The organism is Stenotrophomonas sp. MYb57 (assembly GCF_002966815.1).
Lineage (GTDB): Bacteria > Pseudomonadota > Gammaproteobacteria > Xanthomonadales > Xanthomonadaceae > Stenotrophomonas > Stenotrophomonas indicatrix.
On the sequence record NZ_CP023271.1, the window covers coordinates 3,781,136 to 3,896,478 of the forward strand.

The 115,343-nt window shown below is 66.9% G+C and carries 99 protein-coding genes, 1 other RNA gene and 1 riboswitch (1 of these 101 cut by a window edge); of the genes, 47 read left to right on the forward strand and 53 right to left on the reverse strand.

Annotated features, from left to right (window positions below; all coding sequences use genetic code 11):
• Positions 1-190 precede the first annotated feature (190 nt).
• The 8 genes from CLM74_RS17270 to CLM74_RS17305 form a co-directional block, all read right to left on the reverse strand.
• Complete coding sequence (locus CLM74_RS17270; protein ID WP_006389217.1) at positions 191-433, reverse strand: type B 50S ribosomal protein L31; 243 nt, start codon at positions 431-433, stop codon at positions 191-193.
• An 87-nt stretch (positions 434-520) separates the two neighbouring features.
• Positions 521-1,459, reverse strand: a complete 939-nt coding sequence (locus tag CLM74_RS17275; protein WP_059064983.1) for a nucleoside hydrolase — start codon at positions 1,457-1,459, stop codon at positions 521-523.
• Between the two features lie 897 nt (positions 1,460-2,356).
• Positions 2,357-4,468 (reverse strand): ATP-dependent DNA helicase RecG, encoded by a 2,112-nt coding sequence (recG, locus tag CLM74_RS17280; RefSeq protein ID WP_105164591.1) that lies wholly within the window; start codon positions 4,466-4,468, stop codon positions 2,357-2,359.
• Positions 4,469-4,475: 7 nt separating this feature from the next.
• Entirely contained in the window at positions 4,476-4,862 is a 387-nt protein-coding gene (locus CLM74_RS17285) for a RidA family protein (protein ID WP_025874214.1), read from the reverse strand.
• A gap of 197 nt (positions 4,863-5,059) precedes the next feature.
• The gene (locus CLM74_RS17290; protein WP_025874213.1) at positions 5,060-7,222 is read right to left on the reverse strand and encodes a bifunctional (p)ppGpp synthetase/guanosine-3',5'-bis(diphosphate) 3'-pyrophosphohydrolase; all 2,163 of its coding nucleotides are present in this window, start codon (positions 7,220-7,222) and stop codon (positions 5,060-5,062) included.
• Positions 7,223-7,328: 106 nt separating this feature from the next.
• On the reverse strand, positions 7,329-7,628 hold the full coding sequence (gene rpoZ, locus CLM74_RS17295) for a DNA-directed RNA polymerase subunit omega (protein ID WP_005410877.1): 300 nt from the start codon (positions 7,626-7,628) through the stop codon (positions 7,329-7,331).
• A gap of 110 nt (positions 7,629-7,738) precedes the next feature.
• Complete coding sequence (gmk, locus tag CLM74_RS17300; protein ID WP_032976987.1) at positions 7,739-8,401, reverse strand: guanylate kinase; 663 nt, start codon at positions 8,399-8,401, stop codon at positions 7,739-7,741.
• Entirely contained in the window at positions 8,398-9,258 is an 861-nt protein-coding gene (locus CLM74_RS17305; protein WP_105164592.1) for a YicC/YloC family endoribonuclease, read from the reverse strand. The genes gmk and CLM74_RS17305 overlap by 4 nt, the downstream gene beginning before the upstream one ends.
• Before the next feature lie 122 nt (positions 9,259-9,380).
• Between CLM74_RS17305 and rph the strand changes: the two genes are divergently transcribed.
• The 7 genes from rph to pepQ all read left to right on the forward strand — a co-directional run bounded on the left by rph (position 9,381) and on the right by pepQ (position 16,565).
• Complete coding sequence (rph, locus tag CLM74_RS17310) at positions 9,381-10,106, forward strand: ribonuclease PH (protein ID WP_025874210.1); 726 nt, start codon at positions 9,381-9,383, stop codon at positions 10,104-10,106.
• On the forward strand, positions 10,103-10,489 hold the full coding sequence (locus CLM74_RS17315; protein ID WP_025874209.1) for a VOC family protein: 387 nt from the start codon (positions 10,103-10,105) through the stop codon (positions 10,487-10,489). Before rph ends, CLM74_RS17315 begins: the two co-directional genes overlap by 4 nt.
• A complete protein-coding gene (rdgB, locus tag CLM74_RS17320) occupies positions 10,489-11,085 on the forward strand; it encodes an RdgB/HAM1 family non-canonical purine NTP pyrophosphatase (protein WP_105164593.1) in 597 nt (198 codons plus the stop codon). Before CLM74_RS17315 ends, rdgB begins: the two co-directional genes overlap by 1 nt.
• A 58-nt stretch (positions 11,086-11,143) precedes the next feature.
• On the forward strand, positions 11,144-12,370 hold the full coding sequence (gene hemW, locus CLM74_RS17325; RefSeq protein WP_234003485.1) for a radical SAM family heme chaperone HemW: 1,227 nt from the start codon (positions 11,144-11,146) through the stop codon (positions 12,368-12,370).
• A 119-nt stretch (positions 12,371-12,489) separates the two neighbouring features.
• Entirely contained in the window at positions 12,490-14,766 is a 2,277-nt protein-coding gene (locus tag CLM74_RS17330; RefSeq protein WP_105164594.1) for a DUF1631 family protein, read from the forward strand.
• The gene (locus tag CLM74_RS17335; protein ID WP_025874204.1) at positions 14,763-15,137 is read left to right on the forward strand and encodes a PilZ domain-containing protein; all 375 of its coding nucleotides are present in this window, start codon (positions 14,763-14,765) and stop codon (positions 15,135-15,137) included. Before CLM74_RS17330 ends, CLM74_RS17335 begins: the two co-directional genes overlap by 4 nt.
• 75 nt (positions 15,138-15,212) lie before the next feature.
• Positions 15,213-16,565: a Xaa-Pro dipeptidase gene (gene pepQ / locus CLM74_RS17340; protein WP_105164595.1), complete on the forward strand. Its 1,353-nt coding sequence runs from the start codon at positions 15,213-15,215 to the stop codon at positions 16,563-16,565.
• A gap of 797 nt (positions 16,566-17,362) precedes the next feature.
• Here pepQ and CLM74_RS17345 read toward each other — a convergent pair.
• Together CLM74_RS17345 and CLM74_RS17350 are read right to left on the reverse strand one after the other, a co-directional pair.
• A complete protein-coding gene (locus tag CLM74_RS17345; protein WP_088101068.1) occupies positions 17,363-18,685 on the reverse strand; it encodes an aminopeptidase P N-terminal domain-containing protein in 1,323 nt (440 codons plus the stop codon).
• A 5-nt stretch (positions 18,686-18,690) separates the two neighbouring features.
• The gene (locus tag CLM74_RS17350) at positions 18,691-19,239 is read right to left on the reverse strand and encodes a YecA family protein (RefSeq protein WP_059064996.1); all 549 of its coding nucleotides are present in this window, start codon (positions 19,237-19,239) and stop codon (positions 18,691-18,693) included.
• Positions 19,240-19,392: 153 nt separating this feature from the next.
• Between CLM74_RS17350 and CLM74_RS17355 the strand changes: the two genes are divergently transcribed.
• The 8 genes from CLM74_RS17355 to CLM74_RS17390 all read left to right on the forward strand — a co-directional run bounded on the left by CLM74_RS17355 (position 19,393) and on the right by CLM74_RS17390 (position 23,645).
• A complete protein-coding gene (locus tag CLM74_RS17355; protein ID WP_025874200.1) occupies positions 19,393-19,614 on the forward strand; it encodes a TIGR02449 family protein in 222 nt (73 codons plus the stop codon).
• On the forward strand, positions 19,611-19,907 hold the full coding sequence (locus tag CLM74_RS17360) for a cell division protein ZapA (RefSeq protein WP_025874199.1): 297 nt from the start codon (positions 19,611-19,613) through the stop codon (positions 19,905-19,907). Before CLM74_RS17355 ends, CLM74_RS17360 begins: the two co-directional genes overlap by 4 nt.
• 97 nt (positions 19,908-20,004) lie before the next feature.
• Positions 20,005-20,190, forward strand: a non-coding RNA gene (ssrS, locus tag CLM74_RS17365) — 6S RNA.
• Positions 20,191-20,273: 83 nt separating this feature from the next.
• Complete coding sequence (locus CLM74_RS17370) at positions 20,274-20,867, forward strand: 5-formyltetrahydrofolate cyclo-ligase (protein WP_025874198.1); 594 nt, start codon at positions 20,274-20,276, stop codon at positions 20,865-20,867.
• Positions 20,864-21,343, forward strand: coding sequence for an EVE domain-containing protein (locus tag CLM74_RS17375; RefSeq protein ID WP_025874197.1), 480 nt, complete (start codon positions 20,864-20,866; stop codon positions 21,341-21,343). The genes CLM74_RS17370 and CLM74_RS17375 overlap by 4 nt, the downstream gene beginning before the upstream one ends.
• Positions 21,344-21,367: 24 nt before the next feature.
• Positions 21,368-22,015 (forward strand): ribose-5-phosphate isomerase RpiA, encoded by a 648-nt coding sequence (gene rpiA, locus CLM74_RS17380; protein ID WP_032976728.1) that lies wholly within the window; start codon positions 21,368-21,370, stop codon positions 22,013-22,015.
• A gap of 21 nt (positions 22,016-22,036) precedes the next feature.
• Positions 22,037-22,483, forward strand: coding sequence for a DUF192 domain-containing protein (locus CLM74_RS17385; protein ID WP_025874195.1), 447 nt, complete (start codon positions 22,037-22,039; stop codon positions 22,481-22,483).
• A 316-nt stretch (positions 22,484-22,799) separates the two neighbouring features.
• On the forward strand, positions 22,800-23,645 hold the full coding sequence (locus tag CLM74_RS17390) for a SirB1 family protein (protein ID WP_025874194.1): 846 nt from the start codon (positions 22,800-22,802) through the stop codon (positions 23,643-23,645).
• 90 nt (positions 23,646-23,735) lie between these two features.
• On the opposite strand, the gene CLM74_RS17395 is transcribed toward CLM74_RS17390, so the two are convergent.
• Positions 23,736-23,960 carry a rubredoxin gene (locus tag CLM74_RS17395; protein ID WP_025874193.1) on the reverse strand — a complete coding sequence of 75 codons (225 nt, stop codon included), beginning with the start codon at positions 23,958-23,960 and terminating at the stop codon, positions 23,736-23,738.
• Between the two features lie 34 nt (positions 23,961-23,994).
• Here CLM74_RS17395 and thiE point away from each other — a divergent pair, with 34 nt between their 5' ends.
• Together thiE and hemL are read left to right on the forward strand one after the other, a co-directional pair.
• Entirely contained in the window at positions 23,995-24,630 is a 636-nt protein-coding gene (thiE, locus tag CLM74_RS17400) for a thiamine phosphate synthase (RefSeq protein WP_105164596.1), read from the forward strand.
• Positions 24,631-24,645: 15 nt separating this feature from the next.
• Positions 24,646-25,935 (forward strand): glutamate-1-semialdehyde 2,1-aminomutase, encoded by a 1,290-nt coding sequence (gene hemL / locus CLM74_RS17405; protein ID WP_025874191.1) that lies wholly within the window; start codon positions 24,646-24,648, stop codon positions 25,933-25,935.
• Between the two features lie 157 nt (positions 25,936-26,092).
• Here hemL and azu read toward each other — a convergent pair whose 3' ends face one another.
• Positions 26,093-26,542: an azurin gene (gene azu, locus CLM74_RS17410; RefSeq protein WP_033831930.1), complete on the reverse strand. Its 450-nt coding sequence runs from the start codon at positions 26,540-26,542 to the stop codon at positions 26,093-26,095.
• 122 nt (positions 26,543-26,664) lie between these two features.
• Between azu and CLM74_RS17415 the strand changes: the two genes are divergently transcribed.
• Complete coding sequence (locus CLM74_RS17415) at positions 26,665-27,267, forward strand: HAD-IA family hydrolase (protein ID WP_105164597.1); 603 nt, start codon at positions 26,665-26,667, stop codon at positions 27,265-27,267.
• Between the two features lie 72 nt (positions 27,268-27,339).
• Here the strand turns inward: CLM74_RS17415 and CLM74_RS17420 are convergent, their stop codons facing one another.
• Positions 27,340-28,566, reverse strand: coding sequence for an acetylornithine transaminase (locus tag CLM74_RS17420; protein WP_088101212.1), 1,227 nt, complete (start codon positions 28,564-28,566; stop codon positions 27,340-27,342).
• Between the two features lie 63 nt (positions 28,567-28,629).
• Between CLM74_RS17420 and CLM74_RS17425 the strand changes: the two genes are divergently transcribed.
• Positions 28,630-29,502, forward strand: coding sequence for an ion transporter (locus CLM74_RS17425; RefSeq protein WP_025874187.1), 873 nt, complete (start codon positions 28,630-28,632; stop codon positions 29,500-29,502).
• A 120-nt stretch (positions 29,503-29,622) separates the two neighbouring features.
• Here CLM74_RS17425 and CLM74_RS17430 read toward each other — a convergent pair whose 3' ends face one another.
• A complete protein-coding gene (locus CLM74_RS17430) occupies positions 29,623-30,441 on the reverse strand; it encodes an NAD(P)-dependent oxidoreductase (protein ID WP_059065008.1) in 819 nt (272 codons plus the stop codon).
• 107 nt (positions 30,442-30,548) lie between these two features.
• On the opposite strand from CLM74_RS17430, the gene CLM74_RS17435 reads away from it, so the two are divergent.
• Positions 30,549-31,232, forward strand: coding sequence for a hypothetical protein (locus CLM74_RS17435; RefSeq protein WP_025874183.1), 684 nt, complete (start codon positions 30,549-30,551; stop codon positions 31,230-31,232).
• 47 nt (positions 31,233-31,279) lie between these two features.
• On the opposite strand, the gene CLM74_RS17440 is transcribed toward CLM74_RS17435, so the two are convergent.
• Together CLM74_RS17440 and CLM74_RS17445 are read right to left on the reverse strand one after the other, a co-directional pair.
• Complete coding sequence (locus tag CLM74_RS17440) at positions 31,280-31,768, reverse strand: DUF2867 domain-containing protein (protein ID WP_025874182.1); 489 nt, start codon at positions 31,766-31,768, stop codon at positions 31,280-31,282.
• Positions 31,765-32,427, reverse strand: coding sequence for a serine/threonine-protein kinase (locus CLM74_RS17445; protein WP_105164598.1), 663 nt, complete (start codon positions 32,425-32,427; stop codon positions 31,765-31,767). The genes CLM74_RS17440 and CLM74_RS17445 overlap by 4 nt, the downstream gene beginning before the upstream one ends.
• A gap of 85 nt (positions 32,428-32,512) precedes the next feature.
• On the opposite strand from CLM74_RS17445, the gene CLM74_RS17450 reads away from it, so the two are divergent.
• Positions 32,513-34,510: a bifunctional DedA family/phosphatase PAP2 family protein gene (locus CLM74_RS17450; RefSeq protein ID WP_105164599.1), complete on the forward strand. Its 1,998-nt coding sequence runs from the start codon at positions 32,513-32,515 to the stop codon at positions 34,508-34,510.
• A gap of 144 nt (positions 34,511-34,654) precedes the next feature.
• Here the strand turns inward: CLM74_RS17450 and CLM74_RS17455 are convergent, their stop codons facing one another.
• From CLM74_RS17455 to CLM74_RS17465, 3 genes are all read right to left on the reverse strand, one after another.
• The gene (locus CLM74_RS17455) at positions 34,655-35,233 is read right to left on the reverse strand and encodes an LON peptidase substrate-binding domain-containing protein (RefSeq protein WP_032976742.1); all 579 of its coding nucleotides are present in this window, start codon (positions 35,231-35,233) and stop codon (positions 34,655-34,657) included.
• On the reverse strand, positions 35,230-36,594 hold the full coding sequence (mpl, locus tag CLM74_RS17460; protein WP_105164600.1) for a UDP-N-acetylmuramate:L-alanyl-gamma-D-glutamyl-meso-diaminopimelate ligase: 1,365 nt from the start codon (positions 36,592-36,594) through the stop codon (positions 35,230-35,232). The genes CLM74_RS17455 and mpl overlap by 4 nt, the downstream gene beginning before the upstream one ends.
• 327 nt (positions 36,595-36,921) lie before the next feature.
• Complete coding sequence (locus CLM74_RS17465; RefSeq protein WP_025874177.1) at positions 36,922-37,485, reverse strand: adenylate kinase; 564 nt, start codon at positions 37,483-37,485, stop codon at positions 36,922-36,924.
• 135 nt (positions 37,486-37,620) lie between these two features.
• Between CLM74_RS17465 and CLM74_RS17470 the strand changes: the two genes are divergently transcribed.
• Entirely contained in the window at positions 37,621-38,877 is a 1,257-nt protein-coding gene (locus tag CLM74_RS17470; protein WP_025874176.1) for a 6-phosphofructokinase, read from the forward strand.
• A 31-nt stretch (positions 38,878-38,908) separates the two neighbouring features.
• On the forward strand, positions 38,909-39,298 hold the full coding sequence (locus CLM74_RS17475; RefSeq protein ID WP_105164601.1) for a DUF488 family protein: 390 nt from the start codon (positions 38,909-38,911) through the stop codon (positions 39,296-39,298).
• A 143-nt stretch (positions 39,299-39,441) separates the two neighbouring features.
• On the opposite strand, the gene CLM74_RS17480 is transcribed toward CLM74_RS17475, so the two are convergent.
• Positions 39,442-39,945, reverse strand: coding sequence for a hypothetical protein (locus tag CLM74_RS17480; RefSeq protein ID WP_105164602.1), 504 nt, complete (start codon positions 39,943-39,945; stop codon positions 39,442-39,444).
• 306 nt (positions 39,946-40,251) lie between these two features.
• Between CLM74_RS17480 and CLM74_RS17485 the strand changes: the two genes are divergently transcribed.
• Positions 40,252-42,279, forward strand: a complete 2,028-nt coding sequence (locus CLM74_RS17485) for a sodium-translocating pyrophosphatase (RefSeq protein WP_105164603.1) — start codon at positions 40,252-40,254, stop codon at positions 42,277-42,279.
• Positions 42,280-42,372: 93 nt separating this feature from the next.
• On the opposite strand, the gene CLM74_RS17490 is transcribed toward CLM74_RS17485, so the two are convergent.
• The 5 genes from CLM74_RS17490 to CLM74_RS17510 are packed head-to-tail and all read right to left on the reverse strand — an operon-like array spanning position 42,373 to position 45,324.
• Positions 42,373-43,092 (reverse strand): energy transducer TonB, encoded by a 720-nt coding sequence (locus tag CLM74_RS17490; protein ID WP_059065018.1) that lies wholly within the window; start codon positions 43,090-43,092, stop codon positions 42,373-42,375.
• Complete coding sequence (exbD, locus tag CLM74_RS17495; protein ID WP_105164604.1) at positions 43,089-43,514, reverse strand: TonB system transport protein ExbD; 426 nt, start codon at positions 43,512-43,514, stop codon at positions 43,089-43,091. Before exbD ends, CLM74_RS17490 begins: the two co-directional genes overlap by 4 nt.
• 8 nt (positions 43,515-43,522) lie before the next feature.
• On the reverse strand, positions 43,523-44,251 hold the full coding sequence (exbB, locus tag CLM74_RS17500; RefSeq protein WP_032976748.1) for a tonB-system energizer ExbB: 729 nt from the start codon (positions 44,249-44,251) through the stop codon (positions 43,523-43,525).
• Positions 44,238-44,705, reverse strand: coding sequence for a YbaN family protein (locus CLM74_RS17505; protein WP_033831943.1), 468 nt, complete (start codon positions 44,703-44,705; stop codon positions 44,238-44,240). Before CLM74_RS17505 ends, exbB begins: the two co-directional genes overlap by 14 nt.
• A 31-nt stretch (positions 44,706-44,736) precedes the next feature.
• A complete protein-coding gene (locus tag CLM74_RS17510; protein WP_025874168.1) occupies positions 44,737-45,324 on the reverse strand; it encodes a biliverdin-producing heme oxygenase in 588 nt (195 codons plus the stop codon).
• A 107-nt stretch (positions 45,325-45,431) separates the two neighbouring features.
• On the opposite strand from CLM74_RS17510, the gene CLM74_RS17515 reads away from it, so the two are divergent.
• Positions 45,432-45,689, forward strand: coding sequence for a DUF2789 domain-containing protein (locus CLM74_RS17515; protein ID WP_032976752.1), 258 nt, complete (start codon positions 45,432-45,434; stop codon positions 45,687-45,689).
• Positions 45,690-45,830: 141 nt separating this feature from the next.
• Here CLM74_RS17515 and CLM74_RS17520 read toward each other — a convergent pair whose 3' ends face one another.
• The 5 genes from CLM74_RS17520 to CLM74_RS17540 all read right to left on the reverse strand — a co-directional run bounded on the left by CLM74_RS17520 (position 45,831) and on the right by CLM74_RS17540 (position 51,512).
• A complete protein-coding gene (locus CLM74_RS17520) occupies positions 45,831-48,746 on the reverse strand; it encodes a TonB-dependent receptor (RefSeq protein WP_105164605.1) in 2,916 nt (971 codons plus the stop codon).
• Positions 48,747-48,914: 168 nt separating this feature from the next.
• On the reverse strand, positions 48,915-49,856 hold the full coding sequence (locus tag CLM74_RS17525; RefSeq protein ID WP_105164606.1) for a FecR domain-containing protein: 942 nt from the start codon (positions 49,854-49,856) through the stop codon (positions 48,915-48,917).
• Between the two features lie 102 nt (positions 49,857-49,958).
• A complete protein-coding gene (locus CLM74_RS17530; protein WP_025874164.1) occupies positions 49,959-50,459 on the reverse strand; it encodes an RNA polymerase sigma factor in 501 nt (166 codons plus the stop codon).
• 85 nt (positions 50,460-50,544) lie between these two features.
• Entirely contained in the window at positions 50,545-51,021 is a 477-nt protein-coding gene (locus CLM74_RS17535; protein WP_032976755.1) for a hypothetical protein, read from the reverse strand.
• A complete protein-coding gene (locus tag CLM74_RS17540) occupies positions 51,021-51,512 on the reverse strand; it encodes a hypothetical protein (RefSeq protein WP_025874162.1) in 492 nt (163 codons plus the stop codon). Before CLM74_RS17540 ends, CLM74_RS17535 begins: the two co-directional genes overlap by 1 nt.
• Positions 51,513-51,694: 182 nt before the next feature.
• On the opposite strand from CLM74_RS17540, the gene ppa reads away from it, so the two are divergent.
• Positions 51,695-52,231: an inorganic diphosphatase gene (gene ppa, locus CLM74_RS17545; protein ID WP_025874161.1), complete on the forward strand. Its 537-nt coding sequence runs from the start codon at positions 51,695-51,697 to the stop codon at positions 52,229-52,231.
• Between the two features lie 151 nt (positions 52,232-52,382).
• On the forward strand, positions 52,383-53,504 hold the full coding sequence (locus CLM74_RS17550) for an HDOD domain-containing protein (protein ID WP_025874160.1): 1,122 nt from the start codon (positions 52,383-52,385) through the stop codon (positions 53,502-53,504).
• 234 nt (positions 53,505-53,738) lie between these two features.
• Here CLM74_RS17550 and CLM74_RS17555 read toward each other — a convergent pair whose 3' ends face one another.
• From CLM74_RS17555 to thiC, 5 genes are all read right to left on the reverse strand, one after another.
• Positions 53,739-56,627: a TonB-dependent receptor gene (locus tag CLM74_RS17555; protein WP_199776054.1), complete on the reverse strand. Its 2,889-nt coding sequence runs from the start codon at positions 56,625-56,627 to the stop codon at positions 53,739-53,741.
• Between the two features lie 49 nt (positions 56,628-56,676).
• On the reverse strand, positions 56,677-57,576 hold the full coding sequence (locus CLM74_RS17560) for a helix-turn-helix transcriptional regulator (RefSeq protein WP_025874158.1): 900 nt from the start codon (positions 57,574-57,576) through the stop codon (positions 56,677-56,679).
• A 115-nt stretch (positions 57,577-57,691) separates the two neighbouring features.
• Positions 57,692-60,016, reverse strand: a complete 2,325-nt coding sequence (locus tag CLM74_RS17565; RefSeq protein ID WP_105164608.1) for a winged helix-turn-helix domain-containing protein — start codon at positions 60,014-60,016, stop codon at positions 57,692-57,694.
• 258 nt (positions 60,017-60,274) lie between these two features.
• On the reverse strand, positions 60,275-60,946 hold the full coding sequence (locus CLM74_RS17570) for an ion channel (protein WP_032976761.1): 672 nt from the start codon (positions 60,944-60,946) through the stop codon (positions 60,275-60,277).
• Positions 60,947-61,047: 101 nt separating this feature from the next.
• Positions 61,048-62,892, reverse strand: a complete 1,845-nt coding sequence (gene thiC / locus CLM74_RS17575) for a phosphomethylpyrimidine synthase ThiC (RefSeq protein WP_105164609.1) — start codon at positions 62,890-62,892, stop codon at positions 61,048-61,050.
• A 93-nt stretch (positions 62,893-62,985) separates the two neighbouring features.
• Positions 62,986-63,087: riboswitch (TPP riboswitch) on the reverse strand.
• A gap of 247 nt (positions 63,088-63,334) precedes the next feature.
• Between thiC and CLM74_RS17580 the strand changes: the two genes are divergently transcribed.
• Positions 63,335-64,912 (forward strand): BCCT family transporter, encoded by a 1,578-nt coding sequence (locus CLM74_RS17580; RefSeq protein WP_025874154.1) that lies wholly within the window; start codon positions 63,335-63,337, stop codon positions 64,910-64,912.
• Positions 64,913-65,474: 562 nt separating this feature from the next.
• Here the strand turns inward: CLM74_RS17580 and ggt are convergent.
• Positions 65,475-67,136: a gamma-glutamyltransferase gene (ggt, locus tag CLM74_RS17585; RefSeq protein WP_105165047.1), complete on the reverse strand. Its 1,662-nt coding sequence runs from the start codon at positions 67,134-67,136 to the stop codon at positions 65,475-65,477.
• 801 nt (positions 67,137-67,937) lie between these two features.
• Here ggt and ilvC point away from each other — a divergent pair.
• The 9 genes from ilvC to leuB all read left to right on the forward strand — a co-directional run bounded on the left by ilvC (position 67,938) and on the right by leuB (position 77,589).
• Positions 67,938-68,912 (forward strand): ketol-acid reductoisomerase, encoded by a 975-nt coding sequence (ilvC, locus tag CLM74_RS17590; protein WP_025874152.1) that lies wholly within the window; start codon positions 67,938-67,940, stop codon positions 68,910-68,912.
• Positions 68,913-68,949: 37 nt separating this feature from the next.
• A complete protein-coding gene (gene ilvG, locus CLM74_RS17595) occupies positions 68,950-70,686 on the forward strand; it encodes an acetolactate synthase 2 catalytic subunit (protein WP_059065039.1) in 1,737 nt (578 codons plus the stop codon).
• A complete protein-coding gene (locus tag CLM74_RS17600) occupies positions 70,670-70,921 on the forward strand; it encodes an ACT domain-containing protein (RefSeq protein WP_025874150.1) in 252 nt (83 codons plus the stop codon). Before ilvG ends, CLM74_RS17600 begins: the two co-directional genes overlap by 17 nt.
• Positions 70,922-71,017: 96 nt before the next feature.
• The gene (locus CLM74_RS17605) at positions 71,018-72,109 is read left to right on the forward strand and encodes a threonine dehydratase (protein WP_025874149.1); all 1,092 of its coding nucleotides are present in this window, start codon (positions 71,018-71,020) and stop codon (positions 72,107-72,109) included.
• A complete protein-coding gene (locus CLM74_RS17610) occupies positions 72,106-73,692 on the forward strand; it encodes a 2-isopropylmalate synthase (protein WP_025874148.1) in 1,587 nt (528 codons plus the stop codon). Before CLM74_RS17605 ends, CLM74_RS17610 begins: the two co-directional genes overlap by 4 nt.
• Before the next feature lie 10 nt (positions 73,693-73,702).
• Positions 73,703-74,482, forward strand: a complete 780-nt coding sequence (locus tag CLM74_RS17615) for a class I SAM-dependent methyltransferase (RefSeq protein ID WP_105164610.1) — start codon at positions 73,703-73,705, stop codon at positions 74,480-74,482.
• Between the two features lie 59 nt (positions 74,483-74,541).
• Positions 74,542-75,960, forward strand: a complete 1,419-nt coding sequence (gene leuC / locus CLM74_RS17620) for a 3-isopropylmalate dehydratase large subunit (protein ID WP_025874146.1) — start codon at positions 74,542-74,544, stop codon at positions 75,958-75,960.
• Positions 75,960-76,538, forward strand: coding sequence for a 3-isopropylmalate dehydratase small subunit (gene leuD / locus CLM74_RS17625; protein WP_105164611.1), 579 nt, complete (start codon positions 75,960-75,962; stop codon positions 76,536-76,538). The genes leuC and leuD overlap by 1 nt, the downstream gene beginning before the upstream one ends.
• Entirely contained in the window at positions 76,528-77,589 is a 1,062-nt protein-coding gene (leuB, locus tag CLM74_RS17630) for a 3-isopropylmalate dehydrogenase (protein ID WP_049465740.1), read from the forward strand. Before leuD ends, leuB begins: the two co-directional genes overlap by 11 nt.
• Before the next feature lie 62 nt (positions 77,590-77,651).
• Here the strand turns inward: leuB and CLM74_RS17635 are convergent, their stop codons facing one another.
• Positions 77,652-78,725: a hypothetical protein gene (locus tag CLM74_RS17635; RefSeq protein ID WP_105164612.1), complete on the reverse strand. Its 1,074-nt coding sequence runs from the start codon at positions 78,723-78,725 to the stop codon at positions 77,652-77,654.
• Between the two features lie 159 nt (positions 78,726-78,884).
• Positions 78,885-79,658 (reverse strand): SDR family oxidoreductase, encoded by a 774-nt coding sequence (locus CLM74_RS17640; RefSeq protein ID WP_105164613.1) that lies wholly within the window; start codon positions 79,656-79,658, stop codon positions 78,885-78,887.
• A gap of 116 nt (positions 79,659-79,774) precedes the next feature.
• Between CLM74_RS17640 and CLM74_RS17645 the strand changes: the two genes are divergently transcribed.
• The gene (locus CLM74_RS17645) at positions 79,775-80,683 is read left to right on the forward strand and encodes a LysR family transcriptional regulator (RefSeq protein ID WP_025874141.1); all 909 of its coding nucleotides are present in this window, start codon (positions 79,775-79,777) and stop codon (positions 80,681-80,683) included.
• A gap of 558 nt (positions 80,684-81,241) precedes the next feature.
• Here the strand turns inward: CLM74_RS17645 and CLM74_RS17650 are convergent.
• Together CLM74_RS17650 and CLM74_RS17655 are read right to left on the reverse strand one after the other, a co-directional pair.
• Positions 81,242-84,403, reverse strand: a complete 3,162-nt coding sequence (locus CLM74_RS17650) for an efflux RND transporter permease subunit (protein WP_105164614.1) — start codon at positions 84,401-84,403, stop codon at positions 81,242-81,244.
• A gap of 3 nt (positions 84,404-84,406) precedes the next feature.
• Positions 84,407-85,543 carry an efflux RND transporter periplasmic adaptor subunit gene (locus CLM74_RS17655; protein ID WP_105164615.1) on the reverse strand — a complete coding sequence of 379 codons (1,137 nt, stop codon included), beginning with the start codon at positions 85,541-85,543 and terminating at the stop codon, positions 84,407-84,409.
• Positions 85,544-85,666: 123 nt separating this feature from the next.
• On the opposite strand from CLM74_RS17655, the gene CLM74_RS17660 reads away from it, so the two are divergent.
• From CLM74_RS17660 to CLM74_RS17670, 3 genes are all read left to right on the forward strand, one after another.
• Positions 85,667-86,347, forward strand: a complete 681-nt coding sequence (locus CLM74_RS17660) for a TetR/AcrR family transcriptional regulator (RefSeq protein ID WP_025874138.1) — start codon at positions 85,667-85,669, stop codon at positions 86,345-86,347.
• A 136-nt stretch (positions 86,348-86,483) separates the two neighbouring features.
• The gene (locus tag CLM74_RS17665; RefSeq protein ID WP_032975442.1) at positions 86,484-87,131 is read left to right on the forward strand and encodes a protein-L-isoaspartate O-methyltransferase; all 648 of its coding nucleotides are present in this window, start codon (positions 86,484-86,486) and stop codon (positions 87,129-87,131) included.
• Between the two features lie 16 nt (positions 87,132-87,147).
• Positions 87,148-88,506, forward strand: coding sequence for a TolC family outer membrane protein (locus tag CLM74_RS17670; RefSeq protein WP_025874136.1), 1,359 nt, complete (start codon positions 87,148-87,150; stop codon positions 88,504-88,506).
• An 84-nt stretch (positions 88,507-88,590) separates the two neighbouring features.
• On the opposite strand, the gene CLM74_RS17675 is transcribed toward CLM74_RS17670, so the two are convergent.
• Together CLM74_RS17675 and waaA are read right to left on the reverse strand one after the other, a co-directional pair.
• Entirely contained in the window at positions 88,591-89,913 is a 1,323-nt protein-coding gene (locus CLM74_RS17675; protein ID WP_234003383.1) for an amino acid transporter, read from the reverse strand.
• 235 nt (positions 89,914-90,148) lie between these two features.
• On the reverse strand, positions 90,149-91,447 hold the full coding sequence (gene waaA, locus CLM74_RS17680; protein ID WP_025874134.1) for a lipid IV(A) 3-deoxy-D-manno-octulosonic acid transferase: 1,299 nt from the start codon (positions 91,445-91,447) through the stop codon (positions 90,149-90,151).
• 60 nt (positions 91,448-91,507) lie between these two features.
• Here waaA and CLM74_RS17685 point away from each other — a divergent pair, with 60 nt between their 5' ends.
• Positions 91,508-92,425 carry an LpxL/LpxP family Kdo(2)-lipid IV(A) lauroyl/palmitoleoyl acyltransferase gene (locus CLM74_RS17685; protein WP_025874133.1) on the forward strand — a complete coding sequence of 306 codons (918 nt, stop codon included), beginning with the start codon at positions 91,508-91,510 and terminating at the stop codon, positions 92,423-92,425.
• Between the two features lie 103 nt (positions 92,426-92,528).
• Here CLM74_RS17685 and CLM74_RS17690 read toward each other — a convergent pair whose 3' ends face one another.
• From CLM74_RS17690 to CLM74_RS17705, 4 genes are all read right to left on the reverse strand, one after another.
• Positions 92,529-92,978 (reverse strand): transposase, encoded by a 450-nt coding sequence (locus CLM74_RS17690; protein WP_105164616.1) that lies wholly within the window; start codon positions 92,976-92,978, stop codon positions 92,529-92,531.
• 416 nt (positions 92,979-93,394) lie between these two features.
• Positions 93,395-94,726: an O-antigen ligase gene (locus CLM74_RS17695; RefSeq protein ID WP_105164617.1), complete on the reverse strand. Its 1,332-nt coding sequence runs from the start codon at positions 94,724-94,726 to the stop codon at positions 93,395-93,397.
• Positions 94,707-95,822: a glycosyltransferase gene (locus tag CLM74_RS17700; RefSeq protein WP_105164618.1), complete on the reverse strand. Its 1,116-nt coding sequence runs from the start codon at positions 95,820-95,822 to the stop codon at positions 94,707-94,709. The genes CLM74_RS17695 and CLM74_RS17700 overlap by 20 nt, the downstream gene beginning before the upstream one ends.
• Before the next feature lie 15 nt (positions 95,823-95,837).
• Positions 95,838-96,035: a zinc-finger domain-containing protein gene (locus tag CLM74_RS17705; protein ID WP_025874129.1), complete on the reverse strand. Its 198-nt coding sequence runs from the start codon at positions 96,033-96,035 to the stop codon at positions 95,838-95,840.
• Positions 96,036-96,471: 436 nt separating this feature from the next.
• On the opposite strand from CLM74_RS17705, the gene CLM74_RS17710 reads away from it, so the two are divergent.
• Positions 96,472-99,816 carry a GH92 family glycosyl hydrolase gene (locus CLM74_RS17710; protein WP_105164619.1) on the forward strand — a complete coding sequence of 1,115 codons (3,345 nt, stop codon included), beginning with the start codon at positions 96,472-96,474 and terminating at the stop codon, positions 99,814-99,816.
• Complete coding sequence (locus CLM74_RS17715; protein ID WP_105164620.1) at positions 99,813-100,568, forward strand: basic secretory protein-like protein; 756 nt, start codon at positions 99,813-99,815, stop codon at positions 100,566-100,568. The genes CLM74_RS17710 and CLM74_RS17715 overlap by 4 nt, the downstream gene beginning before the upstream one ends.
• A 600-nt stretch (positions 100,569-101,168) precedes the next feature.
• Here the strand turns inward: CLM74_RS17715 and CLM74_RS17725 are convergent.
• Together CLM74_RS17725 and CLM74_RS17730 are read right to left on the reverse strand one after the other, a co-directional pair.
• Entirely contained in the window at positions 101,169-103,460 is a 2,292-nt protein-coding gene (locus CLM74_RS17725; protein WP_025874126.1) for an NADP-dependent malic enzyme, read from the reverse strand.
• A 229-nt stretch (positions 103,461-103,689) separates the two neighbouring features.
• On the reverse strand, positions 103,690-105,045 hold the full coding sequence (locus CLM74_RS17730; protein WP_105164622.1) for a dicarboxylate/amino acid:cation symporter: 1,356 nt from the start codon (positions 105,043-105,045) through the stop codon (positions 103,690-103,692).
• 331 nt (positions 105,046-105,376) lie between these two features.
• On the opposite strand from CLM74_RS17730, the gene CLM74_RS17735 reads away from it, so the two are divergent.
• Together CLM74_RS17735 and CLM74_RS17740 are read left to right on the forward strand one after the other, a co-directional pair.
• Positions 105,377-106,546: a porin gene (locus CLM74_RS17735; RefSeq protein ID WP_025874124.1), complete on the forward strand. Its 1,170-nt coding sequence runs from the start codon at positions 105,377-105,379 to the stop codon at positions 106,544-106,546.
• 68 nt (positions 106,547-106,614) lie between these two features.
• Positions 106,615-109,266 (forward strand): PAS-domain containing protein, encoded by a 2,652-nt coding sequence (locus tag CLM74_RS17740; RefSeq protein WP_105164623.1) that lies wholly within the window; start codon positions 106,615-106,617, stop codon positions 109,264-109,266.
• 214 nt (positions 109,267-109,480) lie between these two features.
• On the opposite strand, the gene CLM74_RS17745 is transcribed toward CLM74_RS17740, so the two are convergent.
• The 5 genes from CLM74_RS17745 to CLM74_RS17765 all read right to left on the reverse strand — a co-directional run bounded on the left by CLM74_RS17745 (position 109,481) and on the right by CLM74_RS17765 (position 113,991).
• Entirely contained in the window at positions 109,481-110,137 is a 657-nt protein-coding gene (locus tag CLM74_RS17745; RefSeq protein ID WP_033831979.1) for a response regulator transcription factor, read from the reverse strand.
• Positions 110,106-110,786, reverse strand: a complete 681-nt coding sequence (locus CLM74_RS17750) for a hypothetical protein (RefSeq protein ID WP_140393526.1) — start codon at positions 110,784-110,786, stop codon at positions 110,106-110,108. Before CLM74_RS17750 ends, CLM74_RS17745 begins: the two co-directional genes overlap by 32 nt.
• Positions 110,787-110,865: 79 nt before the next feature.
• On the reverse strand, positions 110,866-111,921 hold the full coding sequence (locus CLM74_RS17755; protein ID WP_105164624.1) for an ABC transporter substrate-binding protein: 1,056 nt from the start codon (positions 111,919-111,921) through the stop codon (positions 110,866-110,868).
• A complete protein-coding gene (locus CLM74_RS17760; RefSeq protein ID WP_032975453.1) occupies positions 111,918-113,309 on the reverse strand; it encodes a sensor histidine kinase in 1,392 nt (463 codons plus the stop codon). Before CLM74_RS17760 ends, CLM74_RS17755 begins: the two co-directional genes overlap by 4 nt.
• The gene (locus tag CLM74_RS17765; RefSeq protein WP_025874118.1) at positions 113,302-113,991 is read right to left on the reverse strand and encodes a response regulator transcription factor; all 690 of its coding nucleotides are present in this window, start codon (positions 113,989-113,991) and stop codon (positions 113,302-113,304) included. Before CLM74_RS17765 ends, CLM74_RS17760 begins: the two co-directional genes overlap by 8 nt.
• 327 nt (positions 113,992-114,318) lie before the next feature.
• Between CLM74_RS17765 and CLM74_RS17770 the strand changes: the two genes are divergently transcribed.
• Positions 114,319-115,343, forward strand: partial view of a porin gene (locus CLM74_RS17770; RefSeq protein ID WP_105164625.1) — the 5' portion only. It continues 112 nt past the right edge of the window; the window shows 1,025 of its 1,137 coding nt (coding positions 1-1,025); the start codon lies at positions 114,319-114,321; its stop codon lies beyond the right edge, outside the window.

Consider the following 115,343-nt stretch of genomic DNA (forward strand, 5'->3'; position numbering starts at 1 on the left):
TTTGCCGGGCGCTAGACAGAAGTCGTAGACGACAGGCAGCCGGCACCCTGCCAGCGAGCGGCCGGGATCGGCAAAAGCGTTGTCACAAGGACGCAGTGTTCCGTCCATCCAAACGCCCGTTGGGTAGGCGCTGGACAAAAACAAACGGCCGCGCAGAGCGCGGCCGTCGGTTCGAACCGGGTACGACGTATCAGCGCGCGTAGCGCTTCTGGAACTTGTCGATACGGCCCGAGGTGTCGATGACCTTGTGCTTGCCCGTGTAGAACGGATGCGAAGCCGAGGAAATTTCAACCTTCACCAGCGGGTAGTCGTTGCCGTCTTCCCACTTGATGGTTTCCTTCGTGCTCATGGTCGAGCGGGTCAGGATCTTGAAATCGGAGGTGACGTCATGGAAGACGACGTCGCGGTAGTTCGGATGGATATCGGCCTTCATGGGCTCACACCGTAAATGGGCTGGTGGTCAAGAGCGGCATTATAAGCACTGGTTGCCGCCCGGGGCAACCAGTGCAGGGGGCTGACCTCAGTCCGCACCCAGGGCCTGGCGTACCAGGGCCTCGAAACGCCCTTGGTCGTAGGCCATCAGCAAGTCGCAGTTGTCCGGCTGGCCGGTCTGGCGGTTCCAGTCGACGATGGTCGCGCCGCGGCTGAACGTGCCGTTCAGTTCCACATTCAGCGGCCGCGATTCAACCTGCAGCTGCCCTTCCGGGTTCAGCGCCCAGGCCATGGCCAGCGCGTCGGCGGTATACCAGCGGCCGCCCTTGCTGTCTTCGGACAGGCCGCGGGTCTTGCGCGAGATCAGCTCGTAGAAGCGCGCGCGATCGGAATCGGCACCCAGCCACTGCTCGGCTTCGGCCAACGGCAGGCCGTGGGCAACGGTGGCTTCCCAGTCCGACACCAGCAAGTGCGGGAACGCGGTGAACACCACATGCGCGGCTTCCGGATCGAAGGCGATGTTGAATTCGGCGGCAGGGGTGATGTTGCCGTGGCAGGTGACTGCGCCGCCCATCACCACGATGCGCTTGATGCGCTGGGGCAGGGTCGGATCGAGTTTCAGCGCCAGCGCCAGGTTGGTCAGCGGGCCGAGCATCACCAGCATCAGTTCGCCGGCATGCTGGTGCGACAGGCGCAGGATGGCCAGCGCGGCGTGCTCGGCGTCGGCCTGGCGGCTCGGCGGCGGCAGGTCCACATCGCCATAGCCATCGCGGCCATGCACGTGGGCGGCGTCGACGGATGGATGCAGCAGCGGATCGGGGCTGCCGGCGAACACCGGCACGTCGGTGCGGCCGACGATGTCGCAGAGCTTGAGGGCGTTGCGGACGGTGTACTGCAGGCCTACGTTGCCGGCGGCGATGGTCAGGGCGACCACGTCATGCCGTTCATCGGCGAAGGCCATCAGCAGGGCCAGTGCGTCGTCGACACCGGGGTCGGTATCGATCAACAGCGGGATCTTCTTGGTCATCGTTGCCGTCTTCAGATCGGCAACGAAGTGTGGACCGGGATGATGACCGTTGCAAGTATGGGGGGTCGGGTTCGGCCGGGCTGCGCCCGGCACCCGCCGAATCAACGGCAACGGCAACGGCAGAAGCTGGCATTCCGTGGGATGGCGGGGTGGGTCCGGTGGCGGGGGACGCTGCAAGTACGTCCATGTAAGCTCGGTCGCCGCATCCATGCGGCTCACGCCCCCGCAACCGGACCCACCCCGCCTTCGACAGTTGTCCACTGCTCTTGGTGGGTGTCGACCTTGGTCGACACGGCATTGCCTGCTCTTGGTGGGTGTCGACCTTGGTCGACACGGTAGATCCACGCCATGCGTGGATGGACGTCGGCGGGATCGGGAAAGATGACGTAATCGGCGTGCCGGGCGGGGCCGCGCTGCAACTGCAGCGTTTTCGATCTCTCCAACTTTTCTCATTGAGGCGCACGGTCCTTCATGGAAAACATGGGAGGCCATCGACAACGGATGGCGCGGGCTTCCAATCCCGTTTGACTGCCTTGTTGTTTACGCTTGCCTGCCGGCGTTGCGCGCGTGTTATTGCGTGGCGTCCGGCAGGCAATCCGTCCGCGCGTTCTATGGCGGGCGGTGCGTGGGGGCTTCGCGCCCGCCGGCGTTCTTGAGGCCGTCACCGGTATTGGAACCACTCACCGTCCGCCACCCTCGCCTTCGCGTGGGTGGCCTCCTGCCTTGCGCACAAGGACCGCCGACATGACCGCGTCCCGTTATCCCTTCGGGTTGCTGCTGGCATGCCGGGGTTTGGCCGAATACATGGGCACGCAGTTGCCGGCAGCGTAGGAAATGCAGGGGTCGGATCCGTTGGTCGCAGGACAAGGGCTCTGACCCCGGCCGGCTGCCCGATCCTTACGCTGAGGCGTAGCGCACGGCCGTACCGATCCAGCGCTGCACCACGCGATCTGCAAGCGCCGGTTGCTGCGCCAGCAGGCGTTCGGCCAGCGCATGCACGCCCGGCAGCAGGCCGGCATCGCGGGCCAGATCGGCAATGCGGAAACCGGCCAGGCCCGTTTGCCGGGTGCCCAGCAGTTCGCCGGGCCCGCGCAGCTCCAGATCCTTCTCGGCAATGACGAAACCGTCGTTGGTTTCGCGCATGGTCTGCAGGCGTTCGCGTGCCATCTGCGAAAGCGGTGCCTGGTACAGCAGCACGCAGCGCGACACCGCCGAACCACGGCCGACGCGGCCACGCAGCTGGTGCAGCTGGGCCAGGCCCAGGCGCTCGGCGTTCTCGATCACCATCAGCGAGGCGTTGGGCACGTCCACGCCGACTTCGATCACGGTGGTGGCCACCAGCAGGTCGATGTCGCCGGCCTTGAACGCGACCATCGTCGCCAGCTTCTCGGCCGCCTTCAGCCGGCCATGCACCAGCCCCACGCGTACGCCCGGCAGCAGTGCTTGCAGCGATTCGTAGGTGGCCTGTGCCGGGGTGGCATCCAGTTCTTCGCTTTCTTCGATGAGCGTGCACACCCAGTACACCTGCCGCCCTTCGCGGCAGGCCAGGGCGATGCGCTCGATCAGCTCGGGACGGCGATCGTTGTTCAGTGCCACGGTCTGCACCGGCGTGCGGCCCGGCGGCAGTTCGTCGATGGCCGATACATCCAGGTCGGCGTATTCGGACATCGCCAGCGTGCGCGGAATCGGCGTGGCGGTCATCACCAGCTGGTGCGGCACGTTGTTGCCGCCCTTGCCTTTGTCGCGCAGCGCCAGGCGCTGGTGCACGCCGAAGCGGTGCTGCTCATCGACGATGGCCAGCGCCAGATCGTGGAATACCACCGCCTCCTGCATCAGTGCGTGGGTACCCACCACCACCTGCGCTTCGCCGTTGGCAACCTGTTCCATCACCTTCGCGCGCGCCTTGCCGGTGACCTTGCCGGCCAGCCAGGCGATCCGCACGCCCAACGGCTCCAGCCAGCCGCGCAGGTTGTTGAGATGCTGTTCGGCCAGCAATTCGGTGGGGGCGGCCAGTGCGACCTGCTTGCCCTGCTCCACCGCCAGCATCGCTGCCAATGCCGCCACCACGGTCTTGCCCGAGCCGACATCGCCCTGCACCAGCCGCAGCATCGGGCTGGGGCGCGCAAGGTCTTCGCGGATCTGCTTGAATACGCGTGCCTGCGCGCCGGTCAAGGCGAACGGCAACTTCTTCAACAACGCCTTGGCCAGCTTGCCGGGACCGGCCAGCGGCGGCGCGTGATGCGCCTGCAACGCAATGCGCTGGCGACGCAGGCTGAGGTGGTGCGCCAGCAGTTCTTCCATTGCCAGCCGGCGCTGCGCTGGATGGGTACCGGCGGCAAGTGCGGCCAGGTCTGCATCCGGCGGTGGTTGATGCACGGTCAGCAGCGCACTGCGCAGCGATGGCAGGCCGAGGCCCTCGAGCCAGCCGGTCGGCAGCAGTTCCAGCGTGCTTTCTTCCGGCAGGCGATCAAGCGCCTGGCCGATCAGCTTGCGCATCGTCATCGGGCCGACGCCTTCGACGGTGGGATACACCGGGTCGAGGCGGTCGCCGAGATCGGGATCGTCGTTGCGGCCCAGTACCTGGTAGCTGGGATGGACAATCTCCAAACCGAGGTGCCCCGGTTTGGGCGTACCAAAGCAGCGCAGACGGTTGCCGACCGCGAACTGGCCGACCTGCTGCTGGCGGAAATGGAAGAAGCGCAGCACCAAGGTGCCCTGCCCTTCATCCTCCACTGCCACTTTCAGCATCGGCCGGTAGCGCATGCCGCGCTCGACGGCCACCACCCGCACTTCCACCTGCGCCGGAATGCCGTTGCGCAGGTCTTCGATGCGGGTCAGCCGGGTACGGTCTTCATAGCGCAGCGGCAGGTGCAGCCAGAGATCCTGCAGGGTGGCCAGGCCACGCGCCTGCAGCTTGGCGGCCACGGCCGGGCCGACGCCGGCGAGCATCGCAAGCGATGCTTCACCGGACGGTGCCAGTGCCGGGGTGACCGCCGCCTTGCGTGCCACGTGGCGGTCAGTCGATGACCATCACCGCGTCGACCTCGAAGTTGGCGCCCTTCGGCAGGCCGGAGACTTCGATGGTGGAACGGGCCGGGAACGGGGCCTGGAAGTAGTCCTGCATCACCGCGTTGACCTTGGCGAATTCGGCCAGGTCGGTCAGGTACAGGCCCAGGCGCACGACCTTGTCCAGCGAACCGCCGGCGGCTTCGGCCACGGCCTTGAGGTTGTCGAAGGCACGACGGGCCTGCGCTTCGACGTCACCGACGCCGACGATGTCGCCGGTGGCCGGGTCGAGCGGAATCTGGCCGGAGAAATACACGGTGTTGCCGGCGCGCACGGCCTGCGAGTACGGGCCGATGGCGGCCGGGGCCTTTTCGGTGTTGATGATCTGGCGGGACATGGGTCGCTCCGGTGCGTTGGGGGAAAACAGAGCGGTGATTGTACCGGGTGGGGGCAATGTCGGCTGGGGCCGGATCCTCTTCCCGTTGGGAAACAGCGCGGATCCGGTAGCGCCGGGCCATGCCCGGCGGCATTTGATTCATGCCGCGCTGCGCGCTCGCCGGGCATGGCCCGGCGCTACCAGGGTCCGCGCAGGATCTACTGCCGGCGAACGGCCTGCACGACCGACAGGCGGCGCAGGCGACGCATCACTTCGGCCAGATGGTTGCGGTCGCGCACCTGGATGTTGAACGCCAGCACTGCGGCGTTGAAATCGCGGTCCAGGTAATCCACGCGCTCGATGTTGGAATGGCTCTGCGCGATCGCCGCGGCCAGCTGTGCAAGCACGCCGGTACCGTTCTCCACTTCCACCACCAGCGAGGTGTCGTAGTCGCCGGATACGGTGGTATCCCAGCCGATCAGCACCCACCGCTCGGGCGACTTGCGCAGTTCGGCCAGGTTCGGGCAATCCATGCGGTGCACCACGATGCCCTTGCCGGCGGTGTGGTAGCCCATGATGTCGTCGCCCGGAATGGGCTGGCAGCAGCCGGCGAAGGTGACCACGCCACGTTCGCTGCCGTTGATCAGGATCTTTTCCTGCGAACTGTGGCGCGAATGCGCGCCGCCGCGCAGTTCGGCGTAGGCCATCAGTGCCTGCGCGGCCTGGGTCGGCATCCAGTTGCCCAGCGCGACTTCCGCCAGCAGGGCCTCCAGGCGCGGGAACCGGTGTTCGGCCAGGAAGGCATCCAGGCGGCCCTTGGGCAGGCGTTCCAGCGAGCTGTCCATCGCTTCCAGCGCGCGGTCGAGCATACGGTGGCCCAGCTGCACGGCGTCTTCGTGCTCCAGCTGCTTGAGCTGGTGGCGGATGGCGGTGCGCGCCTTGCTGGTCACCACGAATTCGAGCCACTGCGGCTTGGGCGTGGCCGAGCGCGCGGTGATGATCTCCACCGACTGCCCCGACACCAGCTTGGTGCGCAGTGGCACCAGTTTCTTGTCCACGCGCGAGGCCACGGCCATGTTGCCGACGTCGGTATGCACGGCGTAGGCGAAGTCGAGCGCGGTGGAATTGCGCGGCAGGGCCAGGATCTTGCCCTTGGGGGTGAACAGGTAGACCTCGTCCGGGAACAGGTCGACCTTGACGTTGTCGAGGAACTCCAGCGACGAACCGGCGGCCCGCTGCGAATCGATCAGTTCGACGATCCAGGCGTGGGCGCGGCTCTGCGCGCTGTTGGGCGAATCACCGCCGAACTTGTAGGTCCAGTGCGCAGCCACGCCGCGCTCGGCGATAAGGTCCATTTCCTCGGTGCGGATCTGCACCTCGATCGGCGAACCATACGGGCCGAACAGCACCGTGTGCAGCGACTGGTAACCGTTGGCCTTGGGAATGGCGATGAAATCGCGGAAGCGCCCATCCAGCGGCTTGAACGCGGCATGCACCGCGCCCAGCGAGTGGTAGCACTGCGGTACGCCGCGCACGACCAGGCGGAAGCCGAACACATCCATCACCTGGTCGAAGGATTTGTTCTCGTCGCGCATCTTGTTGTAGATGCTCCACGGGGTCTTGATGCGGCTGACCAGGCGGTGCTCGATGCCCTCCTTGGCCAAGCGCTGCGACAGCTGCACTTCCACCTGCGCCAGCGCCTCGCGGCGCACGACCGGCTGGCTGCGGATGTGCTTTTCCAGGATCGCGTGGCGCCACGGGTACAGCGCCTTGAAGCCAAGGTTCTGCAGTTCGCTCTTGACCAGGCTCATGCCCAGCCGCTGCGCGATCGGGGCGTAGATCTCCAACGTCTCGCGGGCGATGCGGCCACGCGCTTCGCGGCTCTGCGCGCCCAGCGTGCGCATGTTGTGCAGGCGGTCGGCCAGCTTGATCATGATCACGCGCAGGTCGCGCGACATCGCCAGCAGCATCTTGCGGAAGCTCTCGGCGGCCGCTTCCTGGCGGTCGCGGAACTTCAGCTTGTCCAGCTTGGTGACGCCGTCCACCAGTTCGGCCACGGCTTCGCCGAACTCGGCCGACAGGGCCTCGCGGGTCAGCGGGGTGTCTTCGATGGTGTCGTGCAGGATCGCGGCGATCAGCGCTTCCACGTCCAGGCCGAGCTCGGCCAGCACCTGGGCCACGGCCACCGGATGGGTGATGTAGGGCTCGCCCGACTTGCGCGTCTGCCCAGCGTGCGCGGAGGCGCCGACTTCCCACGCACGGCGCAGCAGCGGCAGCTGCTCGGGCGGCAGGTAGTGGGCGGCGCGTTCGAGCTGGAGGACGTAATCGGGTACGGCGGCAGCGGGGACTGCGGCGACCTTGGCAGTGGGGCCTGGGTTCATGGCCAAAGCCTATGCCAGCGCGACGTTTACGGCAAACCCTGAATGCGAAACAGCCCGCACGGGGCGGGCTGTTCGGCGTATCCAGCAATGACGTTGATCGATGCGATCAATCGTCGTTCTTGGACATGTCTTCGTCGGCGACCACTTCGGCGGCGGCCCACTCCAGCGCTTCGCGCTCGGCGCGCTCACGCTCGGCCTTCTCGACTTCGTCGATCAGCGCGTTGTCGATCTTGCGGGCAGCGATTTCGCGCAGCGCCAGCACGGTCGGCTTGTCCTCGGTCTCGCTGTTGTCCAGCGTGGCCTGCACGCCATTGGCGAGCTGACGGGCGCGCTTGGAGGCCATCATCACCAGCTCGAAACGGTTGTTAACGACTTCCAGGCAATCTTCTACGGTAATGCGGGCCATACGGGCTCCCGGCGACCGGTCGGCCGCTCAGTCGAATGAGGGAAAGGGGACGGAGTGTACTGGCAGGGGCTGGACAAAATCAAGCCAACCCCCACCGGACCCTTTAGGAATCAATCAGTTGAACCCGCATCCGGGGTCAGCAGGGCCTGGATCAGGCCGGCATGGCGGACCTTCTGGGCATCCCGGCGCAGGCGGCTGGCGGTGAAGATCGCGCACAGTTCGTCCACGGCGGTGTCGAACACTTCATTGACGATGACGTAGTCGAACTCGTTGAAGTGCAGCATTTCATCGCGGGCGGCGCCCAGGCGCTGGGCGATGACCGCCTCGCTGTCCTGGCCGCGCTTGCGCATGCGGTCCTGCAGGGCCTGCTTGGACGGCGGCAGGATGAACACCGTCACCGTGCCCGGCACCAGCTGGCGCACCTGCTGCGCACCCTGCCAGTCGATTTCCAGCAGCACGTCCTGGCCAGCCGCAAGCTGCGGCTCCACCGACTGGCGGGCGGTGCCCTTCCAGTCACCATGCACCCAGGCGTGTTCGAAGAAATCGCCGGCGGCGATCATTTCCTCGAACTTCTCGGCGCTGACGAAGTGGTAGTGCTGGCCGTTCACTTCACCCGGGCGCATGGCGCGCGAGGTGAACGAGATCGACAGGGCAATCTGCGGGTCGCGGGCCAGGGTGGCGTTGACGATGCTGCTCTTGCCGGCGCCGGAGGGCGCGGCAACGATGTACAGCGTGCCGCGTGCGATCGCGGCCGGGGGCGTGGAAATGCTCATTCGATGTTCTGCACCTGCTCGCGGATCTGGTCGATCAGCACCTTCAGCTCGACGGCGGCGTTGGACGTGCGGCTGTCCACCGACTTGGAGCCAAGCGTGTTGGCCTCGCGGTTGAACTCCTGCAGCAGGAAGTCCAGGCGGCGGCCGACCGGTTCACGCTGCTTGAGCACGCGGCGGATCTCGACGATATGGCTGGACAGGCGATCCAGCTCCTCGTCCACGTCCAGCTTCTGCAGCCACATCACCAGTTCCTGCTCGGCGCGGCCCGGATCAACCGGATGCGGCAGGTCGGCCAGGCGAGCGGCGAGCTTGGTGCGCTGGCCGTCGCGAATGGCGGGAATCAGCGTACGGACCTCCGCGGCGATGCGCTCGATGGCATCCACGCGCTCGGCGATGGCGGTGGCCAGCGTATTGCCTTCACGCTCGCGGGCGGCGATGAAGCCCTCCAGCACCTGGTCCAGCAGCGCCAGCGCTTCAATCTGCAGGACTGCCGCATCGGTGGCCTCACCCTGGGTGACGCCCGGCAGCTGCAGCAGGTCGGTGAAGCTGACCTGCAGGTTGGGGAAATCGGAGGTCAGCCGGTGCGCCAGCTGGCCCAGCTGGCCCAGCAGCACCTCGTTGACCTGCAGGCTGGCGGCCGAGTCCGGCGCGCGCAGGCGCATCACCAGATCCAGCTTGCCACGGCTCAGGCGCGCGGAAATGCGTTCGCGCAGCTGCGGTTCCAATGCGCGCAGTTCCTCGGGCAGGCGCGTGCCCACTTCCAGGAAGCGGTGGTTGACCGAGCGCAGCTCGCAGCCCAGCGTTCCCCACGGGGTGGAGCGCTCGCCGCCGGCATAAGCCGTCATGCTTCGAATCATGGATGTATCCGGTGCTTGCAAAGGGGGAATGGTACCCTAGCGGTCTCTTTTGAGCCCCTTTCCCCGCCCCGTGAAGGCCGCGGGGATGGTGGCGTACTCCCTTTCCCTACGGAACCTGCCCCATGTCCGATTTCCGCCCCAGTGGCCGTCAGCCCGATCAGCTGCGCCCGGTCGTCATCCAGCGCGGTTTCACCCGCCACGCCGAAGGTTCGGTGCTGGTCTGCTTCGGTGAAACCCGCGTGCTGTGCACGGCCAGCATCGAGAACCGGGTGCCGGGCTTCCTGCGTGGCAAGGGCGAAGGCTGGGTGACCGCCGAGTACGGCATGCTGCCGCGCGCCACCCACACCCGCAGCGACCGCGAAGCCGCACGCGGCAAGCAGGGCGGCCGCACGCTGGAGATCCAGCGCCTGATCGGTCGCAGCCTGCGCGCCTGCGTGGACCGCAACGCACTGGGCGAACGCACCATCACCCTGGACTGCGACGTGCTGCAGGCCGACGGCGGCACGCGCACTGCGGCCATCACCGGCGCCTACGTGGCCCTGGTCGATGCGGTGAACGTGCTGATGAAGCGCGGCGACATCAAGCGCAACCCGATCCTCGGCGCGGTGGCGGCGGTGTCGGTCGGCGTCTACCGCGGCACCCCGGTGCTGGACCTGGACTACGCCGAAGACAGCGACTGCGACACCGACATGAACGTGGTGATGAACGACGGTGGCGGCTTCATCGAACTGCAGGGCACCGCCGAAGGCCATGCCTTCCGCCGTGACGAGCTCGATGCCCTGCTGGGCCTGGCCGAGAAGGGCGTGACCGAGCTGCTGGCCGCGCAGCAGGCAGCGCTGTCGGCATGAACCGGCGCATTGCCCTGACCACCCTGGTGGTGGCCGACTATGACGAGGCCATCGCCTGGTACACCGGCAAGCTCGGCTTCCAGCTGCTGGACGACATCGACCAGGGCAGCAAGCGCTGGGTGGTGGTCGGCCCGACCGATGGCAGCGCCGCCGCCCTGCTGCTGGCCCGCGCCAGCGACGACGAGCAGCGCAGTCGTATCGGCAACCAGACCGGTGGCCGTGTCGGCTTCTTCCTCAATACCGATGACTTCCGCCGCGACCACGCGGCGATGCTGGCTGCCGGTGTCCAGTTCCTGGAAGAACCGCGCGAAGAACCCTACGCCACGGTCGCGGTGTTCCGCGACCTGTACGGCAACACTTGGGACCTGTTGGAGCCCCGCTGATGAAGAAGCTTGTCCTGGCCAGCCACAACGCTGGCAAGCTGGTGGAAATGCAGGAAATCCTCGCCGACCTGCCGCTGCAGATCACTTCGGCCGCCGAACTGGGGCTGGGCGATGTGGAAGAGACCGGCCTGACCTTCGTCGAGAACGCGCTGCTGAAGGCGCGCGCGGCCTGCGAAGCGACCGGCCTGCCGGCGCTGGCCGATGATTCGGGTCTGATTGTCGATGCCCTCGGCGGTGCACCGGGCCTGTACAGCGCGCGCTATGCCGGTCACCCGACCAATGCGGCAGCCAACAATGCCAAGCTGCTGGAAGCGATGGCCGACATCGTCGATGGCCAGCGCAGCGCCCGCTTCTACGCCGTGATCGTGCTGCTGCGCCATGCCACCGACCCGCAGCCACTGATCTGCGAAGGCCGCTGGGAAGGTCAGATCATCCGCGAACTGCGTGGTACGAATGGGTTCGGCTACAACCCGGTGTTCCTGGACACCACCCACGGCCTGACCGCGGCGGAAATGGAACCGGCGTTGAAGAACGCCATCAGCCATCGCGCCATCGCCCTGCAGCAGCTCAAGCAGCAGCTCGCGGCCTGGCTCTGATACCCCACCCGATCGACACAGGGAAGCCGGCCAGCGGCCGGCACTACCGATGACCACCATGCCGCACGCCCACGACCACGACCACTGCAACCACCTGCCCGGCGAGTCCTGCGACCACGACGCCCCACCGCGTCTGGTGCCACCGCCGCTGGCGCTGTACGTGCATCTGCCATGGTGCGTGCGCAAGTGCCCGTACTGCGACTTCAACTCGCACCAGGCCAAGGGCGAACTGCCCTTCGATGCCTACATCGATGCGCTGGTGCGCGACCTCGACCAGGACCTGCCGCTGGTCTGGGGCCGGGTGGTCAGCAGCGTGTTCTTCGGGGGGGGCACGCCCAGCCTGTTCCCGCCCGAGGCGATCGACCGCTTCCTGCAGCAGGCCAGTGCCCGCCTGCGCTTTGCACCGAATGCCGAGATCACTCTGGAAACCAACCCGGGCACCGCCGAGCACGGTCGCTTCGATCGTTACCGCGCGGCCGGGGTGAACCGCCTCAGCTTCGGCATCCAGAGTTTTGACGATGCCGCGCTGAAACGCCTGGGCCGCATCCACGACAGTGGCGAGGCCGAGCGCGCGGTGAAGATGGCGCAGGACGCGGGCTACGACAACTTCAACATCGACCTGATGTACGCCCTGCCGGAGCAGACCCTGGCCGGTGCCGAGGCCGATCTGGAACGCGCGTTCGCGTTGCAGCCGGCCCACATCTCGCACTACCAGCTGACCCTGGAACCGAACACCGTGTTCTTCGCGCGGCCGCCGCAGGGCATCCCCGATGAAGACCATGCCTGGGACATGCAGGAACACTGCCAGGCGCTGCTGGCGCAGGCCGGCTTCGGCCAGTACGAGGTGAGTGCCTATGCCCGCCCCGGCCGGCAGAGCGCGCACAACCTGAATTACTGGCGTTTTGGTGACTACCTCGGCATTGGTGCCGGCGCACACGGCAAGATCAGTTCCGGTGCCGAGGAACACGTGCTGCGACGCTGGAAACACAAGCACCCGCAGACGTTCATGGATACCGCAGGCACGGCCGCATCGTTCGGAGGTGACGAAGTGATCGCCGCCGAGCGCCTGCCGTTCGAGTACATGCTCAACCTGCTGCGCCTGCACGAAGGGTTCAGCCTGCGCGACTTCGAATCGCGCACCGGCCTGGCCCGCAGCGTGCTGGACGCACCACTGCGCGAAGCAGTGCAGCGTGGCTGGCTGGTGGTGGCAGACGGGCACGTGCAGCCGACCGAACTGGGCCGGCGCTTCACCAACGATGTGGTCAGCCTGTTCCTGGAAGCATGATCTGCTGCGGCGCCGCCATCGCAGGCGGCCCTGAATGGATCCATCGCTAAAGTAGCGCCTTCACCGGCCGACACGGTAGATTCCAAGATCGATCCGCGGGAATCCGGACCCCCTCGCCGATGTCTGCTGTCTTTTCCCTTTCCAGTGCCGACACTGCCCGCCTGGCCGCAGCCGACCTGCCTCCGCGCGTGCGCGAGCTGCTGGGCGCGTTGATCGGCCTGTGCCACCAGGCCCTGACGGCACCGCTGATCCTGACCGTGGAAGCGCTGGAGCAGACCCTGCTGCATGACGCCGACCATGCCCGCAACCCGCAACAGCAGGCCGACCTGCTGGCACAGCGCGGCCAGCTGCATGCGTTCGCCGGCCACTTCAGCGACCGCATGCTCGATGCACTGGCCGATGCGCTTGCGCGGCTGCGTGAACCGATTGCCCCGGTGGTGGCCGCCGCCACCCCACCGCCCTTGCCCGGCATGCTGGGGTTGACCCTGGTCGCCGAGCATGAAGTCGACCGCGACCTGCTGCTGACCGAAATGGTGCGCCGGGAAACCCTGCGTTCGGCCAACGCCTTGAATCTGCTGGGCCAGCGCCTGGGTGTTGTTGCCGGCGCACCAGCCTTTGAAGCTGACACCCTGCCCCTCGCACCGCAGGCCCTGTGCGCGATGGTGCGGAAGCTGGCCGAGCAGGATGCCCTCAGCGCCGAGGTACAGATGGCGCTGTACCGCAGCTTCGAGCGGCAGGTACTGGAGCGGCTGGGCAATGTGCTCGACCGCGCCAATGCGCTGCTGGCACAGCACGGCATCCTGCCGGGCCTGGTCTACACCCCGTACCTGGCACGTTCTTCGAGCACCCGCCGGATCATCACCCAGTCGGTCGGCAGCGGCCGCAGCGGACGCCCGTCTCCGCGCGTGCCCACGCCGATGACCGGCTGGGGCGGCTCGGCACCGCCCGGCTCGTGGTCGACGTTGATGCAGGACGCCTTCGCCGATGCGGACGCGCCCGGCGCGTCGGCCGGCATGACGGTACCGGCCAGCAGCGTGCTGCACGAGATGCTGCAACAGGCGCGGCAGACCCCGCAGCCAGCGGCCGATCCAGCGGCCCTGCCCAGTGCAGCGGTTGATGCCGTGCTGGCGCGCCTGCAGGGGCAGGCCAGCGCCGCCAGCGCCATGACCGATCTGCAGGCCGCCGTGGTCGCCCAGCTGCGCAGCGAACATGGCGCGCAGGCCAGTCTTGGCAGCCACGACCGCGACAACCTCGATCTGCTGCGTCTGCTGCTGCAGCAGGTGCAGCAGCAGCAACGGCCGGACCCGGTGCCAGCCGCCCTGCTCGCGCGCCTGCAGGTACCGCTGGCGCGCGCAGCGATGGCCGACCCGGGCTTCTTCGTGCGCGACGAACATCCGGCACGCGAACTGCTCAACCATGTCGCTGAAGCCGGCGCCAGCTGGCTCGGCGATGACGATGTCGATCCGCAGCTGCTGCAGCGACTGGCGCAGAGCGTGCAGGGCCTGCTCGGCCAGGATGCACGCACGCCCGAGGCCTTTGCCGCCGCCAACGACGAGATACAGCAGCACCAGCGCGCCGCCGCGCACCGCGCCGAGCTGGCCGAGCGCCGTCACGTGGAAGCCGCACGCGGCAAGGAGCGGCTGGAACTTGCGCGACGCCAGGCCAATGCGCAGATCGACCAGTGCTGCGATACGCAGGAGCCGCCGCGCTTCGTACAGACACTGCTGCGCCAGGCGTGGGCAGATGCATTGACGCTGACCCGCCTGCGCCACGGCGATGATTCTCCGCAATGGCAGGAGCGCCTGCAGCAGACCGAACGCATCGCGGCGATCACTGCCGAGGCCGCCAGCGAAAGCAGCGCGACCGACGCTGCGCTGGCTGCCGAGGTTGAATCGGCCCTGCTGCAGGTGGGCTACCACGCAGAGGAGGCGGCTGCCGTCGCGCGCCGCCTGTCCACGCCGGGTGGCGAAGACGAAAGCACCTCGCGCACCGAGCTCAGTGCACGCCTGAAGGCCCGTGCACGGCTGGGCGAACACACCGGCGCACAGGCCCCGGCAAGCGATGCGGCACCACGCAGCGAGGCCGAGGAGGCCAGTTACCAGCAGCTGTGCGCGCTGCCCTTCGGCAGCTGGTTCGATATCGACGATGGCGAAGGCGCGCTGCGCCGCCAGCGCCTGTCCTGGTACAGCCTGCTGACCGGTCATGTGCTGCTGGTCAACGCGCGTGGGCAGAAGATCGGCGAAACCACCCTGGATGCCCTCGCCCGGCAGATGGCCGCCGGACGCGCGCAGCTGGTCACCGAAGACAAGGGCCGTCTGGTCGACCGCGCCTGGAAGGCCAGCCTGAGCGCACTGCGCACGCTGGCCGGACGTCGCCCGCAGGAGCCCAACGCATGAGTACGCAACCGCCCGTTGATACCCGCCGCGCGCCGCGCCGGCAGGTGTCCGATCTGGTACCGGTGACCGACCAGATGCGCGACAGCGTGGTCGGCCGGCTTGGCAACGTGTCCGAGACCGGCATGCTGATGCTGGCCAGCGCCGCGCTGCGCGACGACGCGCTGTATCAGTTGCGCTTCCCGTTGCCATTGGCCGATGGCCGCAGCGAGTGGATCGACGTCGGCGTACACCTGCTGTGGAGCGAACCGGCGCATGCCCCCGGCCAGAGCTGGGCAGGCTTCCGCTTCCTGACCCTGTCACGCGAGCATCGGCAGCTGCTGCGCCGGTGGATCGGCGAAGACAGCGACGAGGCACCGGTTTCGACGGGCTGAGTGCCGGTTCCGGCACAGCGGATTGCGTCGGTATCCGGCAGAATCTAGGGCCGTTTTCCGTGTCGAGCCACCGCAATGATCCAGCAAGACCCCGGCGCCCTGTATCCCGACCACCTGGCCGTGCTGTGCCGACGCGCCGAGCAGGCGCTGGCACGCGGCGGCTTCGACCACCTGGTGGTGCCCAGCGGCACCCTGCACTACCAGGTCTTCGACGATCGTGACTATCCGTACGCGGTCAACCCGCAGTTCAAGGCTTGGCTGCCGCTGACCCGTGTACCCAACAGCTGGATCGTGTTCACCCCGGGCAAGCGTCCGGCGGTGATCTTCCACCAGCCGTTCGACTACTGGCATGTGGTGCCGGATGCACCGAGCGGCTGGTGGGTCGAGCACTTCGACATCCATATCATCCGCACGCCGGACGAAGCGCTGGCACTGCTGCCGCCCGACCCGGCGCGCTGCGCGATCCTGGGTGAGCCGCAGAGCGCGCTGGGCGCGTATGTGCCCAACAATCCGGCGCCGGTGGTGAACTACCTGGAATGGCACCGCGGCAGCAAGACGCCGTACGAAATCGCCCTGATGCGCCAGGCGCAGGTGCTCGGCGTGCGCGGCCATCGCGCCGCCGAAGCGGCGTTCCGCAACGGCGCCGACGAGTTCAGCATCCACATGGCGTACTGCCAGGCCGTGGGCCAGGACGCCACCGAGCTGCCGTACGGCAACATCGTGGCCTTGAACGAGCATGCGGCGGTGCTGCATTACACCGAACTGGGCCGCAAGGCACCGCAGCCGCTGCGCAGCTTCCTGATCGATGCCGGCGCCAGCGCGCACGGCTATGCCAGCGACATCACCCGCACCTACGCCGCCGCCGGCCATGACGAGTTCGCGGCGATGATCGAAGCGGTCGATGCCGCGCAGCAGACGATGTGCGCGGCCGTGCGCCCGGGCTTCGACTACAAGCAGCTGCACGTGGATGCGCACCTGTCGCTGATGGGCGTGCTGAAAGACTTCGGCGTGATCAAGGTGTCGCCGCAGACTGCGCTGGAAACCGGCGTCAGCGCCGCGTTCTTCCCGCATGGCATCGGCCACCTGATCGGCCTGCAGGTGCATGACGTGGCCGGTTTCGCGGCCAGCGATGAAGGCGGCCGCATCGAGCGCCCTGCCGGCCATCCGTACCTGCGCCTGACCCGCGTGCTGGAGCCGGGCATGGTGGTGACGATCGAGCCGGGCCTGTACTTCATCGACATGCTGTTGAACGAAGTGAAGGCCGCCGGTCATGGCGATGCGATCAACTGGGAGCGTGTGGACTTCTTCCGTCCGTACGGCGGCATCCGCATTGAAGACGAAGTGCTTTGCACTGATGGCGAGGCGGACAACCTGACGCGCCCGGTGTTTGCGGCGGCCACGGCTGAGCCCCTCGTGGTTGGATGCTGAAATCAAAAGCCGCGGTTGGCGGGGCGGGTGGGCCATGCAGGGGCGTTGGCGCCATCCATGGCGCCAACGCCCCTGCATGGCCCACCCGCCCCACCTTCGACAGTTCCTTGCGCGCGTCCAACCACGGAAAAGAAAAAAGAAAAGCAGAAGCGGGTCGCTTGCTGCGCTCGCTCCGTGTCGACCAAGGTCGACACCTACCAATAGTCCCGCGTGCCGACAACCGCCGTTACCAACAGCCGCGGGAAACTGTCGAAGGCGGGGTACTGTGGGTTTGCGGGGTGTGAGCCGCATGGATGCGGCGACCAAGCCTACAAGGACGTACTTGCGGCGGCCCCGCAAACCCACAGTACCCCGCCATCCCACCGAATGCCGCTGTTGCCGTTGCTGTGGCTCTGGCTTGTAGCGGATGCAGGGCTGCAAGCCCTGCCGAAACCCCTCTTACCCCACCTTCGACAGTTCCTTGCGCGCGTCCAACCACGGAAAAGAAAAAAGAAAAGCAGGAGCGGGTCGCTTGCTGCGCTCGCTCCGTGTCGACCAAGGTCGACACCTACCAATAGTCCCGCCTGCCGACAACCGCCGTTACCAACAGCCGCGGGAAACTGTCGAAGGCGGGGTACTGTGGGTTTGCGGGGTGTGAGCCGCATGGATGCGGCGACCAAGCCTACAAGGACGTACTTGCGGCGGCCCCGCAAACGCACAGTACCCCGCCATCCCACGGAATGCCGCTGTTGCTGTTGCTGTTGCTGTTGCTCTGGCTTGTAGCGGGTGCAGGGCTGCAAGCCCTGCAGAAACCCCTCTTACCCCGCCATCAACGCTTCGATCTCGTCGGCGCTGCGCTCCAGCCCTTCGGTCAACACCCGATGCCCGTCGTCGGTGATCAGCACGTCATCTTCGGTACGGATGCCGATGCCGCGCCAACGCGGTTCCACCGTCGTGTCGTCCACGCCGATGTACAGCCCCGGCTCGATGGTGAAGGCCATGCCCGGCTCCAGCAGGCGCGAATCGCCGGCCAGGCGGTAGTCGCCTACGTCGTGCACATCCAGCCCGATCCAGTGCCCGGTCTTGTGCCGGTAGAAGCGCTGGTACAAGCCTTCGGTGAGATTCTTTTCCAGCGTGCCCTTCAACAGGCCCAGCTGCAGCAACCCCTCGGTGAGGGTCTGCACCGCCGCCAGATGGCCCATTTCGTACGCCACGCCCGGTTTGGCCTGGGCAAGTGCCGCCGCCTGCGCCGCACCCACCAGATCATGCAGCGCACGCTGCTCGGCGCTGAATCGACCATTGACCGGGAACGTACGGGTGATGTCACTGGCGTAGCCGCGGTACTCGGCGCCGGCATCGATCAACACCAGTTCACCGTCGCGCGAGCGTGCGTTGTTGTCGCGGTAATGCAGGATGCAGGCGTTGCGGCCGGCACCGACGATGCTGCAGTACGCAGGCACCGCGTCGTTGGCACGGAACACCCGCTCCAGTTCGGCCTGCAGTTCGTACTCGTGGATGCCCGCCTTCGCACCCTGCATGGCCGCGCGATGCGCCAGCACACTGATGTCGGCCGCGCGCTGCATCAACGCCACCTCGGCACCGGACTTGAACAACCGCTGCTCGTGCAGCAGATGGCCCAGTTCCAGGAACTCATGCGGCGGCTGCGCACCATGACGCACCTGCGAACGTACGCGGTTCACCCAGCCGATCAGCTTCAGGTCGAAATCCGCATCGCGGCCGAAGTGGTAGTACACCCGCGAACGCCCTTCCAGCAGGCCCGGCAGGATGTCGTCCAGGTCGGTGATCGGGTAGGCATCGTCCATCGCGAACTGCGCCACGGCGCCTTCCTGGCCGGCGCGACCGCCATCCCAGGCTTCGCGCTCGGGATCGCGCTCGCGGCAGAACAGGATCGCTTCGCCGTGGCGCCGGCCGGGAATCAGCACCAGTACCGCTTCCGGCTCCGGGAAGCCGCTCAGGTACTGGAAATCCGAATCCTGCCGGTACGGATAATGGGTATCAAGGCTGCGCACCTTCTCAGATGCCGCCGGCAGCACCAAGATCGCGTCTTCGCCCGCCATGTCCATCAACTGCCGGCGACGACGCTTGTACTCGCCGGCAGCGATGCCGGTGCGCTGCTTGATATCCATCAGTTCAGGCGCTGCCGATGGCGCGCGGCCAGCACCACGTCACCGTGCAGCAGCAGTACCGCCACGCGGATGAACTCCTCGATCTCCGACAGGGCTTCGTCGTCATCATCACCGCCCGCTTCAAAATCCTCGCTCGAGGCACGGGCCAAGCTGGCCAGGTCGTTCAGCGCCTCCTCGCCTTCTTCGGACAGGGCCGGCCGGTGGCCGCCACTGCCCAGGCCGAAGCCGCCCAGGAAGGAACGGGTCCAGCTGAACATGGCGTCCGCCTGCGCGGCCACGTCGCTGCTGTCGGTCAACAGCAGCTCGAAGGCGAAGTCCCGGTCTTCCAGCTGCTTGATGGTGGCCTCCAGCAACTGCGCCAGCGCACTGTCGGCAGCTACCTGCGGCAGATTGTCGTCGGCCAGCACGCGCGCCGGCCAGTCATTGCCGGGGGCACCGCCAGCGGCCAGCCAGCCGCACAGCCCGCCATGCAGCTCGGCAGCAGTGGCGCCCAGGCCCAGTTCCTGGCTGGCGCGGGTAACGTCGTCGACGGAGGGAAGTTCGGTCATCGTGCGGCTCGTTCGGAAGGGAAACTGCGGAGCGCGCACGCGCGCGCCCGTGAGCCCGGTAGTGTAGCAATGTGTCCGCCTGCTCTCCGTAGCCGCCGGGCCCTGCTGCGACAGTGCTTGACCGCCCTGACCCGGCTTGCCTATCGTGCGGGCATGGAACCCGCCGATCCCCTTGCCCAGCTGCAGGCCTTCGCCGCCCGTGTGGAGGCGTTGCTCGACCGCAACCAGCGGCTGGCCGAGGAGAACCGCAGCCTGCGCCACCAGCAGGAACAGCTGGTGGCCGAGCGCTCGACGCTGCTGGCCAAGAACGAGCAGGCGCGTTCGCGGGTGGAAGCGATGATCACCCGGCTCAAATCCCTGGAGCAGCACACATGAGTGCCGAACCGGTCAGCGTCCGTATCCTTGACCGCGAATACACGGTCGGCGTTGGTGGCGATGAACGCGACAGCCTGATGGCGGCCGCCCGCCTGCTGGATGCGCGCATGCGCGAGATCCGCGGCAGCAACCGGATGGCCGCGGTGGACCGCATCGCGGTGCTGGCGGCACTCAACCTGGCACACGAACTGCAGCTGCTGCGTGATGAGAACGCCCGCCAGGCGGTCGCCCTGCAACAGACCCTGGCCGACCTGAACCGGCGCCTGGACCGGGCGATCGACAGCAGCACCTGAGATAGGCGCGGAATGCGCCTTCTCTTTTCTGAATTGGCACGCACTGTTGCCGACGAACGGCCTATCCAGATCACGCGCGGTAGTTATAATGGCCACGCGTTCTCTGCGGTACTCGACGGCATGTGCAAACATTCGCCTTGTCCCTTAAGAACGACACCGGGAGCGCGACAGCGCCGGGAGTGCAGGTCCGCCTTGCAGCGGGAAGCCCGATGGTTCTCCAGCGTTCCCACTTGAGCCCCCGGGTTCAAGGTCGTTTCGCATGCATCGACATTGCGGAGAATGCAATATTCCAGCAAGGGCGGCGTCTTCGGGCGTCGCCCTTGTTCTTTCCGGCACAATGACGGCTGATCCTTGCCGCACGCTGCCATGACCGACCCGCGACAGGCCCTGCGCCACGACCTGCGGCAACGCCGCCGCGACCTTTCCGCCCCCGCCCGTATCGCCGCTGCCGAATCGCTGGCCGATGCGCTGCTGGCGCTGCCGTTCGCCCCGCGCGAAGGCGCCGTGGCCGGCTACTGGGCGCTGGATGGCGAAATCGCCCTGCACCGCTGGCAACTGCAGCTGCCCGATCGCTTGACCTACTGCCTGCCGGTGCTGCACGGCGACGTGCTGCGCTTCGCGCCCTGGCGCCCCGGCCAACCGTTGACCAGCAACCGCTACGGCATTCCCGAACCGGACATCGCCATCGAAGACACGCTGGAACCGGCGCAGATGGCCCTGGTGGTGACGCCGCTGGTGGGCTTCGACGCACGGTGCCGGCGGCTGGGCATGGGAGGTGGCTGGTATGATCGCAGCTTCGCCTTCCGCCATGATCGGCCGGCGCCACCCTGGCTGGTCGGCGCGGCATTCTCGGTGCAGCAGGTCGAGTCCTTGCCGGTGGCGTCCTGGGACGTGCCGGTGGATGCGATCTGCACTGAAGCCGGCACCCTGCTCCCTTCCGCTGCCCCCGTGAACGCATGACCGCCCGCAAGCGCTACTGGCTGATGAAGTCCGAACCGGACGCCTTTTCCATCGACGACCTGGCCAAGGTCAAGGTTGAACCCTGGAACGGCGTGCGCAACTACCAGGCGCGCAATTTCATGCGCGATGGCATGCAGGTCGGTGACGGCATCCTGTTCTACCACTCCAATACCAAGGTGCCCGGCATCGTCGGCCTGGCCACGGTGGCCAGCGCGGCCTACCCGGACGACACCCAGTTCGACCCGAAATCCGACTACCACGATCCCAAGAGCACGCGCGAGAACCCGCGCTGGATGCTGGTGGACGTGGCCTTCGACCGCAAGCTCAAGCAGGTGATCGCGCTGGACGAGATCAAGCTGCATGCCGAGGAACTCGGCGAAGGCTTCCCGCTGGTTGCCAAGGGCAACCGCCTGTCGGTGTTCCCGGTGACCGCTGCGCAGTGGAAGCTGCTGCTGTCGCTGGAAAAGAAATCCTGATTCCCTGCCTGAGAGCTCTCCGCAATGTCTGAAGCCAAGCGCCTGGCCGCCGAAAAGGCCATCGAGTACGTCGAAGACGGCATGATCGTCGGTGTCGGCACCGGTTCCACCGTCGCCTATTTCATCGATGCGCTGGCCCGCATCCAGCATCGCATCAAGGGTGCGGTGTCCAGTTCCGAACAGAGCACCGCGCGCCTGAAGCAGCATGGCATCGAGGTGATCGAGCTGAACCACACCGGCACCCTGTCGCTGTACGTGGATGGCGCCGACGAGTGCGATCCCGGCAAGTGCCTGATCAAGGGCGGCGGCGCTGCGCTGACCCGCGAGAAGATCATCGCCGAGGCCAGCGAGCGCTTCGTCTGCATCGTGGACCCGAGCAAGCAGGTACCGGTGCTGGGCAGGTTCCCGCTGCCGGTGGAAGTGATCCCGATGGCCCGCAGCCTGGTTGCCCGCCAGATCCGCGACATGACCGGCGGCCAGCCGACCTGGCGCGAGGGCGTGGTGACCGACAACGGCAACCAGATCCTGGACATCCACAACCTGCAGATCACCGATCCGGAAAAGCTCGAGCGTGAGCTCAACCAGCTGCCGGGCGTGGTCTGCGTCGGCCTGTTCGCACGGCGCCGTGCCGATGTGGTGATCGTCGGCGGCGAGCCGCCGATCGTGCTCTGACCCTTTCGAAGGACCCTGACGATGTCGTTGCTGCGCTCACTGCTGATGCTCCCGCTGCTGGCCCTGACCGGCTGCGCCACCGATGCTGCCCGCCACTGGGTGGAACTTGATGGTGCGCGCTATGACGTTGAACTGGCCACCAACGATGAAACCCGTGCGCGCGGGTTGATGTTCCGCGACCAGATGGCCGAGGACCACGGCATGCTGTTCGTGCATGACCGCGAGGAAATGCAGGCGTACTGGATGAAGAACACCAAGATCGCGCTGGACATCCTGTACTTCGACAGCGAGCGGCGGCTGGTGAGCCAGCAGCGCGACGTGCCGCCGTGCTCGGCTGGTGACATGTGCCCGCCCTACCCCAGCGGTGGCCCGGCACGCTTCGTGCTGGAACTCAATGCCGGCCAGGCGGAGAAGCTCAAGCTGAAGGATGGCACCGAGCTGATCTTCGGCCCGGGCATCGAGAAGTAGGGGCGGCCGGGCTGCGCCCGGCACCCGCCGAATCAACATCAAAAGCAAGAGCTGGGTTATCGAGGCATGGTGGGGCGGTGTGGGCTTGCAGGACACGCCGTAAACCCATCCCTGGGGGCTCGTAGGCGCCATCCATGGCGCCTGCGGTCCTGCAAGCCCACACCACCCCACCTCTGACAGCTTCCTGCCGCTGTTGGTGGGTGTCGACCTTGGTCGACACGGTAGATCCACGCCATGCGTGGATGGAAGGACGGCGACGTGACGAATTCACGCCACGCTGCTTGAAACCGCCTGCGATTGCCGCCAGTCTGTGGACATGCAGGACCGGATCACACTCCCCGACTGGGATGCACTGGCCGACTTCGACGACGAGGCGCTGCCACTGCTGCCGACCGCGCTGCTGATCGCGCGCGATGAATATCCCGATCTGCAGCCGTCGACCTACGATGCGCTGGTGCAGAGCCACGTCGAGCACCTGCGCGCCGAGGTGGACAGCATCGAGCACAGCCCGCTGAAGATGGCGGCCATCAACCGGCATCTGTTCGATGAGCTGGGCTACAGCGGCGACCACCAGGAGTACTACGACCCGCGCAACAGCTACCTCAACCAGGTCTTCGAGCGCCGCCTGGGCAATCCGATCTCGCTGGCACTGGTGCAGATGGAGGTGGCGCGACGGCTGGGCATTCCGTTGGACGGCGTGTCATTCCCCGGTCATTTCCTGGTGCGCCTGCCGGTTGACGATGGCGTGCTGGTGATGGACCCGTTCAATGGGGGCCGGCCGCTGGACGTGGACGAACTGCGCGAACGCGCCAAATCACACCTGGGCGGGCAGATGCCCGACGACCAGGTGCTGGCGCAGATCCTCGATCCTGCACCGAGCCGCGCGATCCTGATCCGCATGCTGCGCAACCTGCATGGGGTCTATGCCGAGGCCAGCGAGTGGGATCGTGCCGCGCGCAGTGCCGACCGCCTGCTCAAGCTTGCCCCCGAACAGGACGATGCCCTGCGTGATCGCGGCCTGGCCTACCTGCAGCTGGACTACCTGGCCGGCGCGCGCAACGACCTGGGCCTGTACCTCAAGCGCAACCCCGAGGCCAGCGACGCGCAATGGCTGCGCGAGAAGCTGATCGACCTGGGCGGACCGGTACCGCGGCTGCATTGAGGTTGTCCGGTGTGCGGACCAACGGTCCGCACCCACCGCCAACGATCCGCCCCACCGGTAGCGCCGGGCCATGCCCGGCGGCGATTGCGATCAATCGATCTCGACCATCTCGAAATCGTCCTTGGTCACGCCACAATCCGGGCAGGTCCAGGTCTCGGGAATGTCTTCCCAGCGCGTGCCCGGGGCGATGCCCTCTTCTGGCAGCCCATCCGCTTCGCGGTACAGGAATCCGCAGACCACGCACATCCAGGTACGCAGGGTGGTGGGGGTGGCTTCGCTCATCGGATAATCAGGGCTGGATTCACGGGCCGCCATTGTCCCATCGCGGTCCACTCACCGGTAGCCATCGATGACTTCTGCTTCCCCGGCGCCCCGCGGCGTCTACCTGATCACCCCGGATGAACCCGATACCGCCTGCCTGCTGGCGCGCACCGCGCCGCTGCTCGCCGCCGGCGCCACCTGGCTGCAGTACCGCAACAAGAGCGCCAGCGATGCCCTGCGACGGGAACAGGCCACGGCGCTGCAGGCCTTGTGCGCTGCCCACGGCGTGCCGCTGATCGTCAACGACGACCCCAAGCTTGCCCAGGCCATCGGCGCGGCGGGCGTGCACCTGGGCGGCACCGACGGTGACATCGGCGCCGCACGCAGCCTGCTCGGCCCGGACGCCATCATCGGCGCCTCCTGCTACGACCAGCTGGCCAACGCCGAGCGTGCCGTGGCGGCCGGCGCCAGCTACGTGGCCTTCGGCGCGTTCTTCCCCACCACCACCAAGGTCACCAGCAGCCGCGCCCACCCCGACCTGCTGCGGCAAAGCGCCGCACTGGGCGTGCCGCGGGTGGCGATTGGTGGCCTGAGCCCGGACAATGTCGGTCCCATCATCGATGCCGGCGCCGACCTGCTGGCCGTGGTCAGCGGCATCTACGCCGCGCAGGACCCGGTCGCGACCCAGCGCGCTTACCTCGCCCGATTCGATACGCAGCAGTAACCCCGAGGAAACCCCATGAACCACGACCAGTCCCACGCCCTGTTCTCCCGCGCCCAGGAATTGCTGCCTGGCGGCGTCAACTCACCGGTGCGCGCGTTCAAGTCGGTCGGCGGCGAACCCTTCTTCGTCGAGCGCGCTGACGGCGCCTACCTGTACGACGTCGACGGCAACCGCTACATCGACTACGTGGGATCGTGGGGCCCGATGATCGTCGGCCACAACCACACCGCCGTACGCCAGGCGGTGAAGAAGGCGATCGACAACGGCCTGTCCTTCGGTGCGCCGTGCGCAGCGGAAGTGACCATGGCCGAGACCATCACCCGGCTGGTGCCGTCGTGCGAGATGGTGCGCATGGTCAACTCCGGTACCGAAGCCACCCTGTCGGCGATCCGCCTGGCGCGCGGTGCCACCGGCCGCAGCTGCATCGTCAAGTTCGAAGGCTGCTACCACGGCCACGGCGACTCGTTCCTGGTCAAGGCCGGCAGCGGCATGCTGACCCTGGGCGTGCCGACCTCGCCCGGCGTGCCGGCCGGCCTGAGCGAACTGACCCTGACCCTGCCCTACAACGACTTCGAGGCGGCCACCGCCCTGTTCGACGCACGCGGCAGCGAGATCGCCGGCCTGATCATCGAGCCGGTGGTGGGCAACGCCAACTGCATTCCGCCCCGCGAAGGCTACCTGCAGCACCTGCGCGCGCTGTGCACGCAGCATGGCGCGCTGCTGATCTTCGACGAAGTGATGACCGGTTTCCGCGTTGCCCTTGGCGGTGCGCAGGCGCACTACGGTATCAGCCCGGACCTGACCACCTTCGGCAAGATCATCGGCGGCGGCATGCCGGTAGGCGCCTACGGCGGCCGCCGCGAGCTGATGCAGCAGATCGCGCCCGCTGGCCCGATCTACCAGGCCGGCACGCTCAGCGGCAACCCGGTGGCGATGGCCGCCGGCCTGGCCATGCTGGAGCTGATCCAGCAGCCGGGTTTCCACGACGATCTGAGCGCGCGCGCCGCACGCCTGTGCGCGGGGCTGGAAGCTGCCGCCGCCGATGCAGGCGTAGCGGTGACCACCACCCAGGTGGGCGCGATGTTCGGGCTGTTCTTCACCGCTGAGAAGGTGGAGACCTACGCCCAGGCCACGGCCTGCGACATCCCGGCGTTCAACCGCTTCTTCCACGCGATGCTGGACCAGGGTGTGTTCCTGGCACCGTCGGCGTACGAGGCCGGCTTCCTGTCCAGCGCACACGACGATGACGTGATCGAGGCCACGCTGGCAGCGGCACGCGTGGCGTTCAAGGCGGCCAAGGGCTGAACCCCGGCCTGGTAGGTGCCGACCGTGGTCGGCACTGCCTGCCCTCATCCACGCATGGCGTGGATCTACTGGATCGATGTGCTTCATCCACGCATGGCGTGGATCTACTGAGCTGCGTCTCTGGAGTAGAGCCACGCCATGCGTGGCTGCTGCGCACTCAACCGAAGACGAACTTGCCCTTCATCATCGCGAAGTGGCCGGGGAACGAGCAGAAGAAGGTGTAATCGCCGCCCTTCTGCATGCCCTTCGTGGAAAAACGCACGCGGGCGGTCTCGCCACCACCGATCACCTTGGTGTGGGCCAGCACGCGCTTGTCGGCCTTCGGCAGGTAGCTGTCGGCCAGGGTCATGCGCATGCCCGCCATCGCCACCGGCTGGTAGTCGGCGGTGCGGGTCAGCACCCAGTTGTGGCCCATCGCGGTGGCGGCCAGCCTGCCGGTGTGGCGCAGGGTCAGGTCGATTTCGCTGCAATCGGCAGCCACCTTGATCTCCCGGCTGCTGAAGCTCATCTGGTCGGTGCTGTCGATGCTCACCGCACATACGCGCGCCATCGCCGATGGCGCCAGCATCAGCGCACCCAGCCCCACCGCTACCATCCAAGCCTTCATCGTCGCGTCTCCTGCAGGTTCGGTGGTCATTCTAGGCAGACACCTGGCCACCCGGCTGCGACCGTGTGTCGCAGTGGTGGTCCAGGGTTTGCGCGGGGATACGGCAATGGCATGCTCGACCGATGCGGATCGATCTTCTCCTGCTCGATGTTGATGGCGTGCTGCTGCACTACCAGCGCGCACAGCGCGTGCTGCATCTGGCGCAGGCGCTGGGCGTGCCGACCGCGCACGTGCAGGCCGCGCTGTACGACCGCGGGCTCGAAGCGGCACACGACAGCGGTGCGCTGGATGGCGCGCGCTATCTGGCCCAGCTTGGCGAACGGCTCGGCACAACGGTAACGCTGCACACCTGGATCGCCGCACGGCACGCGGCCAGCCACCCGCAGCACGCCGTGCTGCAACGGCTGAACGCCCTGCGGGTGCCGATGGCGGTGCTGACCAACAATGGTGCCTTGATGACGCAGGCGCTGCCGACGCTGCTGCCGGAGCTGTTTCCCAAGCTGCGCGGCCGGGTGTTCTGCAGCGCGGACTTCGGCCTGCGCAAGCCTGCACCGGAGGTATTCCTGCGCACGCTCGCAGCCCTCGAGGTGGCACCGGCGCACACGCTGTTCGTCGATGACCTGTTCGTCAACGTGCGCGGTGCACGCGCAGCGGGCCTGCACGCGGAAACCGTGCAGGACGGACGCGGACTGGGGAAGGTGCTGAAGCGCTACGGGGTGCGGTAGCGCCGGGCCATGCCCGACGAGCGCAGCGGAAAAGCAACGCCGGGCATGGCCCGGCGCTACCTTGGTCAATGATCAGCGCGCGGCGACGAACGCGGCAATCGCCGCGCGCAGGCGCTTCAGGCCTTCCGCCACTTCTTCGTCAGTGATGTTCAGCGACGGCACGAAGCGCAGCACGTCCGGGCCAGCCTGCAGGGTCAACAGGCCCTGCTCCGCAGCGTGGTCGAGGATGGCACCGGCCTGGCCAGCGAACTCCTTGCTCAGCACCGCACCCAGCATCAGGCCGCGACCGCGCACCTCGCTGAACACCTTGAACTCATCGTTGATGCGGGCAAAGCCATCGCGCAGCGCCTTCGACTGGCGGCTGACATTGGCCGCGATCTCGGCCGAGGCCAGCTTGCGCAGCGCCACGCGGGCGACGGCCGCGGCCAGCGGATTGCCGCCGAAGGTGGTGCCGTGGGCACCGAACTGCATGGTCTCGGCCACCTTCGGGCCGGCCAGCATCGCGCCGATCGGGAAACCACCGCCCAGTGCCTTGGCCAGGGTCACCATGTCCGGCACCACGTCATCCTGCCAATGCGCGAACAAGGTACCGGTACGGCCCATGCCAGCCTGGATCTCGTCCAGCACCAGCAGTGCGTTGTGCTGGTCGCACAGCTCGCGCACGCGCTTGAGGAAACCGGACTTGGCCGGCATCACCCCGCCCTCGCCCTGGATCGGCTCCAGCATCACCGCCGCCACGTCGCCAGCGGCCATCGCCGTTTCCAGCTGCACTTCATCGTTGAAGTCGATGTAGCGGAAGCCCCCCGGCAGCGGCTCGTAGCCTTCCTGGTACTTCGGCTGGGCGGTAGCGGTCACCGCGCCCATGGTGCGGCCGTGGAAGCTGCCGCGGAAGGTGATGATGACGCGCTTGTCGGCCGGGCGGCCCTGGCTGGAGGCCCACTTGCGGACCATCTTGATCGCCACTTCGTTGGCTTCGGCGCCGGAGTTGCACAGGAACACGCGCTCGGCGAAGCGGCTGGCCTTCACCAGTTCCTCGGCCAGGTGCAGCGGCGGCGCGCTGTAGAACACGTTGCTGGTGTGCCACAGCTTGCCGGCCTGTTCGACCAGCGCGGCGACCAGGTCCGGGTCGTTGTGGCCCAGGCCGCACACGGCGATGCCCGCGGCCAGATCGATGAACTCACGGCCCTGGCTGTCCCACACGCGGGCGCCCTGGCCTCGCTCCAGCACCACCTGGCGGGGCTTGTACACCGGCAGGTAGTAGTGCGACAGGGAGATCAGCGGATCGGTAGCGGCGGTCATGGCGGTCAGCAGGGTTCAGGAATGCCCATTCTCGCGCTGGAACCCGTGCGGCACAATGCACGCATGCGACCGTTTTCCGCCCCCCAGCTGAACCCCGCCACCGAGACCGGCTGGCGCCGCCGGTGGTTCGACATCATCTACCGCCACGACAGCCGGCCCTCGCGCAATTTCGACCTGCTGCTGGTCTACGCGATCATCGCCAGCGTGCTGGTGGTGATGTTCGACAGCGTGCAGCGCTTCCACATCGCCCATGCCGACTGGCTGTACGTGCTGGAATGGGGCTTCACCATCCTGTTCACCGCCGAATACGTGCTGCGGCTGGTGGTGGTCAAGCGCCCGCTGCGCTACGCGGTGAGCATCTGGGGCATCATCGACCTGGCCTCGATCCTGCCGACCTACCTGTCGCTGTTCATTCCCGGTGCGCAGAGCCTGCTGGTGGTGCGCGCACTGCGCATCCTGCGCGTGTTCCGCATCCTCAAGCTGACCCGCTACATCGAAGAAAGCGGCGTGCTGATGCAGTCGCTGTGGCGCAGTCGGCGCAAGATCCTGCTGTTCCTGTTCACGGTGGTCACCATCACGATCATCGCCGGCACGCTGATGTACGTGATCGAGGGACCGAACCATGGCTTCACCAGCATTCCCAGCAGCATGTACTGGGCGGTGGTGACGATGGCCACGGTCGGCTTCGGCGACATCGTGCCGCAGACCGTGCTCGGCCGCTTCGTCACCTCGGTGCTGATCCTGATCGGTTACAGCATCATCGCCGTGCCCACCGGCATCTACACCGCCGAACTGGCCAGCACCATGCGCGATGCCGAGCTGGCCGCGCGCCGCGATGCACGTGGCTGCCCGCACTGCGGGCTGGAAGGCCATGAGCCGGATGCACGGCACTGCCGCAAGTGTGGCGGACCGTTGCCGGATACGTTCAGCCACTGACGATGAGCCCAGCCGACGGCCGGCCCCACCATAGCCAGCGCAGTAGATCCACGCCATGCGTGGATGAAGCCCCACCGGAGCCAGCACAGTAGATCCACGCCATGCGTGGATGCTCCTGGCTCAATCCAGGAACAGATCCGGCAGCAACGGACGCGACGCATCCACCGCATACCCGGAAAGATCGGTCACGCCAGCTTCGGCCAGCACCTCGTCATCGATCAGGAAACGGCCGTGGAAACCTGCCGCCTCGCGCACCAGCACCGCATGTGCAGCGTCGGCCATGATCTGCGGCGTGCGGCAGCCGCCGACGTCCACGCCGGGAATCATGTTGATCGCGTCGGTCGCAATGACCGTGCGCGGCCACAGCGCATTGACCGCCACGCCCTGCGGACCGAACTCGGCGGCTAGGCCGAGGGTGACAAAGCTCATGCCCATCTTCGCCAGCGTGTAGCCGGTATGCGCGCCCCACCACTTGGGCTCGAGGCTCGGCGGCGGCGCGAGGGTCAGGATATGCGGGTTCGGCGCCTGCAGCAGGTACGGCAGGCAGGCCTGTGCGCACAGGAAGCTGCCGCGCGAATTGACCTGCTGCATCAGGTCGAAGCGCTTCATCGGCGTGTCCAGGGTGCCGCGCAACCAGATGGCGCTGGCGTTGTTGACCAGGATGTCGATGCCACCGAACGTGTCCACGGCGGCAGCAACCGCCGCCTGCACCTGGTCTTCTTCGCGGATGTCGCACTTCAGCGCAAGGCCCTGGCCACCGGCTGCAGTGACGGCCTCGGCGGCACTGTGGATGGTACCCGGCAGCTTCGGATTGGGCACCGACGACTTGGCGGCAATGGCGACGTTGGCGCCGTCACGCGCGGCGCGCAACGCGATCGCCAGGCCGATGCCACGCGAGGCACCGGTGATGAAAAGGGTTTTGCCCTGCAGACTGCCCACGTTCCACACTCCAGCGTATGCAATGAGCCGCTAGTATGCCGCGCCTACGCGGAGTTCACCGCACGTTGACGATACTGGCGCCCCGGTCACTGCACGAGGTCCATGCCATGCGCTGTTCCCGCCTGTTGTTGCCTGCCCTGGGCCTGGCCCTGCTCACCGCCTGCCAGGGCCGCTCGCCCGAACCCGGCAGCGCGCCGGCCAAGGATGACGCCGCCAGCGTCGACAAGGCCACCGGTGATGGCAAGCTGCGCTGGAGCGAGGCCGTTGTCTGGGATGGTGACCTCAACGCCTGCCGCCAGGGCGACAGCGCGGCCACCCGCGATTGCCTGCGCGATGCGATGCGGTCCGGTGGGGCCAGTGCCGATGCGGTCACTGCGGCCGAGCAGCTGTCCACCGGTGGCGAACTGGCCTACGTGACCGCCTGGCATGAACACGACGGCCTGGGCGTGGCCACCGTCGAGTATCCGTTCCGCGCCAATACCAATGAAGGCACGCGCCTGGTCGATGCCGCAGGCAAGCGTATCGACGTGGATGCGGTGCAGCTGGACGACACGCTGCGCGCCGATCCCGGCGTGCAGGAGGTGCTCAAGGCGCATCCGCAGGCCACGCCGTTCGCGCCGGCGCAGGCCGCGGGTACCGCGGCGCTGGATGGGGGCGGCATCCGCCTGCTGTACCGCACGCCGCTGCGCGACTGCCATGCGTGCCCGGACGTGGGCCAGCTGCAGATCGGCTATGACTTCGATGGCAAGCGCAACTTCATCGGCCAGCAGGTGGTGCCGGTGACGCCGTAGGGGTTTGCCGCGCCATGCGGCAACGCGCATCCACGCATGGCGCGGATCTACTGATATCCGCGCACCTGCTTGCTCAGCAGGTGCGGCGCGATCCATCGATGCACCGGTGCCACCGGCAGCATGTACAGGCGGCCGAACGCGTTGTGGGTGTGCACCACCGTCGCCACTTCCAACATATCGCCGTGCCATTGCAGCGCCAGCTGCACGCGCAGATGGCGGTCGTTGTCTTCCAGCACGATGGCATCCTCGTCCAGCGCCTGCAGGGTGAAGATGCCGAGGCGTTGCCCGGGCTGCGGGTCGGCGGTCTGCTGCACTCCGCGCAGCGAGCCCAGATCCTTCATGCCCAGCAGCCGCATGACCCTGTTGCGCAGCGCCATCAGTCCATCGAACCAGCCGGGCACCGTCGCTGCCATATCGCGGTAGGCCCGCAGCGCCGAACGGCCGTTGCGCGGCGCCGCCTCTTGGCAGGCATGGACGAAATCGGCACCCGGCAGTTGCGAACGCAGCACGCTGCCTTCGCTCAGCTGGGCGCTCACGGCTTGGGGCCCTGCCCTTCGTTGTCTTCCCAATGCAGGATGCGGCGGGTGACGAAGCGGTAGACCGGCTTGCCGGTAGCGAACCAGAGATCGCGCACCCACGACGTGCGCTTGAGCACGCGCTTCTCCACCGGCGTCAGCGACTCCCGGCAGTACATGCGCTTGTGCTTGAGCAGGTGGCGCAGGTCCTCGCGCGCCAACAGGCGCATCCAGCGCGAGCGCGGGTCACCGATCACTGCCAGCTGGAAGTCGATCAGGGCCGGTCGACCGTCCTCGGTCACCAGCCAGTTGGCTTCCTTGGCCAGGTCGTTGTGGGCCACACCGCGCCGATGCAGCTGCTGCAGCAGGCGGCGTGCGGCGCGGAACCAGGCAACTTCACCACGCGGCGGGCGCTGGTACATCGCGTCGCCGGCCATGAAGCTGCGGTCGAGGTGGCGGCCATCCCAGTCCAGCAGTTGCGGCACGTCGGCCATGCCATGGATGTGGCGCAATGCACGCGCTTCGCGTCGCGCCAACCACCACGCAGGCAACCGCAACCACAGCGGCGTGGCCCCCAGATCGCGGCGCACGAAGGGGCCTTCAGGCCCCTGCACGAGGAGGATCCGGCCGAAACTGTCGGCCTTCAGTGCATGCGTTGGCGCGTCATTGGATACAGGCATGGCGACATTCTAGGCGATGGCGCCGGTTGCAAACGGTCACCAAGCGGCTGGGAACCAGTCACCTTCACGCCCCTATAATCGGGCAATGGACTCTTCATGGATCGACGCCACCCTCGCGTGGATTGCCGCTCATCCCGTGTTGGCGGGTGCGGTCATCTTTCTGATCGCCTTCTGCGATGCGGTCATCATTCTTGGCGCCATCGTGCCGGCGCTGCCGTTGCTGTTCGCCGTTGGCGTGTTCATCGGCCTGGGCCAGATCTCCGGGCCGTATGCGGTTGCCGCCGCGGCGCTGGGTGCGTTCGCCGGTGATGGCATCAGCTACTGGATAGGCCGGCGCTGGGGCGACCGCCTGCGTGGCGTCTGGCCGTTCAGCCGCTACCCGCAGCTGCTTGACCGGGGCGAGAACCTGTTCCGCCGCAATGCGTTCAAGAGCATCCTGATCGCCCGCTATGTCGGTGCCATCCGGCCGTTCGTGCCCGCCATTGCCGGCATGTTGAAAATGCCCGCCAGCCGTTACGTGCAGGCCAGTGGCATCGCCAGTATTTCCTGGGCTGTGCTGTTCCTGGCACCGGGCTGGATTCTTGGCGAAGCCTATGATGCCGTCGCTGCTGTTGCCGGCCGGCTGGTGGTGGTGGTGGGCTTGTTGGCAGTGATCCTCAGCCTGGTCTGGGCCATCGTGCTGTACGGCTATCGCTGGTCGGCCGCGCGCATGGACAGCTGGCTGGCGCGGCTGCTCGACTGGTCCAACCGGCACCCGACGCTGGGCCGCTACACGGTGGGCGTGCTCGACCCGAAGCGCCGCGAATCGGTGCCGCTGGCGATGCTGGCACTGATGCTGCTGTTGCTGGGCTGGGGCTGGTTCGCGCTGTTGACGGTAGTGGTCGCCCATGGCGAGCCGTTGGCGGTGGACCTGCTGGTGCACCAGGCGATGCTGGCCCTGCGCAATCCGCTGGCCGACTACCCGATGGCCGCGTTGGCCTCGCTTGGCGCATGGCAGGTGCTGCTGCCGGCAACCGCTGCCGCGCTGGGCTATCTGGTCTGGCGCCGGCGCTGGATGGCGGCCGCCCATTGGCTGGCCGCATTGGCCTTCGGCCTGGCCCTGACCAAACTGCTCGGCGCCACCGTCGATGTGGTGCGCCCGATCGATGCCAGCAGCGGCTTCGGCTTCCCGTCGGTGTCGGTGACCATGGCCACCATCACCTTCGGCTTCTTCGCGGTGCTGATCGCCCGCGAAATGCCCGGCCGCACCCGCGTCTGGCCCTACCTGGTGTCGGGCATCGTGGTCAGCCTGATCGGCTTTGCGCGCCTGTACCTGGGTGCGCACTGGCTGAGCGATGTCATCGGCGGCATGCTGTTCGGCACCTTCTGGCTGCTGGTGCTGGGCATCGCCTACCGCCGCCGCTTCAACCGCTCGTTCTGGGTAAAGCCGGTGGCATGGCTGTTCTACGGCGTCTTCGTGGTGGCGGCGATGTGGTACGCGCCGCGCAACATCGCCATCAAGCTGGAACGCTTCGAGCCGACCCTGCCCGCGCCGCTGGCGATGGACGCGCAGGCCTGGTGGCAGCACGACTGGGCGAAGCTGCCGGCGCGTCGCAACGAATTCGACGATGACCAGCGCTGGCCACTGGACGTGCAGGTGGCCGGTGCGTTGGCGCCGCTGCAGGCGCAGCTGGAAGCGCGCGGCTGGCAGGTGCAGGCCCAGGCCGGCTGGCAGGAAGCGCTGCTGATGCTGGACAAGAACACCGGCGCCAATGAACTGCCGGTACTGCCGGCGACACTGGATACGCGCGTTGAAGCGCTGCTGATGGTGCGCCAGGGCGCGCAGGCCGACGAGCGTTACGTACTGCGCTTGTGGCAGGCGCCGGCGCAGCTGCAGCCGGGCGACACCCCGTTGTGGCTGGGCAGCGCACAGACCCTGCGCTACGAGCGCCACTTCCAGTGGATCGGCATGTGGCACCCGGTGCGGGGCATCGACCCGGCGTTGAATGCGGTCAAGGAAGCGGTGCAGTCGTTGCCGCAGCGCGAGGATGTGCAGCCGGAGACCGGGCTGCCGGTACTGCGGTTGAAGACCGCCACGCCGTAACGAAGCCGCCGGGCATGGCCCGGCGCTACCGTCCCGCTCTGGTAGTTGCCAACCTTGGTTGGCGCTTTCGGGAAAGGCTGCCAACCAAGGTTGGCATCTACCGACGACGCCGGGCCATGCCCGGCGAGCACCGCGGCCGGGCTTTTACGGCATCCAGCCCAGCAGCTGCTGCAGGCGCTGGTGCGGGTCGTCCAGCTGCAGCAGTTGCAGGCGCTGCTGTTCGCTCAGCGGCAGCAGCTCGGCCAATCGCCAGCTGACCCAGCTGGCCTGGTCCATCAAGGCCGGCGAGGCCGGTGCGAACGCCGTGCCCGCCTGCTCGATGATGTGGTCCAGTACCGTCGCCAGCAGCGCATGCTGCGGACGCAGTTCGTCATCGGGATCCTCATCGCACCAGCGCACATCGGCAACCACCAGCCCGTTGTCGCGCACGCGCGTGCGCTCGACGTGGAAACGACGGGTGCCGCGCAATCGCAGCTGCAGCACGCCATCGGCGCCGACATCGAAATCCTCGATCTTCACCTGCACGCCGAAGGCGGCCGGCGTTGCCGGCGCTCCCACTTCGTTTCCTTCCAGGATCAGGCAGACACCGAAACCTTCGCCGCTGCGGCCGGTTTCGCGCACCAGATCCAGGTAGCGTGGCTCGAAGACACGCAGGCCGATGGCCGCGCCCGGCAGCAGCGTCGTATGCAGCGGGAACAGCGGCAGCGAACCCTCACTGCTCATCGTGCCTGCAGCCCTGCAAGGAAGCGGCGCGGCGCGCCGTCGAAGCCGCCGTTGGACATGAACACCACATGGTCGCCGCTGCGCACGTCGGCCTGCAGCTGCGCCAACAGCGCATCGGTGTCGGCCACGGCATGCGCCTGTCCGCGCACCGCCGCGATCACCGCTGCCGCATCCCAGGCCAGCTCCGGGCGGTGCAGGAACACCACCTCATCGGCGAGTGCCAAGGACGGTGCCAGTGCTTGTGCGTGAGCGCCCAACCGCATCGAATTGCTGCGCGGCTCCATCGCCACCACGATGCGGGCATCACCGACCTTGGCACGCAGGCCTTCGAGCGTGGTCGCAATAGCGGTCGGGTGATGGGCGAAGTCGTCGTAGACGGTGATGCCATCGTGGTTGCCGATCACTTCCATGCGCCGCTTGACGCTGCGGAAGCGCGCCAACGCCGGGATCACCTCGGCCGGCGCGACACCGACTGCGTGCGCAGCGGCCAGTGCAGCCAGGCCATTGAGCACATTGTGCCGGCCCAGCAGCGACCAGTGCACATCACCCAGCGCCTGCCCGCGATGATGGACGCGGAACGCGCTGCCATCGGCGGCCAACAGCTCGGCATGCCATTCCAGCGTGGGGTCGAAGCCGAAGCGTTCGACCGGGGTCCAGCAGCCCATCGCCAGCACTTCGGCCAGGTGCGCGTCTTCGCCATTGACGATCAGGCGGCCGCGCGCCGGCACGGTACGCACCAGGTGGTGGAACTGGCGCTGGATCGCCGCCACGTCGGGGAAGATGTCGGCGTGGTCGTATTCAAGGTTGTTGAGGATCGCCACCAGCGGCCGGTAGTGCACGAACTTGCTGCGCTTGTCGAAGAACGCGGTGTCGTACTCGTCGGCTTCGACAACGAACTCGCGGCCCTGGCCCAAGCGGGCGGACACGCCGAAGTCCTCGGCTACGCCGCCGATCAGGAAGCCGGGGGAGCGACCAGCATTCTCCAGCAGCCAGGTCAGGATGGTGGTGGTGGTGGTCTTGCCATGGGTACCGGCCACGGCCAGGGTGTCACGGCCCGGCAGGACCTGCTCGGACAGCCACTGGGCGCCGGAAATGTAGCGCTGGCCGGCGTCCAGGACGGCTTCGACGGCAGGATTGCCGCGCGACAGCGCGTTGCCGATCACCACCTGCCCGGTGCCCTCCGGCACGCTGTCGGCGCGGTAGCCCTGGTCCAGGGTGATGCCCAGCTGCTCGAGCTGGGTCGACATCGGCGGATAGATGGCCTGGTCGCTGCCACTGACCGTATGGCCCAGTTCCCGCGCCAGGGCGGCCACGCCACCCATGAAGGTGCCGGCGATTGCAAGGATATGTACGCTGCTCATGACCGGGGATTGTGACCGATCACGGCTGTATAGGGCCATTGTCAGCACCGGGGTAAGAGAACCCCTACAGCTGCTGTGAGAAAACTCCAGCCACATGTCAGGGAATTCCTGATAGCGATGTTCTGTGAACCCGGACACAATTCAGGATGCCAGCCGCAGTACCCGAACCGGTCCTACTCCCCAAGAGGCCATCCCCAAGGGAGCTCATGCTGTGGGGGCCCTGAGCAAGCCCTTTGCTGGCACCTATGAAACGAAACAGGCCTGATCCTCGCGGATCAGGCCTGTTTTTTTGCGCCTGCGGTGGCCGGCATCAACCGGCCACGAGGGTCAGCGCTTGATCGCCGCCAGGATGCGGGCTTCGATCTCGTCCAGTTCGCCGACGCCATCGACGCGGGCCAGGGTGCCCCGGCCGGCGTAGAAGTCCACCACCGGAGCAGTCTGCTCGGTGTAGACCTGCAGGCGCTTGCGCACCGATTCCGGATTGTCGTCAGCGCGGCCCTGCTCCTGCGCACGGCCGGCGATGCGCTCGACCAGCAGTTCGGTGGCCACGTCCAGCTGCACCACGGCATCCAGCGGCTGGCCGATCTCGGCCAGCATGCCGTCCAGCGCGTTGGCCTGGGCCACATTGCGCGGATAGCCGTCAAGGATGAAGCCCTTGGCGACATCGGCCTGGGCCAGGCGCGACTTCAGCATGCCCAGCAGGATCTCATCGGACACCAGGTTGCCGGCATCCATCACCGACTTGGCCTGCTTGCCCAGCTCCGAGCCGGCGGCAATTTCAGCGCGCAGCATGTCGCCGGTGGAAATGTGGGCGATCTCGAGCTTTTCCTTCAGGCGCGTCGCCTGTGTCCCCTTGCCCGAACCGGGCGGTCCCAACAGAACCAATCGCATTGACCTGACTCCAACGTGTTGAAAATAAAGAAGGTTCGCGCCCCGGACGGTCCGGTATCGCTGCACCGCAATAGCGCCACTTTAGCGCATCCGGGTAATGTCCCTGCAATGTCCCCTCCCCGAACAGGTAGAAGCATGCGCAATGGCACCCTCCTTTACGCCCAGTCCGGCGGCGTCACCGCCGTCATCAACGCCACTGCCGCGGCGGTGATCGAACAGGCCCGCGCCAAGGGAATCAAGGTCCTGGCTGCGCGCAACGGCATCCTAGGCGCCCTGCGCGAGGAGCTGATCGACACCAGCAAGGAGAGTGCTGCGGCCATCCGCGCCCTGGCCCACACCCCCGGCGGCGCGTTCGGCTCGTGCCGGGTCAAGCTGAAATCGCTGGAGGCCGACCGTGCCCGTTACGACCGCCTGCTGGAGGTCCTGCGCGCCCATGACGTGCGCTGGTTCCTCTACAACGGCGGCAACGACTCGGCCGACACCGCACTGAAGGTGTCGCAGCTGGCCAAAAGCTCCGGCTACGACCTGACCTGCATCGGCGTGCCCAAGACCATCGACAACGATCTGGCGGTGACCGACACCTGCCCCGGCTTCGGCTCGGCGGCCAAGTACACGGCCGTGTCCGTGCGCGAAGCGGCGTTGGACGTGGCCGCGATGGCCGAGACCTCCACCCGCGTCTTCATCTACGAGGCGATGGGCCGCCACGCCGGCTGGCTGGCCGCGGCCGCCGGCCTGGCCGGCACCGGCGAGGACGACGCCCCGCACATCATCCTGCTGCCCGAGCGCGCCTATGACGAGGCCGCGTTCCTGGCCAAGGTCAAGGCCGTGGTCGCGCGCGTGGGCTACTGCGTGGTGGTGGCGTCGGAAGGCATCGCCACCGCCGATGGCCGCTTCGTCGCCGACGCCGGCGGCGGCAAGGACTCCTTCGGCCATTCGCAGCTGGGCGGCGTGGCCGCGCATCTGGCCGGGCGGGTCAAGGACCAGTTGGGGCTGAAGGTGCACTGGGCCCTGCCCGACTACCTGCAGCGCTCAGCCCGCCACCTGGCCAGCAAAACCGACTGGGAACAGGCCCAGGCGGTCGGCAAGGCCGCGGTGCAGCTGGCGCTGAAGGGCCAGAACGGGGTGATGCCGGTGATCGTGCGCAGCAGCGATGCACCGTATCGCTGGAAGATCGAAGCCGCACCGCTGTCGAAGATTGCCAACCACGAGAAGAAGATGCCGGCCAGCTTCATCCGTCGCGATGGATTCGGCATCACGGCCAAGGCGCGCGCCTACCTGCAGCCGTTGATCAAGGGCGAAGCACCGTTGCCCTACGGTAGCGATGGCCTGCCCAAGTACGTGACGCTGAAGAACGTGGCGGTGAAGCAGAAGCTGCCTGCGTTCGAAGGCTGACCCCCTCCGTCCCCTTTTTGCGAGGAATGCCATGGCGTTGCGTGTTGTTCGACTTGGCTCAGCGCGCGCGCCCGGTGAAGGCCTGCGCATCGGCACCGTGCGGCGCCCGCCGCGCGGTGTGCCGCGCAGCGAATTTGCCCGGCAGGACTGGTACGACGTGTGGTTCCCGACGCTGTCACCCAGCGCGGAGCTGGTGAAACAGGCGCATGAGGCGAAGAGCGCCGCCGACTGGACGGCGTTCTTCCGTCACTACAACGCCGAAATGAAGGCGCCCGATGCAGCGCATGCGCTGGACCTGCTCGCAGCGCTGTCGCAGCACAGCGATATCGCGGTGGGCTGCTATTGCGAGGACGAGGCGCATTGCCACCGGTCGGCACTGCGCGATCTGCTGGTGGCGCGTGGGGCGAGGCTTGCGGATTGATCGCGGGGCTGCCGGCCAGCGGCCGGCACTACCCAGGTCTCCCATCCAGTAGATCCACGCCATGCGTGGATGCTTGGCCTCAATTGCAGGCCTTGCCCAGGCCTCCCTCCCAGTAGATCCACGCCATGCGTGGATGCTCGGCCTCAATTGCAGGCTTTGCCTTCCATCTGCAGCTGCGCGGCGAACATCGTCACCTGCGGGATCTTGCCGGCAGCGGCCTGCTTCTTGGCTTCCTCCAGATAGATGCGCGACTGTCCCTGCCCATCCAGCGCCTGGGCGTTGTTCACCGGCAGACGCCACACGCGCACCACCGCCTGCTGCGCCGGGCAGGCGGCATTCGGAACACGGATCACATCATTGAGTTTCCAGCCCTTGTCAGCGCTCGGCTGCGCCTTGCTGTAGTCGACAAAGCGGGCACGCGGCTGGCACTGCTCGCTGGTGCGCACCGCCGAGAAACGATAGGGCTCCGCCGCCTGGCCGGTGAACGCGCCTTCCAGGCGGGCACAGGCTTCGGGAATCTGCCGCAGCGTGTGCACCGCGCCGATCGCTTGTGGTGCACCCACCGCGCGCTGCAGTTCCGGTGCTTCCGCCGCGAAGGCAGGCAGGGCCGGGGCCAGAACGGCAAGCATCAACAGGGACAGGCGCATGGGGATTCTCCGACGGGACTGCGCGCAGGCTTGCAGAGGTTGGCTTAACAGGGCGCAAAGGTGGCGATGGGGACGACGGATATCGCGTCGTTGCAGCAACCGCTGCGCTCGACGGGCGCGGCCCGGCGCTACCATCCGGGCGCGGGTGCACGCATACTGCGGACACCAGGGAATGCTGAACACCGCCATACGTCGGACGACCACCAAGGTCGGTACGGGTTGGTTCCAGGCTGCAGCCCGTCGTCCCCCTCGTGGTGCCGTTCATCGCCACTGGATGCTTGTCCATCCATTCTGCGGAGGGGTCTAATGCTGGAACGTCACGGGCTGTCATTGGCGCTGGGCTGCGCCATTCTCGCGATCCTGTACGGAATCGTCTCGGCGCGCTGGATCCTGCGCCAACCCACCGGCAATGAACGCATGGTCGCCATCGCCACGGCCATCCAGGAAGGCGCGCGCGCCTACCTCAACCGCCAGTACCTGACCATCGGCATCGCCGGCGTGGTGCTGTTCGTGCTGGTCGGCATCTTCCTGAGCTGGTACACCGCGATCGGCTTCGCGGTCGGTGCGGTGCTGTCCGGTGCAGCGGGCTACATCGGCATGAACGTGTCGGTGCGCGCCAACGTACGCACCGCAGAGGCAGCGCGCCGCGGCATCAGCGCGGCAATGGACGTGGCCTTCCGCGGCGGTGCGATCACCGGCATGCTGGTGGTCGGCCTGGGCCTGCTCGGCGTGGCCGGCTACTACGCGTTGCTGCTGCGCATGGGCCTGCCGATGGAACAGGCACTGCATGCACTGGTCGGCCTGGCCTTCGGCTCATCGCTGATCTCGATCTTCGCGCGCCTGGGCGGCGGCATCTTCACCAAGGGTGCCGATGTCGGCGCCGATCTGGTCGGCAAGGTCGAAGCGGGCATTCCCGAGGACGACCCGCGCAACCCGGCGGTGATCGCCGACAACGTCGGCGACAACGTGGGCGACTGCGCCGGCATGGCCGCCGACCTGTTTGAAACCTATGCGGTCACCGTGATCGCCACCATGCTGCTGGGCAGCCTGATGCTGGCCGAGGCCGGCGCCAATGCGGTGCTGTATCCGCTGGTGCTGGGCGGTGTTTCGATCATCGCTTCGATCATCGGCGCGCTGTTTGTGAAGGTGAAGCCCGGTGGCTCGATCATGGGCGCGCTGTACAAGGGCGTGATTGTCTCTGGTGTGCTGGCAGCGATCGCGTTCTATCCGATCACCACAGGACTGATGGCGGACAACGTGTACGGGCCGATGGCGCTGTATGGCTGTGCGCTGATCGGCCTGGTATTGACCGGCCTGATCGTGTGGATCACCGAGTACTACACCGGTACCCAGTACAAGCCGGTGCAGCATGTGGCACAGGCCTCGACCACCGGCCATGGCACCAACATCATCGCCGGCCTCGGCATCTCGATGAAGTCCACCGCCCTGCCGGTGATTGCCGTCTGCGCGGCGATCTGGGGCGCGCACGCGCTGGCCGGTTTGTACGGCATCGCCATCGCCGCCACCGCAATGCTGTCGATGGCGGGCATGATCGTCGCACTCGATGCCTACGGGCCGATCACCGACAACGCTGGTGGCATCGCCGAGATGGCAGAGCTGCCTTCGGAGATCCGCGACATCACCGATCCGCTGGATGCGGTGGGCAACACCACCAAGGCGGTCACCAAGGGCTATGCCATCGGTTCGGCAGCACTGGCCGCGCTGGTGTTGTTCGCCGACTACACGCACAACCTGCAGGCGGCCAATCCCGGCCAGGAGTTCCGCTTCGACCTCAGCGACCACACGGTGATCATCGGCCTGCTGATCGGTGGCCTGATTCCGTACCTGTTCGGTGCGATGGCGATGGAAGCCGTCGGTCGCGCGGCCGGCGCGGTCGTGGAGGAAGTGCGGCGGCAGTTCCGCGAGATTCCCGGCATCATGCAGGGCACCGCCAAGCCGCAGTACGACAAGGCGGTGGACATGCTGACCCGCTCGGCAATCCGCGAAATGATCGTACCGTCGCTGCTGCCGGTGGCCGTGCCGGTGGTGGTCGGCCTGCTGCTGGGGCCACGCGCGCTGGGTGGGCTGCTGATCGGCACGATCGTCACCGGGCTGTTCGTGGCCATTTCGATGACCACCGGCGGCGGTGCCTGGGACAACGCCAAGAAGTACATCGAGGATGGCCACTTCGGCGGCAAGGGCAGCGAGGCACACAAGGCAGCGGTGACCGGCGACACCGTCGGTGACCCGTACAAGGACACCGCCGGCCCGGCGATCAACCCGCTGATCAAGATCATCAACATCGTGGCGCTGCTGCTGGTGCCGTTGCTGTAGATCCACGCCATGCGTGGATGGCGGCTCCGATGGGGTCGCCTCCGATGGGGTCAGAGCCCTTTCCTGTGGAAAGGGATCCGACCCCGCCGACGATCACCGCCCGCGCAGGAAGAACGCGACGGGCACCATCACCTCCACCGGGTCGCCGGCCACATCGGCCGGCGGCGCCGGCACCGGGCTGGCGCGCTGCACCGTGTCCAGCGTCTCCTGGTCAAGCAGTGCGAAGCCGCTGCTGCGCTCGATACGCGGCGCCGATACGCGGCCGTCGCGGGCAACGGCAAAGCGCACATAGGCCACGCCCTGCTGGCGCAACCGTTCGGACTGGCGTGGATAGCGCCGATGCTGTTGCAGGTGTCCCAGCAGCACCCCCTGCCAGGTGGCGTTGGCACTGCTGCGTTCGCCGGCCGTGGTACGCGGTGCGGCGTAGCTCGCTGCGGCCTGGGCAGGAACGTCCGGCGGCGCCAGCGTGCGATCGATGTTGCTGTCCGCCGCTTCCTCTGCCGGTTCCGCAGGTGGCTCGGCCGGGGCCGCCAGTTCGCCTTGGGGCAGCACCGGCGCCTTGATCCGTTCTTGTTGCCTGGGCACGGTCACGCGCCGCTGCTGCTCCTGCTGCAGCGGTCCGGCCGGCAGCGCGCGAGGCGGTACCGGTGGGGCCTGTGCGGCGGGAGCCAGTTCCAGCATCAAGGCGGCAGGAGGTGCCGCTGCCACGACCGGCGGCGTACGCGATGCCCACCACCACGCCGTAGCGATCAGCACCGCATGGGCCAGCAGCACGATTGCCAGGCTGGTTGCCCAGCGCTGCAGCCCGCTCATCGTGCGCCCTGCTCCAACCCGACCAGGGCGACCTTCAGGTAACCGGCACTGCGCAACGCATCCAGCGTCGCCATCAGGTCTCCATAGGAGACGCGCTGATCGGCACGCAGATAGAGACGCTGCGACGTATCGCCATGCGTTGCCGAGCGCAGCGCAGAGGCGAGGCCATCGCGTGCCACCGGCGCCTCGCCCACCCGCAGCGACAGATCGGCCTGCACGGTCACATACACCGGCGTATTTTCTGCCGGCGCCGCCTGCGCACTGCTGGCAGGAAGCTGCACCGGCACCGACACCGTGGCCAGCGGCGCGGCCACCATGAAGATGATCAGCAGCACCAGCATCACGTCGATGAAGGGCGTGACATTGATCTCGTGAGCTTCTTCCGGGGTGTCATCGCGTGTGGATGCGGTCCTGATCGCCATGGCGTGCCTCAGTTCACTGCACGCAGCGTGCCTGTCGGCGCCCGGCGTGCAGCCCGATCCAGATCACGCGACACCAGCTGCTGCACAGCCGCGGAAAGATCGCCCAGCAGGCCGCGCAGGCCCGCCAACACCCGAGTGAAGTGGTTGTAGACCAGTACCGCCGGGATCGCCGCGACCAGACCGAGCGCTGTGGCCAGCAGCGCCTCGGCAATACCTGGCGCCACCACGGCAAGGTTGGTGGTATTGCTGTGGGCGATGCCGATGAAGCTGTTCATGATGCCCCACACGGTGCCGAACAGGCCTACGAACGGCGCCACCGCGCCAATGCTGGCAAGCACGCCGATGCCACGACGCTGGTTGCGTGCGGTCTCCAGTTCCAGGCGCTCCAGTCGTGATGCCACCCGCTCCTTGATCCCCTCGCGGTGATCAAGTTCCTGCGACAGATGCAGTTCGGTGCGCGCGGCATCCAGCATGGCTGCGGCGATGTTCTGCTGCAGTGCGGGCTCGCCTCCTGCGACCGGCAGGCTGGGTGCCGACAGCAGCACGCTTCGCGCCAGGCGCAACGCGCGTGCCTGCCGGGCCAGTTCCCAGCCCTTGGCCAGCAGCACGGTCCAGGTGGCCAGCGAGGCCACGGCCAAGGCGATCATCACGCCCTTCACCACCACATCGGCGGCCAGGTACATGCCCCAGGGGGTCAGTGCGGGGGCGGCCATGGGAGCCAGATCAGCAGGCAGCATCGTCGGAGGTTCCATTGGAATCGGTAGAAGTAGTGCGACGGCGGGCAGCGCGCGGATCGGTGGCGTCGTCCACGCCCACCAGCGGCGCTGGATCGAAACGGGGCGCCGGTCGACTCAGGACATAACCGGCACTGACCGCAAAGAACAGGCCCACGCCCAGCAGCAGACGCCAGGACGGGTGGGCGCCCCAGCAGAACATCGCGAATCCCACCGCCATGCCGGCGCTGGCAAACGCCTTGCCTTTGCGCGATACCGCACCCTGCTCACGCCACAGGCGCAGCGACGGACCGTAGCGCGGATGGGAAAGCAGCCGCTGTTCGAACCTGGGCGAACTGCGTGCGAAGCAGCCCACCGCCAAGATCAGGAAAATGGTGGTCGGCATGACCGGCAGCAGTGCGCCGATCACCCCCAGCGCGACCATCAACCAGCCGAGTGCGAACCAGAGCCAGCGCATCAATCGCGCGCCAGCGGGCGGTGCAGGTACATCAGGAGAACTCCACTTCAACATGGCCGTGCACGCTGCGGAACGCGGCATCGGCGGCATCGATCACTTCCTGTTCCTGTGCCGGCGACAGCACCACTGCATCGAGAGCAGCAGTGAATTCGCGCCAATGCCGCGCGGCCCCATCGGGGTGTGCCGCCAGGTGACGAGCACCAAAGCTCCGATCCAGGCCGAGTGCAGCGGCCATCTTGTAGAGCACGGTGCCGCCCAGGTTGGAACCTTCGGCAACATACAACCAGCCCAACGCGGTCGGCAGCGGCAGGTCGTCGCGGAGGGCCGCGATGTCCTCGCCCGGCAGCGCCTGCTCCAGGTCCTGCAGGTCGCAGCGCACCTGCTGCAGGCGGCGACGCTCCGCCAGGTCCGGCAGCAATGCGTCCAGCGCAGGGCTTGCGTACAACGCGTCGATGCTGCGGTGGAAGCGGTACTGCACGCGCAGGAAGCGAGCGAAATTGCGGCGGTCGGCGAAGATGTCGCCGGCCATGATGCGCTTGTCGAGGGCGCCATGGCTGTCACGGGTGGCGGCCTTCAGCCGCACGCTGCGGCTGTCTTCGAGGGATGTCTGAACGGTCATCGGGAGTGCCAGGGAAAGCGTCCCCCTGTAGACGATCCTGGCGAGGGTTCCCCCAACCCTGCTTGCGTCGATAATGCAGGTTCCTTTCCATTGCCAGGGCACCACCGATGATCACCACCGAACCGCGCATGACCAACCTGTTCCTGCAGCTGGGCCTGGATGCCAGTGCCGAGGGCATTGCCCGGTTCATCGCCGACCATCAGCTGGCCGCCGGCGTGGAAGTGGCCGATGCCCCGTACTGGAACGAAGCCCAACGCCAGTTCCTGGCCGAATCGCTGCAGGCCGATGCGGCATGGACCACCGTGGTGGACGAACTGAATGAAGCGCTGCACGAAGCGGCGGTGAAGGCCGCGACCGGGCTGTAAGCGCCTGGCGGCAGCGCCGGGCATGGCCCGGCGCCCCCAGTAGATCCACGCCATGCGTGGATGACCGGACCCGATGGGGCCAGATCCCTTTCCCCGGGAAAGGGATCCGCCCCCTCCACCGGTGCAAGCGTGGAGGGTTGATCAATACCGCCAGGTAAAGGCCAGTCGCGCAGTCCGGCCAGGTGCGGGCATCACGCCCAGCGCCAGCGGATCCAGGTAGTAGCGGTCGGTCACGTTGTCCACGTTCGCTTCCACCGACAGCTGGTCGTTGAAGCTCCAGCTCGCAAACAGATCCACCAGCGTGGTCGGCCGGTACAGCTGCTGGATCGCCGACAGGCCGACGTTCCATTCCTTGTCCAGCTTGCTGATCGGGCCAGCGTTGTGGACCACGCGGGTGCCGAAGGTCAGCCGCTCGTCGAACAGGCGCGAGCCCAGGGTCAGGTTGACCATGTAGCGCGGCGGGTTCTGGGTGTTGCTGTAGGAGCCTTCGAAACCACCATCAACGCAGTCCGGCGTGCCGACCAGTTCCTCGATCCTGCGCTGGACACCGTAGGCGCGGCGTTCCGCCGCGATGTCCGGTGCGCAGGTCTTGGCCTTGAAGTAGTAGTGCGCCGACAGATCGGCAAACACCTTGCCGCTGTCATAGCTGGACTGGAACTCCATGCCCGACACCTTGAAGCGGTCGACGTTGCGGATCAGTCCGGCCGACAAGGTGCGGTAGTCGCGGGTGATCAGGTCATCGATGCGGGTATCGAAGTAGGCCAGCTTCAGCGCCAGGCGGTCACCGGCAGTGAACAGGTCGTGCTGGATCGTGCTCGCGCCCAGTTCCCAGCTGTGCGCACGCTCGGGCTTGAGTTCATCCACCGGCTTGGCCGCGGTGAACAGGCCGAGCGTGGTTTCGAACAGGCTCGGCAGCTTGGTGCCTTCTGCGTACTTCAGGTAGACCATGCTGTCTTCGCTGAAACGGAAGGCCACGCTGGCGGTCGGCGAGAACGCGCTGTCACGACGGCGGATCGGCTGGGACCAGGTCCAGCTCACCGGTACCTTCAGGTCCTCCGCGGCGTCAGCGTCATGGAAGTTCCAGCCACCGATGTCACCGACGGTGCCCTTCTTGTACGGGGAGGCCAGCAGCGACTCCTGGGTGAAGTTGCCGTTGGCGTCCGGATACCAGTTCAACAGGGCGATGCGCTTGGCCCGCCACGACGGCAGCTTGGGATTGCCGTTGAGCAGTTCGGTGTAGCGGTATTGACCCTGCACTTCGTATCCGTCCGGCGTGGCCAGGCGATTGCGGTCATTCACGTCCACGCGGTTCCAGCGCCCACCCAGCAGCATCTCCCAGTGCTCGTCCGGTGCCCACTTCAGCGATGCCACCGCACTGTATTCCTTGCGCTCGGCATTGCGCAGGAAGCGGTTGTTGACCAGGTCGTCGTGCATGATCGGCCCGGAGCTGCCCGGGGCGATGTCCTCGTCGCTGTAGGACAGGCCGTAATCGAGGGTGAAGCGGCCGGCACTGCCGTCGAACACCGAGGTGTTGCTGGCGTCCAGGCCGAAGCGCTTCTGCCGCAACGGGTTGCGGTAGGCATCCTTGTAGCCGGGATTGCCACTGAAGCTGGGTGCGTCGTACCACTCGGTGCGGCGATCGAAGTACCAGGGGGTGATGCCGGTCAGGCTGTTGTACATCACGCTGTCGGCGTCGGTGTACCACGCGTTGACGCGCAGGTCGATCAGCTCGCTGTCCGGGTTGAACCGGTAGCGCAGGCTGTAGCTGTCCATGTCCACATGGCCCGGGTCCCACTGCGGCACGCGGTCGCGGTCGACGCGGATGATCTGCGACGCCATGATCTCGCCCGCAGTACCTTCGTAACGACGATAGCCCGCTTCCAGCGTCTGCGCGTCGTCGATGCGCCAGGTGCCCTTGAGCAGGGTCGACTTCGAGCGCGAGGAAGTGTTGAACACCTCGGTGCGCGGCGGATTCAGCGGGGCCAGCGTGCGACGCGTCTGCGGAAAATCGTCATAGCCGTGCTTGCCGGAGAAGTAGTTGCCGTTGTCGCGGTATGCATAGGCGGCCACCAGGTCGAAGCGATCCCAGTGACCGGCAGCGGCCACGTTGAAGAACTGGCTGCCGGTGGCACTACGATCGCTGCGCGGCGCGGCCTCGTAGCCGGGCAGGTTGTTGGCGCTGCCGTTGGCCAGCCCACCGCGCACGCGCACGCCGACATCACGCCCCTCACGCAGCACGTCATCGACATTCAGCGTTTCCATTTCGACCACGCCACCGATGCCGCCGGAGGCATTGGCCTGCAGGCTCGGGCCCTTGGTGATGGTCAGGCGCGAGATCAGGTCCGGGTCGAGATAGGTGCGCTGCGACTGGCCGGCATAGCCACGGTAGGTGTCCATGCTGGACTGGCCACCGTCGATGATGACCGGCACCCGGCTCTGGCCCTGGATGCCGCGGATGTTGACGTCGAAGCCGTTGCCCACGCGCGGATCGCCCGCAGTGACACCGGCCACGCCCTTGACGATGTCGCCGTTGGACGTGCCGCGGAAACGCTCCAGCGCGACGCGGCCGATGGTGGTGGTCGATCCCACGCTGCGGTAGCTGTCGAGCAGGCGCGCTTCATCGCTGACCGCACCGCCCTGCACGCGGTCTCCGGCCACGCTGAGGGTATCGGTGACGATCACGCCGCCCGTCTGTCCCGCCGCAGCGACCTCCAGCGTGACCGCATCGACGCTTACCCGGCGCACGCTCAGGCCGCTGCCGCGCAGCAGGCGGGCGAGGGCCTCGTCGGCTGACAGCGTGCCACTGACCGGTTGCGAGATCACGCCCTTGGCCAGCGTGCTCGGATAGACCACCTGCACACCGGACTGGCGCATGTAGGCGCGCAGTGCATCGTCCAGCGGTTGGTCGGGAATATCAAAGTGCTGTGCCGCTGCCGGAGCAGCGCTGCTGGACTGCGCCATCACGGCGGGGGCGGCGGTTGCCAGGCCGGCGGCCAGCAACGCGATGCACAGACGGGACGGGCGCGGTGCGCGGCCCGGGCGGCGGAATTCGTACATGGGGGAACCTGTCAGAGAAGCGTGGCCGCGGGCGCGGCATCATCCGCGCATGCGCGGACCCAACGACGTACGTGGCGGCGGCGGGTACGTTCGTGGATGAGACGAGTGGCGGCGCGCTTTCCCCAAGACCGATGCGTTGCATCCGCTGCATCCGCGCCTGGCGCGGTACTACCGGTACACGATCGCCACGCCCAGCGGCAGGCGGGCGACCTGCAGGCCGGCGGTGGCCGCCAGTGCATCCAGTGCCTGCTCCGGATGATCGACGCGCAGCGCCGCGCTCACGGCTGGAATCATGGAAAGATCGCCGCGCACGAAGGTCGGCCCTGCGCGATAGCGGCCGACCGCGTGCACGGCGTCGGCCACACTGGCCTGCTCCAGCAGCAGTTCGCCCTGGCGCCAGGCGCCGACGCCATCCGCAGCAACGTCAGCCAGGCGCTGCACGCCTCGGTGCTCGCCATAGCTGGCACGTTGCCCCACCTGCAGATAGGTCCAGCCGCCATCGACAGGACTGGCCACGCGTACCCGGCCCTGCCCGACTTCGGTCTCCACCCCGGCCGCAACGTGGGCGACCGTGAAAGCTGTGGAGATGTCTTCCACTACACCGTTGCCAGCAGCAACGCTGAATCGCCTCTGCGCATCGGGCGCCACGTCGAACCAGGCGCGGCCACGCAGCAGTTCAACGCGACGGCGCTGGTCATCGAAGTGCACGGCGATCGCGCTGTCGGCATCGAGCACGGCGCGGCTGCCATCGGGCAGATGCACATCCTGCACCCGGTGGCCGCTGCGATGATCCGCCTGCAGGCGCAGCCAGACATCGGGCCAGGCCACCAGCACCGCCAGCGCAGCGGCCGTGGCCATGGCCCAGCGCAGCCGCCGCGGACGGCGCGCTGCCTGCCTGCGTTCGGTGGCGGCCGGGCGCGGGCCCACACTGCGCCATAGCATGCGCTCATGCTCGAACGAACGCCGATTCGCGGGCTCGGCCAGCCACTGCTCGAACGCGTCCATGCGCGCGTCGCTGATATCGCCGGACGCCAGGCACACGATCCAGTCCCTGGCCTGTTCGGCCACGGCATCATCGGCGGTGCTGCGGGGTGTCGGGGGCGGGCTCATCGGCTGGCAGGGGACACGGTCAGAGGTGGGCGGAAGGACTAGAGCGCATGGGGGCCTGCGAATCAAGACGCATGGCGGGTGTGCGCCCCCAAGCCGGATCGTTCATCGGCCACTGCGCGCCCAGGCAAGCCGCTGCAGCGCGGTGCGTACGTGGTTCTCCACCGTGGTCACCGACACACCGAGGCGCCGGGCGATGTCGGCCTGGGTCAGGCCCTGCAGGCGATTGAGATGAAAGATGGTGCGCGTCGGCTCGGGCAGGTGGCCGGCGGCATCAAGCACACGCTGCAGTTCATCCTGCGCCATCACCTGTTCCTCGGTGGAGATCTGCTCGTCCTCCTGCCACAGGTAGTGCTCGGCCAGCAGGCGGTTGCGGCGCGTCGATTCGCGGCCGTGGTCGGTGGCGAGGTTGATGGCCAATCGATAGAGATAGGCGCGCGGATTGTCGATGCCCTGGCTGCTGTCTACCCCACGCGCCTTGAACCAGACCGCCTGGATCACGTCTTCGGCCCCGCTGTCGCCGCCGAGGATGCGCTGCACGCGTCGCAGCAGTGCCGGTCGTTCGCGGATCAGCAGTTCGGTCAGGGTGAGGGCATTGGAGGACATGCGCGGAGCCAAGGGACGGACAGGGCGGCGCGCATGCTACTCCGTTAATGCGAATAAATCACGTTTGCATTCACAATCATCGACGTCAAAGACAGTCTGTCAGCCCGCCATAGACGCTCGTGGTCGTACCGGGCAAGGGCGCGTGGATCGCCTCATCCCCGGAACCCACCTGCCAGACCTGCAGGAGCTGCTCCAACCGGGTTCCAGATGCCAGCGGCAGCACGCATGCATAGCTGCCAAGGTCGACATCGATCCGTCCTTCCTTCCGCACCCAGGTATCGCTGCCGGCGAAGGTCCAGATACAACTGCCGACCACACCTGTCGCTCGCTCCACCGAACAGCGCAGGCGCATGGCCCACAGGTTGTAGTACTGCCCCTCGCAGAACGTGTCGCCGCAGACATCATCGAACCCGCGCACCAGCATCCGTTCGGCGGCCAGGAACCGCTCCCGGCCGGTCGCTGGATCGGGATAGTCACGGGCGTCCACGAACGCCGGCGCGGCCTGCGCAGCGCCAACCACCATCAGACCGCAGAGCAGCCATCGTGCCGGGAAAGTGCGCATCAGGCGTCCCTCCCCTGCGCCCGCAGGCAGTCGGCAAGCCCGTCGAACAGCCCATGATCGAGCCCGGGCAACGGTGCCATCAGCCCATCCGGCGCCTCCAGCGCGGCAAAGAAGGCTTCAACCGGCACCCCGGGCCGCATCTCCACCGGGCAGGTCCAGCGACCGTTGTCCACCTGCACCTGGCCGGTGTCACCCTGCACCACCAGTTCGCTGGCCGCCAGCACCCACACACACCGCTGCACCGTGCCCCGATGGGCCAGCACCGCACAACGGAACTCCATCACCCGGTAGTTGCTGTAATCGCCTTCGCAGAAGGTATCGGCGCACACACGGTCGAACGCCTGTGCAAGCGCTCCCTCAAGCGCGTAGGCCCTGTCCCACCCGGCCTCCCGGGTCGGGTAGTGGATCAGGTCGACATGCGTCCCGCGCGCGAGCGCGGCCAACGGAGCAAGCAACAGCAGGACGCCGCAGCGCCAACGATTCCAGTTCATGGCAGGTCTCCTCGGTTCAGGGTTCCAGCCTGCCCCGGCCGCCCGGCCGGCCCCATCGGGAAACCCCGGCCTGGCCGGTCGTCGGCTACCGCGACGGCCCGTCGGCGCCCCACCCTGCACAGCGACCGGCAAAGGCATAAAATGGAGGGCTATCCGTCTACATCCCCCACCTGGAGCACACCATGGGTCTGGAACTCGTCTCGCCCGGCAAGAACCCGCCGGAAGAAATCAACGTCATCATCGAGATCCCGAAGGATTCCGAGCCGGTGAAGTACGAAGTGGACAAGGAAACCGGCGCGATCTTCGTCGACCGCATCCTCTCCACCCCGATGCGCTACCCCTGCAACTACGGCTACGTGCCGAGCACCCTGTGCGGCGACGGCGATCCGGCCGACGTGCTGGTGGTGCTGCCGCTGCCGCTGGTCCCGGGTTCGGTGGTGCGTTGCCGCCCGGTCGGCGTGCTGAAGATGAGCGATGAGGCAGGCAGCGACGAGAAGATCCTGGCCGTGCCGGTCACCAAGGTGTTCGGCGGCTACGCGCACGTGGAAGACATCGAGCAGGTGTCCAGCCACTGGCTGGAGCGCATCGGCCACTTCTTCGAGCACTACAAGGACCTGGAGAAGGGCAAGTGGGTCAAGCTGGACGGTTGGGGCGGCGCGGCCGAGGCCAAGCAGATCCTGATCGAGGCGCACCAGCGCCACCTCGACAGCAAGGCCTGAGACTGAACAGCATTGCTCCGGCGCACGGCGTCGGAGCGATGCGGGTCACGTTTCATGACGGCGGCACATCACCTTTGCCGCCGTATTAGGTAAATTGCGTCACTTCACACGTCATCGACATCGACCGTCGAGACAGCCAGGGGAATGTGTCGTGCGTATTCTGCTTGTTGGGGATACAGCCAGCCTGCCGGCTGAGCTGACCGAATTCATTGCCGATCTTGGGGAAGACTGGCAGCCGTTGACCGCCACCGATGGCCATGCCGCGATGACCGCGGTCGCCACCCAGGGCGTGGACGCGGTGATCGTCTGCCCGCAGTTGCCCGATCTCAACGCGACCACGTTGCTGGGACAGATCCGCACCTTGCGCCCGGAGACCATCCGCATCGCACTGGTCGATGCACAGCATGGCAACCGGCCGCCGCCGGCACGCCTGATCGGGGTCGCCCATCGCTTCCTGCCATTGCCGCTGGCACCAGAAGTACTGCTGGAAGCATTGACCAGCCTGGAAGAGCTGCGCGAAGTGCTGGACAGCCCGCGCCTGCGCGATGCCATCGGCCGCATCGAGAAGCTGCCTTCGCCGCCGCACCTGTACCTGAGCCTGACCCAGGCACTGGAGCATGACGACGACGCCGACAGCGCCGATGTCGCCAAGCTGGTGGCCGCCGACCCGGCGATCGCGGCCAAGGTGCTGCAGCTTTCCAATTCGGCGTTCTTCAGCCAGGGCCGCACCATCGCCGACCTGCGCACCGCCGTGACCCGGCTGGGCCTGGCCACGCTGCGTGACCTGGTGCTGGCCAGTGAGGTGTTCTCCGCGCCCACCTTGTCCGGGGCCGAACGCAATTCGCTGCAGCAGCGTGCGTTGATGGCCTCGCGGTTGGCCGCACGCCTGCTGCCCGACTCCAGCGCCGAACTCGGTGCCACCGCCGCCCTGCTGGCCGACATCGGCCTGCTGCTGCCAGGCGTACGCAACGAGCGCAGCGAACCGGAGCCGGCCGATGATGATCGCCCCGGGCATGCCGAAGCCGGCGCCTATCTGCTGGGCCTGTGGGGCCTGCCGATGCCGATCATCGAGGCAGTGGCGTTCCATCTGCAGCCGCAGCGCGCCAATACACGCAGCTTCTGGGTGACCGGTGCGGTGCACGTGGCACTGGCGCTGGTCAACGGTGACCCGGTGGATGAAGAGTATCTGCAGCGCGCCGGTGTGCTGAACAAGCTGCCGCAATGGCGCGAGCACGCCAACAGCCTGATGGGGCTGGTGCCGAGCGAGGCCTGAGGCACAGCGTCAGGCGGGTACGAAGGGGACGAAAGGCAGGCCACGTGGCCTGCCTTTTTTCGTTGTGCCGGAAGTTCATCCACGCATGGCGTGGATCTACACGGGCATGGATCAACCGTCGGTGACCGGAGGTTCGGCGCGCGCGGCGTGGACAGCCGCGCTGCTCGACCGCACAAACAAGAAGGGCGGACCTTGCGGCCCGCCCTCCTCTTTCTGCTGTCACGCTTCGATGGATCAGAAGCGCTGGGTGTACTTCATGTAGTAGTAGCGACCGATGTCGAAGCCACCGTAGTAGGAGAAGCTCGAGTTCGGCTGGCTGTACATGACCGGGCCTTCGTGGTTGAACACGTTGTTGGCACCGACCGAGACCGTAGCCTGCCACGGCAGGGTGTAACGCACCTGCACATCGTGGAAGGTGTTCGAACCAACCTTGCGGGTCGGCTGGCCCAGGGTGTAGGCCGAGGTGAAGTCAGGCAGGTTGCACTCGGTGTCGTAGGAGCACGGCTCCTTCATGCTCGAGTAGTAACGCACGGCCCAGTTCACGCCCAGGTTGCCCAGGCTCCAATCGACATTCAGGTTCGAGCGGACGCGGAAGTTCGCACCCCAGTCGCCGGTTGCCCAGCTGGTGTGCTGCTCGACCGGAGTCTCGGCTTCGTTGTCGCGCTTGTACTCGAGGTAATCGACGTAGGTGGTCTTCCAGTCAACCACGATCTTGCCGAAGGAGAACTCCGGCAGGCGGTACTTGATGCCCAGGTCGTAACCTGCGGTTTCCTGGTAACCACCGTTGATCAGGGTACGGGTAACGTCGACCACCTGGTTGACGGTGCGGCCTTCGGTACCGCGGCTGAAGCGGTCACACGCCGACGCCACGCCCAGCACGTAGCACTGGTTGAGGATCGAGGTCACCGACTCGGCGGCGATCACGTTGTTGATGCGGATCTTCCACCAGTCCAGGCTGACGTCCAGGCCCTGCACGAAGTTCGGGCTGTAGACCAGGCCAGCAGTCCAGGTCTTGGAGGTTTCCGGCTGCAGTTCCGGGTTGGAACCCGACTCGAAGGCGCTGTAGGACTGGGTGCCCGGGCCGGTCGACTGTGCGCCACCGGAGGTGATCTGGCGGAAGTTCGCCGGAACGCCACGTGCGCCGCAGGCCGCGGCAACCGACGGATTGCGCGAAGCCGAGCCGAAGCTGCTGTCGCACGGATCGGTGTAGGCGTCGAAGGTCTGCGAGGTGCCGCCGTACATGTTGGCGATATTCGGCGCGCGGAAGCCCGTCGAATAGGTCGCACGCACCAGCAGGTCGTCGATCGGCTTCCACTTCAGGCCGAACTTGCTGTTGATGGTGTCGCCGAAGGTGTTGTAGTCCGAATAGCGACCGGCCATGTCGAGCGACAGTTCCTTGGCGAACGGCATGTCGGCCAGCACCGGCACGTTCAGTTCGACGTAGAACTCGTCGAGCTTGTAGCTGCCCTTGGTCGGTGCGCCGGCCAGGTCGGTGCTCAGGCCCGACTGCAGCAGTGCATCCGGGTTGTACTCACCGCTTTCCTGGCGGTGCTCGTAACCGGCAGCGATGGCCAGGTCACCGGCCGGCAGCGTGAACAGCGAACCGGAGATGTTGGCGCTGTAGGCCTTGGTGGTGTTGGTGTAGGTGTCGTGGCTCGGCAGGAACAGGTAGGCCTGCAGTGCCGGGTCAGCCAGCGAACCGTTGCCGGTGGAGCCGTACGGTGCGAGCGGGTTCCACGGGGTGCAACCGGCGATCACCTTGCCAGGGGTGCCGCAACGGGCAACGTCGCCGTCCATGAAGGACGGGCCGACGGCGTTCTGCACGTTCGGGATGAACAGGTTGCCGGTGCCGGTCTTGACGCCCTTGTTCTGGTTGTAGACGTAGCCCACGTCCCAGTCCCAGAACTTGTCGGCGAACTCGAACGAACCTTCCAGGCCGGCCGAGAAGCGGAAGGTTTCCTGCTCGGATTCGGTCTGGCGCGGGAACTCGGAGGTGCGACGGATGAAGTTCGCGTCCTTGCCCAGCGGGTTGTAGATGCTGTCGGCCGACAACGGGGTGCCGTAGACCTCGGACTGGTACGGGTAGCCGGCAATCTGCGAGGTCGCGGTGCGCTTGGTGTACAGCACGTTCGCGGTGGCGCGGATGTTGTCGGTCAGGTCGTAGTTGCCGTTGGCAAAGACCGAGCGACGGGTCAGCTTGTTCTGCAGCCACATTTCCTGGCTGGCATTGGTGTAGTCGGCGGTGCCGAACTCACGGAAGTCGCCCATGCCGTTGCCGGCACCGGTATTGGCACGGGTGTACCAGATATCGTCGTTGGCGTCCTTCGGGGTACCCATGTCGTCGATCAGCACGCCCTGGTTCGACGCCGGCGACCAGCCATTGGCATCGTCGTCGGTCGGGAACGGGTGGAAGCGGCCGTTCGGGTAGCGGCTGAAGGAACGATCCTTGGCCTGGACCTCGTCTTCCTTGCTGTATTCGGCGCCGAAGGTGATCGAACCGCGCTCACCGGTCTGGCCGTAGACGAAGTTGTAGACCTGCTTCTGGCCGTCGCCCTGGCCGTACTGGCCACCGTAGACGCTGGCTTCCAGGCCGTCGAAGTTCTTGCGGGTGATGATGTTGACCACGCCGGCGATGGCGTCGGAACCATAGATGGCCGATGCACCGTCGGTCAGCACTTCGATGCGTTCCACGACCGAGGTCGGGATCGAGGCCAGGTCGGTGTAGCCGCCGGTGCTGGTGCCCATGCGCTTGCCGTCCAGCAGCACCAGGGTGCGCTCCGGACCGAGGTTGCGCAGGTCGACGTACTGGCCGCCGACTTCTTCGCCGGAGCTCAGGGCATCGGCGCGGCTGATCGCCGGCGAACCGGTCGCCGACAGGTTCTGCACGATGTCGGCAACGCTGGTGAAGCCCTGCTTTTCAATGTCGGCGCGCTGCAGCGCGATCACCGGCTGCGCGGTTTCCATGCTCGCCTGGCGGATGCGCGAACCGGTGACCGAAATGCGGTCCAGGTCGGTCGTGCCGCCGGCAGCTGCGTCCTGCGCCGAAGCGAAGGACGGTGCCAAGGCAAGCGCAATGCCGGCCGGCAACAAGCCGAGCCGCACTGCGGGAATACGAACGTTCATCAATCTCTCCAAGGTACGTGTTAGTAGCGTGTTAAAACGCCGTAGCACGTTACGATTGCGTTGCAGCGCTGTATTTGCGCGACACAACCGGAGACTTTGCGGAGTGTGGCGGAAGCTGTCCGTCATTCTCGCGGAAGCGCGAGGCGGACTGGCCGTAGCGGGCGCGGAAGGCACGCGCGAAGCTGCAGCAGTTGTCGAAACCGCTGGCGGCAGCGACTTCGCCGACCATCATGTCGGTATCGCGCAGCAGATCGGCCGCACGTTCGAGGCGCAACCGTGCCGAAAGCGACTGCGGGCTTTCCTCGTACAGGCTCTGGAACGTCTTGGAGAGATACCAGCTGGAGAAGTTGGTCAGCTCGGCCAGTTCGCCGATGCGCACCACACGGTGGCTGTTGCCTTCCAGATACAGGCGCGCGCGCTGCATGCGGCCAAACACCTGGCGCTTGCGGCTGCGCGAGCGGCCCGGGCAACGCTGTACGTTGTCGGCCAGGCTGCGCTGCAGACCGGCCAGATGCAGCAGCAACGGACGCAGTGCCTGCGCCGGCTGCCCGCTGGCGAGGGCGTCACGCCACAGGCGCAGCGCCACCCGCGCATCAGCACGGTTCATCTGGCCACGACCGGCGTACAGGCCGCAGTCGGCCATTTCGGTCAGCACGCGCAGCGCTTCCACGTTCAGGTTCATGCCCACGCACAAGCCGTTGCGTCCGGCCTGCACCAGTGGCCTGGACTCCTTCTCGAACGCGATCCACTCGCCCTGGCGCAGCCGGAACCGCCCTTCCTTGGCTTCCACCCACGAGGTGCCGCGCACCTGCATCCAGACGCTGAAACTGGTGCCGGCGGTCTGCAGGCTGCCGAGGCGGGCAACCCCCATGCAGGTCGGCGCGACATCGTCGATCGCCTTGTCCAGGGATACGGTTTGGCCACGATCAGCCAGCGAGAGTTGACGCATAGGGGCACCACGGATTTGCCAAGTACAGGCCTCCGTTTTGCCAAATGAGGCGACAGCGCGTCAGGAAAGACTGCCGAGATCGCCACGAATTCGCGGCGAGATCGTCACGAAGAAATTACGAAGGCCCTTTCTCGTTCAAGATCAATAATTTGGAGAATGCCGGGAACAGTGCGGGCGGTTGTTCGGGCAATCGCATCACACCGATGTCGGCACCATCGCTGATGGCCAGGGCCAGGTACAGGCTGTTTCCGTCGGCACTGGCGCTCAGTCCATTGCCCGCGCTCAGCCGCTGGGCGTCCAGGCAACGCTCGGCTTCTTCGCGTCCGGACTGGATACGGACCAGGGTCGTGCCGCAGCTGGCACTGCTGCCCAGGTAGTCGATGCTGCCGTTGCCGGCCACCGTCCAGGTCCGGTAGCGCCAGCGGCTGGGCCGGTCTTCACTGACCTGCTGCACGCTGGCAGGGGTCAACGCCGCGTCCACCGACCACAGCCCACCGGCTGCCAGCCGGGTGAACAGCACCCGCCCGGTACTGCGGTCGAAGCGCGCCTGCGATACGCCTTCCAGGCTGGCCAACCGCCGCCATGGCTGCGCGCTGCGGTCGAACAGGCTCAAGCGGGTGTGCTGGTCGGCATCACGTTCGACCACCAGCAGCTGCTCCGCGTCTGCGCCGTACAACGCCTGCAATGGCTGCTCGGCGGGAACCGGAAGGCGATGCAGTTGTTCATCGCGCGGTGCGATCTCGTAGACAACCGCTTCGCCATGCTCATCGCGGCCCACCACCAGCAGATGCCGGCTGTCGGCCGACCAGTCGGGCGCCTGCCGTGCCTCGGGCTTCAGCCCCTCGATCGGCCGCAGCGACTCCGGCCGCTGCATGTCGGCCCACCACAGGGCGAAGCTGCCGGAACGATCGGAACTGAACACCAGTTGCCGCCCATCCGGTGCCACCATCGGTTGCCCGTCGCGGCCACTGGAGGCGAACAGGCGCTCACCGGCACCGCCCTGCGCGGGCATCCTGAACACCCCGAACTGCGCGCGCCGATGCACGAACGCCAGCATGTCACCGCGGCGGGACACTGCCGGCCACTGCGCATCGTCGAGCCCAGCGTCGCGCAACGTGCGGCGCTCGACGTCGAGGTAGTACAGGCGTGCTTCGCTGTCCACACGGCGACCGAACACGATATGCCGACCGTCGCCCAGCCAAGCCCAACCACGCAGTTCGGCCGATTCGGTGGTCAACTGCTCGGGCGTGCCGCCGCTGGCAGGCATCCGCCACAGGTCGCCCAGCTGAGGGTTGCGGACAAACACCAGCCATCGGCCATCCGGGGAATAGCGCGGGGCGTAGTCGAAATCATCCTCGTCGACAGCGTACTCCAGCGCACGCCATTGGCCGGTGGCCAGATCGAGCACGCGGATGCCGCGATGGGCATAGCGACCGACCATGCTGCCGAAGACCAGGCCACGACCATCGGGCGTCCAGTCGAAACTGAGCAGCTCGGTGCCGTCGCAGCGCGTGGCCTGGCGCACGGCGCCGCCGGTGGCGCTGGCGATCAGCACCTGGCAGCTGGCATCGGCACCAAAGCGGGCGAAGGCGATTTCGCGGCCATCGGGCGACCAGTTCGGGAAGCGGTCGCTGGCACCTGCCGGTGGCGATAGCAGCTGGCGCGCCGGGGCATTGCCAGAGGTCTGCACCTTGATGGCGTTGCCGCCGGTGCCATCGTCGTTGGCGCCTTCGTAGGCGACCTGCGATCCATCAGGAGAAAGTGTGGGATAGGTCTCAAAACCGGCCGTCGCGGTAATCAATCGATACGGCCGCTCCGGACTTCCGATCACCCGCGTGCCGTTCTCCACTGCCGCATCCACCGGAGAATTCACCGGCGCCGGGCGGCGCAGCAGCAGTACGCTCAACACCACCAGCGCAAGCAGCATCACCATGCCCAGTGCCAGCAGCAAGCGACGGCGCAGACGGCGCCAGCGGCGGCTTCCGCGTTCAACCACCGGCACGCCGGCGGCGGCCACGGCATCCGGCGCAGGCGGCTGTGATGCGGTCGAGTCCTCTACAACGGCGATCGCATCGGTCTCGTGGTCCGCCAGCGGTTGCACCGGCACAAGCAGGCGGTAGCCGGTCTTGGCGATGGTTTCGATGTACGCCTGGCCGTTGTCGTCGTCGACGCTGAACGCCTTGCGCAGCTGGGTCACGGCCTGGGTCAGCACATCGTTGGTCGGCAGCGTGTCCGGCCACACTTCGGCGAACAGCTCGTCACGGGTCACCACCCGCCCCGGCTGCCGCATCAACATGCGCAGCACGCCCAGCGACTTGGGCGTCAAACGGCGTGTACGGCGGGCACCGGCGACTTCGACCTCACGCGAGGACAAAGTAACGATGCACTCACCGACGCGGACGCGGTCGGATTCAGGCGACTGGATTTCGCTGTTGATCATTCGTTGCTATGGGGCTGAAACAGGCCGCAAACACTGTTCACCATCGATCCCTTCCCATCCTTGGCACAGCAAGAAGCCAGATTCCGCACAAAGCATCGGCGCATACCGCAAAAAAAACGAAGCCTCCGGATATTAGCCTATGCGAGTTACCTCGCCTATCGCGTGGTCGACATCAGGCTCTCTCTCGCCGACGCATTCACATAATACGCATCATCATTCGCGCCCTTTTGGCGCGATATTTTTATCTGGCGTTCATTTTCAGAAGCGTTTCAGCATGGTCAGGCCAACCAGCCGCGAAACCACCAGCGCTACGTACATGACGCCGGAAAACTGCTCCAGCATTACCAGCGCGCGGGCCTGCGGATGCAGTGGCACGACGTCGCTGAGACCTACCCCCGACAATAAGCTGAAGCTCAGATAAAGCAGCTCCATCCATGTGCGCTGCGCGCCGCCACTGGCGCCCTGGAAACTGCCCGGATACCACTGCTGACATACGGCAAAGGTAAAAGCGAATGCCCATGCCAGCAGAGTGAACGTGGCACCGGCGGCGAACAGCTCGTCGCGCGTCACTTTGTGGTCCTGCAGCATGTAAGCGATCAGCGCACCGGCGGTGTAGAAATACAGCAGGCTTTCCAGCAGCTGCGCGGTGATGCCCAGTGCAGGCCGGTCGAGCAGGGCCGCCGAAAGGGAAAACACCACCGCCGGGATGGCCAGCACCAACGCCAACCATGTCCCCAGCGGGCTGCGCTGCACCACCCACAGTGCCAGGCCGAGCACGGCCATGCCGAATACGCCTACTGCCGCGCGCCCGGCAGCAGTTTCGTCCAGCGCCGGGTACAGCAGTACCGACAACAGCTGTGCGCCGAGCAGCCAGGCAGAGGGATGACGGCGGGCGATGGCCAGCCAGCGGGTGGTGACGGCAATGGGCATGGTTCCGTGTCCCCGGGGAACGATGGGGCGAGGATAGCGGCATGTCGGTGAGTTGGGTGACTGGACGGTGCCGGGCATGACCCGGCACTGCCCATCTGCGATCAGCCCTGCTGGTACACCTCGGCGCCGGCCGCCCGGAACTGCTCGGACTTTTCCTGCATGCCCTTCTCGGCGTACTCGCGCACGTCCTGGGTGATCTTCATCGAACAGAAATGCGGGCCGCACATCGAACAGAAGTGGGCCAGCTTGTGCGCGTCCTTGGGCAGGGTCTCGTCGTGGAATTCCTTGGCCTTCTCCGGGTCCAGGCCGAGGTGGAACTGGTCTTCCCAGCGGAATTCGAAGCGTGCCTTGCTCAGCGCGTTGTCACGCACCTGCGCCCCCGGATGCCCCTTGGCCAGGTCAGCAGCATGGGCGGCGATGCGATAGGCCATGATGCCGTCGCGCACGTCCTGCCGGTTGGGCAGGCCCAGATGCTCCTTCGGCGTGACGTAGCAGAGCATGGCAGTGCCGAACCAACCGATCATCGCCGCACCGATCGCGCTGGTGATGTGGTCGTACCCCGGTGCGATGTCGGTGGTCAGCGGGCCAAGCGTGTAGAACGGCGCCTCGCCGCACTCGCGCAGCTGCTTGTCCATGTTCTCCTTGATCAGCTGCATCGGCACATGGCCGGGGCCTTCGATCATGGTCTGCACGTCGTGCTTCCACGCAATCTTCGTCAACTCGCCCAGCGTCTCCAGCTCGCCGAACTGCGCCGCATCGTTGGCATCGGCGATGCAGCCAGGACGCAGGCCGTCACCCAGCGAGAAGGTCACGTCGTAGGCCTTCATGATTTCGCAGATGTCTTCGAAATGGGTGTAAAGGAAGTTTTCCTTGTGGTGGGCCAGGCACCACTTGGCCATGATCGAACCGCCGCGGCTGACGATGCCGGTAACACGCCTGGCGGTGAGTGGCACATAGCGCAGCAGTACCCCGGCATGGATGGTGAAGTAGTCCACGCCCTGCTCTGCCTGTTCGATCAGGGTGTCGCGGAAAATCTCCCAGGTCAGCGCTTCGGCGCGGCCGTCGACCTTCTCGAGCGCCTGGTAGATCGGCACCGTACCGATCGCCACCGGCGAATTGCGGATGATCCATTCGCGCGTTTCATGGATGTGCTTGCCGGTTGACAGGTCCATCACCGTGTCGCCGCCCCAGCGGATCGCCCACACCAGCTTTTCCACTTCCTCTGCAATGCCCGAGGACACCGCGCTGTTGCCGATGTTGGCGTTGATCTTGGTCAGGAAGTTGCGGCCGATGATCATCGGCTCGCTTTCCGGGTGATTGATGTTGTTGGGCAGCACCGCACGGCCGCGGGCGATTTCCTCGCGCACGAATTCCGGGGTGATGATCTGCTGGATCGACGCACCGAAGGCTTCGCCAGGATGCTGCTGCAGCAGTGCGGCATCGCGGATCGCTTCCAGCCGCTGGGTTTCGCGGATTGCCACGAATTCCATTTCCGGGGTGATGATGCCGCGGCGTGCATAGTGCATCTGGGTGACGTTGGCGCCGGCCCGCGCGCGACGTGGCAGGCTGCGCGCGGGAAAACGCACCGGGTCCAGCTTCGGATCATGTTCGCGCGCGCGGCCGAACGAGGAGCTGAGGCCGTCGAGCTGCTCGGTGTCGTTGCGCTCCTCCACCCAGCCACGCCGCAGTGCCGGCAGGCCCGCGGACAGGTCGATGCGCACGTCCGGATCGGTGTACGGGCCGGAGGTGTCGTAGACGGTGACTGGTGCGTTCTCTTCGCCGCCGAACACGGTCGGCGTGCGGGTCAGCGCGATCTCGCGCATCGGCACCTGCAGGTCCGGGCGCGAGCCAGGCACGTGGATCTTGCGCGAGCCGGGAATGGGCCGGGTCACGGATTCGGAGAGTTGCTGGGCCTGTTGCTGCAGGGCGGAGAGCTGTGCGTTCATCGGGCATCGTCCAGGAAGGTCAGGGACGAAGCGGCGGCGCACTGCCACCGCGCACGGACGGCACCAAGGCGCTCCCTGGGCAGGTTCCGGGTACGGCTGCATTGCAAAGCTTCCCTACGCCGGTATGAGCCGGATCAGGTTCCAAGGGACTATCTCAACCGTGGCCACAAGGCCGCGGTACCCCCGCTTCTTGGTGGGCATTAGAGCATAGAAACCACTCGACCTCCTGGCCGTTCATCCACGCAGGGCGCAGATCTGCCGCACCCGCGTTAACAGAACCGTGACGTCGCATTCAGTAACGTGCACGCGCGCCGCACCGTTGCACGTGGTGCTTTCCCTGCCGCCATCGCGGTGCCTGTCCGGTGCGCGCACACTGTCGCCGGCCTACTCCCTGCAAGCTTTCGCTCGCTCCCCTCAATCCCTTGATCGGAGAAGCTCCTTCATGGTGTTTCGCATTTCCATCGCACTGGTGCTTGCCCTGGTGCTGCTGGCCGGCCTCGCGCCCGGCCCCTTCAATACCGTCGTGCAGGCGGCGCTGGCTGATGTCATCCGCAGCGTCGGTTGGCTGTACCTGCTGGTGGTGTTCCTGGCGCTGGTGTTCCTGATGTACCTGGCCTTCGGCCGCTTCGGCAACCTGCGCATCGGTGGCGAAGACGCCGAACCCGAATTTTCGCGCGCCAGCTGGATGTCGATGCTGTTCGCCGCCGGCATGGGCATCGGCCTGGTGTTCTGGGGCGCGGCCGAGCCGATCTCACACTTCACCAAGCCACCGGAAGGCATTGCGCCACAGAGCATGGATGCCGCGCGTGCATCGATGCGCTATGCGTTCTTCCACTGGGGCCTGCATCCGTGGGCGATCTATGCACTGATCGGCCTGGCGATGGCCTGGTTCCAGTTCAACCGCAATGGACGCGGGCTGGTCAGCGATATGCTGCAGCCGATCATCGGCCGCCACCATCGCGGCTGGATCGGCCGTGTCGTCAACATCGCGGCGGTGGTCGCCACGGCGATCGGCGTGGCGACGACGCTCGGCTTCGGCACCATCCAGATCGCTGCAGGCGTGGAGCGCGTATTTGGCCTGCAGGCGACTGTACCGGTGCAGATGACCATCATCGCCATTGCCTTCGTGCTGTACATGGCCTCGACCGCCAGCGGTGTGGAGCGCGGCGTGAAGTGGCTCTCCAACTTCAACCTGGCACTGGCTGCATTGCTGGCCGCGACCGTACTTGTGCTGGGGCCGACTGGCTTCATCTTCGATACGTTCACCACCACGCTGGGTTCCTACCTCAACCAGCTGGTGACCATGAGCCTGCGCATGTCGCCGTTCTCCGGCAGCACGTGGGTGGCCGACTGGACGATCTTCTACTGGGCCTGGTGGATTTCGTGGGCCCCGTTCGTGGGTTCCTTCATCGCGCGCATCTCGCGCGGCCGCAGCGTGCGCGAGTTCGTGATCGGCGTGGTGCTGGCACCGACCCTGCTCGGGTTCTTCTGGTTCGCCGTGTTCGGGGGAACGGCATTGTGGGCGCAGATCTTCGGCCACGCCGACCTTGTGCAGGCACTGGGCAATGGCTATGAGACGGTGCTGTTCACCCTGTTCGACAGCCTGCCGGCGTCGCTGATGCTGTCGGCGGTGGCGTTGGTGCTGTTGATGATCTTCTTCGTGACCTCGGCCGATTCGGCGGTGCTGGTACTGGCCAGCATGTCCACCGACGAAGCCGGGGATCCGCCGCTGAAGCGCAAGCTGGCGTGGGGCATCGCGGTAGCGTTGATTGCGGCGGCATTGCTGCTGGCGGGCGGGCTGGATGCGTTGCAGGGCATGATCACGATTGCGGCGTTGCCGTTCGCGCTGCTGATGGTGCTGGTGATGGTGTCGCTGTACCGGGTGCTGGACCAGGAGTACACGCGCGAGCGGCGGCAGGCGCAGCGCCAGCGACGCATGATCGATGCGTGGATCGCACGCGAGATGGCGGCGCAGGAAGAGACCCAGGCGGAGGCGGCACGCGCGCAGGATCAGGATTGAGGGTGTTTTGCAGCCTGCGGCTGCGCCGCTTTTTTCAAGCAACTGCAAGTGCAACTTCAAAAGCCGAGGCGGCTCTGGGCTGTTGCTTGCCTGGCAGGGAGGGGGCCGATGGCGGGACACGCCGCAAGTACGTCCCTGTAGGCTCGGCCACGGCATCCATGCCGTGGACGGTCCCGCCATCGGCCCCCTCCCCGCCTCCGACAATTTCCCGGTGACGGTTGGTGGATCCACGCCATGCGTGGATGAAGGTGTATCGGAAAACAAGAAGGGGTCGGATCCGTTTTCCAAAGGGAAACGGATCCGACCCCAACCATCAGCACGCGGCTGTTGTTGTTGCTTTTGCTTTTGATCTTCTTCTTTCTCTTCCTGCGGTGGCCGCCGCAGGAAACTGTCAGGCGCCGGGTGGGTGGGCTGGGCGGGGGTGTCAGCCGCATGGATGCGGCTGCCAAGCCTCCAGGGACGGATTCACGGCGTCCCCCGACCAGCCCACCCGCCCGGCCCAACAAGCGATCCCGCTTCTTAACCCACCGCAGAGGGGGCTCAGCCCGTTGGCCGGGAAACCTCAGTAGCCCGCCGCCTGCCCATCCTTGCGGCTCTCCGACGCGCCGTAGTACACGCCGGTTTCCGGATCACGCAGGATCGCCTGGTAACCGCCATACGGACCATCGGCGAACACCACCCGATGCCCCTTGCGCATCAGCGCCCGCACCGTCTCGTACGGGAACCCGGTTTCCAGATTGACCTCGCCACCATCAGTCATCGCCGTCGCCTGCCCGGTCGGTTCGGTCGATCCCTCATGCTGGATGCGGGGGGCATCACCGGCCTCCTGCAGGTTCATGCCGAAGTCCACCAGGTTCATCACGATCTGTGCGTGCCCCTGCGGCTGCATCGCACCGCCCATCACGCCGAAACTTGCATAAGGCTTGCCGCCCTTGGTGATGAAGGCCGGAATGATGGTCTGGAAGGGACGCTTGCCCGGTGCGTAACCGTTGGGATGGTTCTTCTGCAGCACGAACATCTCGCCGCGATCCTGCAGGATGAAGCCCAGCCCCGGCGGGGCCATGCCGCTGCCCATGCCGCGGTAGTTGGATTGAATCAGTGACACCATCATGCCGTCGGCATCGGCCACGGTCATGTAGATCGTGTCGCCCTCTTCCAGCTGCTTGGGCGTTCCCGGCTGAACTTCCTTCAGCGCCTTGTCCATCGAAATCAGCGCGCGACGCTGCGCTGCGTACTCCTTGGAAATCAGCTTCTGTACCGGCGCGGGCTGGAAGGCCATGTCGGCGTAGAAGCGCGCACGGTCGGCGAAGGCCAGCTTCTTGGCTTCCACGAACAGATGCACGTGCTCGGGTGAGCCGAACGGAATCTTCGAGAAGTCGTAGCCTTCCAGTACGTTGAGGATCTGCAGCGCGGCGATGCCCTGGCTGTTGGGCGGCAGCTCCCACACGTCGTAGCCGCGGTAGTTGCTGCTGACCGGCTCGACCCACTCGCCATGATGGTCGGCCATGTCCTGGTAGCTCAGGTAGCCGCCGTTCTTCTTGAAGTAATCGCCGATGGTGTGGGCGATGTCGCCCTTGTAGAAGGCATCACGGCCGCCGTCGGCAATCTTCTGCAGGGTGTCGGCAAGGTTGGGGTTCTTCCACATCTCGCCCTTGCGCGGCGCGTGGCCATCGATCGTGAACTGTTCCTTGAAACCCGGATACTGCGACAGCTTCGGCACCGAGCGATCCCAGTAATAGGCAATCACTTCGGCAACGGGATGACCGTCGCGCGCGTAGCGGATGGCCGGGGCCAGGTTGTCGGCCATCGGCTTGCGGCCGAAGCGCTCGTGCAGCGCGAACCAGCCATCAACCGCGCCCGGCACCGATACCGGCAGCGTGCCGGTCGCGGGGATCTCCTTCAGGCCACGGCGCTGGAACTCGGCCAGGGTGAGTGACTTCGGCGAACGGCCCGAGCCGTTGTAGCCGTAGAGCTTCTGCGTCTTCGGGTCCCACACGATGGCGAACAGGTCGCCGCCGACGCCATTGCCAGTCGGCTCCATCAACCCCAGCGCTGCGTTGGCCGCAATGGCGGCATCGACGGCTGAGCCACCGGCCTTCATCACGTCCAGCGCGATCTGGGTAGCCAGCGGCTGCGAGGTGGCGGCCATCGCATGCGGGGCGATCACCTCCGAACGGGTGGCGAAGGTGTGGCCGGTAATGCGGTCGGCGGCCTGGGACAGCATGGGCACGGCAGCCAGCACGGCAGCTGCCAGCAGGGAACGGGCAAGACGTCGGGACACGGTCAGGTTCCGAGGGAAGGGGTGGTGACCCGATCTTCGCCGCTACCGCGACCGGGGGCCATCGGGCATAGGTCATGGGGGCGCCTCATGGAGCCACGGGCGCCATTGCCACGAACGCATCGCAATGCGCGCGGAACCTCCCGCGGCACGCGGGGCGCTGCACGACCCGGCGAGCGCAGCTGGTATCGCCGGAATCCGCGCAAAAAACCCGTTGAAAAGAGTGAATTCGGGTTCACCGAAACACTTTCAGCAGCAACCATCCTTGTGCCACAAGCGATTGCACTGCATGCAGCGGAAACTGACGGAAATAGTGCTGCGAGGGTTGACACAGCGGAAATGGCTGTGGTTTTCTCGATCACATGTTGCATCACAACACACCACCGCGAACCCACATCGAAGCCGCCGATACCGGCGCCGCCTCGCTGCGTTCGATTCTTGTGCTCGTACTTATTACCCAACCAACAGGTGCGGGACGAGCCAGCGTGTAAGCAACAAACACACCGGAACTCTTCAAAAACCCGCACCCGCCCAGGTGCGGGTTTTTTCATTTCAGGACCTGGTTTCAGACGCAACCACCATGACCACCGCCCATCGCACAACCCAGACCCGCTGCACCACGAACCCTCGTGGTGGCAGTACCTGTGCGATGCGCGGCGCTGCCCTCCCCGCTTTTCCCTGACCGGCCGGTACGTCGCTTCGACTGCCGGCCGTCTTTTTTCTTCCCACCCGCAAGGAACCTCCCCCATGAGCACCAACGAACTGCCCCAGACCAAGATCGCCGTCATCGGCTACGGCAGCCAGGGCCGCGCGCACGCGCTGAACCTGCGTGAATCCGGCTTCGATGTGGTGGTAGGCCTGCGTCCGGGCGGCCCCACCGAGGTCAAGGCACAGGCCGATGGCTTCACCGTGAAGGCACCGGCCGATGCGGTGAAGGATGCCGACCTGGTCGCGGTACTGACCCCGGACATGGTGCAGAAGAAGCTGTACGAGGACGTGCTGGCGTCGAACATGAAGCAGGGCGCGGTGCTGCTGTTCGCGCATGGTCTGAACGTGCACTTCGACATGATCAAGCCGCGCGAAGACCTGGACGTCGTGCTGGTCGCACCGAAGGGCCCGGGTGCACTGGTCCGTCGCGAATATGAAATCGGCCGCGGTGTGCCATGCATCTGGGCGGTCTACCAGGACAAGAGCGGCAAGGCCGCCGAGTACGCGCTCGCCTATGCGGCCGGCCTGGGTGGTGCGCGCGCCAACCTGATCCAGACCACCTTCAAGGAAGAAACCGAAACCGATCTGTTCGGCGAGCAGGCGGTGCTGTGCGGCGGCGCTTCGGCACTGGTGCAGGCGGGCTTCGAGACGCTGGTGGAAGCCGGTTACCAGCCGGAAATCGCCTACTACGAAGTGCTGCACGAACTGAAGCTGATCGTCGACCTGTTCTACGAAGGCGGCATCTCGCGGATGCTGGAGTTCATCTCCGAGACCGCGCAGTACGGCGACTACGTCAGCGGCCCGCGGGTGATCGACGCCGGTACCAAGGCGCGCATGAAGGAAGTGCTGAAGGACATCCAGGACGGCACCTTCACCAAGAACTGGGTGGCCGAGTACGAAGCGGGCCTGCCGAACTACAACAAGTTCAAGCAGGCCGACCTGGAGCACCCGATCGAGAAGGTAGGCAAGGAACTGCGCGCCAAGATGGTCTGGTTGCAAGGTCAAGCCGCGTAACAACGCGGCACCCCCACCCGCTCTGCAAGGTTCCCCCATGAACTCTCCCACACACCGCAGCGCGCCGCCCAACGGCGCGCGCTGGCTGACCCAGGCGCTGGAGGCCGAGGGTGTCCGTACGCTGTTCGGCTATCCGGGCGGCACCATCATGCCGTTCTACGACGCGCTGGTGGATTCGTCGCTGAAGCACATCCTGGTGCGCCATGAGCAGGGCGCGGCACTGGCCGCCAACGGCTTTGCGCGCGCCAGTGGCCAGGTCGGCGTCTGCGTGGCGACCTCCGGGCCGGGCGCGTCGAACCTGGTCACCGGCATCGCCGATGCGATGCTCGATTCGGTGCCGATGGTCTGCATCACCGGCCAGGTCGCCACGCCGCTGCTGGGCACCGATGCGTTCCAGGAACTGGACGTGTTCGGCCTGACGATGCCGATCGTCAAGCACAGCTGGCTGGTGCGCAGCGTCGATGACCTGCCGCGCGTGGTGGCCGATGCTTTCCGCATCGCCCGCGAAGGCCGTCCCGGCCCGGTGCTGATCGATCTGCCCAAGGACGTGCAGCTGGCCGATGCCAGCCACCTGCCGGCGCATGTGCCGGCCAATGTGGAACCGCCGCCGGCTCCCGCCGACGCGGCCATCGCCGAGGCCATCGCGGCTCTGGCGGCGGCCGAGAAGCCGGTGGTCTACGCCGGTGGTGGCATCGCCCTGGGCGATGCCGTGCAGGACCTGCGCGAATTCGTCGAAGCCAGCGCCATCCCCACCGTGATGACCCTGCGTGGGCTGGGCGCGCTGCCTCCCCAGCACCCGCAGTCGCTGGGCATGCTGGGCATGCACGGCACCCGCGCGGCGAACATGGCCGTGCAGGAAAGCGATCTGCTGCTGGTGCTGGGTGCGCGCTTCGATGATCGGGCGACCGGCAAGCTGGCCGAGTTCGCACCGTTTGCCCGCGTGGTGCACATCGATGCCGATGCGTACGAGATCTCCAAGCTGCGCAGCGCCGATGTTGCCGTGCCCGGCAACGTCGGCCACGCCATCCGCGCCCTGCGTGCGGCCTTTCCCTCCCCCAAGGCCCACCAGGACGCATGGCGCAAGCGCTGCGCCCAGCATCGCGATCGCTTCGCCGCGCGCTACGACGCACCCGGCCAGCACATCTACGCCCCGGCGCTGCTGAAGCGCCTGAGCGAACTGGCGCCGGCCGATACGGTGGTCGCCTGCGACGTCGGCCAGCACCAGATGTGGGTTGCGCAGCACTGCCGCTTCACTCATCCGCGCAACCACCTGACCAGCGGTGCACTGGGCACGATGGGCTTCGGCCTGCCGGCGGCGATGGGCGCGCAGTTCGCCTGCCCCGAGCGCACGGTGGTGCTGGTCTCCGGCGATGGCAGCTTCATGATGAACGTGCAGGAGCTGGCGACCATTGCCCGCTGCCGCCTGCCGGTGAAGATCATCCTGCTGGACAACAGTTCGCTGGGCATGGTGCGGCAGTGGCAGGAACTGTTCTTTGCCGAGCGTTACAGCGAGATCGACCTGTCCGACAACCCGGACTTCGTCGCCCTGGCCAAGGTGTTCGGCATCGCGGCCACGCGCATCGACGCACGTGATGACGTCGAAGGTGGCCTGGCCGCGCTGCTGGCCGAACCCGGCCCGGCCCTGCTGCACGTGGCCATCGATGCACGCGCGAACGTGTGGCCGCTGGTACCGCCCAATACCGCCAACAGCACCATGCTGGAAAGCAACCCTGCACATGCACGCCAGGAGATCCCCAATGCAATACCGGCTTGACCTGGTGCTGCAACCGGCCGAGGGCGCGCTGCTGCGCGTGATCGGCATGGCCGAACGCCGCGGTTTCGCGCCGCGCGCGATCACCGGTGCGCCGGTGGCCGCCGATGATGGCCGTTGGCACCTGCAACTGGTGGTGGACAGCCAGCGCCCGCCGGAAACGCTGTGCCGGCAGATGGAAAAGATCTACGACTGCGTTTCGGTGCAGATGACCGCACTGGAAGGAGCATCCGCATGAACGCCCGTACCGTTTGCAACACGGTGCCGGTACGGAGGCGTCTTCTTCGCCGCCCGTGCCCGCATGCGGTGGTCGGCAACACCCTGCTGGTGGCCCATGCCGGCCGCTGACGCCAGCAAGGAAAGCGATGTCGGCGACGTAACCGTTGCCGACGTACTGGCCGCGCAGGCCCGCCTGCGCCGCTTCCTGCCGCCCACGCCGCTGCATCATGCCGAGCGCTTCGGCACCTGGCTGAAGCTGGAAAACCTGCAGCGCACCGGCTCGTACAAGGTGCGCGGCGCGCTGAATGCCCTGCTGGCCGCCCGCGAACGTGGCGATACCCGGCCGGTGATCTGCGCCTCGGCCGGCAACCACGCCCAGGGCGTGGCCTGGGCCGCCTATCGCCTGGATGTGCCGGCCATCACCGTGATGCCGCATGGCGCACCGGCCACCAAGATCGCTGGCGTCGCCCATTGGGGTGCAACGGTGCGCCAGCACGGCAACAGCTATGACGAGGCCTATGCGTTCGCCGTCGAACTGGCGCAGCGCCACGGCTACCGCTTCCTGTCCGCCTTCGACGATGCCGATGTCATCGCCGGCCAGGGCACCGTGGGCATCGAGCTGGCCGCACACGCGCCGGACGTGGTGATCGTACCGATCGGCGGTGGCGGCCTGGCATCCGGCGTCGCCCTGGCGCTGAAGTCACAGGGCGTGCGCATCGTCGGCGCGCAGGTCGAGGGGGTCGATTCGATGGCCCGCGCGATCCGCGGCGACGTGCGCGAGATCAATCCCGTGCCGTCGCTGGCCGATGGCGTGCGGGTGAAGATCCCCGGTTTCCTGACCCGTCGCCTGTGTACCTCGCTGCTGGACGATGTGGTGATCGTGCGCGAAGCCGAGCTGCGCGAGACCCTGGTGCGGCTGGCACTGGAAGAACACATCATCGCCGAAGGCGCCGGTGCGCTGGCACTGGCCGCCGGCCGTCGCGTCGCCGGGCGCCGCAAGTGCGCGGTCGTCTCCGGCGGCAACATCGACGCCGGCGTGCTCGCCGGCCTGCTCACCGACATCCGCCCACGCCCGCCACGCAAGCCGCGCCGGCGCCGGGCAGAAACCCCGCGCTCGCCCGGCAAGGCGACCGCCACCGCTTTTCCCACGCCTTCCCCTTCCCCCCTGCAAGCCGTCGCACCCGCTGTCGAGGAGATTTCCCTGTGACCACCATCGAACGAATTACCACCCCGCGCATCCGCATCTTCGACACCACCCTGCGTGACGGCGAGCAGTCCCCCGGCTGCAGCATGAGCCCGCCGCAGAAGCTGGTGATGGCGCGTGCGCTGGACGAACTGGGCGTGGACATCATCGAGACCGGCTTCCCGGCCAGCTCGCAGTCCGACCGCGAAGCGATGGCCCTGATCGGCCGCGAACTGCGCCGCCCGAGCCTGAGCCTGGCGGTGCTGTCGCGCTGCCTGCAGGCCGACATCGAAACCTCGGCGCGTGCGCTGGAAGCCGCTGCCAACCCGCGCCTGCATGTGTTCCTGTCGACCAGCCCGCTGCACCGTGAGCACAAGCTGCGGATGACCCGCGAGCAGGTACTGGAATCGGTACGCAGGCACGTAGCGCTGGCCCGCTCCTACATCGATGACGTGGAGTTCTCCGCCGAGGATGCCACCCGCACCGAACTGGACTACCTGATCGAGGTCTCGCGCGTGGCGATCGCTGCCGGCGCCACCACCATCAACCTGCCCGACACCGTCGGCTTCACCACGCCGGAAGAGATCCGCACGATGTTCCAGCAGGTCATCGCTGGCGTCGCCGATGTGCCGAACGCAGCCAACGTGATCTTCAGCGCCCACTGCCACAACGATCTGGGCCTGGCCGTGGCCAACTCGCTGGCCGCCATCGAAGGCGGCGCGCGCCAGGTCGAATGCACCGTCAACGGCATCGGTGAGCGCGCCGGCAACTGCTCGCTGGAAGAGATCGCGATGGTGCTGAAGGTGCGCCAGGCTTTCTACGAGCAGGACACCGCCATCGATACCCCGCGCATCGTCGGCACCTCGCAGCTGCTGCAGCGCCTGGTCGGCATGCCGGTACAGCGCAACAAGGCCATCGTGGGTGCCAATGCCTTCGCCCATGAGTCGGGCATCCATCAGCACGGCATGCTGCGTCACCGCGGCACCTACGAAATCATGCGTCCGGAAGACGTGGGCTGGGAAGATTCGCAGATGGTGCTGGGCCGCCACAGTGGCCGCGCTGCCGTCGAAGCACGCCTGCGCGCACTGGGCTTCTGGCTGGAAGAAGACGAACTGAAGCTGGTGTTCGAGCAGTTCAAGGGACTGTGCGAGCAGCAGCGTGTTGTCACCGATGCCGACCTGCAGACGCTGATGCAGGGCGGCTCCAATGCCCAGGGCTACCGTCTGGCTTCGATGACCATCAGCGATGTCGGCAGCCGCGCCAACGCGCTGGTCGAACTGTCCGACCCGGACGGCAACCGCGTGGCCGAGACCGCGCAGGGCGACGGCCCCGTCGATGCGCTGTTCGGCGCGTTGTCGGCCGCCACCGGCGTGCAGCTGATGCTGGACAGCTACCACGTGCACAGCGTCGGCATCGGTGCCGACGCGCGTGGCGAGGCCAACCTGAGCGTGCGCCACGAGGGCGTGGAGTACGACGGCACCGGCACCAGCAAGGACATCATCGAAGCGTCCGCGCTGGCCTGGCTGGACGTGGCCAACCGCCTGCTGCGCCAGCGCCAGGCCAACGCCGGCATCAGTACTGAATCACCTGCCACCGCCACCGCCTGAGGAATGTGAGATGAGCGCCTTCGACACCGCAACCACCCCCAGCAGCGCTGGCCAGCAGTGGAATGCCCAGGACTATGCGATCGATGCCGGCTTCGTGCCGACCCTCGGTGGCGCCGTTGCGCGCCTGCTCGATGCGCGTGCCGGTGAGCGCATTCTCGACCTGGGTTGTGGCGATGGCGTGCTCACCACCGAACTGGCCCTCAGCGGCGCACACCTGCAGGGCGTCGATGCCTCGCCGGAAATGGTGATCGCCGCGCGTGCGCGGGGCGTCGATGCGCAGGTGATGGACGGCCACGCCCTGGCCTTCGACCGTGCGTTCGATGCGGTGTTCAGCAACGCCGCCCTGCATTGGATGCCCGACCCGGATCGCGTGCTGGAAGGCGTGCGCCGCGCCCTGCGCCCCGGCGGGCGCTTCGTCGCCGAGTTCGGCGGCCATGGCAACGTGGCCACGATCATTGCCGCCGTGCAGGCCGCGCGTGTCGCCCATGGCCATGGTGCCAGCGCATTCCAGTGGTACTTCCCCACTGCCGATGCCTACGCAGACCGCCTGCGCCAGCATGGCTTCCAGGTGCAGCTGATCGAATGCCTGCCGCGACCGACCGCGCTGCCGACCGGCGTTGCCGGCTGGCTGCGGGTATTCGCCGCTCCACTGCTGGACGACCTGCCGGCCGAGGCGCGCGCCACGGTGCGCGATGCCGCCACTGCCCTGCTGGCCGACCTGCCGCGCAATGCCGCCGGCCAGCCGCTGGCCGACTACGTGCGCCTGCGCGTGCTCGCGCGGCGCCGCTGACCTGCTCCTGTTACTTTCTCTTCGATGCCCGTTACTCCGTACTCCTGCCAGGCAAACGCATGACTTCCGCACCCCGCACCCTGTACGACAAACTGTGGGACGCCCACGTGGTGGTTCCAGAAACCGACAGCGCGCCCGCCGTGCTGTATATCGACCTGCACCTGATCCATGAAGTGACCTCGCCGCAGGCTTTCACCGAGCTGCGCGAGCGTGGCCTGAAGCCGCGCCGTCCGGATCGGACCAAGGCCACGATGGACCATTCAACGCCGACCCTGCCGGCCGCTGCCGACGGTACGCTGCCCTACGCCAGTGCCGCCTCCGAAGCACAGGTCGCGATGCTGGCGCGCAACTGCGCCGAGCACGGCATCGAACTGTTCGACATGGCCTCGGACAACCGCGGCATCGTCCACGTGATCGCACCGGAACAGGGCTTCACCCAGCCGGGCATGACCATCGTCTGCGGCGACAGCCACACCTCCACCCACGGCGCATTCGGGTCGCTGGCCTTCGGCATCGGCACCAGCGAAGTCGGCCATGTGCTGGCCACGCAGTGCCTGCTGCAGCGCAAGGCGAAGACACTGGCGATCACCGTCGATGGCAAGGTCGCACCGGGTATCGGCGCCAAGGACGTGGTCCTGCACATCATCGGCGTGATCGGCGTCAATGGCGGCACCGGGCACGTGATCGAGTTCCGCGGCAGCACCATCGAAGCGATGGACATGGAACAGCGCATGACCCTGTGCAACATGTCGATCGAAGCCGGTGCACGCGCCGGCATGGTCGCTCCCGACCAGGTGACATTCGACTTCGTCGCCAATACGCCGCGTGGCCCCAAGGGCGCCGACTTCGACGCTGCCGTTGCCCGCTGGACGCAGCTGCGCAGCGATGAAGGCGCGCGCTTCGACAGCGAGGTACACATCGATGCCGCCGATATCCGCCCGACCCTGACCTGGGGCACCCACCCCGGCACCGCCATCGCGGTGGATGCGCCGATCCCGGCGGCCAACGATGCCGCCGCGCAGAAGGGCCTGGATTACATGCACTTCCAGGCGGGACAGACGCTGGCCGGCACGCCCGTGGACGTGGTGTTCGTCGGCTCCTGCACCAATGGCCGGCTGAGCGACATGCGCGAAGTGGCACAGGTGCTGCGTGGCCGTCGCATCGCCGAGCGCGTGCGCATGCTGGTGGTGCCTGGTTCTGAAATCGTCAAGCGCCAGGCCGAGGCCGAAGGCATCCATGAGATCGTGCGCGCGGCCGGTGCCGAATGGCGCGAGCCGGGCTGTTCGATGTGCATCGCCATGAATGGTGACCTGGTCGCCCCCGGCCAACTGGCGGTCAGCACCAGCAACCGCAACTTCGAAGGCCGCCAGGGCCCGGGCTCGCGCACGCTGCTGGCCTCGCCGATGAGTGCTGCCTGGGCCGCGGTGCAGGGCCACGTCGCCGATGCCCGTGAGCTGTTCGCCCAGGAGGTGGCCTGATGAGCGGCTTCCGCACCCTGAGCTCGGCCAGCGTGGTGCTGCGCCAGACCAACATCGACACCGACCAGATCATTCCGGCGCGGTTCCTGTCCACCACCGAGCGTGCTGGCCTGGGCCGCAATGCGTTCAACGACTGGCGCTGGCAGACCGATGGCTCGCCCGTGGCGGACTTCGCCTTCAACCAACCGCACAACGCCGGCCGCAGCATCCTGCTGGCCGGGCGCAACTTCGGCTGCGGCTCATCGCGCGAACATGCGCCGTGGGCACTGACCGATCTCGGCCTGCGTGCCATCGTCAGCAGCGAGATCGCCGACATCTTCCGCGGCAATTCGCTGAAGAACGGCCTGCTGCCGATCGTACTGGACGAGGCCGACGTGCAGCTGCTGATGCAGCGCCCTGACGATGAGCTGACCATCGACGTTGCGGCGCGCGAGCTGCGCACGCCCGATGGCCGCGTCTACTCCTTCCCGTTGGACGGCTTCTCGCAGACCTGCCTGCTGGAAGGCGTCGATCAACTGGGTTATCTGTTGGGCCGTGTCCCTGAAATCGAACGTTACGAGAGTGAGCATGCACGCTGAAATTGTTGTCCTGCCCGGTGATGGCATCGGCCCGGAAGTGGCCGCCGCCGCGGTCGCCGTTCTGAACGCCGTCGCCAAGCGCTTCAACCACACCTTCACCTTCAGCGAGCACGACATCGGTGGTATCGCCATCGACCGCCACGGCGAACCGCTGCCGGCGTCGACCCTGGCCGCGTGCCAAGCCGCCAACGCTGTGCTGCTGGGCGCCGTGGGCGGGCCGAAGTGGTCCGACCCGAACGCCAAGGTCCGCCCGGAACAGGGCCTGCTGGCGATCCGCAAGGCGCTGGGCCTGTATGCCAACCTGCGTCCGGTGCGCACCCATGAAGCCGCACTGCACGCCTCGCCGATCAAGGCCGAGCTGCTGCAGGGCGTGGACTTCGTCGTGGTGCGCGAACTGACCGGTGGCATCTACTTCGGCGACAAGACCCGCGATGCCGACAGCGCAAGCGATCTGTGCCGCTACACCGTGGCCGAGATCGAGCGTGTGCTGCGCAGTGCCTTCCGGTTGGCGCAGCAGCGTCGCGGCAAGGTCACTTCGGTGGACAAGGCCAACGTGCTGGAAACCTCACGCCTGTGGCGTGACGTGGCCGCGCGCATCGGCCGCGAGGAATTCCCGGACGTGGCGCTGGAACACCAGCTGGTCGATTCCATGGCGATGCATCTGCTGGCCAAGCCGCGCGAGTACGACGTGATCGTGACCGAGAACATGTTCGGCGACATCCTCACCGATGAGGCCTCGATGCTGGCCGGTTCGCTGGGCCTGCTGCCATCGGCATCGCTGGGCGAGCCGGGTGCGGTGGGTATCTACGAGCCGATCCACGGCTCGGCGCCGGACATCGCCGGCAAGGGCATCGCCAACCCGTACGCCACGATCTTCAGCGCGGCGATGCTGCTGCGCCATTCGCTGGGGCTGGAAGACGAAGCAGCAGCGGTGGAAACGGCGGTGCACGCGGTGCTGGACGATGGCGTGTTCACCGCAGACCTGGCCGCCAAGGGCCACGCGGTGAGCACGGCGACGGCCACCGACGCGGTGCTGGCCAAACTGGGATGAGTGATCGGGGTACCGGACGGCGTCCGGTACCCGTTCTCTCTGCGCATCCCGCACTGACTCACTCAGTGCGGGATGTTCGCGCTCTGCGGATCGCTCGCGGCCGCGCGCATCTGCGAGCTGCTGCATCCGGTCAGGACAGTGCCGTCGTCAGCTCTGGCCACCACGCGTTCATGGATTCGGATGCTGCCTGAAGGCAAGCCGCTGCGCGATGCTTCGCGTTGCCAGACCTGCACGCCGGCCTGCTGGTGAGCAGTTGTCAGACCGGCATCGAGCAACACGCTTGCCACGTTGATTCTGCCAAGGTCTGCAGCGAACAGGCCGGCCGGTGCGGCCAGCACCTTGTCGGTGGCGATGCCCTGGATCTGCAGCGGCGTCTGCAGTTCGATCTGGAAGACGGGAAGCACCGTGCCGTTGATCGCATGCGTGGGTGCCGACACTGCGTGCACCTCTGCCGGCCATTCGCCCTGCGGCTGTTCCATCACCTGCTGCAGCAAGCGCCCGACGCGGCGCAGGGCCGCATCGTCGGCACGGCACACGATGGCCGCTGTGAGGTCATTGGCATCTGCACGCTGCTGCCGATCCAGTGGCAACGCTCCCTGCGTGCTGGCAGCTGCGGCAGTACATCCCAACCGATAGCCGTCGCCATCGCTGCTCACCATGATCGACGTGGCCGACGTGTTGCCATCAACCGATCGTGCGGACCACACCCGGAAGGGTTCACGCAGCGTGCTCGACTGCAGCTGCAGGCCGTGGCGGGCAACGATACGATCACGCGCTGCAGCATCGATGGCAATGGACAACCCCTGCGCGTCTGCGAAAACGCGCTGGGTCCGGACGCCCTGCGCGGTCAACGGCACCGGCATATCGATGACCGTCACCGAAGCAGCGTCGGCGTCTCCGGCCTGCTCGAAATGCCAGTCACGCAGATGCAGCGGGCGACCGGCCGGATCGCCGTAACGTGCCGCCCGCAGGGTGCTGGCGACGGTCTGCCGGGTATCTGCACTGGCACGGCATTCGAGCACGGCAAGCAGGTTCTGCTGGAAGCGCAGGGCCTCGGTCTGCGCCGGCTCTGCATCGGCATGACCGCAGCAGGCAACCAGCATCAGCACGCAAGCGCGGATCGTGCGAGGGAACATACAGGCTCTCAGGCCCCGGGACAGCCCGCTATTGTGCCCGTGAACGCCCTGAAGCTGTCCACTTGGGGATCAACAGTAGATCCAAGCCATGCGTGGATGAAGCCAAGAGCATCCACGCATGGCGTGGATCTACTGCGCAAACCCAAGTCTCGCGTGTCTCTACTTGGTGGTGTAACCGCCATTGACCAGGATGGTCTGCCCGGTCATCCACCAACCGTCGGTCACCAGGAAGCGGATCCACGGCACGATGTCGGCGATATCGGTCAGACCGGTGCGGGTGAACGCCGACAGCGCCGCGGCGGTCTTGTGATACGCCTGCGCATCGGCACTCTCGGCCGGATAGAAGAACGGCGTATCCATTGGCCCGGGGCCGATCGCGGTCACCGAGATTCCACGCTCGCCAAACTCCTTCGATGCCGCGCGGGTGAAGTGTTCCACCGGCGCCTTGGTGCCCGCGTAGCTGGAATAGAACGGCGTGAACGCGCCCAGCAGCGACGTGACCAGCGTGCAGATGCGGCCGCCGTCGTTAACATGGCGCCCTGCCTCCTTGAGGAAGAAAAAGGCCGTCTTCGCATTGACCGCGCTCATCTGGTCGTACTCCGCTTCGCTGATGTCCAGCATCGGCTTCTTCAGCACTTTGCCGACGGTGTTGATGGCGATGTCGGGGCGACCGACGGCGGCGACCGCGTCGGCGAACAGGCGCTCCATCGCAGCGGCCGAGGTCAGATCGGCCTGCAACGCCACGGCCTTGGCACCTGCGGCCTGCACCGCCGCAACGGTCGCCTCGGCGTCGGCCTGGGTGGCGGCGCTGTTGTAGTGGATGACGATGGCCTTGGCGCCCTGTTCGGCGAAGTCGCGGGCGATCAGCCCGCCTAGGTTCTTGGCACCGCCGGCGATCAGCGCGGTCTTGCCCTGGATACGGTGGTCGGTCATGGCATCGGTCTCGGGAAGAGGCTGCCGGGCTGGCAACCCTGTGCCGACGACGATATCGTGCAGAAATTGCGGATAAAGACCGCAACATTGACTTAACTTTCCAAAGCGGGCGAACAATGGACCGGATCGAGCGTTTCCGCATCTTTGCCCGGGTGGTGGAGTGCACCAGCTTCACCCGCGCCGCCGACCAGCTCGGCCTGCCCCGCTCCACTGTCTCGGCGGCCGTGGCGGAACTCGAGCAGCGCCTGGGCACGCGCCTGCTGCAGCGGTCCACCCGCAGGGTCTCCACCACCCACGACGGCGACACCTTCTACGTGCGCTGCCTGCGCCTGATCGCCGAGGTGGAAGACGCCGAGTCGCTGTTCCGCCAGGACGACGCACAGCCGAGTGGCCTGTTGAAGATCGATGTACCCAGCCGGATCGGCCGCCGCATCATCGCCCCGGCGCTGCCGGACTTCTTCGCACGGCACCCCCAGGTCGAGCTGGACCTGGGCATGACCGATCGCGCGGTGAATCTGATCGAGGACGGCTGCGATGCGGTGCTGAGGGTGGGCCAGCTGGGTGACTCCAGCCTGGTGGCCCGCACGCTGGGCCAGCTGGACTTCGTCAACGTTGCCGCGCCGGCGTACCTGCACGCGCACGGCGTACCGCAGCACCCCACCGACCTGCAGCAGCACCGCGCGGTGAACTATGCGTCGCCGACCACGGCGCGGGTGGAGCCGTGGGAATGGCAGGACGGCGCGCAGCTGCGCACGCTGCCGATGCCCGGCTGGGTGCGGGTGAACAGCGCCGAGGCGTCGATTGCCTGCTGCGTAGCAGGGCTGGGACTGCTGCAGATTCCACGCTACGACGTGCAGGCCGAACTGCAAACCGGTGCGCTGGTGGAAGTGATGCCCCAGTACGCGGCGCAGCCGCTGCCGGTGACCCTGTTGCTGCCGCACCGGCAGCATCGCGCGCAACGTGTGCAGGTGTTCCTGGATTGGCTGGTGCCGCTGCTGCGTGAGCGGCTGCAGTTGCAGGGGTGATCGGCCGGGCGGCTGCCCGGCGCCCGCAGATGCAACTGCAACTACAAAAGCCAGAGCGGCTCTGGGTTGTTGCCTGGTTGGCGGGGAGGGGGGCAGCTGGCGGGACACGCCGCAAGTACGTCCCTGTAGGCTCGTCCACGGCATCCATGCCGTGGACGGTCCCGCCAGCGGCCCCCTCCCCGCCTCCGACAATTGCCCGATGACGGTTGGTGGATCCACGCCGTGCGTGGATGAGGTGTATCGGAAAGCACAAAGGGGTCGGATCCGTTTTCCAATGGAAAACGGATCCGACCCCAACCATCAGCACGCGGCTGTTGCTGTTGCCGTTGCTTTTCGCACTTCTTTTTTCTCTTCCTGCGGTGCAGGCCACAGGAAACTGTCAGGGGCCGGGTGGGTGGGCTGGGCGGGGGTGTCAGCCGCATGGATGCGGCTGCCAAGCCTACAAGGACGTACTTGCGGCGTCCCCCGAACAGCCCACCCAACCGGCCCAGACCAGCGATCCCGCTTCTGAACCCACCGCAGAGGGGGCGCAGCCCGGTGGCCGGGAAACCCGGGGCATCACGCCCCGGATTCGTCCGGCTTGACCCGGAACCATGCCGCATACAGCGCCGGCAGGAACACCAGCGTCAGCACCGTGCCGACAATCAATCCACCCATGATCGAAATCGCCATCGAGCCATAGAAAGCGCTGCGCGACAGCGGGATCATCGCCAGCACCGCCGCCAGCGCAGTCAGCACAATCGGGCGGAAACGCCGCACCGTCGCATCGATGATCGAATGCCAGCGGTCATGCCCGGCATCGATGTCCTGCTGGATCTGGTCGATCAGGATCACCGAGTTGCGCATGATCATGCCCGCCAGCGCGATGGTGCCCAGCAGCGCCACGAAGCCGAACGGCGCGCGGAACAGCAACAGGAACAGCGTCGCGCCGATGATGCCCAGCGGAGCGGTCACCAGCACCATCGCCGCACGCGAGAAGCTGCGCAGCTGCAGCATCAGCAACGTGGCCACCACGATCAGGAACAGCGGCATGCCGGCCTTGATCGAGTTCTGCCCGCGCGCCGAATCCTCCACCGAGCCGCCGGTCTCCAGCAGGTAGCCGCTGGGCAGGTCGGCACGGATGCCATCCAGGGTCGGCACGATCTGCTGCACCACGTCCAGCGGCTGCATGCCATCGCTGATGTCGGCACGCACGGTCACCGTCGGCAGACGGTTGCGGTGCCAGATGATGCCGTCCTCGAAGGCGTATTCCAGCCGCGCGACCTGCGACAGCGTCACCGCAGTGCCACTGCTGGTCGGAATCGCCAGGCTGCCGAGCAGGTCCAGCTGCGCGCGCTCGTTGTCCGGGCCACGCAGCAGCATCTCGATCTGGCGGTTGCCTTCGCGATAGGTGCTCACGCTCATGCCCGACAACGAGCTGCTGAGGAACTGGCTGACCTGCGCACTGCTGACGCCCAGCGCGCGGGCGCGGTCCTGGTCGATCACCAGCCGCACCACCTTGCTCGGCTCGCTCCAGTCCAGGTTCACGTTCATCACGTGCGGGTTCTCGCGCACCTTGGCCTCGACCTGGCGCGCGATCGCCTGCACCTGTGCGATGTGCTCGCCGGACACGCGCATCTGCACCGGATAACCGACCGGCGGCCCGTTCTCCAGGCGCGTCACCCGCATCTGCACATCCGGGAACTGACTGATCACGTCCTTCAGCATCCAGTCGCGGGTCGATTCGCGGGCCTTGGCGTCTTCGGTGAGCACCACGAACTGGGCGAAGTTGGTGGCCGGCAGCTGCTGGTCCAGCGGCAGGTAGAAGCGCGGCGAACCGGTGCCGACGTAGGCCACGTAGTTGCTGATGCCTTCGCGCCCCTTCAGCAGCTTCTCCAGCTTGTCGGCCTGTGCCTGGGTCGCGGCCAGCGACGCACCTTCGGCCAGCTCGATGTCCACCATAAGTTCCGGGCGGGTCGAGTCGGGGAAGAACTGCTGTGGCACGAAGCGGAACAGCATCAACGAACCGATGAACAGTGCAATGGTCGCAGCGATCACCCACCAGCGATGGCGCAGGCAGGTATCCAGGAACGCCCGGAAGCGCGTGTAGAACGGCCGCTGGTACGGATCATGATCGTGCGCATGCTCCTTCGGTGCGATCCAGCGCGCGAGTGAAGGATGCCGGTCGGCCCACTGCAGGCGCTTGGCGCGCCAGCGGCCGGCCAGGCTGTCCGGCTTCGGCAGCTGCGGGTTGAACAGGTTCGGCAGCATCTTGTCACCCAGGTACGGGATGAACAGCACTGCCGCGATCCACGACACCACCAGCGCGATGGTCACCACCTGGAACAGCGAACGGGTGTACTCACCCGTGCTGGATGCCGCCGTGGCGATGGGCAGGAAGCCAGCGGCAGTGATCAGGGTACCGGTCAACATCGGGAAGGCGGTGGATTCCCAGGCGAAACTGGCCGCGCGCAGGCGGTCGTAGCCCTGCTCCATCTTGGTGGCCATCATCTCCACCGCGATGATCGCATCGTCCACCAGCAGGCCCAGTGCCAGCACCAGTGCACCCAGCGAAATCTTGTGCAGGCCGATATCGAAGTAGTGCATGACGAAGAAGGTCATCGCCAGCACCAACGGGATGGTCACGCCCACCACCAGGCCGGTACGCAGGCCCAGCGAGAAGAAGCTGACCAGCAGCACGATCACCACCGCTTCGGTGAGCACCTGCACGAACTCGCCCACCGACTCTTCCACCGCATGCGGCTGGTCGGACACCTTGCGCAGCTGCATGCCGGCCGGCAGGGTCTTCTGCAGGCGTTCGAACTCGGCATCCAGGGTGGCACCGAGCTTGAGGATGTCTCCGCCGTCCTTCATCGCCACCGCCAGGCCGATCGCATCCTGGCCCATGAAGCGCATCTTCGGCGAGGCCGGATCGGCAAAGCCACGCTTGACCTCGGCGATGTCGCCCAGATGCAACGTGCGTTCACCGGCCTGGATCGGGAATTTGCGGATGTCCTCGATCGAATCGAACTGACCGGTCACGCGCAGCTGCACGCGATCGGTCGGGGTTTCGAAGAAGCTGGTGGCGCTGACCGCGTTCTGGTCGGCCAGCGCCTGCTGCACCTGCTGCAGCGATACGCCCAGCGTGGCCAGCTTGGTGTTGGACAGCTCGATCCACACCTTCTCGTCCTGCAGGCCGACCAGGTCGATCTTGCCGACGTCGGGCACGCGCTGCAGCTCCAGCTGGATGCGGTCGGCATAGTCGCGCATCACCGCGTAGTCGAAGCCTTCGCCGGTCAACGCGTAGATGTTGCCGAAGGTGTCGCCGAACTCATCGTTGTAGAAGGGCCCGACGATCTCCCTCGGCAGCGTCGCGCGGATATCGCCCACGCGCTTGCGCACCTGGTACCACAGGTCCGGGATCTGCTTGGAGCGCAGGCTGTCGCGCGCCATGAAGATCACCTGCGATTCGCCCGGCCGCGAGTACGAACGGATGAATTCGTACTCGCCGGTGTTCATCAGCGCTTTTTCGATCGGCTCGGTCACCTGCCGCGAGACCTGCTCGGCGGTGGCGCCCGGCCACATCGTGCGTACCACCATCGCCTTGAAGGTGAAGGGCGGATCTTCGGACTGGCCCAGGTGCTTGTACGACCAGGCACCGATGACGGCGAACGCCAGCATCGCGAACAACACCAGCGCACGGTTGCCCAGCGCCCATTCGGAGAGATTGAAGCGGCGCACGGGTCAGCGCCCCTTGCCTGCGGCCGGCGCCGGCTTGGCGACCGACGGTGCCAGCACCGGGCGGTTCTGGCGGTCGACCGGCGTCACCACCTGGCCTTCGCGCAGCAGATGGCCGCCGGCAGCGACCACCCAGTCCGTCGCGCCCACGCCGGACACGACCGGCACGGCCTGCGCGCCGTAGGCACCCACCTGCACCGGCGTTGCCTTCAATGCACCGTTGGACGGATTGACCACCCACACGCTGGCCTTGCCATCACTGCCGCGCAGCACGGCCGCCAGCGGCAGCTGCAACGCACCACTGCGCCCGGCGGTGGCAAACACCCGCGCACTCTGGCCCAGTTCCACTTCGCTCAGTGCTTCCGGCGCCAGGCTCACGCGCGTGGCATAGGTGCGCGCCTGTGCATCGGCGGCCGGGGCGATCTCGCGCAGGGTGCCCGGCAGCAGCTGGCCCGGACGGTTCCACAGTTCCACCTGCACCGACTGGCCGACCTTGTAGTCGCGGATGCTGCTTTCCGGCAGCGCGATCAGCACCTCACGGCCACCATCGGCGGCCAGGGTGAACACCGTCTGCCCCGCGCTCACGACCTGCCCGGCTTCGGCCTGGCGGCTGGCGATCACGCCATCGGCGGGTGCGCGCAGCTGCGCGTACTCGGCCTGGTTGCGGGCCACGGCGAGGTTGGCCCGGGCGGCGTTGGCCTGGCCCTGTGCAGCCTTGAATGCCGCCGTCTGCTGGTCCAGTGCCGAGCGGCTCACCAGCTGGTCTTCCGCCAGCTTGGCATAGCGCTTCTGGTCATCGCGCGCGCGCACCAGGTCTGCTTCCGCCGCCGCCAGCTGCGCCTGCGACGCCGCCGCCTGCGAGGCGTAGTCGGCCGCATCCAGCTCGGCCAGCAGCTGGCCCTTCTTCACCCGCTCGCCTGCGTCGACGAGGCGCTTGACCAGGTTGCCGCCAACCCGGAACGACAGTGGGCTTTCCTGGCGGGCACGCACCTCGCCGGGGTAGGCGGCCGCGGCCTGTCCATCCTGCGTGGTGGGATGCACCACCAGCACCGGGATGGCCGCCGCCGGCTCGGCGGCCTGCTTGCCGCACGCTGCCAACACCACGACCAGTACGCCTACGCCCAACCAACGCATGTTTTTCATGAGGTACAGGACCTGAAAAGAAATCCGGGGGGAACGCGCCGGCAACATACTGTTGCAACGCGGACATTAGTGAACCAGCCGGTATAGTATAAATATCGAACCGCTTGGTCTAGTATTAGCGGAATGAGTTCTCCCACTTCCCGAAAGCCGACGGCCAAGCCCGCTGCCAAGGCTGCCGGTCCCGGGCGCCCCAAGGATCTGGGCAAGCGCGCGGCAATACTCGAGGCAGCCAAGACACTGTTCATTGAACAGGGCTACAGCGGCGTGAGCATGGACAGCATTGCTGCCCAGGCCGGCGTCTCGAAGCTGACCGTCTACAGCCATTTCGGCGACAAAGAGACCCTGTTCTCCGAAGCTGTGCAGTCCAAGTGCATCGAGATGCTGCCCGACGCGCTGTTCGTGGCCGACGTCGAAGGCCCCCTGCGTGACCAGTTGCTGGGCATCGGCATGGCGTTCTTCGAGATGATCACCTCCGACGCGGCCCTGTCGATCCAGCGGATGATGATGGCGCCGGAGACCGACGAGCGCCTGCGCGAACTGTTCTGGCAGGCGGGCCCGCAACGCACCTGCGAGGCACTGGCCGACTTCATGCGTTCGCGTGCCGAGCGCGGCGAACTGGATATCCCCGACTGCTACATCGCCGGCCAGCAGTTCCTGACCCTGGTGAAGGGCGAAGTGCACATGCATATGATGTGCGGCATGCCACTGTCCCCCGTCGAGACCGATGCTGCGATCCATGTGGCCGCCAGTGTGGATTTCTTCCTGCGCGCCTACGCGCCGCGGGGGGCTGGGCACGCTGGATAACCAAAACTGAACGAACCGGAGGTCGCGATGACTTCCGGCACTGCGACCCCGGCCACCCCGCAGCTGATGCTCTGGGCGCGCCGCCGGCCTCCGGCACCGGTAAAATGGCCGGCCCACTGCGCTGGATTTGAACCTCATGACGATTGATTACGCCCACGCCCGCGAACTGATGGTGGAACAGCAGATCCGTCCCTGGGACGTGCTGGACATCAAGGTGCTCGACGTCCTGGCCCGCCTGCCGCGCGAGGCCTTCGTCGCCGACGCGCACCGGGCGCTGGCCTATGCCGATGTCGAACTGCCGATCGGCAACGGCCAGAAGATGATGAAGCCGGTCATCGAGGGCCGTACCCTGCAGGCACTGGATCTGCAGCCGGGTGACGAAGTGCTGGAAATCGGCACCGGCAGCGGCTTCCTGTCGGCCTGCATCGGCGCGCTGGCGCGCGACGTGCTGAGCCTGGAAATCGATCCGGAACTGGCCGCCGCTGCGCGCGCCCGCCTGGATGCCACCGGCCTGGGCACCAACGTGCGCGTGGAAGTGGCCGATGGCCTGGCCTGGCAGACCGAACGCCGCTTCGACGTGATCTGTGTCACTGGCGCCGTTGACGTGGTGCCGTCACAGTTTGCTTCGTGGTTGCGTCCGGGTGGTCGCCTGTATGTCATCCAGGGCCGTTCGCCGGCAATGGAAGCACTGCTGGTGAAGGCCGATGGCAGCACCGAGTCGCTGTTCGAGACCGATATCGATTACCTGCGTGGTGCCGCCCCGGCCCCCCAGTTCCACCTCTGAGTCCAAGGAAGCCGCAATGATCCGCCGATCCCTCGCTGTTGCGCTGGCCACTGCCCTGCTGCCGTTGTCCGCCCATGCCGCCGACCTGCTGCAGGTCTATGAAATGGCGCGCAATGGTGACCCGCAGCTGTCCGCCGCCGAATCCACCCGGCTGTACGACAAGGAAGGCGCCGTGCAGGCGCGTGCTGCCCTGCTGCCGCAGATCAATGGCCAGGCCCAGTTGAGCCGCACCCGCACCGAAGCCGACCATGACGCCAACTCCGGCACGGTCACCAGCAAGCGCCGCAACTACACGATCGACGGTTCGCAGACGCTGTTCAACTGGACGCAGATCAACAACCTGCGCTCGCAGCGCGAGCTGAGCAAGGCGGCGGACTTCACCCTCGACTCGGCCAACGACAACCTGATCGTGCGCACCTCGGCGGCCTACTTCAACGTGCTGGTGGCGATCGAATCGCTGAACGCCGCACAGACCAATGAAGCGGCCGCGAAGAAGCAGTTCGACTTCGCCGACAAGCGCCTGGAAGTGGGCCTGGCGCCGATCACCGACGTGCATGAAGCACGCGCCCAGTACGACCAGGCGCGCGCCAACACCATCGTTGCGCAGAACACCCTGGCCGATAACTACCAGGCCCTGACCGAACTGACCGGCCAGCCGGTGGTCAACCTGAAGGGCCTGCCGGCCGATTTCCGTCCGGAAGTGCCGGCCAACCGCGGCAACCTGGACCAGCTGGTGCAGCAGGCGACCACGCAGAATCCGGCGCTGAAGGCGCAGGAGCTGAAGGTCGGTGCCGCCGAAGCCGGCGTGCAGGCCGCCCGTGGCGGTCACTACCCGACCCTGTCGCTGGGCGGCAGCTGGGGCAAGAGCGCAACCTGGGGCGACAGCGTCGGCGCCGGTTCGCTCTCCCCCGATGCACGCACCAACAGCATTGGCCTGACCCTGAGCGTGCCGATCTTCTCCGGCGGCGCCACCCAGTCCGGCGTGCGCCAGGCGCTGGCCCAGCGTGACATCGCCCAGGATGGTTTCGAGCAGCAGAAGCGCGCGCTGGACCGCAACACCCGCAATGCCTACCAGACCCTGGTGCAGGGCATCAGCGAAGTGGAAGCGCGCCGTTTGGCCGTGGTTTCCGCGCAGAGCGCCTACGATGCCTCGCAGGTTGGCCTGGAAGTGGGTACCCGCACCGTGCTGGACGTGATCCAGAACCAGCGCATCCTGTTCTCCGCACAGCTGGATTACGCGCAGGCCCGCTACAACTTCCTGCAGAACCGCCTGCTGCTGAGCCAGGCCGTGGGTGGCCTGGATGTCGCCGAACTGCAGGACATCAACCGCCTGCTGACCCAGGACGCGGGCAACCCGTCGACGACCACGAACTGAGTCGGCGCGACCGGCCTGGTCACAAAGCCACCCGCGAGGGTGGCTTTTTTATTGATTGCAGATGGCCTGCGGTGTGTGGGGGCGCTAGCGCGAACGCCCGGCGCGCCGACGCAACAGGACGCCTGCCAACACGACCGCCAGCACCACCAGCACCGGTAGAAACAGCCGCGACGTGGCTGCCGGCAACAGGCACAGTGCGGTTGCCACTGGGGAGAGCACCATCGGGATCAGCCGTCGTTCGCCGGCCGCGGCCCGCACCTGCCACTGGCTGCGGGCAACGCCGAGGCACACGGCGGCCAGGACCAGCAGGCCTGCAGGCCCCGGCAGCTGTGGAAGCCACCCCTCCGGCAGCGACAGCGCCAACGCCGCCGACAGCACGGTCAGCGCCAGCGTCAGCGGCAAACGCGCACCGGTACCCACTGCGCCGGACTTCGGCGGCCAGACTTCTCTCCCCAGCCGCGCTGCCAACAGCAGCAGCACCAACTGCAGGGCCGCCAGCCCCGCGCCGCCCGCCAACGGCAAAAGTGGCAGCAACCACTGCAGCTGCGGGATCCCCTGCAACGCCACCGACAGCGGCCGCGTGCTGGCCAACGCGGCAAACTCGACAAGGCCCGACTGCAGCGCAGCCAGTACCATCAGCCACAACATCGCCATCAGCACCGCTGCGCCGGCGGCTCTGGAAACCTGCGAACGAGGGCGCGGCACCCGCCCGGAAAACCCTGCCAGCAGGCCTGCACCCAGCAGGACGCCGAGCAATGCCACGCCCGCTGCCAGCACGCCACCCACCCCGAAGCGATAGGGCGCGGTAGCCGATGGCAGCCACGGAATCCAATGCGCGTAGTGCACATGGCGTGCTGCCAGCAACAACAGCAGCAGGCCCACGCCCAGCTTCACCGTCAACAGTGCACTGGCCAACAACAGCGCGCGCGGCGTCCGCAGCACTGCAGCGGCGGCCCCCAACAGCAGCACCAGGATCGCCGCCGCCAGCGGCAAGGGCAGCCACTGCCCGGGTGCGGCGTCGATGACCTCGGCGGCTGCGTACAGATGACGCGCCATCGATTGCGCCAGCCCTGCGATGGTCGCCGTCAGTTCCAGCAGCAGGGCAATCACCAGTACGTCGGCAGGCAGCCTGCCCCAGGCGGCACGCAGCAGACCATGCAGACCCGAAGCATCCGGCAGGCGCCGCATCGCCATGCGCAGGCAATACAGCATCGGCACTGCGCCCAACGCCGCCAGCAACAGGCTGAGGACAATGGCGGGCCCCGCCTGTGCCGCCGTGTGCTGCCCGACCAGGGCGACAACGCTGCCGCCCAACAGCAGGGTCAGCGCCACCACCAGCAGATGGTCGGTGCCCAGCCTCCCGGGCTTCGCGCTGGCGTGCAGCGCGCCTCCGTTGTCGCCGATCATTCAAAGCTCCCTTGATGTCGCCCAAGCGTGGTCGACAACAAGCTGGCAGCCTGACGCGGTAAGCGGAATCGGAATCTGCGCCATACGAACGATGATGTGACAGCTTGCACGCCGTGGTCGGCGCGAGCGGTCCAGCTACGACAGATTCACCACCATCAAGCGGGCTTGATGCAGGCGTTCACGACAGCGCAAAGGCAGGGCGCCCTTGAAACACCTGAGGGCGACAGGCGGGGTCTCAGGCCAGCGGCGGCGGCAGGTGTGGAGCCACCAGCTGCAGGGTCCGCTGCAGCGCGCCGCGGCCATTGCTGACCAGCGTGCAACCGGCGCGGGCCATGTCTTCGCGCGCCTGCACGTCGTCGAGCAGGTGCAGCAGCAGATCACCCACCGCCTGCACGTCTTCGCCGATCAGCAGTGCACCGGCCTCGCGCATGCGCCGCGAGATCTCGGCGAAGTTGTGCAGATGCGGGCCGGTCACCGCTGCGGTACCCATCGCTGCCGGTTCCAGCAGGTTGTGGCCGCCGATGGCCTGCAGGCTGCCACCGACGAAGGCGACCTGGGCACAGCCGTAGAACGGCATCAGTTCGCCCAGCGTGTCGATGACGAAGACATCGCTACGCGCGTCCGGCCACTGCTGTGCGCGCCGTGTCGACACGTTCCAGCCCTGCTCGCGGGCCAGCGCCTCCACCTTGGGGAAGCGCTCCGGATGCCGCGGCGCCCACAGCAGCAGCAGGTCCGGATGCTGCTGGCGCAGGCGGCGGTGCAGGTCGATCACTGCCTGCTCTTCACCATCATGCGTGCTGGCCGCGATCCACACCGGGCGCGTGGCCGGCACATGGGCATGGAACTGTTCGATGAAGGGCTGCACGTCCGGCGTGGCGATGTCGAACTTCAGGTTGCCCAGTGCCTGCACCTGTTCCGGCGCCGCGCCCAGCTGCACGAACCGCGCAGCGTCATCCTGCGACTGTGCGGCCACGCAGGTGACCGTGCGCAGCGCACGCCGGATCAACGCCGCCAGCACGCGGTAGCCGCGCAGCGATCGGGCCGACAGGCGCGCATTGAGGATGTACACCGGAATGCGACGGTCGCGGCAGCCGAACAGCATGTTCGGCCACAGCTCGGTTTCCAGGATCAGCGCCAGGCTGGGCTGGAAGTGCCCCAGGAAGCGGTTGACGCTGCCCGGCACGTCGTACGGCAGGTACACATGGTCCAGCGCATCGCCCCACAGCGCGCGCACCCGTTCCGAGCCGGTCGGGGTGATGGTGGTGATGACCCAGCGAATGTCCGGCCGCTGCGCGCGCAGCGCATTGACCAGCGGCGCAGCGGCGTTGACCTCGCCCACCGAGACCGCATGCAGCCAGACCCGGGGCTGGCCGCTGGGCTGCGGATAGGACGCATAGCGTTCATCCCAGCGCCGGAAGTATTCACGGACCCGGAAGCCGCGCCAGACCAGGTGGTACACGGTGATCGGCAGCAGGAGGTACAGCACGGCCGAGTACAGGCCACGCAGGATCCATTCGACAGGGTCTTTACGCATACGGCAAGGATACGGGAGCCCCCCGGGAAAGACACGCGGCCGGGTTGGTAGAATGGCGGCATGTCCGATGCCACCACCGCCGTCCGTCCGTCGCTGCGTGATCCACGCAACTGGCCGATGTTTGCCGTCATGTTCACTGCCTTCGGGATCGCCCGGCTGCCGTGGACGCTGCAGCGCGTGCTGGGCCGCGGGGTCGGCTCGATCGCCTGGCGCTTGGCCGGCAGCCGCCGCCATGCCGCCGAGGTCAACCTCAAGCTGTGCTTCCCCGAGAAGGACGAGGCCTGGCGCAAGCGCCTGGTGCGCGACAGCTTCGATGCCTTGGGTGTGGGCATCTTCGAATGCGCGCGTTCCTGGTGGGGCAGCATCGACAGCATCCGCCCGCAGGTGCACATCGAAGGGCTGGAACACCTCAAGCAGATGCAGGCCGAAGGCCGCGGCGTGCTGCTGGTCTCGGGCCACTTCATGACTCTGGAAATGTGCGGCCGCCTGCTGTGCGACCACGTCGACCTGTCCGGCATGTACCGCAAGCACAAGAACCCGGTGTACGAGTGGGCGGTGAAGTTCGGCCGCCTGCGCTATGCCAAGGCGATGTACGCCAACGAGGACATCCGCGCGACGGTGCGCCACCTGAAAAAGGGCGGCTTCCTCTGGTACGCGCCCGACCAGGACATGCGCGGCAAGGACACCGTATTCGTGCCGTTCTTCGGCCACACCGCCTCCACCATCACCGCCACCCACCAGCTGGCGCGGATGACCGGTTGTGCGGTCATCCCCTACTTCCATCGCCGCGAAGGCGGGAAGTACTTCCTGAAGATCGGCGCGCCGCTGGAGAATTTCCCCAGCGAGGACGTCGAAGCCGATACCGCGCGGGTCAACCAGGCCATCGAGCAGATGGTGCGCGAGGCACCGGACCAGTACCTGTGGATCCATCGCCGCTTCAAGCGCCAGCCAGGCGGGCGCAGCGATTTCTACAAGTGACGTGAGATTTGGATGGCTCATCCACGCATGGCGTGGATCTACTGGGAATGCCGATCAGTAGATCCACGCCATGCGTGGATGTTCTCTCTTCCGATGCCGGAATCTACAACGGCCAACGACACCAGGCGTGAGGGTAGTCCCCCAGCCCACCAGCCAATCCGGCCCGCACCGGATTGCCCAGGATGTACATCGCGTTGTCATGAAGGGATTCATCGGTACGCACCGCATGGTCGTGATAGCCGTGCTGCCAGAGCGGCCCTTTTCGTCCCGATATCCGGTTCAGCTGCCGGCTGCTGCGTGATTTCAGCAACGCCATGCACTGGGCCAGCGTTCCCTTCTGCAGTTCCATCAACCAGTGCAGGTGGTCGGGCATCACCACCCAGGCGAGGCTGTGGCTGATGCCGCTGCGTTCGACGAAGCGCAGCGCGTCCACCAGCACAGCGACATTGCCTGCGTCGGAGAAGAATGGCTCCCGGCCGTGTGTTGTCGTGGTCAGGGAATAGACATTTCCCGTGCGGGAGTAGCGACCGTAGCGGAGTCTGGGGCTTGCCATGGGGACAGACTGCGGTTTGCCCGGTCATCCTTGCATTGGCGGACCACCCTGCGGCCAGTCGGGAAAAGCCGCGACACCGGCCAGTGTTCATGGGAAAGCCCATCCACGCATGGCGTGGATCTACTGCTCCCCCGCCCGACACGTCCCCGGAGATCCACGCCATGCGTGGATACGACCAGCCACCCCGCACAATCCAGTAGATCCACGCCATGCGTGGATAGGGCCCCGTCCCGCACACGCAAGTAGATCCACGCCATGCGTGGATACGACCAGCCACCCCGCACAATCCAGTAGATCCACGCCATGCGTGGATAGGCCCCGTACCGCACACGCAAGTAGATCCACGCTGTGCGTGGACGGGACGTTCCCCAACCCCGCACGATTCAGTAGATCCACGCCATGCGTGGATGCGGAGATTACCCGGCGCCCGGCTGATCGTCCGGTTCGCGCGCCAGCAACGTGCCGACGAACAGCGCGGCGAGCAGGACGGTCAAGCCGCCCCAGAACGCGGAATAGAACGCCAGGTGCGTATTGAGCGGGAACACGGTGACCGCCAGTGCCAGCATTGCCGGGCGTGCACGTTCGCGCGCCGGGGCCGGGGCGAAACGCCATGCCCGCCATGCCTGTGCCACCGCCGCCAGCCACAGCAGCAGCCCCAGCACACCTGTCTCGGCCAGGATCTCCAGCACGATCTGATGGGCGTGCAGCGCGGGCATGGTGCCCCACACCGCCGGTCCTTCATGCGCAACGCAGTGGGGATAGGCATCGCGGAAGCCACGTGCACCGACACCATTGATCGGGTGTGCTTCGATCATGCAGGCCGCCGCACTCCAGATGCGGGTACGACCGGACAGTGCCTGCTCGACCCCATCCTCGCCACCGTCCCAGGCCATTGCCGTGCGCGCCACACGCTCACGCAGCTGCGGCACGCTGGCGGCCAGTACGCTCGCCGAGAGAATACCCACCAGCGCGAGCAGGCCCAGCCGCTTCCATCCCAGTTGGCGCACGCCGCTGTAGGCGACCACCAGGCCGAAGGTGATCCATGAGGCACGCGAGCCGGCCAGCAGCAGCACCACGCCCACTGCAGCAGCGGCCAACAGCCAGCCCGCATTGCCGAAACGGCGCGCCACCGGCAACAACAGGAACGGCGAAAGACTGGCCAGCACCTGGCCGAATTTCAGGTTGCACGGCCCAAGCGCGCCGCTGAGACGGTCGGCCAGCGCGGCTTCTTCAGCCGGGCACAATGCGTGGCCGCTGATGGCCAGCTTGATCTGCTGCAGCGACCAGAACCAGGGGCTGGTGCCTGCCAGTGCCTGCACCAGCGCATCGAGCGTCCACAGGCCGGTGATCACCGCCAACCCACCCAGGGTCAGGCGCCGCCGCTGCGGGGTGGCCACGGCGATCGCCACCAGCCACATGAAAGGCAGATAGCGCAGCCCGGCCGCAGCCTTGGTCCACGACGCCGACGGGTCCACGGCATCGAAGGCCGAGAACGCCTGCGGCAACCAGTAGCCGAGGAAAAGAATCGATGTCAGCGCCCACGCTGCCGGGCTCAGCAGATGAGGGCGATGCTGCACCCTGCGGATGACCATGCGTGCGGCGGCGTACAACGCCCCCAGGCCCAGCACTGTTTCGGCGATACCCGGCAGCGGCCACAACGCGACGTAGGCCAGCACCCACCAGGGTGCCCAGCGGCCGGCGCGCTCATCGCGCAGGGGCGGCGTGGCGTCAGCCAGCGAGGTCGGCATAAAGACGGAGGGTATCGCGCTGCATGGCCTGCAGGGTAAACGGGATACGGCCCGGCAGCGACGGCGGCTGTGCCAACAGGGCCAGCGCACGTTCACCCAGCAGCTGCGCATTGCCCAGCGGCACGGCGCCACTGGGCTGCAGCTGCTGCAGCAGTTCGCCGACCCCACCATGGTTCCAACCCAGCACCGGGCGGCCGACCGACAACGCTTCGACCACGGTGCGACCAAAGGCTTCCGGTTTGTCCGACAGTTGCAGCACCAGATCGCTGGCGGCGTACGCCTGGGCGATGCGCGCAGTCGGCGTGCTGATGTGCACCGCCCCGGTCACGCCCAGTGCGGCCGCCTGCCTGCGCAGCTCTGCCACATAGGTTTCCCGGCCAGGCTCGTCGGTGCCCAGCATCCACAACTGTGCCGGCACGCCTGCTGCACGGACATCGGCAAGCAGCTGCAACGCGTGGGCGTGGCCTTTCAGGCGGGTGCCGCGACCGGGCAGCAGCAACAGCGGTCCGTCGACCTGGGCCAGCCACGGGTAGTCGGTCGCCAGCGCCAGCCGGGGACGCCGATCAGCGCGTGCCACGCGCGGGAACTGGCTGACATCCACCCCGCGCGGGATAACCTGCAGCCTGTCGTGCGGCACCGTCGGGTAATGCGTGTGTACGTAGTCGCGCACGCTGTTGGACACACAGATCACGCGTTCGCCGCTGGTCATCACCGCGCTGTAGCGGCTGGGCGAATTCAGCCCATGCACGGTAGTCACCCAATGCGGGCGTTGCGCCGGCTGCATCGCACGGATCGCGTACAGCCCCAGCCACGCCGGCAGGCGCGAACGGGCGTGGACGATGTCGGCGCCCACTTCGGTGAACAGGCGACGCAGGGTAGGCAGATGGCGCAGCGTCAGCAGCGACTTGCGGCCGATATCCAGGGTCAGGTGCTCGGCACCGCTGTCGAGCAGCGGCTGCACCAGGCGACCACCAGCGGACACCACCAGCGCGCGATGGCCGGCAGCGACCAGGGCCGCGGCGATTTCAAGGGTCGAGCGCTCGACACCGCCGGAGTGCAGCGCCGGCAGCAACTGCACCACGGTCAATCGGCGCATCGAGGGGGCAGCCGTTTAGTCGGCCAGCACGAACACGGCGCCGCAGTAAGCACACTGCGCTTGCCCGTTGGGTTCGTCTTCGATCGGCAGGTACACCCGCGGATGCGAGTTCCACAGCGCCATTTCCGGGGTCGGGCAGCTCAGCGGCAGATCGCTGCGGTGCACGGTGTAGCGCTTTTCGGCGTTGGCGGGCGCGGTGGCGGTATGGCTCATGGCGGATGTCGATGAACGGATTGCGAGGCCTGCGATTCTAGCATCTGGGCCCGGTAAACACCGTGCGCTGCGTGGCCGCTGCGCGCGGCGGCCCGCTTGCAGCCTTCGCCGGTGCAGCCACGTGCGACCGCCCTGCCCTCCCGCGCCGCCGTCGCCCCGCCCCCATCGGCGGGAAATCCCAGGCAGGCCAGTCAGTTCCGCGCGGAATCGGTCGTCGTTCGAATTTCCCGCATTTGGATCGAACTAAATGGCACTTGTCAGGGCGCTGCCGGCTGTTGCAGCATCGGCAGCGATCCATTCCTGACCCGATCGCATGGCCCGCCCCCCACCGGACCTGCATCGCCTCCCGACTGCCCTGCGGCGGACGGGGCGATGCTGTCCGTGGTGTTCGCCGATGCGGGTTCTGCCTGCCGCCTGCCCTACCGGGAGACCCTGCATGACCCTGTCCGATCCGCGCCGCGCCCTGCTTCCGCTCGCCCTGGCCCTGGCCTGTGCGACCACTGCGACGCCGGTGCTGGCGCAAGGGCTGCAGACCTCCTTCGAGCCGGGCGAACCGGCACCGGCCAGGTCCGATGGCACCTTGTCCGTCGACGTCGGCAGCGGCCCCGGCGCGCCGTACGCGGCCAAGCGAAACGTCGGGTACAGCGGCCTGCATGCGTTGCACTACAGCACCAGTGGCGGCCAGGCACGCCGCGAACTGTTCAAGACCGATCTGCCCATCGACACCGACACCACGCTGTCCTGGCTGGTATTGCCGGAGATCGTCGGCAAGGACACCGTGGCCTCCACCTATGTCTCGCTGGACCTGCTGCTGGACGATGGCAGCCGCGTCTCCGCCAGCGGCGCGCGCGACCAGCACGGCGTAGCGCTGGGCGCACGGGCGCAGGGCGATTCGAAGACGTTGTACCCGCAGCAGTGGGCGCGCAAGGCGGTCAGGCTGGGCGACATGCCGGCGCTGAAGGGCCGCCGCGTGCTGGCCATCGAGCTCGAGGTGGCCAGCGCCAATGGCGCGCCTGTGTCGGGCTGGATCGACGACGTGCGCCTGGACGTGCAGCCACGGCAGGCGCCGCAGCGGGTCTCCGACTGGGTACTGACCACGCGCGGAACCCAGGCCAACGGCACCTTCTCGCGCGGCAACAACTTCCCGGCCACTGCGGTACCGCACGGTTTCAACTTCTGGACGCCGGTGACCGATGCCGGCGCACTGAACTGGCTGTACCGCTGGAACGAGCAGAACGATGCGAAGAACCGGCCGCAGCTGCAGGCGTTGGCGCTGAGCCACCAGCCCAGCCCGTGGATGGGCGACCGCCAGACCTTCCAGGTGATGCCCTCCGCCACGCGCGGTGTGCCCGAAGCGGACCGCAGCAAGCGGGCGTTGTCCTTCGACCGCACGCAGGAAAACGCGCGCCCGTATCGCTACGACGTGCGCTTCGACAACGGCATCGCCGCGTCCATCGCCCCCACCGACCATGCCGCGCTGTTCCGCTTCGAGTTCCCCGAAGGCGGCGACGCCAACCTGCTGTTCGACAACGTCGATGCCCGCGGCGGACTCACCCTCGATGCCGCCACGCAGACGTTGACCGGCTACACCGATACCCGCAGCGGCCTGTCCAACGGCGCCACCCGCATGTACGTGGTGGCCAGCTTCGACAGGCCGTGGCGCAGCAGCGGCCAGATCGGCACCGGCCGCCCGACCGGCTACATCAAGTTCGACCCAGGCAGCGAGCGCCGGGTGACGATGCGCATCGCCACCTCGTTGATCTCGGTCGAGCAGGCGCGGCACAACCTGGCACTGGAACTGGCCGCCGCCGATACGCTGGAAAGCGTGGCCGGACGCGCACAGGATGCGTGGGATGCGCGCCTGGCCCGTTTCGACATCGGCAATGCCGGTGACGACCAGAAGACCACGCTGTACTCCAGCCTGTACCGGCTGTACCTGTACCCCAATTCCGGCCACGAGAATGTGGGCACCGCCGCCGCGCCCGAGTGGCGCTATGCCAGCCAGGCCAGCGCCGCCGATGACAACACCGACGGCAGCGCGACGCGCAGCTTCGCACCGGTGCGCGACGGCAAGGTCTTCGTCAACAACGGCTTCTGGGACACGTTCCGCACCACCTGGCCGGCGTATGCGCTGTTCACCCCGGATGATGCCGGGCAGCTGGTACAGGGTTTCATCGAGCAGTACCGCGCCGGTGGCTGGGTCGCGCGCTGGTCCTCGCCGGGCTACGCGGACCTGATGGTCGGCACCAGCTCGGACGTCGCCTTCGCCGATGCGTGGCTGAAGGGCATCGGTGGCTTCGATCCGGAAGAGGCCTACGCCGCAGCGCTGAAGAACGCCACCGTGGTGCCACCGGACCGCCACGTCGGCCGCAAGGGCATGGATCGTTCGACGTTCCGCGGCTATGCCAGCGCCGACGTGCATGAAGGCATGTCGTGGACGATGGAAGGTGCACTCAATGATTTCGGCATCGCCAACATGGCCGATGCCCTGGCCAAGCGCGCGACGACACCGTCCGCACGCGAACGCTACGCCACCGAGGCCGACTACTTCCGTCACCGCGCCGGCAGCTACGCGACGTTGTTCGATCCGGCCGCCGGCTTCTTCCAGGGCCGCAGGCCCGATGGCAGCTGGCGCCTGCAGGCCAAGGACTACGACCCGCGCGTGTGGGGCCACGACTACACCGAATCCAATGGCTGGACGTTCGCCTTCACCGCCGCGCACGATGGCGAAGGCCTCGCCGCGCTGTACGGTGGCCGCGACAAGCTGGCCGCCAAGCTCGATACCTTCTTCGCCACCCCGGAAACCGCCGACGCCGCATTCGCCGGCTCCTACGGCGGCACCATCCATGAGATGACCGAAGCGCGCGACGTGCGCATGGGCATGTACGCGCACAGCAACCAGCCGGCACACCACATCCCTTGGATGTACCTGTATGCCGGGCAGCCGTGGAAGACCCAGCAGCATGTGCGCGAGATCCTGTCGCGGCTGTATGTCGGCAGCGAGATCGGCCAGGGCTATCCGGGCGACGAGGACAACGGCGAGACCTCGGCGTGGTACGTGCTGGCCTCGCTGGGCCTGTATCCGCTGCGCATGGGTGCGCCGGAGTACGTGATTGGTTCGCCGGCGTTCCAGCATGCGCGCGTCGAGCTGCAGGGCGGCGCGGTGTTGACCGTCAATGCACCGCAGAATTCGCCGGAGAACGTGTACGTGCAGTCGCTGAAGATCAACGGCAAGCCGTGGAGCAAAACCTGGGTGCCGCACGAAGTGATCGCCAAGGGTGCAACCCTGGACTTCGTGATGGGCCCGCAGCCGTCACGCTGGGGCAGCGGCGTGGATGATGTACCGCGCTCGCTGACCGCCCGTGGCCAGCGCCCGCAGTTGCTGCACGATCTGCTCGGCAACGGCGCGCAGGCGGCACTGGCTGATGGCCGCGCCCTGCCCGCGCTGATCGACGACGATGCCAACACGGCCGTGCCGCTGGGCGGCGGCGTGACCATCGCACTGAGCCACGTGGGCGATGGCGTACCGACGATGTACACGCTGACCAGCGGTGACGGCACGATCCGTGGCGGTGAGTGGACGCTGGAAGCGCGTGCCGGCAACGGGCGCTGGGTAACGCTTGACCAGCGACGCGGCGAAGATTTCACCTCGGCGCGGCAGACCCGCCCGTTCCGTATCGCCTCGCCCTCACGCTACGCCGAGTACCGTCTGCGCCTGGCTGCGCCGGGGCGCCTGCAGCTGGCCGAGATCGAACTGTTGGCGCCCTCCCCCCTACAATGACGTCCATGCGCCTACGTTTGCTCCCCCTCGCTCTTGCCGCCCTTGTATTTCCCAGCCTCAGCCACGCACAACCGCAGACCCAGGCCTTCGATGGCCAGGTCAGCCGTGACGGGGTGACTCTGTACTACCAGGATGCCACCGGCGCGCTGGCCGCGCCGGTGCGCAAGCGCATCATCGATACGTTCTACTTTGCTTACCTGCGCGAGCGTGCGGACTTCCGCCCGGCCGCGCCGAACGAAGTGCGCATCGTGATCGATCCGGCGTACAACGGCGTCGCCTTCGTCGGCGACAAGGACAAGGCCAGCACCATCACCATCAATCCGGGCTGGCTGGTCCAGCACCCGGATGACATCGATCTGGTCACCCACGAAGCGATGCACATCGTGCAGGGCTACCCCAGCTATGGCGACAAGCGCGTGCCGGGCTGGCTGGTGGAGGGCATTGCCGACTACGCCCGCGATCGCTACGGCATGAACAACGCCGCTGCCGGCTGGGCGTTGCCGGACAAGCTGAGCCAGGGCCAGACGGTGGAAAGCGGCTACCGGGTGACCGGTGCCTTCCTGAAGTGGGCCGAAGCGGCGCACCCGGGACTGGTGCTGGCACTGGACAAGGATCTGCGCGACGGGCGCTATGCACCGGCGCTGTGGCAGAAGCACACCGGCAAGACCCTGCCGGCGCTGTGGGCGGAGTATGCCAAGCCGCGCTCACCGACCCCTGCGCCGCCGCCCGCGCGACGCGCGAAGCGGCGGTAAGCTCGATGTTGCCGGGGCGATGCCCCGGCCTTCAACGCGACTGCACGAAACCGGCGTACAGCGCGAACAGCTGCTGGAAATACCGCTTGCTCACTCGACTGCGCATGACACTGCTCCGCCCATGGAAAGTTGGTCGGGCCCAGGGTGGGAAGGCCGGTCCGGTCCCTTCCCACGGCCAGGCCGCGTGGGCGTATTGGGCCGCAGCGAGGTTGCAGGGCGATTCCCGGGCGGCTGCAGTTCTCCGGTAGCGCCGGGCCATGCCCGGCGGAATACGGGAAACACCGCGCGGCGCGGTTGCCGGCCAGCGGCCGGCACTACCGTTTCCGCGTTGCTTCTCCGGTAGCGCCGGGCCGTGCCCGGCGAAATACAAGAAGCACCGCGCGGCGCGCTCGCCGGCCAGCGGCCGGCACTGCCGTTTCCGCGCTGCTTCTCCGGTAGCGCCGGGCCATGCCCGGCGGAACATGCCCGGCGGAATACAAGAAGCACCGCGCGGCGCGCTCGCCGGGCATGGCCCGGCGCTACCCGATCCGGTTTCCGCGTTGCGGAAACAGAAACGCGCCCCGTGGGGCGCGTTTCTGCAGATCGCAGCGGAACGAAGGCTTATGCCTTCTTTTCCGCTTCGATCTGCTTGCGGATCTGCGCATCAACCGCGGCGATCGCGGTCATGTTCAGGATCCGGCGCGAGGTCGCGCTGGTGGTCAGGATGTGCACCGGCTTGTTGACGCCCATCAGGATCGGACCGATCGCCACGCCATCGGTGAACACGCGCACCAGGTTGTAGGCGATGTTGGCCGCTTCCAGGTTCGGCAGCACGAACAGGTTGGCACGGCCCTGCAGGGTCGAGCCCGGCAGCAGCTTCTGGCGCAGGGCTTCATCCCATGCGGTGTCGCCCTGCATTTCGCCGTCCACGTTCAGACGCGGGTTGCGCTTGAGCAGCAGCTCGCGCACCTGGCGCATCTTCAGCGCATCCTTCGAATCGTGGCTGCCGAAGTTGGAGTGCGACAGCAGTGCCACCTTCGGTTCGACGCCGAACAACTTCATGCGGTACGCGGCCTGCAGGGTCGCTTCGCACAGCTGCTCTGCGGTTGGGTCTTCCTGCACGTGGGTATCGACGAAGAAGAACACGCCCTGCTGGTTGATCACGCCGGTCATCGCCGAGGTCGAGGTGACCTTCGATTCCAGCGGCAGCACGCTGCGCACGTAGCCCAGCTTCTTGTGGAAGCGGCCGACGATGCCGGTCAGCATCGCATCGGCTTCGCCACGGGCCACCATCACTGCAGCGATCAGAGTCGGGCGCGAACGCATCAGGTTCTTGGCAGCGGCCACGGTGACGCCACGACGGCCGGTCAGGCCGTGGTAGTACTGCCAGTATTCGTTGAAACGCGGGTCGTCATTGATGTTGGTGACTTCAATGTTCTCGCCGATCTTCAGGCGCAGGCCGAGGCGCTCGATGCGCGATTCGATCACTTCCGGGCGACCGATCAGGATCGGATGTGCCAGGCCGTCGTCGACCACGTTCTGCACCGCCTGCAGCACCACTTCTTCTTCGCCTTCGGCATACACCACGCGCTGCTTGTCGCTGCGCGCGCGATCGTAGACCGGCTTCATCATCAGGCTGGTGCGGTAGACGAACTGCGACAGCTTCTGCCGGTAGGCTTCCATGTCGGCGATCGGACGGGCGGCCACGCCCGAATCCATCGCGGCCTGGGCCACGGCGGCCGACAGCTCCACCAGCAGGCGACGGTCGAACGGACGCGGGATCAGGTATTCGCGGCCGAAGCTGGGGGTCTCACCGCCATAGGCAGAGCCCATGTCGGTGGCGGCGCGGCGGGCCAGCGCGGCGATCGCGCGCACGCAGGCGATCTTCATTTCCTCATTGATCGCGGTCGCACCGACGTCCAGCGCACCGCGGAACAGGTACGGGAAGCACAGCACGTTGTTGACCTGGTTCGGGTAGTCCGAACGGCCGGTACCGATGATCGCGTCCGGACGCGCGGCGCGCACCAGTTCCGGCATGATTTCCGGGGTCGGGTTGGCCAGGGCGAAGATCACCGGGTCCGGCGCCATCGTCTTGACCATCTCGGCGGTCAGGATGCCCGGCGCCGACAGGCCCAGGAAGATGTCCGCGCCATCGACGATCTCGGCCAGGGTGCGCTTGTCGGTGTCGCGCGCATAGCGCAGCTTTTCCGGGTCCAGGTCGGTACGGCCGGTGTGGATCACGCCTTCGCGGTCGAAGGCCAGGATGTTCTCCGGCTTCAGGCCCAGCTGCACCAGCATGTTCACGCAGGAAATGCCGGCCGCGCCCATGCCCGTGGTCGCCAGCTTCACTTCTTCGATCTTCTTGCCGGTGATCGCCATGGCGTTCAGCACCGCAGCACCGACGATGATCGCCGTGCCGTGCTGGTCGTCATGGAACACCGGGATCTTCATGCGCTCGCGCAGCTTGCGCTCGACGATGAAGCACTCCGGTGCCTTGATGTCTTCCAGGTTGATGCCGCCGAAGGTCGGCTCCAGCGAGGCGATGATGTCGACCAGCTTGTCCGGGTCGTTCTCGTCCACTTCGATGTCGAACACATCGATGCCGGCGAACTTCTGGAACAGCACGCCCTTGCCTTCCATCACCGGCTTGCCGGCCAGCGCGCCGATGTTGCCCAGGCCCAGCACCGCGGTGCCGTTGGAGATCACCGCCACCAGGTTGCCGCGGGCGGTCAGCTCGCTGGCCTGCTGCGGATCGGCCTTGATCGCTTCACAGGCGTACGCCACGCCCGGCGAATACGCCAGCGACAGGTCGCGCTGGGTCAGCATGGGCTTGGTAGCGGAAACCTTGATCTTGCCGGGCGGAGACATCCGGTGGTAATCGAGGGCGGCCTGTTTGAAATCTTCGTTGGACATCGATGTGGGTTACATGAATGGGCAGAAGGGACAGGGGATCATACCCCCGTTGGAGCGGTCGGACCTGTCGCTATGCTGTCGCAGTGATGCTGCGACCGCACAATTCCATGGCGTATGCGACGTTACCAGAGCACAGCTTCGGCGCTGGCGATGACAGCCGTGGGACGCCTTGAAACGCTGCGGGGCCGTGCCACTGTCGTGACCGGCCCCGCAGTACCACACACCCGGATCAGCCCTTGGCGGGCAGCGCCTCGGTCATCGCCAGCGGCACGGCATCGACCGGCGGCGGCAGTTCGCTTTCGCGACCATCCAGCGCCAGCTTCAGGCGGTCGCGGTCCAGCGCACCTTCCCAGCGCGAGACCACCACCGTGGCCACCGCGTTGCCGATGAAGTTGGTCAGCGAGCGGCACTCGCTCATGAACCGGTCCACGCCCAGGATCAGCGCCATGCCGGCCACCGGCACTTCCGGCACCACCGCCAGGGTGGCGGCCAGGGTGATGAAGCCGGCACCGGTGACGCCGGCAGCGCCCTTGGAGCTGAGCATCGCCACCAGCAGCAGCGCGATCTGGTGGCCCAGGGTCAGCTCGGTGTTGGTGGCCTGGGCGATGAACAGCGCGGCCAGGGTCATGTAGATGTTGGTGCCGTCCAGGTTGAACGAGTAACCGGTGGGGACCACCAGGCCGACCACCGACTTGCTGCAGCCGGCACGTTCCATCTTCTCCATCAGCGACGGCAGCGCCGACTCCGACGACGAGGTGCCCAGTACCAGCAGCAGCTCGGCCTTCAGGTAACGGGCCAGCTTGAACACCGAGAAGCCACACAGGCGGCAGACCACGCCCAGGATCACCGCAACGAACAGGAACGCGGTGAGGTAGAACGAGCCGACCAGCCAGGCCAGGTTGACCAGCGAGCCGACGCCGTACTTGCCGATGGTGAAGGCGATGGCACCGAAGGCACCGATCGGCGCAGCCTTCATCAGGATGTGCACCAGCTTGAACACCGGCGCGACCAGCGCTTCCAGGAAGTTCTGGATCGGCTTGCCCTTCTCGTCCACCGAGGCCAGCGCGATGCCGAACAGCACCGCCACGAACAGCACCTGCAGGATGTTGCCGTCAACGAAGGCGCTGATCAGCGTCTTCGGGATGATGTCCATCAGGAAGCCGACCAGGGTCAGGTCGTGCGACTTCTCGACATAGCTGTGCACCGCGGTCTGGTCCAGCTCGGCCGGGTTGATGTTCATGCCGGCGCCGGGCTGCACCACGTGCGCCACGATCATGCCGACGATCAGCGCCAGCGTGGAGAAGAACAGGAAATACGCCATCGCCTTGGCGAACACCCGGCCCACCGTGCGCAGGTGGGTCATGCCGGCGATGCCGGTGACGATGGTCAGGAAGATCACCGGGGCGATGATCATCTTCACCAGGTTGATGAAGGCATCGCCGAGCGGCTTCATCTTCTCGCCGATCAGCGGCTCGTAGTGGCCGAGGACAGCACCCAGGACGATCGCCACGATCACCTGGAAATACAGTTGGCGGTAGAGCGGCAACGGCTTGCTGGGCACCGGCGCAGCGGTCGGGATGTGCATGGCGGACTCCGGAAGGGGCGTTTTCAGGCACGTACGGCCCCGGAAATGCACGGGAACCGTTACCGTGGAAACTGACCGCACGCCCCGTGACTGCAGGCGCAGGGGTGCGACCAATGGACGCCTTTGTACGCGCCGGGCACGCCAGCGCAGATAACCTATTGGTACTAGCCCCCCGGTTCAGGTGGCTGCGCTGCCTACACTGGCGCCGCACCCCTGATCGCGGGGACGCCGGTGGCCCGACCTGAACGGCCGGGCGCGTCATTGCGAAAGTTCCGGCCATCGCGGCCGTTGTTGTCCTGTCCACACGCAATCCGAGAGAGCCGCACCACCCATGCGCCCGATTCCCACCTTGCTGGCCCTTTCCCTGGCCGCCCTCCCCGCCTTCGCATCCGCTGCGGATTTCGACAACTGGCCGACCAAGTACGCCTTCGGCGACGGCACCGAGCTGGCCGCTACCGCCAACATCGCCTACGACTACAACGACTTCTCGTCCGCCAGCGGCATCGAGGATGACGATGCGGTGCGTCGCAAGGAGTTCGGCGCGACCCTGAAAAAGAAGGGTGTGTACGACGCGATGGTCTACTACGACTTCCAGGCCGATACCTGGCTGGACGTGTTCGTGCGCTTGGAGAGCAAGGCGTTCTTCGGCCGCGATGTCGGCCGCTTCCGCTTCGGCTACATGAAGACCCCGGTCGGCCTGGATGCCAACACCTCCTCGCGCGCCGGCAGCTTCCTGGAAACCGCGCTGCCCGTGCAGGCGTTCTACGCAGGCCGCCGCACCGGCGTGGAATGGGTGCTGGAACGTCCGCAGTACCTGCTGCAGGCCGGCGCCTATGGCGGCAAGGACCTGCAGGGCGACAACCCCGGCACCACCCAGGCGGTGCGTGCGGTGTGGACGCCGGTGAAGGCACCGGGCGATGTGATCCACCTCGGCCTGGCCTATTCGCAGGAAAATCCGCGCGGTTACCACGATGGCCGCGACGTGCACCACGAAGCCAGCGCGCGCCTGCGGGCCCGTCCGGAAGCCGGCCTGACCGACATCCGCCTGGTCGATTCGGGGGCGCTGGTCACCGCCGACCAGATCCGCCGCACCGGCCTGGAAGGCATCTGGATCCGCGGTCCGTTCTCGCTGCAGGCCGAAGCGCTGCAGGCCACCGTCACCCGCAATGATGGCAAGCCCGACTACACCGGCCACGGCCAGTACGCGATGGCCAGCTGGGTGCTGACCGGCGAATCGCGCCCGTACAACGCCGGCGCCGTTGCCAACATCAAGCCGGCGCATGACTACGGTGCGGTGGAACTGGTGGCCCGCTACAGCCGCCTGGACCTGGACGACGGCAGCATCCTTGGTGGCCGCCAGCACGACCTGACCCTGGGCGCGAACTGGTACCTGACCAGCCACTTCAAGTTCCAGGCCAACTACGTGAAGGTCGACGCCAGCCGTCGCGGTGTGCGCAGCACCCCGGAGATCTTCGAACTTCGCGCGCAGATGCACTTCTGATCCCTTCCACGCGTCAGATCCCGGCGGGCGTGCATGCCACGCCCGCCGGCCCTGCGTAGACTGCCGCCATGTACTGGCTCAGCCGACACCGCCTGCAGTTGCTGACCGTTCTGGTGATGGTGGCCGGCACCGTGCTGTGCGCGGCCGCCGCAGGCCACTATGCCTGGCGTCGCGCACTGGGCACCGAAAGCGCGCAGGTGCAGCGCCAGCTGCAGCTGTATGGCCAAGGCCTGCAACAGCGCATCGACCGGTTCGGCACCCTGCCGCAGGTGATGGCGCTGGACCCGGACCTGCTGCATGCACTGCAGGTGCCGCCTTCCCCCGCCGAGCGGCAGCGCCTGAACCTCAAACTGCAGCGCGCCAACCAGGTTACCCGAACCTCGACACTGACCCTGGTCGGCCGCGATGGCGTGGCCGTGGCCGCCAGCAACTGGGACCAGCCGACCAGCAACGTCGGCGAGGATTACAGCTACCGCCCCTACTACCAGCAGGCGCTGGCCCATGGCCGTGGTCGCTTCTACGGCATCGGCATGACCACCGGCGTGCCCGGCTATTTCATGTCCGAGGCCATCCTCGATGCCGACAGCCAGCGCATCGGCGTGATCGTGATCAAGATCGAGCTGTCGGCACTGGAACAGGAATGGTTGAACAGCCCGGACGTGGTGCTGACCAGCGACAACCACGACGTGGTGTTCCTGGCCAACCGCGATGCCTGGCGCTACCGCCTGCTGCGTCCGCTCGGCACGGAGGAACGCCGCGAGATGCGCGCGGCGCGGCAGTACGCCGACCGCTCGCTGCAGCCGCTGCGCGTGCGCACCGAGGACGTGCTGGCCGATGGCGGCCGCATGGTGCGCCTGCTCGACCCGGCGCTGCCGCAGGCGATGCTGTGGCAGACCCTGGCGCTGCCCGACGAAGACTGGAGCCTGCACCTGCTGCACGACGCCAGCGCGGCCACCAGCGCCGGCCGCGGCGCGGCAGTGGCCGGCGCCGCCGCTTGGCTGGCGCTGGGTTTCCTGGTGCTGTTCGTGCAGCAACGGCGTCGCCTGTCCAAGCACCGCCAGCGCAGCCGGCGTGAGCTGGAAACCCTGCTCAAGCAGCATGCACAGGAACTGCGGACCGCCCAGGACGGCCTGCTGGAAGCCGCGACCGATGCCGACGTTGGCTTGAGCCGCAGCCTCGAACATCTGCCGCAGGGCGTGGTGGTGATCGACAAGGAACAGCGTCTGGTCGCGTGGAATTCGCGCTATCTGGAATTGTTCCGCTTCCCGGCGGGGCTGGTGCGGGTGGGCCGCCCGATCGAGGAACTGTTCCGCTTCAACGCACGTCGCGGCCTGTTGGGGCCCGGCCCGATCGACGAGGCCATCGAACGCCGCCTGACCCACCTGCGCAGTGGCCGGCCGCACATGCGCGAGAGCGAGAAGGACGACGGCACGGTGCTGGAGATCCGCGGCAACCCGCTGCCCGACGGTGGCTTCGTCACCAGCTATGCCGACATCACCAGCTACAAGAACGCCGCGCGCGAATTGCGTTCGCTGGCCGATGCGCTGGAACACCGCGTGGCCGAACGCACCCAGGATCTGGACGAAGCCCGCCGCGAAGCCGAGCAGGCCAACCGTTACAAGACCCGCTTCGTCGCCTCGGCCGTGCACGACCTGCTGCAGCCGCTGAACGCCGCGCGCATGTTCGTGTCGGTGCTGCGCGGCAAGCTCACCGACCCCGAACAGCAACAGACCAGCGACCATATCGACGCCGCACTGGCCGCGCAGGACGCGATCCTCAACAGCCTGCTGGATATTTCACGGCTGGAGTCGGGGTCGTTGCAGGTACGGGTGCGCGCATTCGCGCTGTCTCCCTTGCTGGAAACCCTGGCGCGCGAGTTCGGCATCGCCGCACAGAGCCGCGGCCTGCAACTGGACTGGGTGGACACCCGTGCGGTGATCGTCAGCGACGAAGCACTGCTGCGGCGCATCCTGCAGAACTTCCTGTCCAATGCGCTGCGCTATACGCCACGTGGCCGCGTACTGATCGGCTGCCGGCGTGCAGGCGACCAGCTGCGCATCGAGGTGCATGACCAGGGACCAGGTATTCCGGAAAGCCTGCAGGGCGAGATCTTCGAAGAATTCCGTCGCCTCAACGACGGCGTGGAGCAGGAACGGGGCGCCGGCCTGGGCCTGGCCATCGTCGAGCGTATCGGCCGACTGCTCGGACACCGCATCAGCCTGCGTTCCACGCTGGGCAAGGGCAGCGTATTCACCGTGAGCGTGGCACTCGGGCGCGCCGACGAGGTAATTGCACCGCCGGCGGCGCCGGTCATCGCGACCGAGCCGTCCGATGACAGCCCGCTGCGGCAATGTCGGGTCTGGAGCATCGATGATGACCCGCATGTCTGTGCGGCGACCCGTGCCCTGCTGGAACGCTGGGGCTGCCATGTGGAACTTGCCGATGGCCCCCAGGGGGCACTGGAAATCGCCAGTGCGCTGAACGTGCCGCAGCTGTTGCTGCTGGACGTACGCATGGGGCAATGGCACGGACCGGACCTGTATGAAGCGCTGTGCACGCTGTGGAAGGCGCGGCCACCGGTGATCCTGGTGACCGCTGAGCGCGATGATGCGCTGAAAGTGCATGCTGCCGAGAACGGTTGGGGCTTCCTGCTCAAGCCCGTGCGGCCGCCGGCGCTGCGGGCGTTGATGACGCAGCTGCTGTTGCGGCATCGCGGGTAAGTCAGTCGCATCTGAGCGAGGGCCACAGACTGGCGTCAGACCGATCATCTCCCACACACAGCTACGCCGAAGTATCTGAGAAGCTCGGCGAGGGATACGAGAACAGATTCATGTTCTCTACCGATCCCGAACTGAATTCGATCAGCGGGAACTGATCAGGAAAGCGGAACAGCATCCACAACGACGCAGTAAATGCGCCAACGTCCCGTCTCTGTCAGCCATCCAATCCAACGCGCGCGTCGCCTTCCGGCTCCAGCGCCTTCACCAGCACTGCCGCCTGCGTGCGGCTGTGGCATTCGAGCTTCTTCAGGATGGCGGTCACGTGCACCTTCACCGTGTTTTCGGCCAAGCCCAGTTCATAGGCGATCTGCTTGTTGAGCAGCCCGTCGGCCAGGCACAGCAGCACCCGGAACTGCTGCGGCGTCAGCTGTGCCAGGCGGCTGGCCAGCAACGCGTCGGCCTCGGAACGCTCAGCGGCCATCGCCGGGAACCACAGGCCACCATCGAGCACCGCTGCCACCGCTTCACCGATGGTTTCGGCAGGCGCGGACTTGGGAATGAATCCGGCCGCGCCGAACTGCTGCGCGCGGCGGATCACCCGCGGGTGGTCGTTGGAGGACAGGATCACCACCGGAATGTCCGGGTGCGAACCGCGCACGTGCAGCAGCGCGGAGAATCCATGTGCGCCCGGCATGGTCAGGTCCAGCAGCACCAGATCCACATCGGGCTGTGCGTCCAGCGAGGTGGCCAGTGCTTCGGCGCTGGCAACCTCGCGTACCTGCGCCAGCGGCAGACTCTGCCGCAACGACTGCACCACCGCCGAACGCAGCAGCGGATGGTCATCGGCGATCAGGATGGTGTATTCGCTCATGCGGCAAGTTTGGCACGTCGCCCACTATCGCGTCTTCCGGCGCCAAGTCAGGCCGGCATTGCCGGGGCAACGGCGAGCCAGCAGCGCGGGCCAACTGCTCTATACGGATCACCACAGCGATGTGGAGCAGTGCGAGCATCACCATCACAGCACTCACTCCGACCGGACTGACCAGCACCTTGATCCATCTACCACCTTCCCGAAGCCCCTGGTCCCTCGCCCATGTCATTTCGATCCGCCGCAGCTGATGCCTGTAGTCCAGCACCATCGCCGAGTAGGCGTGCGACACCATCACCTGCTCGCGGCGCTCTGGGAAGATCCCCAACTTCGCGCCCGCGTAGAGACGGTCTGCTACCGGACAATGGATATCCGCATCGCTCGAACCTGACTTGCGGGCGACCATGCACTGCTCGGCCGTTTCGATCCCTTCTTTGAGAGCATCCTCCAACTGCGCACGCTCATAACGGGCCGCAATCTCGCCTCCCTCCTGTCTGGACTGCTCCAACGCTACAAACAGAAGCACGCAATAGACCGATAGCTGCAGTGCCCCGAGCAGCACAAGAACACCCAGCCGCCGCCAGCGATTGGGCGCGCTCCAGCGCAGCAGGATGTCAAATTTTTTGCCCGACTCCATGGCTATCGTTGCCACGCCGCTCGCATCCATCGGATCACCCTCTCAAAGACAGGATCATGGATATCGGCAAACGCCGGCATTCATGAAGCGCGGGTCACCGCCCCGCCGGCTCCACGCTGCTGCGCCATGCATCCAGGAACTGGCGGCGCTTGAGCGCATCCAGGTAGACCAGCAGGCCGGGGCCGAGCTGGATCGGGCGACGGCTGCGGCCAGGGGCATCCCCGCCGCCTGCATCGCTGCGCACGATCGGCATCAACCGCGCTTCCCGCGCGAGCACCTGCTGGCCACGTGGCGACAGCAGGTAGTCGAGGAAGCGCCGCGCCTCCTGCGGGTGCGCGCCGGTACGCGGAATCACCGCCGTACGCAGTACCACCAGCGTGTAGTCTTCCGGCTCGACGATGGCCAGCGGTGCGCCCGCATCGATACGCGCCTGCGCATACGAGCCCAGCACGTTGTAGACCAGCGACAACTGGCCGCTGGCCACCTGGTCCAGCAGCACGCCGGTGCGCTCCTCGCGCACCACCGCGTTGTCCCCCAGCGCACCAAGCAGGGCCCCGGCGATGCTGCCGCGCTGGGCGTCCTGGGTCGCCAGCAGGTAGCCCACGCTGCTGCGTTCGATATCGTAGGTACCGACCTTGCCGCGCAACGGCGCCCCCTCCGAGCGCAGCAGGTCCAGCAACTGTCGACGCGTGTGCGGCGCCTTCGCGGCCGGCAGCCTGCGGGTGTTGTAGACCATCACCACCGGTTCGTAGCTGATGCCGAATGCCTCGCCACGCCATTGCGCCCACGCTGGCAGCGCCTGGGTCTGCAGCGAGCGGTGTGGCAACGCGTGGCCGTCGTTGACCAGCTTGGTCTGCAGGTCCATGCCGCTGGAGATCAGCAGGTCCGGCGACGCAGGCCCGCTGCGGTCGCGCAGGTAACGCGCGTACAGGTCCTGGGTGATGATGTCTTCGTACACCACCTCGCTGCCCGGATGCAGCCGCTGGTAGTCAGCGATGACCTCGGCGAAGACCTCGATATCGGTGGTGCCGTGGATGCGCAGCTGCGCGGTGGCGGCGCCCTGGGCGGGGAAGCGGCGTACATCGCCCGGCGCAGCGAGGGCCGGCACGGCCAGCAACAGGGCAAAGGCTGCGGCGAACAGGCGGATCATGTGCTGCTCCGGGGCAGGCGGATGGTGGCGACCAGGCCACCCTGCGGTCGATTGCTGAGATCGATCTGACCGCCATGGCTGTCGACCACCCGCTTGACGATGGCCAGGCCAAGGCCTGCACCGCCGGAGGGTGCGCCTTCGCCGCGCGCGAAACGCTCGAACACGCGTTCGGCATCGGCGGCGGCGATGCCGGTGCCGTGGTCGGCGATGGTCAGCACGGCCTGCCCGCCTTCAGCGGTCAGCGCGATCTGCAAGGGGCCATCGCCGCCGTACTTCAGCGCGTTGTCGACCAGATTCTTGATGGCTTCGCGCAGCAGCAGCGCGTCGCCATGCACCTGCACCGGCTCGGCCGTCATCGCCAGCTGCACGCGCGGGGCGGGCCCTGCCTGCGGCAGCGCTTCATGCAGGGCCTGGTGCACGGTCTCGGCCAGGTCCACGGTGGCGAAGCGCTGCAGATGTGACCGATGGATCACGCTGGCATCGCTGAGCAGCTGGTTGAGCAGCCGGCTCATGTGGGTGGCGTTGCGCTCGATCGCCTGCAGGCTGCGCCGCATGTCTTCCGGATCGTCGTCGTCCAGCGCCAGCTGTGCCTGCGCACGCAGCGCGGCCAAGGGCGTGCGCATCTGGTGCGCGGCCTCGGCCATGAACGCGCGCAGGGTTTCATTGCTGCTGGACAGGCGCTCCATGAAGCGGTTAAGCGCGGCCACCATCTGGTCCATCTCGCGTGGCACGCGCGCATCGAGCGGTTTCAGGTCGGACGGCTCACGGCGTGACAGCTCGCGCTCGACCCGCACCAGCGGCCGGAACGCGCGGTGCACGCCGAACGCCACCAGTGCCAGCAGCAATCCCGACAGCACGCCGATGGCCAACAGCGCGCGGGTGACCAGCTCCTGCGCCACCGCTTCGCGCGCACGCCGGGTCTGCCCCACCTGCACCTGCACCTCGCCCTGCGCGGAGGCCGCGGCAAAGCTGCGGCCGACCACGACGAAACGCACGATCTCGCCGCTGTAGGGCGCATCGAACAACTGCGGTTGCGTGCCCGGCCGCCGCGGCGACGCAGGCAGGTCACCGTAGCCGGTGATCAGGTTGCCGCGGCTGTCGGCGATCCGGTAGAACACGCGGTCTTCCGGCGCCATCGCCAGAAGGTCCAGCGCGGCATACGGAAGGTCCACCTGCCACTGGCCATCGACCAATGCCACCGAATCGGCGATCGACAGGGCCGAAGACACCAGCAGATGGTCGTAGGAGCGGTTGGCGGCACGCTGGCCGTAGTCGCGTGCAGCGAACAGCAACGCCACCGCGAACACCGCCAGCAACGCGCCCAGGTACAGCAGCAGGGTGCGCCGCAGCGACCCGGGGGCGGCACTTGCGCTGCGCGCGTCAGCCATCGGCATCGGCCGGGCCGTCGCTGGCTTCAAGCAGATAGCCGACACCACGCACCGTGGTGATGCGCAGCGGCGCGCCCGCCAGCTTTCTGCGCAGGCGACCGATGTACAGCTCGATGGCATTCGGCCCGGCTTCGTCATCGAAGCCGAACAGGCCATTGCCGATCTCATCCTTGCCCACCACTTGGCCCAAGCGCCCGACCAGGATCTCCAGCAAGCGATACTCGCGGTTGGGCAGCTCGATCGGCTCGCCATCCAGGGTCACCCGGTGCGCAGCGTTGTCGAACTGGAAGCCGCCGATCTGCACCACTTCGCTGGCTTGCCCGCGTGCACGTCGCAGCAGCACGCGGCAGCGCGCTTCGAATTCACGGAAGTCGAATGGCTTGCCGAGGTAGTCGTCAGCACCGACATCGAGTGCCTGCACGCGATCTTCGATGCCATCGCGTGCGGTCAGCATCAGCACCGGTGTGCTGTCACCACGCTCGCGCATGCCGGCCAGCACCCGCAGCCCATCCAGTTTTGGCAGGCCGATATCCAGCACCACCAGATCGAAACTCTGGTAACGCAGCACGCTGGCGGCGGCCAGGCCGTCAGCCTGCCAGTCCACCGCGTGACCACTGCGGCGCATGCGACGGATGATCGCATCGGCCAGGTCCGGGTTGTCTTCGACCAGCAGCAGGCGCATGGGCACAACAGTGGGAGGGGAAACGAATGCTACCGCATGGCGCCGCTGCGCTCGCCGGGCATGGCCCGGCGCTACCGATGCTGACCTGTTCCGCCGGTCATGGATCGGCGCCCCCGGGTGCATCGTCGCCGGGTAGCGCCGGGCCATGCCCGGCGAGCGCAGCGGAGACCATTTACGCTGCACCGCACAAACCGCTGACAGGACGATGACAGCTTGCGCGACACAGACTGCGGCCGCGCACCGTCCGGTGCCCACGATTGCCGCGCGCCTGGCGCGCACCTGGGAGGGTTTGTGGAATTGAGCATTGCCTGGCGGCGTCCTGCCGCCATGATGGCCCTGGCTGCGCTGGCCGCGCCGGCCTTCGCCGAAGACGAGCGTCCAGTGACCGCCACGGTGGGCGGCCGCCTGCACCTGGACTTCGCCACCTTCGACAACGACAACCGGGGTACGCCGAACAAGGACGACACCGAGATCCGCCGCGCCTGGGTTGACGTGTCCGGCAAGTTCTTCGTGGTCGACTACAAGCTGGAAGCCGATTTCTCCGGCGACCGTGTCGAGGCCAAGGACGTCTACCTGAGCCGCAGCTTCGGCGATGCCGGCCGCCTCACCGTGGGCCAGTTCAAGCAGTATTTCTCGCTGGACGACCGCACCGGTTCCAACTACGGCAGCTTCCTGGAGCGCGGCAACGCCGGCACCACGCTGGCGCCGCTGTACCGGCTGGGCGCCTCGTGGCAGGCCAATCCGGGCGATTTCACCTGGGCGGCCAGCGTGTACAGCCTGGAGAGCATCGACGCCTGGCAGGTCAAGGGCCGCGCTGCGGGTGGACGCGTTACCTGGGCGCCGTCACCCAGCGAGGGCGACGTGCTGCACCTGGGCCTGTCGCTGGCCCGCGAGGCCTATGACAACCCGGGCGGCAACGGCACCCCGGGCCTGAAGATCCGTCCGCGTCCGGCCGGCCATCTGTCCGACGAAAGCCGCCTGACCCTGGTCGACTTCTCCGCTGGCCGCGATACCGACGTCAACAAGTGGTCGCTGGAATATGCGCAGGTGCGCGGCCCGCTGTCATGGCAGGGCGAGTTCAGCGGCGCCACCTTCGATGATGGCGCCCAGCGCGGTGACGTGATGGCCGCCTACGGCATGCTCAGCTGGTTCGTTACCGGCGAAAGCCGCGCCTACGACCGCAAGACCGGCCGCTTCGCCCGGGTCAAGAACATCCGCCACAAGACCGGTGCCTTCGAAGTGGCGCTGCGCTACGACCAGATGTGGGGCGCGCAGCACCTCGATGGTGCGCCGGACCTGCGCCGTGGCAGTACCGAAGGCTGGACGCTGGGCGGCAACTGGTACCTGCGCGA

Coding starts and splice junctions, on each gene's coding strand:
- CLM74_RS17660 (WP_025874138.1), top strand. CDS start 85,667: ATGAGTTCTCCCACTTCCCGAAAGCCGACGGCCAAGCCCGCTGCCAAG.
- CLM74_RS17580 (WP_025874154.1), top strand. CDS start 63,335: ATGGTGTTTCGCATTTCCATCGCACTGGTGCTTGCCCTGGTGCTGCTG.
- rdgB (WP_105164593.1), top strand. CDS start 10,489: ATGAAGAAGCTTGTCCTGGCCAGCCACAACGCTGGCAAGCTGGTGGAA.
- CLM74_RS17355 (WP_025874200.1), top strand. CDS start 19,393: ATGGAACCCGCCGATCCCCTTGCCCAGCTGCAGGCCTTCGCCGCCCGT.
- CLM74_RS17700 (WP_105164618.1), bottom strand. CDS start 95,822: ATGCGCCGATTGACCGTGGTGCAGTTGCTGCCGGCGCTGCACTCCGGC.
- CLM74_RS17285 (WP_025874214.1), bottom strand. CDS start 4,862: ATGTCCCGCCAGATCATCAACACCGAAAAGGCCCCGGCCGCCATCGGC.
- CLM74_RS17475 (WP_105164601.1), top strand. CDS start 38,909: ATGGCGTTGCGTGTTGTTCGACTTGGCTCAGCGCGCGCGCCCGGTGAA.
- waaA (WP_025874134.1), bottom strand. CDS start 91,447: ATGCGTAAAGACCCTGTCGAATGGATCCTGCGTGGCCTGTACTCGGCC.
- CLM74_RS17605 (WP_025874149.1), top strand. CDS start 71,018: ATGCCGGCCGCTGACGCCAGCAAGGAAAGCGATGTCGGCGACGTAACC.
- azu (WP_033831930.1), bottom strand. CDS start 26,542: ATGAAGGCTTGGATGGTAGCGGTGGGGCTGGGTGCGCTGATGCTGGCG.
- CLM74_RS17615 (WP_105164610.1), top strand. CDS start 73,703: ATGAGCGCCTTCGACACCGCAACCACCCCCAGCAGCGCTGGCCAGCAG.
- CLM74_RS17565 (WP_105164608.1), bottom strand. CDS start 60,016: ATGATCAACAGCGAAATCCAGTCGCCTGAATCCGACCGCGTCCGCGTC.
- CLM74_RS17425 (WP_025874187.1), top strand. CDS start 28,630: ATGCGACCGTTTTCCGCCCCCCAGCTGAACCCCGCCACCGAGACCGGC.
- CLM74_RS17765 (WP_025874118.1), bottom strand. CDS start 113,991: ATGCGCCTGCTGCTGGTCGAAGACAACCCGGACCTGGCCGATGCGATC.
- CLM74_RS17600 (WP_025874150.1), top strand. CDS start 70,670: ATGCAATACCGGCTTGACCTGGTGCTGCAACCGGCCGAGGGCGCGCTG.
- CLM74_RS17520 (WP_105164605.1), bottom strand. CDS start 48,746: ATGTACGAATTCCGCCGCCCGGGCCGCGCACCGCGCCCGTCCCGTCTG.
- CLM74_RS17730 (WP_105164622.1), bottom strand. CDS start 105,045: ATGCACATCCCGACCGCTGCGCCGGTGCCCAGCAAGCCGTTGCCGCTC.
- CLM74_RS17480 (WP_105164602.1), bottom strand. CDS start 39,945: ATGCGCCTGTCCCTGTTGATGCTTGCCGTTCTGGCCCCGGCCCTGCCT.
- gmk (WP_032976987.1), bottom strand. CDS start 8,401: ATGAGCATTTCCACGCCCCCGGCCGCGATCGCACGCGGCACGCTGTAC.
- CLM74_RS17450 (WP_105164599.1), top strand. CDS start 32,513: ATGGACTCTTCATGGATCGACGCCACCCTCGCGTGGATTGCCGCTCAT.
- CLM74_RS17525 (WP_105164606.1), bottom strand. CDS start 49,856: ATGAGCCCGCCCCCGACACCCCGCAGCACCGCCGATGATGCCGTGGCC.
- CLM74_RS17560 (WP_025874158.1), bottom strand. CDS start 57,576: ATGCGTCAACTCTCGCTGGCTGATCGTGGCCAAACCGTATCCCTGGAC.
- thiE (WP_105164596.1), top strand. CDS start 23,995: ATGACTTCTGCTTCCCCGGCGCCCCGCGGCGTCTACCTGATCACCCCG.
- CLM74_RS17465 (WP_025874177.1), bottom strand. CDS start 37,485: ATGCGATTGGTTCTGTTGGGACCGCCCGGTTCGGGCAAGGGGACACAG.
- CLM74_RS17710 (WP_105164619.1), top strand. CDS start 96,472: ATGACCCTGTCCGATCCGCGCCGCGCCCTGCTTCCGCTCGCCCTGGCC.
- ilvC (WP_025874152.1), top strand. CDS start 67,938: ATGAGCACCAACGAACTGCCCCAGACCAAGATCGCCGTCATCGGCTAC.
- CLM74_RS17695 (WP_105164617.1), bottom strand. CDS start 94,726: ATGCCGACCTCGCTGGCTGACGCCACGCCGCCCCTGCGCGATGAGCGC.
- CLM74_RS17535 (WP_032976755.1), bottom strand. CDS start 51,021: ATGCGCACTTTCCCGGCACGATGGCTGCTCTGCGGTCTGATGGTGGTT.
- CLM74_RS17390 (WP_025874194.1), top strand. CDS start 22,800: ATGCAGGACCGGATCACACTCCCCGACTGGGATGCACTGGCCGACTTC.
- CLM74_RS17510 (WP_025874168.1), bottom strand. CDS start 45,324: ATGACCGTTCAGACATCCCTCGAAGACAGCCGCAGCGTGCGGCTGAAG.
- CLM74_RS17725 (WP_025874126.1), bottom strand. CDS start 103,460: ATGTCCAACGAAGATTTCAAACAGGCCGCCCTCGATTACCACCGGATG.
- CLM74_RS17330 (WP_105164594.1), top strand. CDS start 12,490: ATGTCTGCTGTCTTTTCCCTTTCCAGTGCCGACACTGCCCGCCTGGCC.
- leuB (WP_049465740.1), top strand. CDS start 76,528: ATGCACGCTGAAATTGTTGTCCTGCCCGGTGATGGCATCGGCCCGGAA.
- CLM74_RS17665 (WP_032975442.1), top strand. CDS start 86,484: ATGACGATTGATTACGCCCACGCCCGCGAACTGATGGTGGAACAGCAG.
- CLM74_RS17690 (WP_105164616.1), bottom strand. CDS start 92,978: ATGGCAAGCCCCAGACTCCGCTACGGTCGCTACTCCCGCACGGGAAAT.
- CLM74_RS17415 (WP_105164597.1), top strand. CDS start 26,665: ATGCGGATCGATCTTCTCCTGCTCGATGTTGATGGCGTGCTGCTGCAC.
- hemL (WP_025874191.1), top strand. CDS start 24,646: ATGAACCACGACCAGTCCCACGCCCTGTTCTCCCGCGCCCAGGAATTG.
- CLM74_RS17385 (WP_025874195.1), top strand. CDS start 22,037: ATGTCGTTGCTGCGCTCACTGCTGATGCTCCCGCTGCTGGCCCTGACC.
- CLM74_RS17640 (WP_105164613.1), bottom strand. CDS start 79,658: ATGACCGACCACCGTATCCAGGGCAAGACCGCGCTGATCGCCGGCGGT.
- CLM74_RS17655 (WP_105164615.1), bottom strand. CDS start 85,543: ATGAAAAACATGCGTTGGTTGGGCGTAGGCGTACTGGTCGTGGTGTTG.
- CLM74_RS17555 (WP_199776054.1), bottom strand. CDS start 56,627: ATGAACGTTCGTATTCCCGCAGTGCGGCTCGGCTTGTTGCCGGCCGGC.
- CLM74_RS17505 (WP_033831943.1), bottom strand. CDS start 44,705: ATGCGCTGGCTCTGGTTCGCACTCGGCTGGTTGATGGTCGCGCTGGGG.
- pepQ (WP_105164595.1), top strand. CDS start 15,213: ATGATCCAGCAAGACCCCGGCGCCCTGTATCCCGACCACCTGGCCGTG.
- CLM74_RS17760 (WP_032975453.1), bottom strand. CDS start 113,309: ATGGCTGACGCGCGCAGCGCAAGTGCCGCCCCCGGGTCGCTGCGGCGC.
- CLM74_RS17570 (WP_032976761.1), bottom strand. CDS start 60,946: ATGCCCATTGCCGTCACCACCCGCTGGCTGGCCATCGCCCGCCGTCAT.
- CLM74_RS17360 (WP_025874199.1), top strand. CDS start 19,611: ATGAGTGCCGAACCGGTCAGCGTCCGTATCCTTGACCGCGAATACACG.
- CLM74_RS17370 (WP_025874198.1), top strand. CDS start 20,274: ATGACCGACCCGCGACAGGCCCTGCGCCACGACCTGCGGCAACGCCGC.
- CLM74_RS17455 (WP_032976742.1), bottom strand. CDS start 35,233: ATGAGCAGTGAGGGTTCGCTGCCGCTGTTCCCGCTGCATACGACGCTG.
- CLM74_RS17485 (WP_105164603.1), top strand. CDS start 40,252: ATGCTGGAACGTCACGGGCTGTCATTGGCGCTGGGCTGCGCCATTCTC.
- CLM74_RS17335 (WP_025874204.1), top strand. CDS start 14,763: ATGAGTACGCAACCGCCCGTTGATACCCGCCGCGCGCCGCGCCGGCAG.
- CLM74_RS17435 (WP_025874183.1), top strand. CDS start 30,549: ATGCGCTGTTCCCGCCTGTTGTTGCCTGCCCTGGGCCTGGCCCTGCTC.
- CLM74_RS17290 (WP_025874213.1), bottom strand. CDS start 7,222: ATGAACCCAGGCCCCACTGCCAAGGTCGCCGCAGTCCCCGCTGCCGCC.
- hemW (WP_234003485.1), top strand. CDS start 11,144: ATGCCGCACGCCCACGACCACGACCACTGCAACCACCTGCCCGGCGAG.
- rpiA (WP_032976728.1), top strand. CDS start 21,368: ATGTCTGAAGCCAAGCGCCTGGCCGCCGAAAAGGCCATCGAGTACGTC.
- CLM74_RS17705 (WP_025874129.1), bottom strand. CDS start 96,035: ATGAGCCATACCGCCACCGCGCCCGCCAACGCCGAAAAGCGCTACACC.
- CLM74_RS17515 (WP_032976752.1), top strand. CDS start 45,432: ATGATCACCACCGAACCGCGCATGACCAACCTGTTCCTGCAGCTGGGC.
- CLM74_RS17315 (WP_025874209.1), top strand. CDS start 10,103: ATGAACCGGCGCATTGCCCTGACCACCCTGGTGGTGGCCGACTATGAC.
- rpoZ (WP_005410877.1), bottom strand. CDS start 7,628: ATGGCCCGCATTACCGTAGAAGATTGCCTGGAAGTCGTTAACAACCGT.
- rph (WP_025874210.1), top strand. CDS start 9,381: ATGTCCGATTTCCGCCCCAGTGGCCGTCAGCCCGATCAGCTGCGCCCG.
- leuC (WP_025874146.1), top strand. CDS start 74,542: ATGACTTCCGCACCCCGCACCCTGTACGACAAACTGTGGGACGCCCAC.
- mpl (WP_105164600.1), bottom strand. CDS start 36,594: ATGAGCAGCGTACATATCCTTGCAATCGCCGGCACCTTCATGGGTGGC.
- CLM74_RS17540 (WP_025874162.1), bottom strand. CDS start 51,512: ATGAACTGGAATCGTTGGCGCTGCGGCGTCCTGCTGTTGCTTGCTCCG.
- CLM74_RS17740 (WP_105164623.1), top strand. CDS start 106,615: ATGTACTGGCTCAGCCGACACCGCCTGCAGTTGCTGACCGTTCTGGTG.
- CLM74_RS17420 (WP_088101212.1), bottom strand. CDS start 28,566: ATGACCGCCGCTACCGATCCGCTGATCTCCCTGTCGCACTACTACCTG.
- CLM74_RS17675 (WP_234003383.1), bottom strand. CDS start 89,913: ATGATCGGCGACAACGGAGGCGCGCTGCACGCCAGCGCGAAGCCCGGG.
- CLM74_RS17685 (WP_025874133.1), top strand. CDS start 91,508: ATGTCCGATGCCACCACCGCCGTCCGTCCGTCGCTGCGTGATCCACGC.
- CLM74_RS17645 (WP_025874141.1), top strand. CDS start 79,775: ATGGACCGGATCGAGCGTTTCCGCATCTTTGCCCGGGTGGTGGAGTGC.
- exbD (WP_105164604.1), bottom strand. CDS start 43,514: ATGGCGATCAGGACCGCATCCACACGCGATGACACCCCGGAAGAAGCT.
- CLM74_RS17715 (WP_105164620.1), top strand. CDS start 99,813: ATGACGTCCATGCGCCTACGTTTGCTCCCCCTCGCTCTTGCCGCCCTT.
- CLM74_RS17275 (WP_059064983.1), bottom strand. CDS start 1,459: ATGACCAAGAAGATCCCGCTGTTGATCGATACCGACCCCGGTGTCGAC.
- ggt (WP_105165047.1), bottom strand. CDS start 67,136: ATGCTGTCCCAGGCCGCCGACCGCATTACCGGCCACACCTTCGCCACC.
- CLM74_RS17270 (WP_006389217.1), bottom strand. CDS start 433: ATGAAGGCCGATATCCATCCGAACTACCGCGACGTCGTCTTCCATGAC.
- CLM74_RS17395 (WP_025874193.1), bottom strand. CDS start 23,960: ATGGCGGCCCGTGAATCCAGCCCTGATTATCCGATGAGCGAAGCCACC.
- CLM74_RS17375 (WP_025874197.1), top strand. CDS start 20,864: ATGACCGCCCGCAAGCGCTACTGGCTGATGAAGTCCGAACCGGACGCC.
- CLM74_RS17350 (WP_059064996.1), bottom strand. CDS start 19,239: ATGACCGAACTTCCCTCCGTCGACGACGTTACCCGCGCCAGCCAGGAA.
- CLM74_RS17530 (WP_025874164.1), bottom strand. CDS start 50,459: ATGTCCTCCAATGCCCTCACCCTGACCGAACTGCTGATCCGCGAACGA.
- CLM74_RS17490 (WP_059065018.1), bottom strand. CDS start 43,092: ATGAGCGGGCTGCAGCGCTGGGCAACCAGCCTGGCAATCGTGCTGCTG.
- CLM74_RS17755 (WP_105164624.1), bottom strand. CDS start 111,921: ATGATCCGCCTGTTCGCCGCAGCCTTTGCCCTGTTGCTGGCCGTGCCG.
- CLM74_RS17445 (WP_105164598.1), bottom strand. CDS start 32,427: ATGCCTGTATCCAATGACGCGCCAACGCATGCACTGAAGGCCGACAGT.
- thiC (WP_105164609.1), bottom strand. CDS start 62,892: ATGAACGCACAGCTCTCCGCCCTGCAGCAACAGGCCCAGCAACTCTCC.
- CLM74_RS17470 (WP_025874176.1), top strand. CDS start 37,621: ATGCGCAATGGCACCCTCCTTTACGCCCAGTCCGGCGGCGTCACCGCC.
- CLM74_RS17670 (WP_025874136.1), top strand. CDS start 87,148: ATGATCCGCCGATCCCTCGCTGTTGCGCTGGCCACTGCCCTGCTGCCG.
- ppa (WP_025874161.1), top strand. CDS start 51,695: ATGGGTCTGGAACTCGTCTCGCCCGGCAAGAACCCGCCGGAAGAAATC.
- CLM74_RS17745 (WP_033831979.1), bottom strand. CDS start 110,137: ATGAGCGAATACACCATCCTGATCGCCGATGACCATCCGCTGCTGCGT.
- CLM74_RS17635 (WP_105164612.1), bottom strand. CDS start 78,725: ATGTTCCCTCGCACGATCCGCGCTTGCGTGCTGATGCTGGTTGCCTGC.
- exbB (WP_032976748.1), bottom strand. CDS start 44,251: ATGCTGCCTGCTGATCTGGCTCCCATGGCCGCCCCCGCACTGACCCCC.
- ilvG (WP_059065039.1), top strand. CDS start 68,950: ATGAACTCTCCCACACACCGCAGCGCGCCGCCCAACGGCGCGCGCTGG.
- CLM74_RS17735 (WP_025874124.1), top strand. CDS start 105,377: ATGCGCCCGATTCCCACCTTGCTGGCCCTTTCCCTGGCCGCCCTCCCC.
- leuD (WP_105164611.1), top strand. CDS start 75,960: ATGAGCGGCTTCCGCACCCTGAGCTCGGCCAGCGTGGTGCTGCGCCAG.
- CLM74_RS17305 (WP_105164592.1), bottom strand. CDS start 9,258: ATGATTCGAAGCATGACGGCTTATGCCGGCGGCGAGCGCTCCACCCCG.